This is a genomic window from Providencia sp. Marseille-Q8014 (assembly GCF_965112055.1).
This window is the reverse complement of the sequence record NZ_CBCOPT010000001.1, coordinates 3,517,958-3,633,300: the sequence shown is the minus strand read 5'-3', so window position 1 is coordinate 3,633,300 and position 115,343 is coordinate 3,517,958. Positions and strand designations below refer to the sequence as shown.

Here is a 115,343-nt window from a genome sequence, read left to right as displayed (position 1 = left end):
TATTGTTGCCTGCGTCGTTATTTTCTTACGTAATCGTGAATTACCTGAATAAGGAGTATGGAAATGAGTTGGTTAAAGGATGTTATTGGTACGGAAAAGGCGGTAATTGCTATGTGTCACTTACGTGCGTTACCTGGGGATCCTGACTTTAATGCTCAGCACAGTATGCAATGGGTCATTGATAGAGCTTATGAGGATCTGATGGCTCTACAAAATGGCGGTGTTGATGCTGTGATGTTTTCAAATGAATTTAGCCTGCCTTATCTCACTAAAGTCAAGCCAGAAACAACCGCAGCAATGGCACGGATCATTGGTCAATTGATGAGTGAGATCCGGATACCTTTTGGTGTAAATGTCCTTTGGGATCCGATCGCTTCATTCGATTTAGCGATGGCGACAGGTGCGAAATTTATCCGAGAAATATTTACCGGTGCTTATGCAAGTGATTTTGGCGTATGGAATACCAATGTGGGGGAAACGATTCGCCATCAACATCGTATTGGGGCAAGCGAGGTAAAAACACTGTTTAATATTGTACCTGAAGCTGCGGTATACCTAGGTGGACGTGATATCTGCTCAATAGCAAAGTCTACCGTTTTTAATAATAAACCAGATGCATTATGTGTTTCGGGATTAACTGCTGGCGCAAAAACAGACAGTGCGATTTTGAAACAAGTCAAAGATACGGTGCCGAATACGGTGGTCTTTGCCAATACAGGGGTGTGCCTCGAAAATGTGGAAGAGCAATTGAGTATTGCTGATGGATGCGTCACTGCGACCACATTTAAAAAAGACGGTATTTTTGCCAACTTTGTTGATCAAACCCGTGTGGAAAGATTTATGGAGAAAGTGCATAGCATAAGGCAATAAGAAAGGAGATAAGCAAAATACCTATCTCCTCGTGATACTTAGAGTCCTCGCAAGCTTCGCCAAAAGTTAGGCGAGGGCTCAATAATCAAGCATATACCGAACCTTAAAGGAGTCAATATACAATGATTGATGATGCTAAATGGATCCAAATAAATCAGGTTGCGACGGATTGGAAAGAGGCGCTTAGCATAGCTTGTAGACCTTTAATTAGGTATGGCGCGGCTGAGCCTAATTATTTACAAGGCATCATTAAAAATACCCAAAGTTGGGGGCCTTATTATTTGATTGCGCCGGGTATTGCAATGCCGCATGCACGCCCTGAACAAGGGGCTATTTATAATCAGATGACGCTAACTACCCTAAAACAACCGGTTGTCTTTGGGCATGAAGATTGTGATCCCGTATGGTTACTGATGACGGTGTGTGCGATTCAAAGCAATGACCATATTCGATTAATACAGCATATCGCTGAAATTGTAGATAACCCCTTATTACTTGATGAGATTCGTTTTGCTAAAACCAATAGCGATATTTTGAAAGTACTAAATCCATATTAATCTCTTTATGGAGGAGTAGTGATGATATTACATCCATCTTTGGCTTCTGCTGATCCACTTTGCCTTGGCTCTGTGATTGATAAACTCGCTAATCAGAATATTGGGTCATTACATCTGGATATTGAAGACGGTAATTTCATCCATAATATTACTTTCGGTAGCAAGTTGGTTAAAGCGGTCGTACAAGCCACAAAACAGGCCATATCTATTCATTTAATGGTATCTCAACCATTATTTTGGGTCAGGGAACTTGCACCTTTTGCGCCTAAATGGATCTTTTTTCATCCAGAAGCGGTGAATAATCCTTCAGAAATTATTGCTGAAATTAAAAAAATAGGGGCAAAAGCAGGGATAGCATTAAATCCGAGCACCGCAGTGGCTCCTTATCAATATCTTACTGATAAATTAGATGCTGTGATGGTGATGACTAGCGAGCCTGATGGTGAAGATCAACAATTTATTCCATTGATGGTAGAGAAGATTCAGCAAGTGTCGTCTTTATTTCACCCACTGGAATGCTGGGTTGATGGTGGAATAAGTGCAGATAAAATGCCTTTATTAAAAAAAATGGGAATTAATAATATTGTCTTAGGAAGAGCTCTTTTTACAACTGATGATTACGAAAAAACGATAAAACAATTCAGTGATTAAATTCGGAGAGAGGTCGCTTATGAGTCTGTATAAATCTGATCGGATCCAACAGATGTTGCACTATCTTTGGAAATGCCGAGAATTGTCTACACAACAAGCCGTTGAGTTATTCGGTTGTGCTGAAGCGACAATTCGTCGTGACTTTCAGTATATCGCTGAACACTATCCAGGGATGACCAGAACGCATGGTCGCTTAAATTTCGATGATAGTACGACAGATAAAGAATCTCAGTTCGATGTTAGGCGTTCTTTAAATTGTGCCTCTAAACGTGAAATTGCACTGATAGCCCGTAAATTTATTCATGAAGGTGATTGTTTCTTTCTTGATTCCGGTTCTACTTGTTTAGAGTTAGCAAAATGTTTGGGGGATATTCGAGTGAAAGTGATTTGTAATGACATCAAAATTGCGAATCAGCTTGGGGCATTTCCAAATGTAGAAAGTTATATTATTGGTGGATTAATTAGACCAGGGTATTTTACGGTGGGAGAGAGTTTAGCCTTAGAGATGCTAAATGCGTTTGCCGTTGATCGTGTCTTTATGTCATGCGATGCATTATCGATTGAAATGGGAATAACGAATGCCACCATGTTTGAAGTAGGCGTTAAGCGTAAACTTATCGCTCGCTCGCCTGAGGTTATTTTGTTAGCTGACCATAGCAAGTTTGATATGTTTGAACCCCATGCAGTAGCAACGTTATCATGTATTAAAACTATTATTAGCGATAGTGGGCTTACCAATGAAATTCAGCAACGGTATCGTCAAGCGGGATGTGAATTAAAATGCAGCTATTAGCGATGGTATGTGGAAAATGGTATTTCATTAATATGTATATTAAGTTCTAAAATAAAATTATGATGGGGTTTATTAATAAAATGGAGTGTTAATGTTTCAACCAATTCCTCAAAGAGGAAATATTTCTATATAAGATTGAAAATAGCGAGCCAGCCCACTAAATCAATATTTGGTATTTATTCTGTCAATTATCATTACGATAGAATATATTTATCAGTAAATGTTTGTGGTTTTTTATTTTTCTCCTCTTCCTTAGTTATCGACTCAATGCACTCGTAGTTTGATTTTATTGATAGTTTTACACTATAAAATGAGTGCTGCAGTTAAATTCTATTGAAAAATTAAATCATACAAGGTAATTATAAAATAAAATCAATTAAAACTTAGTGAAATACAAATCATGGATCACATAAAATAAAAAAAAGGAATTTGGAAGATTGATTTTTTATCTAATGAGCCTGAATAATGTCCTTACGTAATGCCACTTAAGTATTGCTGTTTGGCAATAGGTGTCTGATATAAATAACATATCAGGCATTTTCCACATCGGAGAAAACAGATGGATTATGAAAAAACAGGATTGGACATTTTAAGGTTTATTGGTGGAGTAAGTAACATTGAGTATCTAACTCATTGCTCTACTCGACTTAGAATAAACCTTTATGATAATAATAATATTGACCGAGAAGAATTGGAAAAAATTCCTGGCGTTATTGCTGTTATTATTAATATCCAGTGCCAAATTGTGATTGGTAAAGAGATAGTTAATGTCTACAATGTGATTAATAATTTATTAATCGCTCAAAAAGATCCTGTAAATAATACAATAAAGACAAAAAAACGATTAGGCCCTTTACTTATTGGTTTTATTATTAGTGTGTTTCAACCCATCTTACCGGCTATCGCTGGAGGAGGAATTCTGAAATCAATCTTAATCATATTGGATATGTTAGGTTGGTTAAAAAAGGGTACCCCTACTTATCAAGTTTTAGACTGTATTGGCAGTAGCCCTATTTATTTTCTACCAATATTAGTTGCAATTACGACAGCGGTTAGGCTTAAAGTCAATGTAGTGATAGCTGTTTCTTGTGTCTCTGTTCTTATATTACCTGAAATGATAAGAATAATGACAGAAGGAACTTCATTTTTAGATTTTAAACTTGAAAATATTCAATATGCGACCCAAGTATTTCCTGCAATATTGTGTGTTCTTTTCTATTCCCAAACAGAAAAGTTATTTACGCGTTATGTACCCACTCTCTTACAAAGTTTTCTAACACCTATGTTGTCATTTATAGTGACAGTGCCTATTACGCTACTTATTTTAGGTCCAGTGGGGTATCAGCTAGGAGTTGCAATAACAACAGCAATGATTTGGTTACATAGTCATTTAGGGTTCATTGCTACGAGTATGGTAGCTTGCACTTTACCTTTCCTTGTTGCTACAGGAATGCATAAACCTCTGCTACCTTATGCGATTTCAACTTTAGCACAACATGGTAAAGAGACACTTTATATGCCAGCGTCATTAGCTCATAACATCGCAGAAGCGGGGGCTTGTTTTGCTGTTCTAGTCAAAAGTAAGAATAAATCAACCAAGCCAATTGTATTTTCTGCGGGCATATCTGCATTATGCGGTATTACAGAACCCGCACTTTATGGCGTTACCTTTGTTAATAAAGTAGTACTCTACGCTGTGATTGCTGGCTCCGCAATTGGTGGTAGCTTCTTAGGGTATATGTCTGTCGCATCTTTTGCTTCAGCTAGTCCAAGTTTAGTCAGTATCTCTATTTTTGCTTCTAGCGACTTTCCTAAAAATATTATTTATGCTCTGATTGGAGCCAGTATTTCGTTTAGTACCACCTTCCTAATAACATTTATATTCTGGCATGAAAAAAATAATGAGAAGCAAAATAAAAAAATAGAAAACGAAAAGTTGACCTCTACACCATTTTTATCAAATAAATAAATATATCAAAATAATAGTTTGTAAGTATTGAACATATATTTAATGCTGACTTTATAAGGTTACACATTGTTTTTGATATTTAAAATAAAATATTTTTGGCTTTAATTATTGTTAGTTTATAAGAACAGAGCGTTTATATGTGATTTTTTGTTTTTAGTGAATAACAATTTAAATATTAGGATAATAAAGGGAATCGTATGGGAATAGAAAAAAGAACATTTAAGCATGATTTTTTATGGGGAGCTGCAATTGCAGCAAATCAAGCAGAAGGTGCTTGGAATTTAGATGGAAAGGGTCCTTCTGTTGCCGATGCGATACCAATAAAATCAAATCTTAGAGTGACTGACTATAATGGGCACAACGCAGTATCAGACGAAGATATTCAGTCTGCTCTTAATGGGGTTAATAATATTGCATATCCTAAACGTAGAGGAATTGATTTCTATCACCGTTATAAAGATGATATGGCCTTATTTGGTGAAATGGGGATTAAAGTGATGCGGGTTTCCATTGCATGGACTCGTATATTTCCTACCGGAGAAGATAGTGAGCCTAATGAAATAGGTTTGAAGTATTATGAAGATCTATTCATGGAAATGCATAAATATAATATTGAACCTTTAGTGACGTTATCTCACTATGAAATGCCATTAATATTGAGTGAAAAATATAATGGTTGGACTCATAGAAATGTGATTGATGCATTTGTGAAATATTGTAATGTTTGTTTCCAGCGTTATAAGACATTAGTTAAGTATTGGCTGACATTTAATGAAATAGACAGTGTTATGCGTCATCCCTTTACGACTTTAGGGTTTCGTGAACAAAAATCGACACCAGAGCGTTATGAACAGGACATTTATCAGGCACTACACCACCAATTTGTGGCTTCAGCGATTGTAACTCGCGATTGCCATCAAATTATTCCACAAAGCCAAGTCGGTTGTATGTTAACGAAGGTGACGACATATCCAAGAACTTGTCATCCAAGCGATGTTGAAATTACATTAAGAAAAAATCTGGAAAATTATTTTTATTCAGATGTTCAGGTTCGTGGATATTATCCACCACTTATATTGCGTAGTTTTGAACTACGAGGCATTACCATTCAAATGGAACCTGATGACTTAGAAATTATCCGTCAACATACTGTTGATTTTGTCTCCTTCAGTTATTACATGTCAGTAACTGAGTCTGTTCAAGATAATGCAGAGAGGACACCAGGAAATACGGTGTTTGGTGTAAAAAACCCCTATTTATCGACATCTGAATGGGGATGGCAAATCGACCCTATCGGCCTGAAGATTTCATTAATTGAGCTTTATGATCGCTACCAAAAGCCATTATTTATTGTAGAAAATGGGATTGGAGCAAAAGATATTGTAGAGGATGGCAAAATACATGATAGCTACCGAATTGATTATTTCAGGGCGCATTTTGAGCAGATGAAAGAAGCGGTGAATGAAGGTGTTGATTTAATGGGATACACAAGTTGGGGAACTATCGATATTATCAGCGCGGGCACCTCACAAATGACAAAACGTTATGGGTTTATTTATGTTGACCAAGACGATGAAGGAAATGGTACCTTGAATCGGTTGCGCAAAGACTCTTTTTATTGGTATCAAAAAGTGTGTGAAACAAATGGAGAAGACATTCGTTAGATTGCAAAAAAGTAGCGACTACATGGCAGGGTGTTGTTTATTAAGATAATAATAATAAAACATTTTAGTGAATAAGAATTAATCTAATAAAATAAACAGGCATGATAGTCATCTTTGTATGCAAATATAGAGATGACTATTATGCATTAGATAGAATAATGTTTATTGGTTAGGTTCAATAAGAAAGGGTTGTTAGAAGATACTAAAATTGAATTAATAACGAGAAGCTGATATTCATTGTTAGGTGATTTAATCTTAGACTAGCTAATTATACAAGAGGATATCGTAACTTCAAGGAACCACTGTAGAAGAGAAAGTGGTGCCCGGACTCGGAATCGAACCAAGGACACGGGGATTTTCAATCCCCTGCTCTACCGACTGAGCTATCCGGGCAACGGGGCGCATTAAACCGTATTAGGCGGTTTGCGTCAACGAGTTTTTTCTAAAAAAACGTAATTTTTAACTGAGTGTTTTCTTTTTCAGCAAAAAGTGACGGTTTAACGCGCGATCGTACTTTTTTTAGCTTAGAGCGCCTTTTTTTCGGCATAACGCAATCGCTAAAATATCTTCTGACAGGTGTTGAGCGATTTCAACATCCTTAATGTCTCGTTGAATCAATAGGCGATTTAGGCAACCTTCTAAAACTAACTCCATTTGATTAGCGACCAGTTCGGAATCTTCGATGTCTAGCTCATCCAACAACTCTTTGGTATACAGGAAAGAGTTATCTTTTTGTATACGACTTAATTGGTGAATAGGATGTTGTGGATCGGGGTAGTGGTTGCAAGCCGAAACAAATAGACAACCCGGAAAGCGTCCTTCACTGACGCGCTGATAGAGTTGTTGATAACGAGCAGATAATTTCTGTTGAGGATTGAGAGAGTCATCTAATCGTGTTTGACGCTGCCAAATTTCAATTTGTTGTCCATGGTAGCGTAAGCAATCGTACACCAAAGCTTCATCGTCAGGCCAAAATTGGCGGATCACGCTAAAATCAGGCGCAATCTCATGGAGGAGATGCTCGGTGGATGCGGATAGACCTTTTTTTTCTAACTGGTTAAGAGCATGACTCAAAATTTCTTCGCGCTGTACTGACATTGTTAGCTCCGTCACAATATTGTTCTACTACCTAGCATCATAGCAATGTTCATTATGTATTTATAGCAGTTTGCTTTATGCACAACAGTGACTCTATTCTGTGACCCCACACCATTCAAGTGGCGATAGCAATTTGCAGTAGGGTAGATATCAACATGATATAATTAGACAATCGGCTCAGTTTTTCACAGGGATCTCTATTATGAAAATTATCATCGCACCTGATTCATTTAAGGAAAGTATCAGTGCAGAAGTTGCTGCTCATGCCGTGAAGCAAGGATTTCACGCTATCTTTCCGGATGCGACTTATCTCTGTTTACCGATTGCCGATGGGGGTGAAGGCACTGTTGATGCGTTGATCGCCGCAATCGGAGGAGAGCATGTGACACTTGAAGTCTCAGGGCCATTGAATAAACCCGTGATGGCGACTTATGGCTTACTTCATCAAGGAAAAACCGCCGTTATTGAAATGGCTGCTGCAAGTGGATTAATGCTAGTTGCTCCTAAACAACGTAACCCGATGCTGGCGAGTAGTTTTGGCACTGGCCAGTTGATTAAAGATGCTTTAGATAAAGGCGTAACACAGATTATTTTGGGGATTGGGGGGAGTGCGACTGTCGATGGCGGCGTCGGTATGCTGCAAGCGTTAGGCGCTCTCTTTTATGATGCACAAAACCAACAGCTTGGACTGGGTGGTGAAATATTAAATAAGATCGCTTACATCGATGTATCAGGCCTAGACCCGCGATTAAAAGACTGTGATATCGAAGTGGCATGTGATGTGGATAACCCGTTAGTTGGTGTGCGCGGTGCAGCAGCAATATTTGGCCCTCAGAAAGGTGCTACCGCAGAGATGGTAGTGACGCTTGAACAAGGTCTTAATCAACTGGCGGATGTGATAGAGAGCACGGTAGGCATCGATTATCGTCATTTAGCGGGAGGCGGTGCGGCGGGCGGAATATCTGTTGCTGCTGCCGCGTTTATGAAGGCTAATTTAAAACCTGGGATAGAGATTGTCGTTCAAGCGGTCAATTTAGAAAAAGAAATGATTGATACCGACCTAGTGATCGTTGGTGAAGGGAGTATGGATGGACAAACGGCTGGCGGCAAAGCACCAATTGGTATTGCTAAAGTAGCGGCTAAACACCAGGTTCCGGTGATTGCGTTGAGTGGTGTTTTAGGGAAAGGTGTTGAAGCATTACATCAAGAAGGTATTGATGCCTTTTTTAGTATTGTCCCCCGCTTATGTTCACTCGAAGAGGCCTTATCTGAAGGGGCGGCTAACTTGCAACAAGCTGCCTATAACGTCGCGAAAGTCTTACAGTTAGGGCAACAGTTAAAGAATAGATAATATGACTGACCTTGCTTGAGGCATTTTAATGGGTGTTCGATGTGTTTCGCTATAGTGATTGATTTTGATAAGCGAAAATAAATAACCCCCAAGCGTTGGATAACAACGTTTGGGGGTTTTATTTTAAAGATTAAATGACTACAACATCATACCGCCAAATAGGAAACCGAAGGTGACGGCTAAGATGACGGCAATCGTGCCTGGAATGAAGAATGGGTGGTTAAAGACAAAACGACCGATGCGTGTTGTCCCTGTATCATCCATTTGTACCGCAGCAACGAGCGTTGGGTAAGTTGGCAGAATGAATAAGCCAGATACCGCAGAGAATGATGCGATAGCCGTCAATGGGCTAACATGTAATGCTAACGCCATTGGCATTAACGCTTTTGCTGTCGCAGCTTGTGAATACAACAGTGCTGAACAGAAGAAGAAGATCACAGCTAGCATCCAAGAATGCTCATGAATTAAGTCGCCAGCAGTTGCTTTAATCCAATCAATATTATGTTGTACGAAAGTATCACCTAACCAAGCAACACCCAGAATACAGATACAGGCACTCATACCTGCTTTAAAGGTGCTTGAGTTAAGGATAGAGTCAGTACTCACACGGCAGAGAATAGTGATTAGGGTTGCCACACTCAGCATAATGATCAGAATAGCATTGGTGGTGTTCATCAATGGTGTCTTGACGATACCTAAGCTTGGGCTGTTGATGATGGCATAAATGACCACACCCACAACGCCCAGTAAGAACAACAGAACCGATGATTTTGCACCTGCTTTGATATCTTTAACTTGGCTACCACGCAGCTCAACGAGGCCTTCAGCCAAACGTTTCTGGTAAATAGGGTCATCCGATAGTTTAGAGTTGAATGTCCAAGAGATAATGAAAGACATTAGGATGATAGCAAGGAAAGTCGATGGTAACAGGATACCTAATAGTGTGATATAGCTAACGGTGTTACCAGCACCAACCATCGCTGGGTTTTCCATAACGGAAGCCATATACACAACAGCCGCAGAAATAGGTGAAGCGGTAATACCGATTTGAGCAGCCACAACGGCAGTTGAAAGTGGACGACAAGGTTTTACGCCTTGCTCTTTTGCGACTTCAGCAATAACGGGCAAAGTTGCTAAAGAGATATTACCTGTCCCCGCAAATAGGGTTAGGAAATAGGTCACGATTGGCGCAAGGATGGTGATGTATTTAGGATTACGGCGCAGTAGTTTTTCTGTTTGAGCAACTAAGTAATCAAGGCCACCAGCAATTTGCATTGCTGAAATAGCTGCGATTACGGCCATGATAATGGAGATAACGTCAAATGGAATGGTGCCTGGTTTCACGCCAATTGCAGCGAGTACCAAGACACCTAGGCCACCGGCAAAACCGATACCTATCCCACCAAGACGGGCCCCCAGAAATATGGCCAGCAGAACAATAATAAATTCTACGGCTAGCATAGTGTTTACTCCTCGACAAAATTAAAATTAAAAATATGAAACTGTAGTGTTAATTTTTTGTGTGTGTATAAAACTAAAAAGGCACGCTTTCCGAAGGAGAGGCGTGCCTTGATTTTTAAGTATTATTTATGGTTAACATAAATGATTAGTCATCAAATCTTTTCGCTTTATAAGCTGGATGTTTTAGGTTCTCAACAGAGAAGATATCATCCAACTGCTCTTCGGTCAGTAAGCCACGCTCCAGAACGACCTCGCGGACACTCTTACCTGTTTCTGCACAGATCTTACCTACGATGTCACCATTATGGTGGCCAATGAATGGGTTCAGATAAGTGACGATACCGATAGAATTAAAGACGAACGCTTCACAGATTTCTTTGTTGACTGTGATACCGTTGACGCATTTTTCAACTAAGTTACGGCAAGCATTGCTCATCAATGAAATGGATTCAAACATTGCTTGACCGATAGCTGGTTCCATGACGTTTAACTGTAGCTGACCCGCTTCAGCTGCCATTGTAACACAGATATCGTTACCGATAACTTTGAAGCAAGCTTGGTTAACAACTTCAGGAATAACTGGGTTAACTTTTGCTGGCATAATTGAAGAACCTGCTTGCAGTTCAGGCAGATTGATTTCTTTAAGACCAGCGCGAGGACCTGAAGAGAGTAAACGTAAGTCATTACAGATTTTGGATAGCTTAACCGCAAGACGTTTTAGGCCAGCGTGAACGGTGATGTATGCACCACAGTCAGAAGTCGCTTCAATCAGGTCTTCTGCTGGTACACAAGGTAAGCCAGTCACTTCAGCTAATTTTTCAACAGCCAGTTTTTGGTAACCTGGCGCGGTATTTAAACCTGTACCGATGGCAGTAGCACCTAAGTTAACTTCTAGCAGTAACTCAATGCTACGTTTCAGGTTTTTCTCTTCTTCTTTTAAAAGAGTTGCAAATGCGTGGAACTCTTGTCCTACGGTCATTGGCACAGCATCCTGTAATTGGGTACGACCCATTTTCAGAATGTCTTTAAATTCTTCCGCTTTTTTCTCAAAGCCTTTTTTCAGGTATTCAACGGAGTCAATCAATTTGATAACTGAATTATAGACCGCGATGCGGAAACCTGTTGGGTATGCATCATTGGTTGATTGGCTCTTATTTAAATGGTCATTCGGATTTAGGTATTCATATTCACCTTTCTGATGACCCATCAGTTCAAGACCGATGTTGGCAAGGACTTCGTTAGTATTCATGTTCAGTGATGTACCTGCACCACCTTGGAATACATCAACAGGGAACTGATCCATGCATTTGCCAGTATCCAGAACAACATCGCAAGCTTTGATGATGGTATCAGCGATGTTACGTGGGATAGTATGAAGTTCTTTGTTCGCCATTGCTGCCGCTTTTTTAACCATTACCATGCCGCGAATAAATTCTGGCACATCGTTAATGGTGCGGTCGCTGATATAAAAGTTTTCAATCGCACGCAGAGTATGAACACCGTAATAGGCATCAGATGGGACTTCTTTCTGACCTAACAGGTCTTCTTCGATACGAGTATTGTTTGACATGAGAACCTTCTTAATTAGATTACAGTTACTGTCTATTATGCGCTTTTAAAAATATATATACCGTGAAACAAAATATTATAGGTGTTAAACCCTTGTTACTCCGTTATCAGCATGATGATCTACTGATTTATAGGTAGATGATATGCTGTTCTTAAATCATTGCCTTGAACCTAGATCACTATATAGTTTGATTTATGAAACTGTTTTCAAAATATGTGAGAGTGCTCACAGATGAAAATAAAAAAATGAGAAATCTCCATGAGTTGAAAAGCGTTATAGTGACCTCCATCATTATGTCTATACTATGTAAAAAAGCGAATGTTGTTGTTTGTCTCTTAGATACAGTTCACAAAGGTTTTCCAAGAGGCGAGAACTCATTTATACCTGACAGACTCTAAGTTGTAGGTAGATAGCCTGTAATCCCCTTGAAGACAGCTAGGTCAATGATATGTCTCAAGATGCTAACGAGGTGAATTCCTATGCAATTTAAAGAATGGCGGGAATAAAGCGAATTGAAACAAAGGAGAACTTGTGCGCTGGTTACCACTCATATTTATATGCCTTCTCATTTACATTGAGTCTGTCATATTCGTCCGTGTTGCCTCAGAGATTGGTGTGTTGGCGACACTTATTTTGGTTGTATTGACATCCTGTTTAGGGATTTCGCTGGTTAAAAATCAGGGAATGAAAAATGTCATGCAAATTCAACAAAAAATAGCAGCTGGTGAAAGCCCTGCCGCAGAAATGATTAAAAGTGTTGCTCTGGTACTTGCTGGCTTTTTATTAATCGTACCGGGCTTCTTTACTGATTTTATTGGCTTACTTTTATTGTTGCCACCAGTTCAAAAATTATTTGTGATGCGTTTGATCCCCCATATTCGTTTTTCTCAGACGGGAAATGGCTTTAGTGCAGGGCGTCATAACCCATTCCAACAAGGCGATACATTTGAGGGAGAATTTCAACGTAAACAGGATGATCCATCCTATACGATCGATAAATCTGAAGAATCTAGCGAATCTGAAAAAGATAACCGTCCTAAGTAGTTATCCCTCTAATACGGGGAAGGTAAAAACAAAAAAATTTTATCTTCCCCCCCTTGAAGTCACTCCAACTCGCCCCAATCTGGAAAAACATGGTACTGGTTTATTTAGACATACTGGTATCGTCCTTTTACCTAGTGTGGACTTTATTTATAGGAGAACTATTAATGAAAATTCGTCCATTGCATGACCGTGTTATCGTCAAGCGTAAAGAAGTTGAATCTAAATCTGCTGGCGGCATCGTTCTGACTGGCACAGCAGCAGGTAAATCTACGCGTGGTGAAGTTCTCGCCGTTGGTAACGGTCGCATCCTTGAAAATGGTGAAATTAAAGCTTTGGATGTGAAAGTCGGCGACATCGTTATTTTTAACGACGGTTATGGCGTGAAAGCTGAAAAAATCGACAACGAAGAAGTGCTGATCATGTCAGAGAGTGACATTCTCGCAATTGTTGAAGCGTAATTTTCACTTAGATCTTCTCAACTAACGAAAAGAATTTAAAGGAAAGAAATAATGGCAGCTAAAGACGTTAAATTTGGTAATGACGCACGCGTAAAAATGCTTCGTGGTGTGAATATTCTAGCAGATGCAGTGAAAGTCACTTTAGGACCAAAAGGTCGTAACGTGGTTCTGGATAAATCATTTGGTTCACCGGTTATCACTAAAGACGGTGTTTCAGTTGCTCGTGAAATCGAATTAGAAGATAAATTCGAAAACATGGGTGCACAAATGGTTAAAGAAGTTGCATCTAAAGCTAACGATGCAGCGGGTGACGGTACGACTACTGCGACTGTACTGGCACAAGCTATTGTTACTGAAGGTCTAAAAGCCGTTGCTGCGGGTATGAACCCAATGGATCTGAAACGTGGTATCGATAAAGCAGTTGTTGCCGCGGTTGAAGAGCTAAAAGCACTGTCTGTTCCATGTTCAGACTCTAAAGCAATTGCGCAGGTTGGTACTATCTCTGCAAACTCAGATGAAACTGTTGGTAAGCTGATTGCAGAAGCCATGGATAAAGTCGGTAAAGAAGGCGTTATCACGGTTGAAGAAGGTACTGGTCTGGAAGATGAGCTGGATGTTGTTGAAGGTATGCAGTTCGACCGTGGTTACCTGTCTCCTTACTTCATCAATAAGCCAGAAACCGGTGTTGTTGAACTGGAAAACCCATTCATCCTGTTAGTTGACAAAAAAGTGTCTAACATCCGTGAATTGCTACCTGTATTAGAAGGTGTTGCGAAAGCGAGCAAGCCGCTACTGATCATCGCTGAAGATGTTGAAGGTGAAGCGCTGGCAACTCTGGTTGTTAACACTATGCGTGGTATCGTTAAAGTTGCTGCGGTTAAAGCACCTGGTTTTGGTGATCGCCGTAAAGCGATGTTACAAGATATCGCGATTCTAACTAATGGTACTGTTATCTCTGAAGAGATCGGTATGGAGCTTGAGAAAGCAACATTAGAAGATCTGGGTCAAGCAAAACGTATCGTTATCAACAAAGACACTACCACTATTATTGATGGTGTCGGTGATGAGTCTGCTATTTCAGGTCGTGTGGCTCAAATTCGCCAACAAATCGAAGAATCAACTTCTGATTATGACCGTGAAAAACTGCAAGAGCGTGTCGCTAAATTAGCTGGCGGTGTTGCGGTGATTAAAGTCGGTGCTGCAACTGAAGTTGAAATGAAAGAAAAACGTGCTCGTGTTGACGATGCTCTGCATGCAACTCGCGCTGCTGTTGAAGAAGGTGTTGTTGCTGGTGGTGGTACCGCACTAGTACGTGTTGCTGCGAAATTGGCTTCACTGAAAGGTGATAACGAAGAGCAAAACGTAGGTATTCGTGTTGCACTACGCGCGATGGAAGCACCAATGCGTCAAATCGTCACTAACGCAGGTGAAGAAGCGTCTGTTGTTGTTAATACGGTTAAAGCAGCGACAGGTAACGAAGGTTACAACGCAGCAACAGATACTTACGGTGACATGATTGAGATGGGTATTTTGGACCCAACTAAAGTTACTCGTTCTGCACTGCAATTTGCTGCATCAATTGCGGGTCTGATGATTACGACTGAAGCAATGATCACTGAAATGCCTAAAGAAGACGGCCCTGATTTAGGTGCTGCTGGAATGGGCGGAATGGGTGGAATGGGCGGTATGATGTAGTGCGACGAGAGTCGCGTAGGTAGCTAGCCGAGCGGGCTACGTCCATAGTGAGTACTAACCGATGGTTGTGCTCACTATTTCCCGCCGAAATAGCATAATAATGATATGTCCGATGTTCCGGGCTTTAAATTCTCCCGGACATCGGCTCTTCACTTGGTGAAGAACTAATTTCTGGTTGCGGACTTTAAAGTCAGTATTCCTTTCTAAATAATGTGTAACAGCGTTTCAATGCGATAACTATTTGAATTTTAAATATTGTTATCACTTGATCACTGTTATAACGTCAAAAAGATACACGTTGAAACAAGGTGGATTTTTTTAGCTTGTGATGTAACGGGGTTAACATCGTCTTTATCAAATTTATGTACGCCAGCACCTACCGGTGTGAAGCTGTGCTGATGATTGTCTGACTGTATTGCATCTGATACAGAGTCAGACCTGTTGTGTAACTAACAGTAGCCTAGGAGCAGCGCGTCGCCAGTAATGGTGAGGTGTGAGAGCGCTCTGACAATGTACTCCCCGATGTTTGGGTGATGATTTATCGTGAGATAAACAGTGGATTTTACCAGTAGTAGGTGAATGAGAGGCTAGGCTGGATCATAGGGTTAACGTTAAGTGAACTGTCCGTAAGCACCGTTAGCCGCAAGCAGCAAAAGCTACTGATATGCTGTGACCAAAAGGTACAAGGTCGGTTATTCCTATTACATCTGGGAATACGTTACCAACAGACCTTCGGTGTATAGGCAGAACCTAAGTGAGCCGTGTCATGAGTACGGAACTCGGTAAGCCCGTATTTTCGCCACAATGTGGCAGGTGAGTCGCAAGACTAGCTGTTGAGAGTGCGGGTAAAGGAGGTTGGAGAAAGCGAATGCCATTCTGTAATGGAATGGATAAGAGGTTAAACGTTCCTCTACCGGAAAACGGGGCAGACTTCCGACTGGTCTTTAATTGTGTGCAGTACTGTAAAGCAAATCTAACGTGACAGAAAGTTGGTTAGGACAGTTCTCTGTTCTGACCTAACCCTTGCGGGAGCATAAGATAACTCCCGCAAGGGGGCTATCTGTCAGCTCTCGCTTGGGCTTTTTTTTTAATCCAAAGCACTGAGGAGAGTAGCAAGTTGAGTACGTTAATAGAAGTACCTGCGCTTTCCGGCAGGGCGGAAAACTGGCATCAGATTAACTGGCGTCAGATACACCGTCAGGTCAGAGGGCTACAGGTACGAATCGCAAAGGCAACAAAGCAGAAGCATTGGCGCAGGGTGAAAGCTCTGCAAAGAATGCTGACGCGCTCGTTTGCAGCCAAAGCTTTGGCTGTCAGGCGGGTTACCGAAAATCGAGGCAAAAAGACAGCCGGAGTGGATCGCCAGTTGTGGAACACTCCCGAAAGTAAATGGTATGCGATCGATCAGCTTAAACGGACAGGTTATAAGCCGTCTCCGTTAAGGCGGGTTTACATTCCTAAAAGTAACGGCAAATGCCGTCCTTTGGGGATACCGACGATGAAGGATAGGGCGATGCAGGCACTATACCTGCTGGCACTTGATCCCGTCTCGGAAACAAAGGCAGATCGCAACAGTTATGGCTTTCGTCCGGCTCGTTCAGCGGCGGATGCGATTGAGCAATGTTTTGTTAATCTCAGTCGTAAAAGCTCTGCTGAATGGGTACTGGAAGGCGATATAAAAGGATGTTTTGATAACATCAGTCATGACTGGTTACTTGCCAACATTCCGTTGGATAGACAGGTACTCGGGAAATGGCTTAAAGCGGGATTTATGGAATCCGGTCGTTTACACCCGACAGAAGCTGGTACACCACAGGGAGGCATTATTTCCCCTGTACTGGCAAATATGACTCTGGATGGATTGGAAGAGGTGCTTGAAACCCATTTCGGGAAGAAAAATACCAAAGCCAGTTACAAAACCAAGGTCAATTATGTGCGTTATGCGGACGATTTTATCATTACTTGTATCTCGAAAGAGTTACTTGAGAATAAAATCAAACCCCTTGTTGAAGCATTTATGGCGGAACGAGGGCTGCAATTATCACCAGAAAAAACGGTGACAACGCATATTTCGGAAGGGTTTGATTTTCTGGGGCAGAATGTACGCAAGTATCGTGGCAAAATGCTGATAAAGCCGGCTGCTAAGGGATTGCGTAATCATCTTCAGAAAATCCGGCAAATAGTGAAGCGTAATGCGGCATCAAAACAGGGTGATTTGATAAGGCAACTTAATCCGGTATTACGGGGTTGGGCAAATTATCATCGTCATATTGTTGCCAAAGAAACGTTCAGCTATATCGACTATCGCGTCTGGCAATTGCTCTGGCGCTGGTCATGCCGTCGGCACGGGAATCGCAACAAGTATTGGGTGAAAAAGAAATATTTTCATTCGGTCGGGAGCGAGAACTGGGTATTCCAGAGTATTGATGCGGATAATGGCCTGAGAAGGCTAGTGTCCTGCAAAGATATCCCGATTAAAAGGCATATTAAAATCAGGGCTGAGGCGAACCCATATGATCCGGTTGACGAACTGTACTTTGAACAGCGGCAAATTAAGCGCTGGAAAGAAGGGAAAATGCAGCGAGGAAAACTGAGATTAATTTAGGAACGGCAAGGCTATCGCTGTCCGATCTGTCACCAGCTATTCAGAGATAATGATGATTGGGATATCCATCACATCATCAGACGGGTAGATGGAGGGGGTGATGAAAGCGATAATTTAATGATGTTGCATCCTAACTGTCATCGGTTGGTGCATAATAAATTTACTTTATCAGCTTGATATATTGGCCATTAATACCATATGGAAGGAATGGTCTATTGCGGTTTATAGGCTTATGCGATGTACCTCTGCTAAATGGAAGAAAAATTAAGGCTAAATATGAAACTGAAAAATTTAAAGGGCACCAGTAAAAATAAATGTTCTTGCAACAGCTGGTTAAAACACTGGCTCAATACTACTGGGGAGACTTCTCTACCTGATTATTGTGGAGAAAAATCCTGCATGGAAAAACCTACAGACGGAGCTCACGTCATTAAAGTTGATTCAACCGACAAAGACTGGTACATCGTACCGCTCTGTCATGAACACAACGAAAATGTTGATGAGTTTGAGCTTTTCTCTGGGGTAAAACTGGCACCTGCTTCGGTAAGCAAAACCTGTAAATAACGTTGTCGGTCTGAGCAATAGCAAGGACTTATAAAGGCTTGAGCCGTATGCGGGGAAACTTGCATGTACGGTTCTTAGGGGGCGGCGGCGCAGTAATGCGCTGCTGCTACCCGACAGCCATTTGGCGACATCACGCTCAAACAGTGAATAATCACTGTTAAGCCTTTTAAACCGGTATTGCGAGTATTGGCTGGCAGTACCGGTTTTTTTATATCATTCGTCTATGGCTGTGCTTCAATGAGTGATGAGTTTGGTCGCTAAATGAACATGTAGAGAGTCTCTAAAGACATTGATAAAGGGGCCGTCAGTCTGGTTAAGTGTGTTAGCAGCTAGGCTCTCAAATGAGATATTACATATTTATTTTTGCGAAAAGGACATGCAACAGGTTATATTTGGAGTAAGGCAAATTGGTTTGGTCAGTAACAGAAAACCCAACGTGTTAAATACTCGGTATAGTTGAAACGTGCTTCGAATTATTTAGAGTATACGCGTTTTATGGTAAGCTGCGTTGGCTGATAGGGATGGCCTAATTTTTTAGGATTCTGCCTTTGCTGATACTTTGAACCGTAATCCATATCTCTCAATATAGATCTGGCGAATTTTGGCTGTAAACAGGTGCCTGAGTGGTTATAATTTGGTGGCACTCGTGAAGATCAGTTCAATGGTGCTGTTGATGGTGACAGTCAGTTGAATAAAGAAGGGAATGAGGGTTCTCAAACCAGCTGCAAAAACATGATGATAAATGAGGGAAAACATGCGAATTAAAGTATTGCTTGGTGCTGCTGCATTACTACTTTTAGCAGGCTGTTCGACAACAACTAATTTAACTGCCGCAGGCTCACAAGTTCGTTTTGTTGAAAACCAACCTGGAAGTGATTGCCAGCTCCTTGGTCAAGTAACAGGAACTCAAAGCAACTGGTTGAGCGGTGTCAATAGTGATTCAAGTTCTATGCGTGGTGCAGCTAATGATCTACGCAACAAAGCTGGCGCTATGGGCGGAAACGTCATTTTTGGTGCGACTAGCCCAAGTGAAACTATTCTTTCAAGCTTCATTCCAGTCGATAGCAAGATGATCGGGCAAGTTTATAAGTGTCCCTAAAATGAACATGTAACGCCCGATAGCGATGACTTATCGGGCGTTTTCATTTCAGCACTGCTTCAGATTTAGGTCGAGTAACGTTTTACTCGGCTCTCCGCCAATCTCCCGTGCCAATTTAGGTACTAAGTAGCCAGAAACTTTTCCAAGTAGCTGTTGTATGAGTAATCTAGCCTCTTGATCACTCACTAAGAAATGTGCGGCACCTTGTACTTTATCTAAAACATGTAGGTAATAGGGGAGAATGCCTGCATCAAATAATGCGTTACTTAAATCAGCCAATGTATCTGAATTATCATTAACTCCGCGTAATAGCACGCTTTGGTTGAGTAATGTCACACCTGAGTTTTTGAGTTTCTGCATGGCATTTCTAAAACTATCATCGATTTCATTTGCATGGTTCAGGTGTGTCACCATGATGACTTGAAAGCGCGAGCTAGCAAGCCTGTTACATAAATTATCGGTAATGCGTTCAGGAATCACGACAGGGAGACGAGAGTGGATCCGGAGTCGCTTAATATGTGGGATCGCTTCCAGTTGGCTGATTAACCAATCGAGTTCACTATCCTTAGCCATTAAGGGATCCCCACCCGAGAAGATGATTTCATTGAGTTCAGTGTGGTTTTTTATATAATCCACAGCTATCAACCAATTATTTTTGTTTCCTTTGTTATCTTCATAAGGAAAATGTCGGCGAAAGCAGTAACGACAGTTTACCGCACAGCCTCCTTTCACCAACATCAATGCTCGGTTGTGATATTTATGTAGTAAACTGGGGATCTCATTATTTTGTTCTGCTAATGGATCAGTGGAAAAATCCGGATAGATATCAAATTCTGCTTTTGCGGTTAATACTTGCAATAGCAGAGGGTCTTGAGGATCGCCTTTTTTCATGCGCGAAATAAAGGGCTTCGGCACACGCAATGGAAATAATTTACGTGCGTCGTTGCCATCTTTCGATGCTTGATGGTTTTCTAGCCCCAGTATTTGTAGCAATTCATCAGGATTAGTGATTGCTTCAGCAAGTTGTTGTATCCAGACTTCTCTGGATGAGGTATTTTGAGTTACAATATCGACCATTTTTTGGCTATGCCATTTTTAGTGTATAAATTTAGAGGATCTCCATGGCTACTTATAGTACCAATGAATTCCGCTCAGGTCTTAAAATCATGTTAGATGGCGAACCTTGTGCAATTCTTGATAGTGAATTCGTTAAACCGGGTAAAGGTCAAGCGTTTGCACGTGTTCGTATTCGTAAACTGATTTCTAACAAACTGTTGGAAAAAACATTTAAGTCTACTGATTCTGTCGAAGGTGCAGATGTCATGGATATGAACTTAACTTACCTTTATAACGATGGTGAGTTCTGGCATTTCATGAACAACGAAACTTTCGAACAGCTTGCAGCTGACGAAAAAGCGGTTGGTGATAACGCTAAGTGGCTGATCGACCAAGCCGATTGTATTCTGACTCTGTGGAATGGTCGCCCAATCGCAGTGACTCCGCCAAACTTTGTCGAGTTAGAAATTACCGATACTGACCCAGGTCTGAAAGGTGACACAGCGGGTACTGGTGGTAAGCCAGCTACGCTGAGCACAGGTGCAGTAGTTAAAGTACCTCTATTCGTTCAGATTGGTGAAGTGATCAAAGTGGATACTCGTTCAGGCGAATACGTTTCACGCGTAAAATAATACCTGTTTGGATGAAACTAAAAAACCGTAATGTTTGTATGGCATTACGGTTTTTTTATCGTTTAAAATTGAGAGTGCAGCTTAGCAGCACTTAAAGCCGCCTTTCCCACCATAGCGAGCATCTTGACGTTCTTTAAAGAACTCTTCATACGTCATGGGTGTTTGATCTGGATGATTCAGCTGCATATGTGCAACGTAATTATCATAGTCAGGCACACCAATCATCATTTTTGCTGCTTGCCCGAGATATTTTGCGGCATTACCTAGTGAACCAAACATGGTTATTCCCTCACTTAACGTTATATTATCGTTTAACCGTTTTATGCGTGTTGCTTACCATTTTAACGAGCGACCTTTAGAGGGTTAGCCCCTTATACAAGGGGCTGAGGTTGTTGACAAAGTGGGATAAAAACGTGGTTTTTCCCTCTTTGTGTTATCAGCCGAAAATCAATAAATTGATTTTCCTCGTTTATATTCAAAACCTATTCGACTTGCCGCCAAACATCATAGGTTTGTCAGCAGTCTGAGCCCCTTATACAAGGGGCTTAGCGTTAGAGCTGCGGCATACTTGCCGTCATCGTGTCACCTTTATCTGGTTAATGATGACGGGTATTGGCGACGATCTCCTGATAGTTAGCTGGCATCGGTTGGTATGGCACTTCGTTTGCCGTTGGTTCAGAAGATTTCAACGCTTTCATTGCGGTACGAATTGAGAATAGGGCCAATACGACGACGACAATCATAAAGAAAATGGTCAGTCCCGCATCTAAGCGGTTATTAAAAATCAATTGGACCAACTGAGATTCAGTGTATTGCGATGGAATGTTTCCGCTATCAATCATTGCTTGGAATTTATTCGCAACCGCTAAGAAGCCTACACGAGCATCCTCACTGAAGGTTTTTTCCCATCCAGCCACCATAGTACAGACTAACAGCCATGCTGTCGGTACTAAAGCCACCCATGCGTATTTTTGGCGCTTCATTTTGAACAAGACAACGGCACATAGCATCAATGCCATACCGGCTAGCATTTGGTTCGCAATACCAAATAGTGGCCATAAGGTGTTGATACCACCAAGAGGGTCAACAACGCCTTGATGAAGGAAATACCCCCAAGCAAGCACACATAATGCAGTTGCCACTAAGTTTGCAGGTAGCGAATCGGTCCGTTTTAATGACGGTGAAATAACGCCTAGCAAATCTTGTAGCATAAAGCGCGCAGCACGGGTTCCTGCATCGACAGCGGTTAAAATAAACAAGGCTTCAAACAGGATGGCGAAATGATACCAGAAGGAGACATTCATTAAGCCGCCGAGAGCACCATGCAGAATATAAGCCATACCAACGGCGAGTGTCGGAGCTCCCCCCGCACGGGAAATAATACTGTTTTCACCAACTTCATTTGCGATATTTGTTAACTGATCAGGCGTGATTTGGAAACCCCAGCTGCTCACCACTTGTGCAGCTGACGCGACAACATCTTCTGTACCAGCTGGAGCCAGCATGGCGATAGGGCTGTTCATTGCAAAATAGACACCAGGGTCAATGACACAAGCTGCAACCAGCGCCATGATAGCAACGAAAGATTCCATCAGCATGCCGCCATAACCAATAAAACAGGCTTGGTTTTCATTCGCCAGCATTTTGGGTGTGGTGCCTGAAGAGATCAATGCATGGAAACCTGAAACGGCCCCACACGCAATGGTAATAAACAGGAATGGAAACAGATCACCTGCCCACACAGGGCCTGTACCATCAACAAATTTTGTCAATGATGGCATTTGCAAGTTAGGATTTAAAATTAAAATCCCAATGGCTAAACCGATAATGGTTCCAATTTTTAAGAAGGTAGAAAGATAGTCACGAGGAGCGAGTAATAACCAAACGGGTAGTACTGCCGCCACGAAGCCATAGCCGACTAGCATCCAAGTCAATTGTACTCCAGTATAATCAAAGTAGGGTGCCCATGTTTCACTTTCAGCAACCCAACCCCCTGAAATAATAGCGAATATAAGGAATACTAAACCAATAATTGAAACTTCTCCGATACGCCCCGGACGGATATAACGAGTATATATCCCCATAAAGATAGCGAGGGGGATAGTGAAGGCAACAGTATAGGTTCCCCAAGGGCTGTGAGTCAGTGCTTTGACGACAATCATCGCGAGTACGGCAAGAATAATCACCATAATCATAAAACAGGCTATCAGAGCAATAATACCCGCCGTATTCCCCATCTCTTCTTTGACGAGCTCTCCTAATGAACGACCATCTCGGCGAGTTGAAACAAATAGCACCATAAAGTCTTGAACCGCGCCGGCTAGAACAACCCCCGCCAGGATCCATAACATACCGGGTAAGTAGCCCATTTGTGCAGCAAGAACAGGACCAACTAGTGGGCCGGCACCAGCAATAGCGGCAAAATGGTGACCGAATAGAATTTTTTTATCTGTTGGAACATAGTCTAAACCATCATTATGGCGAATTGATGGTGTCATGCGTGTTTCATCAACTTGCAGTACTTTTTTGGCGATAAATAGCCCATAGTAACGATAGGCGACTAAATAGATACAAACAGCGGCAATGACGATCCATAGCGCATTGATCTGCTCTCCGCGGTTTAATGCAACATAACCAAGAGCAAAAGCACCGAGTATTGCTAGTACAATCCAAATTAATTGTTTACCCATAGCCTTTCCATCCGTCTTATTATCAAACTGTTATTAATTATCTTTGTAGATTACTGACACATATAGCCGCTGTTGACGAAAAGACAAAATAGCTAAAACGTGAAACCAATGCTGAGGTGAAAATAAATTTCATAACTGCAATTTACATCACTAAATTGTGATGACTGGCTGGATTTTATTTTGATTTAAGCTAAAGGACATTATCAGGATGATGTGTTAATGCTATTAAACTGTAGGCTTTTGGGATTATATTCCATATGGTTATTTATCTAGGGGGGGAGGTGACTCACTTATTAAGGGGAGGCAACTGGAGAGAGAGCCTCTCCAGCGTAACTTATGATGGTGATTAAATCTGTCTAACGCGTTGAATGAGTTTCCGACCAAATAAGGTGATAATTAAGCCAAACATAATAAAAGTCAGGCCAGCAATTTGTACCCTATTAATTTGTTCACCAAGGAATACGGCACTACTACTTAACCCGAACAAGGGAACTAACAGCGAAAATGGTGCAACACGCCACGCTTCATAACGCCCGAGTAAAACACCCCATAATCCATAACCGACAAAAGTTGATAAATATGCAAGGTAAATAATCGTACCGAATACTGACCAATCAAAGCCTGCTAACCCGTGTAAAATCGCTTCTTCACCTTCAAAAATCCATGAGCTGACAAAGAAAGGTATGATTGGGATAAGGGCACTCCAACTGACTAAGGAGAGAGCGCTGCATTTTTCTTCGCCTTCATGCTGCATAATGATTCGGTTCGTAATATTGCCACAAGCCCATGAAAGTCCTGCGATCAAAGTAAAAGTTAAACCAAGTAACGGAATATCATCAAGGCCACTGTTGGTTCCGCCATTCGCTAATATGGTTAAACCAATCACGGCAATAAACATACCGATATAATGAGTTAATTGTAATTTTTCTTTTAAAATGACAGCGCCGAGTAGCAAGGTGAAAAAAGCTTGTGATTGCAAAATAACCGAAGTGATCCCCGCTGGCATACCCACTCGAATTGCACAAAATAGAAATGCAAATTGCCCAAAGCTGATGGTTAATCCATAAAGTAGAAGTAGTCTAAATGGGATACGGGGACGCCTGAAAAAGAAAATAGCTGGAAACGCAACAAAAACAAAGCGTAAAGCCCCTAAGAGCAAAGGCGGTAGAGCGGTAACGCCTAATTTGATAATGACAAAATTAACACCCCAAATGATGACGACACAAAGAGCGAGCAATACATCTTTGAACTTCATGTTATTTTCTCAGTTGATTTTTTATTTAGAGTAAAACACTTTACTCTTGAACATATTCATATGCGATAATAAAGATGCTCTTGTAAGCCATTACAGTACAATTAAGTTAATTTAAATCACTTATTTGGATTTAATTGTTATATTTTCTTACTTGAGACCTTTAAATTGAATGTTTATAATACCCTCTCATATCATACGCGCTTAGGACGACCTAAGTGATCGTCATAAAATTTGGGGACGACCCCGCATTGTTTATGGAGTTACAGCAATGGCTTGGGTAATCCTATTGTTTGCAGGCCTTTTAGAAATTGTTTGGGCGGTTGGTTTAAAATACACCCATGGTTTCACTCGTCTTACCCCCAGTATTGTTACAATTGTCGCGATTATTGCCAGTATGGGGCTGCTTGCCTATGCAATGCGTGATCTACCCGCAGGGACAGCCTATGCGATTTGGACTGGAATAGGCGCTGTGGGAACCGCGATAGTTGGGATTATATTTCTTGGTGAGTCTGCCAATATATTTCGTTTATTAAGTTTGGCATTAATTATTACCGGTTTAATCGGTCTAAAAGTTTCAAGCTAACATAAATATACTCGTTAATACGGGCGCAATAGGCGCTCGTATTGATGGATAATGATAAAGTTTCAATCCACGCAAATGCGCCGAAAATAGAGACTCGATATTTGGGTTCTTTAGTACGCTGGAAAGCTCAAATTCGTCGTGATATATGCAAATCCTATCGAAAAAACTTCCCTGAGATAGGTAATGATTAGCCAAGATGCTCCTTTGCAGGTTAGGCGCTAAGTGTTTTCGCTTGCGTGTTCATTAACACGGCCTTTTTATCGGGGGCTACGTTAGGTTTATTTATTTGGGCTCTCTTTTTTTATCAATAGCTTGATTAAAGTTTATTTCTTTATTTTGATTGCGAATATGCTCTTTGATTTCTGTTTCTAGAATATTGAGATCCCCTGAGCGTATTTTATCTAATAGCACTTTGTGCTCATCAATAATTTCTTCCATAGGCTTGGTAAAGGTGGATATCCCAATAATAATTGTCAACTGTTTAGAGACGTTTTCCCATAATGCGGTTAGGGTATTGTTCCCGCTTAATTGGCATAATGTCCGATGGAAATTCACGTCACAAAGCGAGAACTCATAGCTATCCGCTAATTTTGCTGCTCGTGCCATTTGCACAATACACTGGTTTAGCTGTTCGATAGATTGTGGGTCTAAATGCTTGTGTTTAGCGATAAAGGTTTTAATCGCTTGTCGTTCTAATAGAATTCTGACTTCGATCAGTTCATCCAGCCTCTCTTCTGAAACGGGGGCCATTCGTATGCCTTTAAATGGCTCATTAATCACGATCCCTTGGCTTTCTAATACTCTTAAGGCTTCTCTAACAGGAACACGGCTGACATTCATTTTTTCCGCAATTTCTTTTTCAACAATACGATCCCCAGGCAGGATAAATCCACGCGTTGCTGCCTCGACAATTTTATCTACCACATCATCAGTGAGTGTCCTTGCTTTGATTGGCTTCCAATAGTCTTCTTGCGAGGTGATTTTCTGCGATTGTTTCCCTTTTCCAACGGTCATGATGTTTAGCCTATTAAATTTGTTACTAATCAAAGAATTAATTGGTAGTTGATTGCGCCTTTAATGCATCAAAATTATCACATTGGCTAGCAATAAACCAATAAAAAACCCACTATCGCGATATTTTTTCGAGAGGGGATAAACCCAGAATGGATCACATATTCAACAATTGAATATTGTATACAATCTTACAATGTTGTTAAATGCCTCAAATACAGTTAAGTAAGAGAAGGAAAAAACATGAACAACATGCTTGAAGACATAAAAATTACTGAAATTGTTGCCGTGCCTTTATTTGGGGAGAGCCCAAAAGGGGGATGGTCTAATGAAATCAAGCCAGAAGATTCGATCCACGCCATTATTGCGGTGCATACCGATGCTGGCATCACGGGGTACGGCAGCGTCTTTACCGATGGTCGCTTAGTTGAAGCCGCTATTCCTGTACTGGCATCTTTATGTATTGGTGAAAGTGCATTGCAGCCAGAAAGAGTGTCTGAAAAACTTAGACAAAATACATTCTGGATGGGGCGTGGGGGAACGTTAACACATACGATTAGCGGTATTGATATTGCTTTGTGGGATATTTTAGGTAAAGCAACAGGGCTACCTGTCAGTACGTTACTTGGCGGTAATTATCGTTCCAAGGTACAGCCGTATTGCTCTTTACTTATGGAAGAACCAGAGACAATGTTCAACGTGATCTCTGATTATAAAAAGCTTGGTTTTAAAGCATTTAAAATTGGTTGGGGACCATTTGGACGTAACAACGATGCCAAATTAGATAGAGCAATTGTGGAAGCGGCAAGAGATGCGGCAGGGTACGAATCACACTTGTTAGTTGATGCGGGAGCAAGTGATGCATATTGGCCAAACGGTTTGAAATGGGCAATCCAAACATCGCATATGTTAGCGGAATATCAAGTTGGTTGGTTTGAAGAAGCGTTACGTCCTGATGACCTTGAAGACTTTAAAGTGCTGCGTAAAGAAAGCCCAGTACCTATTGCCGGTGGTGAAGTATTAACCCGTCGTCAATCTTTCTTACCATGGCTCTCACAAGGGGCATTCGATATCGTTCAGCCTGATGTGACGAAAGTGGGAGGCATCTCAGAACAACGTCGAATCGCATGGCTCGCTGATGAGTTTGGGGTTAAGTATGTTGGACACGGTTGGAATACCGCAATGGGGCTGGCGGCTGACTTACAAATGGCGGCCGCTTTCCCACAAGTGGACTTTGTCGAGTTTATTGGTGGTAGCCAATATATCGATGGCATTGTTAAAACCCCATTCAAAGTGGATGAGCAGGGTTATTTAACGATTCCAAAATTACCGGGACTTGGTATCGAGCTAGATATCGATAAGTTAGCAAAATTCACAGTAAATCCAGAGCGTTTGTTTAAGTAACTTCATTTACATAAGCCAGATAGTGATCACACTATCTGGTTTCCTCTCCTTATTAAAAGGTATGGTTACGATGAAAAATAAGAACAAAGGTACAAAAATAAGGTTCTCGATAGCGATATTAATGACGCTTGCGATTGTTATTAATTACTTAGATAGAACTGTTATGTCTGCGGCGGCACCGACTATCTCAGAGGAACTGCAAATTTCACCAGAGATGATGGGATGGATAATGTCAGCGTTTTTCTTAAGCTATGCATTATGCCAAATCCCCGCGGGTTTTATTGCAGATAAATATGGGCAAAGAAAAACGTTGGCAGGATCGGTATTGTGGTGGTCATTAGCAACAGCTGCCACCGCATTAGCTAAAACGCCACTGAGTTTTATTTCCACTCGAATTCTAATGGGCATGGGGGAAGCTGGGGCATATCCATGTAATAGTGGTATCGCTGCAAAATGGTTTCCAGACCGTGAACGAGGCAGAATAACGGCATTATTTGATAGTGGCTCTAAATTTGGAACCGCGTTCGCCATGCCATTAGTGGTGTGGATCATTGCGAAATGGGGCTGGGAATCGGCATTTATTATTTGCGGTGCATTAGGGGTTCTCTGGGTTTTTGCATGGTTAAAGGTATATCACGATCCTGAACAACACCCAAAAATCAGTGCTGAAGAGCTTGCTTATATTCGTGATGGGCAAATTAAAAAAGATGGTATTGATAATATTCAGCCGATGAAGTGGTATCAGTTGATCCGTTACCGCAATGTACAAGCTATGTGTATCGGTTTCTTTATGTTGGACTACGCCATTTATTTCTTTATTACTTGGTTCCCTGCTTATTTAATGATGGAACGAGGTATGAGTTTGGAAGAAATGGGATTTGCTGCCATGTTGCCACCACTATGTGGGATCGCAGGTCAATGGCTTGGCGGTTGGACGACGGATTATTTGTATATTAAATATAATAATATCAACCTTGCTCGTAAATTACCGATTGTGGGCGGTATGCTGATTGCAACCAGTATCGCATTTTCGGGGTTAGTTGAATCTGTGACCTTAATGATGTTTTTACTGTGTTTATCTTATGCAGCACTTGCCTTTGCAGCCTCAGCAATATGGTCATTACCTGGGGATGTTGCGCCACGTAATATGACGTCAGTCTTAGGTGGAATGCAAAGTGCAGTTTCTAACTGTGGCGGTATTTTAGGTCCTATTGTAACTGGCTATATTATTGCGGCAACGGGTTCATTTATTTGGGCATTAATTGTATCTGGTATTGCTTGCGCAATTGGGGCATTGGTTTATTTAGTAATGTTAAGAAATATTAAGCCAATTACACCGGATGATGAACCATTAGTAAAATCAAATTAAATAGCCATAATATTAACACTAAGGTCGTAATGTTTATTTTCGATAAGGAAACAGAGGCAAAAAATATTGCCCTAGGTACGCGACGTAAGTTATTTCCCGGTAGTGAAAATATGATGATAGCAAGATTATCTTTCACCGCGGGTACATTAGGTGACTTACACTCTCATCCACATGAACAAATGAGTTATATACTCAAAGGTAAATTTAGATATCAAGTTGGGGATGTTTCTAAAGAAGTTGGAGAAGGTGATGTTGTCTATATTCCTTCCAATGAGAAACATCGCTGTGAATGTTTATCTCATGGCGAAATCTTAGATATATTCGTACCAATGAGAAAAGACTTTTTAGATAATTAAATCATTTTGCTAAATGATTAAAAATCTATTGATAAAATAGAGGGGATCTCGATGTCTAAAATTGAGATCCCCTTTTATTTTTCAATAAATAAAACTGAGCAATGAATGGCATAATAAACAAGGCAATCCGTCATAATCAAAGCTATTTTATCATTAAGGAAAAGACACTTGCGTGATATCCCAGATACCGCATCCTTATTTTTCTTCGGTATTGATTGTTACGGATTAAAGACAATAAACCAAATATAAAACGGTAAGCATAAACGCTAAAAAGCGAATAGAGTTTAGTCATCTCCTCAGTCATAGAAGCTGCCATTAACGCAAGGGAAATGCGCTATCTAATTGATTAATGTGTAATACAGGGACTACCAAATCTAGCCCGGATGACGTCATTAACGTCATCGCCATGTCATAACCGCAGATGGATTGATAGGAAATGAAATCGTAGCCTTGATCAAGAGGCTGCCATGACAGTCGTCTTAGAGCTGCTTAATAACGTGGAAATAGTAAGGGAGATGAGAGGCAATATCATGAAAAATCCCTCATAGCGGTGAGGCATATGAGGGATCAGTAACGCGGTTACAGAGCAATGACACCAATAATAGCGATCACGCTAATAATCGCCGCACCACCATAAAATACCCATTTTGATGCTGGGACATGCACTTTAAAGTCGTGCAGTGTGTGGTGAATACGGTGCATAGCACACCATACTGGTAGAATTATCATGAGCAGTAAGAAAATACGCCCGATAAAACTTTGGCAGAATGCGACAATACGCTCATAGCTTAGCATTTCAGGTGCAACACCTAATGGGATTAATATTCCCAAGAGAATGATGATAGCAGGTCCAACAATGGCACTCCACATACCACCGGCACCAAATAATCCCCAGAAAACTGGTTCATCGGAACGTTTAGGCGTTAGATTCATCAGATCCTCCGTTGATTAAAATAGCAGTGCGATTGCTAAAATCGCTGCCGTCACTAAGATCGTTAATGCCCAAAAACCTTTAACAATCGGTTCTTGTGACATTTTCTTATCACCAACGATAATACTGACGGCTTTTGGCGCTAGATTAAACCATGTTGTGGTATGAAGTAGCGTCGCAGCCAGTGTAATAATGTTGATAATAATGACGATTGGATTACTTAAAAATCCAACAAAGCTTGCCCAAGATTCTGGACCACCTTTTAAGGCGAATACGCCGAATAACACTAAAAGGCTAAACCATAGCTGAAGAACGGAGGTACTTTCACGTACGATGTAAAAGCGGTAGAAACCTAACTTTTGCCACCAGTCGCCCTTCATTTCCCTTACATAGGGTTTACGTTTTGTAGTCATGACTTCAATTCTCCTTATCGTGGCTTCAGCATGGCGATAATAAAGTCTTGCGCGCTGGCTGCTTTCGCTTGCTGGATTGCAGCTGCTGGGTCAACATGCTTAGGACAGACTTCAGAGCAGTAGCCTACAAATGTACAGCTCCAGACACCATCATCACCATTCAATAATGGCATGCGTTCTTTTGCTCCGTGGTCACGGTTATCTAAGTTGTAGCGCTCAGCCAAGGTAATTGCAGCAGGACCAACAAACTCAGGATTCAAACCAAACTGTGGGCAGGCGGCATAGCAGAGACCACAGTTGATACAGCCTGAAAATTGATGATATTTCGCCATTTGAGCTGGAGTTTGCTTATTTGGCCCTTCAGAAGGTTTGCGATCATTCCCAATAATATAAGGTTTGATCGCTTCTAAGCGCTCAATAAAGTGAGTCATATCAACCACCAAATCACGTTCGATCGGGAAGTTGCCTAATGGCTCAACTTTTAGACCATTGGGGTAGTCACGTAGGAAGGTTTTACAGGCCAGTTTTGGCACTTTATCAACCATCATCCCGCAAGAACCACAAATTGCCATACGGCAAGACCAACGATAAGAGAGGTCAGGTGCAAGGTTATCTTTGATATAACCTAAAGCGTCCAGCAATGAGGTTTGCTCATCATAAGGGACATCATATGCCACTAAATGGGGTTCATTATCCGTTTCAGGATTGTAGCGCATGATCTCCATTTTTAAGTGTTTCATATCATCCATTAGCTTGCTCCTTCTTTGCCTTATCTTGAGCTTCAGCTTCTGCACCATAAACACGTTTTGCTGGCTGAGATTTAGTAATCTTCACATCACTGTATTCGAGGCGAGGTGCGCCTTCTGGGTTATAGAATGCCAATGTGTGTTTTAGGAAATTCACATCATCACGCTCTGTACAGCCTTCATCAAGACGTTGGTGTGCACCACGCGATTCTTTACGATTAAAGGCGGAGTGTGCCATACATTCGGCAACATCTAAACCAAACCCAAGTTCAATAGTGTAAAGTAGATCGGTGTTGAACACGCTGCTATGGTCGGTAATTTCGACATGTTTAAAGCGTTCTTTCAATTCCGCAATTTTATCAACGGTTTTCTGCATGAGTTCAGGTGTACGGTAAATACCACAACCTTCTTCCATTGAGATTCCCATCTCATCGCGGATTTTCGACCAGCTTTCTTTACCTTTTTGGTTGAGAAGCTTGTTCAGATTATCTTCGATATCGCGAGTGCGTGCTTCAATCGCATTTGCGTTAGCAGGCGTGGCTTCTGCTGCATGTTTAGCCGCTTGTTCACCCGCTAGGCGGCCGAAGACAACAAGCTCAGCTAATGAGTTAGAACCTAAACGGTTGGCTCCGTGCAGACCTACAGATGAACACTCACCAACAGCGAACAAGCCTTTGATGCGTGTTTCACAGTTTTGATCTGTTTCGATACCCCCCATTGTGTAGTGAGCAGTAGGGCGAACAGGAATGGGGTCAGTAACGGGGTCCACACCCACATACGCTTTTGCTAGCTCACAAATAAACGGTAGACGCTCATGCAGCTTTTCAGCGCCAAGGTGACGTAAGTCTAGATACACAACGTCACCACGATGGGTGCTAATGGTGCGTCCTGCACGCCATTCGTGCCAGAAAGCTTGCGAAACTTTGTCACGAGGACCGAGTTCCATATATTTGTTTTCAGGTTTACCGAGCGGTGTTTCTGGTCCCATGCCGTAATCTTGTAGATAACGGTAGCCATCTTTATTAACAAGGATACCACCTTCACCACGGCAGCCTTCAGTCATTAGGATACCCGATCCAGGAAGACCCGTTGGGTGATATTGAACAAACTCCATATCCCGTAGAGGGACGCCATGGCGGAATGCCATACCCATACCATCACCTGTTACGATACCACCGTTAGTGTTGTAGCGATAAACGCGCCCAGCACCGCCTGTAGCCATGATGATAGAGTTAGCTCGGATTTGAACTTTTGTACCTTCCATCATATTGAGGGCAACAAGACCACGGACTTGGCCTTCGTCAACAATGATGTCGAGAACAAAATGTTCATCAAAGCGTTGGATTTGAGGGTATTTAAGCGATGTCTGGAACAGGGTATGAAGCATATGGAAGCCAGTTTTATCGGCAGCGAACCAAGTGCGCTCAATTTTCATACCGCCAAAACGACGAACGTTAACTGAACCATCTGGTTTACGGCTCCATGGGCATCCCCATAGTTCCAACTGAGTCATTTCTGTCGGACAGTGTTCGACAAAGTATTCGACGACATCCTGCTCACACAGCCAGTCACCGCCGGCAACCGTATCATTAAAATGATAGTCATAGGAGTCATGGGCCTGAGTCACTGCGGCTGATCCCCCCTCTGCGGCCACAGTGTGACTACGCATTGGGTAAACTTTTGAGATCAGAGCAATCTTGATATTGGGATTTGCTTCTGCGGCAGCTATCGCTGCACGTAAGCCTGCGCCCCCGGCCCCGATAATCGCTAGATCGGCATTGAAGGTTTGCACTGCGCTTCTCCATTGTTCAAGTGTAAATTAATAAATTCTTTTAAATACTTTTGATGCTTAGCTATCTGCTTGTTTGCATCACGTTGAGTGATACCGCACAAACTCTCTTTTTTAATAGTAAATAATATAATAGCTAATAATGACTTATCATGCTGTGAATTATAGCGAATAGTCCTCAGGATAAATTTGATATAGAGGGGGGTTTTAGGCGATTTCCACTATAAAATGTGATCTGTACCAAGTTTTTATTAATTGTTTTTTCATGAGCGGCATTTTAAGTTTGATGAGTCCTAAAAAAACGACAATTCAAATGATTACCATTATTTTTAACGTCAGTTTCAGGATTTAAATCTACTTTAAAGATCGCGTATTTCCTGTCGTAAAGCGAATAATAACAAAAATTTTATTGAATCAACTTATTCATCCCGAATATTCGATAGCAAATAAAATCGGTAATATCTGAAGCGCTATTTGCGCATTTTTATTGTCTGAAATACTCATTTATTTGATTAAGTTTAACGAAGAGTATTGATAACATGGCCTTAACATTACATTAGAAATAATCATGATTTTTCTTTTTTGTGCAGCTGGTTAGATGCGGTATAAAACGATCGTTACTCAATCGTGTTGGCTGAAGAATAAGCGACGCTATTTTGCTCACTTTGTTACATTTCAGTCTGTTCGTGGATGATTATGATAGCAGCGGATACCTCAATTGCATTTGATTCGTGTTAATGCATTGTTTGTCGCGCAAGAGGTGAGTAAACTGCACGACTATGTTTATTTTGGAGTGATGTTAATGAGTGAAGTAGTGGACTGGCAGCCAAGTGCACCTGTCGCGAATCTGTTAAAGCGAGCAAAAATCGTCTCTGAGATTAGACGTTTTTTTACGGAGCGCTGTGTACTTGAGGTTGAAACTCCGGCGATGAGTCAGGCGACCATCACGGATATTCACCTTGTCCCTTTTAATACCCGTTTTGTGGGACCCGGTGCTGCACAAGGGTTAGATCTCTATTTGATGACCAGCCCTGAATACCATATGAAGCGCTTATTGGCTGCGGGGAGTGGACCTATCTATCAGCTCTGCCGTAGTTTCCGTAATGAAGAAGCTGGCAGGCATCATAATCCTGAATTCACGATGCTTGAATGGTATCGTCCACATTATGATATGTATCGCCTTATCAATGAAGTTGATGATCTGCTACAGCAAATACTGGATTGTGACAGTGCGGAATTATTGTCTTATCAGCAAGCATTTTTGCGTCATCTCGACATTGATCCCCTTTCAGCAGAAAAAAGTGAATTGAGGGAAGTTGCTGCTCGTTTGGATCTGAGTAATGTCGCCGAACAAGAAGAAGATAAAGATACCCTATTGCAGTTACTGTTTACGATGGGGGTTGAACCTCATATTGGTAAAGAAAAACCCGTTGTGGTTTATCACTTCCCAGCCACTCAGGCTTCTTTAGCTGAAATCAGCACTGAAGATCATCGTGTTGCAGAACGCTTTGAGGTTTACTTTAAAGGGATGGAGTTAGCAAACGGCTTTCGTGAATTAACGGATGCGAATGAGCAACGCCAGCGTTTTGAACAAGATAATCGTCGGCGTGCTGCTATGGGGCTACCCGTGCATCCTATTGATGAACGTTTATTAGCGGCGTTAACTCATGGATTACCGGAATGTTCGGGAGTGGCATTAGGGGTTGATCGCCTAATTATGATTGCATTAGATGCAGAAAGAATCAGTGATGTGATTGCTTTTCCTGTGACTATCGCTTAATGATGATAGATTGCAGCCGTTTGGCTGCAATCGGAGGTTGTTGACAAAGTGGGATAAAAGCGTGGTTTTCCCCACTTTGTGTTATCAGCCGAAAATCAATAAATTGATTTTCCTCGTTTATTTTCAAAACCTATTTGACTTGCCGCCAAATATAATAGGTTTGTCAGCAGTCTGAGATTGCAGCCGTTTGGCTGCAATCGGCTTTCTAGGGATTATGGATGCTGTTTCTGTTTTTGGAGAAACTGCACACCTAGGTCAGGGAAATCGGTAAATACACCATCTACATCAGCTTGATTGTAGATAATATCAAAGAGTTGTTGACCATCTTTAGCGTATTTCGGAAGCTTATCGACTCGAATAGTGTAAGGATGTACCGCCATATTGTTGGCATGGGCATCTTTTACCATACCCGTTAGCTTAATATTGTCAGGGGTTGAATCTTCACTGACTAACATATGGTAGTCAGGGCCAATCCCATCGGCATATTGAGCGACTTCTTTCATTGAGCCGGGTTTAAACATCCAATCGTAGCTATAATTAACCCAAGTACCATCTGGTTTTTGTTCTTGCGTTTCGTTCCAATCCGTATAGGCAATTAACTGGACAAGCTTTAAATCCATACCCATTTCTGGCATTAAGGTATTTTTGATGCGTTTTAGTTCGTTAGCATCAAAGCACTGAAGGTAAACATTTGAGTTTTTATCGGTATAGCCATACTGTTTCAAGACTTCGAGTGTTTTTTTCGTAATATCTTTGCCCTCTTGTTGGTGGAACCAAGGGGCTTTGATTTCAGGATAGATACCAATGTTTTTTCCTGTTGATTTATTCAATCCCTGAATAAATTCAATTTCTTCTTGGAAAGTATGAACTCGAAAATCTGATTTTCCCATAGGGAAGCGGTTTGGGTAGCTCTGAACCTGTTTACCATCAACAATATCAAAACCTTCAGTGAATTTTAATGATTTGATTTCATCGAGCGTAAAGTCAATGGCGTAATAGCGGCCATCTTTGCGAGCGCGGTTGGGAAAACGCTCAGCGACGTCCGTGACGCGGTCAAGGTAATGGTCATGAAGTACCACTAACTCATTGTCTTTGGTCATCACCAAATCTTGCTCAAGAAAGTCAGCACCCTGTGCATAAGCCATCGCTTTTGCTGGTAACGTGTGTTCGGGTAAGTAGCCACTTGCGCCACGGTGCGCGATAACGACCTTTTCAGTTGCTTGTGCCACTGCTGAAACTGACATCACTAAAACCATACTTGCCACCAACGTTTTTAATGGGAAGTGCATGATTGTATCTCCTTGTCACTTTTTTGGTAAAAAAAGGGCTATATCGTTTTTTGATATAGCCCAGAGCTTAGTGCACTAACGTGAATCTTTAATGAAGTGTTAGTTCATTTTCGCTAATTCACGTTTGTGTTTAGATTCGCTAACCATCACAATAAACAGTAGTACGACAGCAAGTGCAGAACCACCAATCATGACAGCAAAGCCACCATCCCAACCGAAGTAGTCGACGGTATAACCAACGATAGCACTCGCGGCAACAGAACCACCAAGGTAACCAAATAGCCCAGTAAAGCCAGCCGCAGTACCTGCCGCTTTTTTCGGTGCAAGCTCAAGAGCATGTAGACCAATCAACATTACAGGACCGTAAATTAAGAAGCCGATGATGAGCATACAAGCCATATCAACATTTGGGTTACCAGCAGGGTTCATCCAGAAGACAATGGTGGCAATCGTCACGAGAATCATGAAGAACACACCCGTTGCCCCACGATTACCGCGGAACACTTTGTCCGACATCCAACCACAGAGCAATGTACCTGGAATACCTGCATATTCGTATAGGAAATAAGCCCAAGAGGATTTATCCATAGCGAAGTGTTTTACTTCACGTAGATAGGTAGGTGACCAATCAAGTACACCGTAACGTAGTAAGTAAACGAAGACGTTAGCAATCGCGATCATCCATAAAAGTTTGTTCGGGAACACATACTTCATGAAGATTTCTTTTGCTGTTAACTCTTGCTCATCTGACTCTTTGTAGTCAGGTGGGTAGTCGTTTTTGTATTCCTCGATTGGTGGTAAACCACATGATTGTGGTGTATCACGCATTAAAGCGAAAGCAATAATCGCAACCAGAATCGCCGCGAATGCAGGCATATACAGCGCCGCTTTCCAATCATTAAACCATGCCATACCGAGCATGAATAGGAGAGGAGGGATACCGCCACCTACGTTATGAGCACAGTTCCAAACCGAAACGATCCCACCACGTTCTTTTTGTGACCACCAGTGCACCATAGTCCGACCACAAGGAGGCCAACCCATCCCTTGGAACCAACCACATAAGAATAGCAACACGAACATAATCATGATGCTAGACGTTGCCCATGGCACAAAGCCCATGATAAGCATTACGGCTGCGGCAAGGATCAGACCGGCGGGTAAGAATACTCGCGGGTTAGAGCGGTCTGATACTGACCCCATAATAAATTTAGAGAAACCGTACGCGATAGAGATCCCTGACAATGCAAAACCCAGATCCCCTTTGGAAAAGCCTTGCTCAACAAGGTAAGGCATCGCTAATGCGAAGTTTTTTCTTACCAAGTAATACGCTGCATAACCAAAGAAAATTCCCATGAAGATTTGCCAGCGCAGTCGACGATAGACTGGATCTACCTTCTCTGCTGGCAACCTCGGGGCATGAGGTGCTGGTTTAAAAATGCTTAACATATAGCCTCCGATGGCATGCTAATAGTTATTACCTCTCACCTTCTATATCTCATGCGAGATAAAGGGTATTGAGTATTTTTTATGGATAGAATGACAAAAACGAAAGTATTCGAGTTTCATATCGAGCAATTTCTTTCATAAGTGCTCTTATGATAGTCATAAAAAAACATTTTATCTGTAATCTACTGCACAAATATTTGTTTTATTTATGGGTGGCATAGTTAATGTTATTTACGAACGAAAAGAAACCATCTTTAGATGATTTATTGTGATTTGCGTCACGAATTTTGGCTTTTTATTACCTATTTTGACTTAATTGTTTTCGTTTTTGTTCCTTATCAAACATCGAGCACGTTTCTTGTCTATATTTAGTTATAGATTATAAAAATAGACCATACTAAAAGTAATGTTGATTAATGTGAGGAATGCGACATGAATGGCTCATCTGTGACTGAAACGGATGTCATCATTATTGGTGGTGGCGCAACAGGTGCAGGTGTTGCTCGTGACTGCGCCCGCCGAGGCTTAAAAGCGGTTTTACTCGAAAGGCATGATATTGCAACAGGCGCAACAGGACGCAACCACGGTTTGTTACATAGCGGTGCTCGCTATGCCGTCACGGACGGAGAATCGGCACGAGAGTGTATTGAAGAAAATAAGATACTAAAACGTATTGCTCATCATTGTATTGAAAAAACCGATGGTTTATTCATTACCTTGCCTGAAGATTCACTTGAATATCAACAACAATTCATTCAAGCCTGCCAAGCGGCGGGCATTGATGCTAATGCGATTGATCCCGCAGAAGCAATTCGTCTAGAGCCTTCAGTGAACCCACAATTAATAGGTGCGGTACGTGTACCCGATGGCACTGTAGACCCTTTTCGGTTAACGGCTGCAAATATGTTAGACGCACGGGAGCATGGTGCTAAAGTGCTTACCTATCATGAAGTTATTGGTTTGATTCGTGATGGCGATAAAGTACGCGGTGTGACAGTTTATGATCACCAAGCTAAACAACAATATGATATTTATGCCGAAATAGTCGTCAATGCAGGGGGGATCTGGGGACAAAAAATCGCTGAATATGCAGATTTGAGAGTTAAAATGTTCCCTGCAAAAGGGGCTTTGCTCATTCTTGGTCATCGATTAAATAACATGGTTATTAATCGCTGTCGTAAGCCTGCGGATGCGGATATTTTGGTACCGGGTGACACCATTTCATTGATTGGTACTACCTCAACGCATATTGAATATGATCAAATTGATAATATGTATGTGACACCGGAAGAGGTCGATATTTTGATCCGCGAAGGTTCAATGCTCTCACCGGCATTAGCGAAAACACGCATATTGCGCGCTTATGCGGGGGTTAGGCCATTAGTTGCCAGCGATGATGATCCTTCTGGTCGTAATGTGAGTCGCGGTATTGTGTTGTTGGACCATGCGAAACGTGATGGCCTTGAAAACTTTATCACAATTACTGGTGGTAAATTAATGACTTACCGGTTAATGGCTGAGTGGGCGACAGATAAAGTTTGTGAGAAATTAGGTCATACGGCGAAATGTACAACCGCGGATGCCCCTTTACCAGGGTCACAGCATAGTGCAGAAGAAGCGTTGCGTAATGTTGTTTCCATTCCAGCGCCGATTCGCGGCTCGGCAGTATACCGCCATGGGGATCGCGCATCTGCGATACTGAGCACCAATCGGTTGGATAAAAGCCTCGTGTGCGAATGTGAAGCCGTCACTGCTGGAGAGGTTCGTTACGCCGTAAACTCATTAACAGTCAATAATCTACTTGATTTAAGACGGCGTACTCGTGTTGGGATGGGAACTTGTCAAGGTGAGCTATGTGCTTGCCGAGCCGCGGGTCTTTTAAATCGTTTTAATGTGACGACTCCGCATGAAACCGAGCAGCAATTAGGACACTTCCTGAATGAACGTTGGAAAGGGGTGAGGCCTATTGCTTGGGGCGATGCTCTGCGAGAGAGCGAATTTACGAGCTGGGTTTACCATGGACTCTGTGGCATGAATGAAAAAACCTTGGGTAACACACCTGAGAAGGAGGCTGATAATGAAATATGATGCAGTCGTAATGGGCGGAGGCCTTGCTGGCTTGATGTGTGGTATCCGTTTAACACAATCGGGTTTATCTTGCGCCATCGTCAGTGCAGGACAAAATGCATTACATTTTTCTTCAGGCTCTTTGGATTTATTAACCCACCTTCCAGATGGACAAGTTGTCGAAAAGCCGTTGGATGCGCTAGATAAACTGAGTGAACAGTCACCAGAGCACCCATATAGCCGCCTTGGTAAATTGTCTGTGATTAAGCTAACGCATCTTGCTGAAGCATTATTGCAGCAAAGTGGCATGAAGCTACGAGGATCCAGTGATGAAAATCATTATCGTATAACACCATTAGGGCATAAGCGCCTCACTTGGTTAAGCCCTGAATCTGTTCCGACAGCGGCGCTGCATAGCAAAATGAATATGGGTAACATCGCAGTGGTCGGTATAGAGGGTTTTTTAGATTTTCAACCTCAGATGGTCTCGGATGAATTACAACGGGAAGGTTTCAATGCGAGCCCTTATTATGTGCATTTGCCATTGCTTGATAGGCTCAGAGAAAACCCCAGCGAATTTAGGGCGATCAACGTGGCGCGTTGGCTAGATAGGCCTGAAAATATGGCAGAGATAGTAGCCGAAATTAAGCCATTAATTACCGATGCAGAGACTATTTTTATGCCTGCTTGTATAGGGTTAGACACCGAGCAGCCCTTATTGGAGCTACAAAAACAGCTAGGCAAGCCGATCTATTTATTACCTACATTACCTCCGTCATTACTTGGTATTCGATTACATGAAACGCTATTACGTCAGTTTCGCCGCCAAGGTGGGATCGTGATGCCTGGAGATAAAGTGACGTCAGTGAATTGTATTGGATCACGAATTGAATCAGTAACGACACGTAATCATGGCGATATTTCACTGAAAGCCTCACAATTTGTGTTAGCGACAGGGAGCTTTTTTAATAACGGGCTTGTTGCTGAGTTTGATCGCGTCTATGAGCCATTAATGCATCTTGATTTGTGTCATATACCTGAACGTGCTCAATGGACCAATAAAGCGTTTTTTGCTTCGCAGCCTTATATGACATTTGGTGTTCAGACAGATGAACAATTACGAGCGAAAAAAGATGGCCAAACGATCGAAAACTTGTATGTCGCTGGTGCAGTCTTAGGTGGTTTTGACCCATTAACAGAAGGTTGTGGAGCAGGGGTTTCACTCATTAGTGGGTTACATGCTGCGGGTGAAATTATGCGTTATTTTGAAAGACAAAGAGCCATGCAGGCGGAGGTGGCGCAATGAGTATTCAGGATGCGAGTTTTGAAAGTTGTATTAAATGTACTGTTTGCACAACCTATTGTCCTGTTGCTAAGGTTAATCCTCTGTATCCCGGTCCAAAACAGGCAGGTCCAGATGGAGAGCGTTTACGTTTAAAAGACCCCATGCTGTATGATGAGGCATTAAAATACTGCACGAACTGTAAGCGTTGTGAAGTTGCATGCCCATCCGATGTTAAAATCGGTGATATTATTGCGCGTGCGCGTAACACTTACAGCCAGCAAAAAACAAAATTGCGTGATGCTATTCTCAGCCATACCGATTTAATGGGCTCTTTATCGACACCTTTTGCACCGGTAGTCAATACCATTACAGGTTTGAAGCCTGTTCGCCAAATTCTAGATAAAGCGTTAAAAATCGATCATCGCCGTGAATTACCAAAATATTCGTTCGGTACATTCCGTCGTTGGTATGCAAAACAAGCGGCTGAACAACAGAAATTCCCAGAGCAGGTCGCTTTTTTTCATGGTTGTTATGTCAACTATAACCATCCACAGTTAGGTAAAGATTTAATCCACGTGTTTAATGCCATGGGAATTGGGGTTCAATTACTCAAACGTGAAAAATGCTGTGGTGTGGCGTTAATTGCCAATGGGTTTATGAAACAAGCTAAGCGTCAAGCGAACGTTAACTTAGAGTCATTACAAGAAACGATCCTTGAGAATCATATCCCTGTTGTTGCAACGTCATCGACTTGCACTTTCACACTTCGTGATGAATATACACATGTTTTAGATGTCGATACCTCTCAAATGCGCGATAACATTGAGCTAGCTACTCGTTATATTTATCGCTTATTGGAGCAAGGACGTGAATTGAAGCTTAAACAGACACCATTAAAAGTGGCGTATCACACACCTTGTCACATGGAAAAAATGGGGTGGACATCTTATACATTGGAATTGATTAAACGTGTCCCCGGTGTTGAATTAATTGTGCTTGATTCACAATGCTGTGGTATCGCAGGCACATATGGCTTTAAAAAAGAAAATTATGAGGTTTCTCAAGGGATTGGTGCGGGACTATTCCGTCAAATTGAAGAAAGTGGGGCGGATATGGTGATCACGGATTGTGAAACCTGTAAGTGGCAGATAGAGATGTCAACCAGTAAAAAATGTGAGCACCCGATTAGTTTATTAGCCAAAGCATTATAGCCAATATTATAAATGACTTAGTTAACCCGTTTGGGAGAGAGATGACCGTCTGTCTCCCTTTTTTATGTCTTTTGTTCTCTGCCAATGGTCGTTTATAGTTACGCCGTGGCTTGATGACGATGGATATTACATGTTCGATACGAGTATTACTTTCAAACTTAGAAAACTGACCCTAGAAGATAAAGAGTTCTTTTTCCAACTCTATACTAACCTTGATGTTCTACGTTTTGTTTCTAATCCAAAAACCGAAAAAGACATTCTGGCCGCTTTTGAAAGCCGTTTACCTGAATGGAACTTATCTTCAGAGCATTGGTTATGCTTGGTTATTGAAGATACTCAGACCTATCAAGCAATGGGGTTGATCGGTATTTGCTTGTCATTAGAACAGCAGCAATATGTTGGTGAAATTGGCTATTTGATTGATCCTACTTTTGCGGGGAAAGGAATCGCTACACAAGCACTGAAAATGCTGTTGGCATCACCAGAATATGCACAGATCCGTTCATTTATAGCGATAGTGACTGAAGGAAACGTGGCTTCAGAAAAAGTGTTGCTGAAGAATGGTTTTTTCAAACAGAAAGTCATTACAGAAAATTATGAAATTAATGGAGTTATTTATGATGATATCTGTTATGCATTAAATCGATAAAATGACACGTTGGTGATGGGAGCTTCACCAACGTGAGATATCATCAAATTGATTTTTTGAGAGTGTCTAACATGAGTAATACTGACATACCACCCGGATCAGCATGCCCTATGCTTCGCTCGCCTAAATAGCTCGCTCGCCCTTTACGTGCCTGCATTGGTATTGTCGATGCAACTCCTTGTTTTGCAGCCTCGACAGCGGCATCTATGGCTGTGTTTAAGGGGAGTGATACTGATTTTTCTAGCGATTCACAAACTGGCCACCAAACGTCACACATCGTTTTGTCATTAGGCTCAGCTTTACCACGAGAAACAATGCCTGCGGTTCCTGCTTTGATGAGTTCAGATAAATCCGCCACATTTAAGCTTTCTTTACCTACTACACTTTGTGATGCTTTAATAAAAAATGTGCCGAATAGTGGACCGCTAGCTCCCCCAACGCTGGATAATAGTGTCATTCCCGTTGTTTTGAGGAGTGTTGCGATATCCTTGTCTTGAACCGAGGGAAGCTTCTCTGCCACTTTTTGAAAGCCTCGATTCATATTGAGGCCATGGTCGCCATCACCAATCGCGGTATCAAGCTCAGTAAGATTATTTTGCTCATGGGCAAAGGTCTGTGAGCACTGAATTAACCAATGATAGATCTGCTGTTGTGTTAAACTCATCGTGTTTTGCTCCATTTTACCGCTATTTATACTGTCTTCAGCGTAAAGGTTATCGGGTTATCAGCATTCCAACGTAAAGCTGGGGTATTGACAGGTTCATCCCATAACATTAAAGCTTCGTCGTCTACTTTGAGTAGTGTGATTGAGATCCCTTGCATATCAAGTGCGGTACAATAGGCGCCTACAAGGCTGCGTTCGATGGTTAAACCAAAGCTGTCACAGCAGGTCTGTAAACGGTGATAGGCGGCATAAAGTTCTGATAATGGTGTTGCTCCAAGGTTATTGACGAGAGCAATGACTCGATCACCTTTTTGCAAAGGCTGTTTGATGTGTTTGTGTTCTTGCCAGCTGCCGTTTTCACGATCCCACTGACGAATGATGCGTTCATAGTGACCATTTTCGATCAGGGTTTCAAACATTTGATCGATCGTCTCATTCAAATTCGTAAAGCTTCTTCTCTCAATCCCTGGCTCTCCATGGATACCAACACCAAATTCCATTTCATTATCAGGGAGTGCAAAAGAAGGTTTTCCGGCAGCAGGAACTGTACATGCCTGTAAGGCAACACCTAAACTATAGCCGTTATTATTGATTCTATGACCCAACTCTACCAATTGATCGAGTGTATAGCCTTTGCTTGCCGCGGCACCAAGTATTTTTTCCATTAAAACGGTATTTGCCACTCCTCTACGTCCTGCCGTATATAAACTATCTTTTACAGCGACATCATCATCGACTAGTACTGTGGCAATTTTCGTTCCTGCATCGTGTAATAGCTCGGCAGCGGTTTCAAAGTTCAGCACATCTCCAGTATAGTTTTTAATGATCATCAATACGCCTTCCCCGCTATCAATAGCCATTGCGCATTCCATCATCTGGTCGGGTGTTGGCGAGGTAAACATTTCTCCAGGACATGCGCCATCTAGCATGCCTAAACCGATATAGCCGCTATGCATGGGCTCATGACCGCTGCCGCCACCGGACAGGAGTCCCACTTTACCTTTAATCGGGGCATTTTTATGGACAAGATAAGTTGGGTCAACATTCAGAATTAATTCAGGATGGGCTGAGGTCAATCCTTGATTGACTTCACTGATAATATCTTCAACACGGTTAATCAGTTTTTTCATCTTACAGACTCCAAAAGATAGAGGTCGATGGTTATTTCTGTTCGTTTGTGTTCTTTTTTGTGGGAATCGAAATGGAAATGGCGCGAATCGTTTCGATTATGTCGTCAGATTATCATGGCTGTGAAATTATTGATGAATCAAACCTATAAAATGAGAGTTGGATCAGTAATTTTTCGGGGGGAGAGAAGGGGGGAGGACATCCCCCTTCACTCTCACTCTAATGCTGATTTGCAAGTTTTTGCTCGGCTGTTTGAGCAAAAAAGGTTTTCAAAATAAAGTTAAGTAACACGCCATAAGCGGGAAGGAAAAATAGCATGCAAATGAAAAGCTTAAAGGCATAATCTACTAAAGCGATTTCTACCCAATTCGCCGCCATAAAAGGGTCGCTACTGCGATAGAATGCAATAAAGAAGAAGGCAATAGTATCGATTAAGTTGCCAAAAAACATCGCACATGCTGGTGCAACGTACCAACGTTTATTTTGACGTAATTTATTGAATACGCTGACATCCATTATCTGGCCTAGAACATAAGCCATAAAGCTCGCTGCGGCAATGCGGGCGACAAATAAATTAAATGTTGTTAATGTCGTAAACCCTTGCCATTCGCCTTGGAAAAACAGCGCAGAAATGACATAGGAAATGAGCAGTGCAGGCAACATTACGGCAGTAATGATCCGACGAGCTAAGGGAGCACCATAAATTCGCACGGTGAGGTCGGTTGCTAAAAAAATAAATGGAAAGGTAAAAGCTCCCCATGTGGTATGAAAACCGAATATATTAATCGGTAACTGCACAAGGTAATTACTTGAAGTAATAATTAAGATATGAAACAAAGATAGCCAAATTAATGCACTGGCTTTTTGCTGTGCTGTGAATGAAAACATATTGTACCTTTTTAAGTAGCAATGGGGTGAGGGAACCCATAAAAAATTCTCCCGACATTGGGAAGTGCGCATAATACGCTTGTTGCGCAACAAAAGCAAAACTGTTAGGCCCGCCGCGCTATTTTTTATTATATAATCAAAGAATCTTTTATTATTTATAGAAGCCTTGTTATGCCTGATTTATTTTTAAATGCGACTAAAACTCTTGATACACTAGGTTTGCGTTGTCCTGAGCCAGTGATGTTAGTTCGTAAAACGGTTCGTGGTATGAATGCCGGTGATACTTTACTCATCATTGCAGATGATCCTGCAACTACACGTGATATCCCTGGTTTCTGCCGTTTTATGGAGCATGAATTATTGGCTGTTGAAACTGAACAAACGCCATACCGCTATTTATTACGTAAAAAACCGGAAGGTCTGTGAGACCTTTTGCGTGATATAGGATACTTGCGTGCGGTGAGCTTAAAGGCTATCGCACGAACTGGATATTATGACTGGCGAGTATCCTTATTCTCTTGAATTATAAGCTGTAATTCTTCATGGCTAAAATTTAAGCTCTTCATGACGAGTTCGAAGCTGACACCATTTTTTAGTAATGAAAGCGCATTTTCGTGTCTCGCTTTTTGCATACCTGCAATCTCACCTTCTAGCTTGGCTTTATCTTTTAAACGTTGAGCGATATTCATAGTAACACCTTGATGATTTTCAATTTGTTCAATTAGCTGTTGAATTATTTGTTCAAAATACTGAGATGAATCTAACGTAGTGAACAGATAGTTAATAATGATGCTGATATCTTGCTCACTATTATAGTGCTTATTTAGTGCTTGAGCGAGTAGGCTCGTCACTTGCTGATATTCGTCACGTAGATTTTTATGCTTCAGTGCGAGTTCCATTACGGCAATTTTTCGATGATTAACTAATTCATTATCATCAATAACAGTGATATCCACCAATGGAAATGGATTAAAGTACAGCTCATCAGCGAGTTCGGGCCAAGAAAAACAGTGAGTCCATGTTTTCAAATAAGGATAGGGGGAGTTATTCCCATGATAAAATAAAATGGGTACGACGAGCGGTAAACTTTTATGACCTTGCTGAAGGTGTTGATTCATTGCCAAAAATGCATAATGCATTAACCGCCAACTCATTAATTTATCAGGCGTTGATTGATGCTCTATGAGGAGATAAAGATAACCATCACCCAGTTTTGTTTGTACGGTATAAAGAACATCAGATAAGCGAGAGCGTAGTTTTTTATCGATAAAAGAGGAGTTAGTTAGTGCTAACGTATTAAAGTCACATAACGAGCGAATATGTTTAGGCAAATGAATATCGAAAAAATCGCGGGCATTATCTATTTGGGTTAAAAAACCTTTAAAGGCGGCATCATGTGGTGTTGTAGGATTTTTTTGAATCATACTCGCGACCTCCCATCCATGTCCTTATTGTGATGAAGATAGTAGCGAATATAGAGACAAAATAGAAAAAAGTTACTCCTAATTTAGTGTGAAAAAATAATTTGTTTTTTTATAAGTTACATATCATTACCTGTTATATTTAAAATTATTTTAGCTATCTAATAAAAATTAAAATGAAAAAATGATGGCTAATTAATGTTTAATGAATGAGGTCTCTCTTTATAGCAAAGAAGCGCCATGACGGCGCTTCTTGAGCGATTTAGTCAATATTATTTTTTAAGTTGTGGTAATTTTACTTTCAGTAAGCGCACCGCATTAGCTGTGACTAAGGCTGTTGCTCCTGAATCGGCAAGAACTGCAACCCATAATCCGGTGATACCGAGTAAACTTGTGACTAAGAATACGGCCTTTAACCCTAAAGCAATGGTGATATTTTCGCGAATAATCTTACGGGTGGCCTGTGATAACGCAATGATTTCAGGTAAACCCGTTAAACGGTTGTGGGTGAGTGCCGCATCAGCAGTTTCCAGAGCCACATCGGTTCCACTTCCCATGGCAACACCAATACTAGACGCTTTCATGGCTGGGGCATCATTGATCCCATCACCGACCATCATGGTGCTATGGTTACGATTTAGCGCCATAACCGCAGTCACTTTATCTTCTGGAAGCAAGCCAGCACGATATTCCATACCGAGTTGCCCAGCGATAGCCGCAGCGGCTCGAGGGTTATCACCGGTCAACATTACTGCATTGACGTTCAAGGTTTTCAACATACTCATCGCATCAATTGCATCACGACGCAGTGTATCTTGTAAGGCGGTTAAGCCAATGACTCGATTATCTTCTACTGTAACGACAACGGTTTTACCTTGAGCTTCCAGTGACTCCACCTTGTTTTGCCAAAAAGGCTCAAGCGGAGTATCTAATCGACTCGGTGCACTAACTAAAATATGTCTACCATTCAGATAACCTTCAACTCCTTTTCCTGCTAAAGCTTTACGATTATCGGCTTCAACGATTGTGAGGGACAGAGCTTCAGCTTTATTGAGTACGGCTTTTGCAAGAGGATGGTGTGAACCCGCTTCTACAGCAGCAGTCATTTGTATCAAATCATTTTCAGACACGCCATCAACAGGCACTAAATCAGTAACATGAGGTTTACCTTCAGTTAAAGTGCCCGTTTTATCCAGCGCGATAGTGGTTACTGAACCTAGCTGTTCAAGAGCAGCTCCTCCTTTAATTAGCGCTCCACGACGAGTTGCGGTGGCTAAGGCGGAAGTAATTGCTGCGGGTGTAGAGATAACCAAGGCACATGGACAACCAATAAGCAGTAAGGTTAAGCCACGGTAGATCCAAGTTTCCCAAGGTGCACCAAAGAACATCGGGGGAACAACAACCACTAATGCAGAGAACAGCATGATCAACGGTGTATAAATACGGCTGAAGCGGTCAATAAAACGTTCAATGGGAGCTCGACGCTCTTCAGCTTCTTCAATAAGTTGTAAAATGCGGTCGATAGCATTTTGCCCCTGTTCTGAAACGACTTTCATTTGCACTGTACGGTCGACGGATAGGCAGCCTGCCGCAACTTTTTCGCCCACATTGCGTTCGACAGGAACTGATTCTCCGGTTAATGAACTTTCATCGAAACTAGCAAAACCAGAGACCAGTTCAGCGTCGGTTGGTAACCGACCACCAGGTGCAATCTCAATAATATCGCCAGGACGTAATTGAGAGACAGGAACGGTGGTTTTTTTGCCATCTTTAACGAGTATCGCTTCTTCTGGAACAAGCGCCATGAGGGCACTCACTCCGCGTCGTGCTCGACCCGCGGAATATGATTCCAACATTTCACCCAACATAAACAACAAGATAACCATTGCTGCTTCTTCTGTTGCTTGAATAAAGATGGCACCGATAGCTGCGACTGTCATGAGTGTTTCAATGGCAAAAGGGGTGCCTGTGCGGATCAAACGTAATGACTTACGTGCGATAGGATAGAGCCCAAATAGCGTAGTTAAGGTAAAAGCAATGATACCGATTTGAGGGTTAAACCGTTCTATTCCCCAACTGATAGCCATCAAAATCGCTAATATAATGACAGGCTTGGATTCGCTTAGTAAGCTGGGTGGTGGAGCAATAGTGGCCGCATTGTTGTTACCCACTTCCAGCAATTCATAGCCAGCGGCCTCTACTGTGGAACGAACAGAGGCACTGATATCTTTATCCGCATCAACGACGAGCTTTTCGGTGGCAAACAGCACTTTAGCTTGCTTAACTTCAGTGATTTGCTTTACGGCATTTTCAATTTTTTGCGCACAGCTTGGGCAGTCCATTCCACGGATTATCCAGTTAAAACGTTGTCCAGCGGCTTGTGCGGGGGCGACATCATTCTGCGATTCAGCAGAAGAATGACAACATGAAGCGTGCGAGTGATCATGTTCTTTATGATCATGGTCGGTATGCAGGTGATCATGTTTTTTGTGGTCATGTGTCTGATGAGAGGACGAGCTACAATGTTGGTGCTGGTGATCCTCTTCGTCGTCGTCAGGGTGTTTCTCTACACGGCTCTGTTCATGTGTATGTGAGTCTTTACTTACATCTTGGCTGTTCTGTACTGCGGTTGAAGTGCAAGTACTGCTGCTTGAACAGCAAGAACTCGTGTGTTGATGTGTTTCTTTATGGTTATGTGAGTGCATATACGCCCCCTTATCAAATAATGACACTTAATCAATATTGATAAGTCTATACTTTGGAGTCTACTCCAGAGTCAAACAAATAAGAGGGGGCCAATTGATAAAAAGTGCTATTTGAGAATTTTATCAATTGGCAAACGTGATAGGCTATAGATAAATTGCACGGATAATGAAGAATTGGCCAAGGAAATAAAGCGCTGCAACAATGGCTTTGGAGGCTTTAAACGGGAAACGGAAACGTGCAATGAGCCAGATACAGTTAGAAATAAACAGTAAAAACGCACCAACCATAATCGAGAAATTATAGTCGCGGCCAAGCCCAAAGAATTGGTCACCAGCAACCCAAGCCATAATCATACTCATGATTAATAATGCAAAGACCAGCGCTTGTAATTCTGCTAATTTTGACCAAATCAATATTAGCGTAATAGCAGCAATGATAAGCGGTACGGGTAGCCAAGGAAGATAAAGGCTAAAATCTAGCTGCATACCAAAGCTGATCGTGTAAAGAAGATAGCTAATAAACAGTAGTGCTACTGAAATTAGTAAGCGCTCACTTGATACCATTCGCATGATATCCGCAAGTAATGAGACAGCGAGTGCAGCGAGGATTAAGTACCCTTGAGTCGTAAGAAAATCAGCATTCCAACCCCAAAGTAACAATAATATCAGGGTGATAGGGCGAAATAACCAACGTTGCCACTCAGGGCCTCGATATGCTGCATCCACGTACAGCCAACCAGAAAAAAGTACGGCAAGGAATGGCCAACTAATCATAAACACATCCTTATAAATTCAAATTAGTGAAGTAACTATGGTGGTGTTCCTTCTGTGTGATTAAGATAAACTATACTGACGAACACTTTAAGCACAATGTTAAATTTATGAATAAACCTATTCTGTTATTTATTGTATTAGCAATTATTGCTGTCTTAGCAACAAAGCGTTTTTTCGACCAACGAAAGCAAAATGAGATCAATGATAACGCCTTGCCTGTCAGCTATTTGGTCATTGTTGATAGCAAAAAAGATTACCCTTACCCAAATATGCGTTCTCAAGAAAGGGATGTGGTATCACCAGAAACGTTTCGCTATGAAGTGTATTTTAAGCCACTAAATAATACAGAAGTAATTAAAGTTATTGTGAATGAGGCCCAGTATCAAAGCATTGAGAAAGGTCGTCGGGGCACTTTGCGCTTGAAAGGAACTCGCTTTCTCAGTTTTGACCCCGACGAATAGGATTACTGTTTTTTCTTTGCTTCTTCTAAGGCATGTTTTTGTTTTTTCTGCATTGCCAGCATCTCAAAGACACCAAAGAAAAAAATGCGTGTTTGCAGCCATCCTGAGAGTTTTTCGCCTTTGGCGATGGTTGCTTTTAAGAAGATCGTTTGCAGTGCATGCATAAAAATCATAAACACCATGGCGATATCCATAAAATATTTCAAAGGTTTGGGAAATGGATGAATTAAATTAAATACCATAAAACCCCAAACACAAATCATTAGCACTCGGCCTGCATTAATTAGCATGGCTTGTTTCCTCAATTGAATGACGAATAAATAAACGGTATGCCACTTGACCCGCAATTTTTTCTCGATGAAGTTGCCAGTTAGCAGGAATGTCAGTGAGTGGTGACTCCGCTTCTGATTCAACATATATCCAGCTTTCATTTGCTAGCCATTGGTTTTTTTCTAATAAACGAATCGTTTCGTTTAGTAGGCCTTTACGAAAAGGCGGGTCAATAAACACAACATCAAAGGGAGTGCCTAGTTCATTGAGTACTTCAAGGCTATTACCATTGATAATGTTTGCGTTATTGGCTTGTAAACGAACTTTATTTTCAGACAGTAATTGTACGTTTTTTTTATCTAATTCGATAAATGTAACGCTATCGGCGAACCGCGATAATGCTTCGAATCCTAATGCACCACTGCCAGCAAAACAATCAAGACAGCGGGCTTCGCGTACGATAGGCATTAGCCAGTTAAATAAAGTTTCTTTAATACGATCTGTTGTAGGACGTAAGCCTTCACTATCACGAACGGGGAGCTTTCTCCCTCGCCATTTGCCACCAATGATGCGTATCTGACCTAAAGAGGCGCTTTGTGGTTTTTTTGCCATAATATCCATTGCTGCTCAGTTTGGTTGAGCTTTGAAAAACGAGTTGTCTCTATTGTAGCGCGCCATTTTCACAGTTTTAACTTAAAAAATCAGATTAAATTGTCATGATTTTTCTTTCAGATATGTGTTGTGGCGTGATGAAATGATAGACTGCATGTAATTTTATTGCGATTTAATTATTAAGCGCCATGTTTTTACCGCGAGGAGTGTAGTGGCTGATGGCTAAAGACAAGAAAAAAGGCTTTTTCTCATGGTTGGGTTTTGGTCGTAAAGATGAAAAAGAAACTCAACAACAAGAAGCAGAACAACAAAAAGTAGATGCTGCGAAAGAGAGTGAGCAACCAAAACATGCAGATGATGCTGCTGTTCAAGCAGCAGAAAAAGAGGCTGAACGTCAGTATCAGGCTAAGAAAGCAGAAGAGCTAGCGGCAATTAAAGCGGCGGAAGAAGAAGCAGAGCGTCAGCATGAGTTACAGCAAGCCGCGCTCAAAGCGGCGCAAGAAGAAGCGGAGCGCCAACGTCAAGCTGAGCTAGCGGCAATTAAAGCAGCGGAAGAGGAAGCAGAGCGTCAGCGCCAAGAGGCTGTGCGCTTAGCAGAGAAAGAGGCGGAACGCCAACGTCAAGCTGAGCTAGCCGCAATCAAAGCGGCGGAAGAGGAAGCAGAGCGTCAGCGCCAAGAGGCTGTGCGCTTAGCGGAGGAAGAGGCGGAGCGCCAACGTCAAGCTGAGCTGGCGGCGATTAAAGCAGCGGAAGAGGAAGCAGAGCGTCAGCGCCAAGAGGCAGCGCGCTTAGCAGAGGAAGAAGCGGAGCGCCAACGTCAAGCTGAGCTAGCCGCAATCAAAGCAGCGGAAGAGGAAGCAGAGCGTCAGCGCCAAGAGGCTGTGCGCTTAGCGGAGGAAGAGGCGGAACGCCAACGTCAAGCTGAGCTGGCGGCGATTAAATCAGCGGAAGAGGAAGCAGAGCGTCAGCGCCAAGAGGCAGCGCGCCTAGCAGAGGAAGAAGCGGAGCGCCAACGTCAAGCTGAGCTAGCCGCAATCAAAGCAGCGGAAGAGGAAGCAGAGCGTCAGCGCCAAGAGGCTGTGCGCTTAGCGGAGGAAGAGGCGGAGCGCCAACGTCAAGCTGAGCTAGCGGCGATCAAAGCAGCGGAAGAGGAAGCGGAGCGTCAGCGCCAAGAGGCAGCGCGCCTAGCAGAGGAAGAAGCGGAGCGCCAACGTCAAGCTGAGCTAGCGGCGATCAAAGCAGCGGAAGAGGAAGCAGAGCGTCAGCGCCAAGAGGCAGCGCGCCTAGCAGAGGAAGAAGCGGAGCAACAACGCCAAAGGGAAGAACAGGCGAATCTAGAGGCTCAAGATATTGTTGCGTTACGTGATGAAGTGCTTAATTCGCAAGAGAGTGAGCCTGAGCCAACGGAACAAGAAAAACCGAAGAAAGAAGGTTTCTTTAGCCGTTTAAAGAAAGGCTTATTAAAAACCCGTCAAAATTTAGGTTCTGGTTTTCTTGGACTGTTTACAGGTAAGAAAATTGATGATGATCTTTTTGATGAGTTAGAAGAACAGTTACTGATCGCTGATGTTGGGGTTGAAACAACACGCAAAATCATTGATAACTTAACGACACATGCTAGCCGTAAAGAACTAAAAGACGCTGATGCGTTATACAGTAGATTACGTGAAGAAATGTCTGATATTTTAGTTGGTGTAGATAAACCGCTAGTCATTGAAGACAAGAAACCCTATGTTATTCTTATGGTTGGGGTCAATGGTGTTGGTAAAACAACGACGATTGGTAAATTGGCCCGCCAGTATCAATCTGAAGGTAAAACAGTCATGTTAGCGGCTGGAGACACTTTCCGTGCTGCTGCGGTTGAGCAATTACAAGTTTGGGGAGAAAGAAACCATATCTCTGTGGTTGCACAACATACCGGAGCGGATCCTGCATCGGTTATTTTCGATGCGATTCAATCCGCTAAAGCGAAAGGTGTCGATGTTCTCATCGCCGATACCGCTGGTCGCTTACAAAATAAAGCGCATCTAATGGAAGAGCTGAAAAAAATCGTCCGAGTGATGAAAAAATTGGATGAGGAAGCGCCACATGAAATTATGTTAACACTGGATGCCAGTACTGGACAAAATGCTGTCAGTCAGACAAAACTTTTTAATGATGCTGTAGGTCTGACAGGTATCACATTGACTAAGCTCGATGGCACAGCAAAAGGTGGGGTGATCTTCTCTATTGCTGATCAATTCGGTATTCCTATTCGTTATATCGGTATTGGTGAGGGTATTGAGGACTTACGTCCATTTAAAGCCGATGACTTTATCGAGGCTCTATTTGCCCGAGAGGAATAATTTTCGATGATTCGCTTTGAACATGTCAGTAAAGCTTATCGCGGTGGCCGACAGGCTCTCCAAGGGGTAGATTTTCATTTACAACCTGGGGAAATGGCGTTTTTAACTGGTCACTCAGGTGCAGGTAAAAGTACCTTACTGAAACTCATTTGTGGTATTGAGCGCCCAAGTGCAGGGCATATATTGTTTAATGGTCACGATATCAGCCGTCTAAAAAATCGGGAGATCCCATTTTTGCGTAGGCAAATTGGAATGATTTTTCAAGATCATCACCTGCTATTTGATAGAACCGTTTATGACAATGTTGCGATGCCACTGATTATTTCAGGTGCGAGCTCAGAAGATATTCGTAGACGAGTATCTGCTGCATTGGACAAAGTGGGTCTACTCGATAAAGCGAAAAATTTTCCTATTCAGCTATCAGGCGGTGAACAACAACGTGTAGGTATCGCGCGAGCGGTTGTGAATAAACCGACGATGTTACTTGCGGATGAGCCGACGGGAAATCTCGACGGGGAACTATCTGAAGGCATTATGCGCTTATTCGAAGAGTTTAACCGAGTTGGCGTAACGGTGTTAATGGCCACTCATGATATTGCTTTGATTGAGCGTCGTAACTACCGTGTGCTTACCCTAAGTGAAGGAAGAATGATAGGAGGTCAACATGGCTAAAAACGTTCGTAAAGCTAAGTCTGAACGTCCTATGCAGTCAAAGAGTAAAGCACTAAAAGGGGGATGGCGAGAGCAGTGGCGTTACGCTTGGTTGAATACCTTGGCAGACATGTTAAGGCAACCTTTGGCAACGTTTCTCACCGTGATGGTTATTGCAATTTCGCTCACTTTGCCAAGCCTGTGTTACATCGTCTGGAAGAATGTGTCTCAAGCCGCTGAACAATGGTATCCAACGCCTCAGTTGACGGTTTATCTAGATAAGTCATTAGATGAACAAGGCGGTCAAAACGTGGTAACACAATTACAAGCGCTTGATGGGGTAGACCATGTAAACTATTTATCACGTGACCAAGCAATGAGTGAATTCCGTAGCTGGTCTGGATTTAGTACTGCGCTTGATATGCTTGAGGAAAATCCATTACCAGCTGTTGCGATCATTACCCCAAAAATTGATTTTCAGGGGTCGGATGTGTTGACCACATTGCGTGACCGCGTCAGCCAAGTCCATGGTATTGAAGAAGTTCGCATGGACGATAGTTGGTTTTCTCGCCTTGCAGCCTTGACTCAGCTGGTAGGGCAAGTTGCTTCAGTCATTGGTATTTTAATGATTGTTTCACTATTCCTAGTCATTGGTAATAGCGTTCGACTCAATATTTTTGCCCGTCGAGATACTATCAATGTGATGAAACTTATTGGTGCAACTGATGGCTTTATCATGCGACCGTTTTTACATGGCGGTCTATTGATGGGGGCATTAGGCGCGGTAATCTCATTGATTATGTCAGCACTGCTCGTTTGGAAATTGTCGGCCGTCGTCACTCAAGTAGCCAGTGTTTTTGGTACGCAATTTCATATCGAAGGATTGCTATGGGAAGAATCATTGCTGGTGATATTGATGTCAGCCATGATTGGGTGGGTCGCAGCGTGGTTAGCAACGGTACAGCATTTGCGCCATTTCACACCTGAATAATCGTCTATCCTATCGGCATGGTTTCCCACTGTGCCGATAAAAAACCAATATTGCAGGGAACTTTTCTCTTCCTAACGTGTCTGACATAGACTGTAGTAATCACATAAGTGTAATTTATTTAACTCAATAAAACTGGTAGACTACGGTTTACTTAATCTTGTATTTCGCATCGAAGTAATCCCTTTTTTTATTATTTTTCAAAGAGGATCTGAATGACCAAAGACATGCAATCATTAGCACTTGTTCCGCAAGGGAGTATTGAAGCTTATATGCGGGCTGCCAATGCTTATCCTATGCTAACCGCTGAGGAAGAAAAGGAACTTGCTGAACGGCTGCATTACCATGGTGATCTGGATGCGGCAAAGCAGCTGATCTTATCGCACTTACGTTTTGTGATCCATGTTGCTCGTAGCTACGCAGGTTATGGCCTACCGCAAGCAGATTTAATTCAGGAAGGGAATATCGGCTTAATGAAAGCCGTTCGTCGTTTTAACCCTGAAATCGGTGTTCGCCTAGTCTCCTTTGCAGTCCATTGGATCAAAGCTGAAATTCATGAATATGTGTTGCGCAATTGGCGTATTGTTAAGATTGCGACAACTAAATCTCAGCGTAAGTTATTTTTTAATTTGAGAAAAAATAAAAAACGCCTTGGTTGGTTTAACCAAGATGAAGTTGATATGGTTGCTAAAGAGTTAGGGGTTAGCACCAAAGATGTACGTGAAATGGAATCACGTATGGCTGCACAGGATATGGCTTTTGATATGTCTGACGACGATGACAGTGGTGACTTAGGTCAACCGGTTGCACCTGTCTTATTCTTACAAGATAAATCATCGGATTTTGCTGGTTCTATCGAAGAAGATAACTGGGAAAGTCATGCAACCGATCGTTTAACGGAAGCATTAGAATCGTTAGATGAACGTAGCCAAGATATTATTCGTGCGCGTTGGCTTGATGACGACAATAAAACCACATTGCAAGAGTTGGCTGATAAGTATGGTGTTTCTGCCGAACGAGTACGTCAGCTTGAAAAAAATGCAATGAAAAAGTTGCGCGCTGCAATGGAAGACGACGAAGAAAGCGATTAGATTTTACCTTCCTTTTTTCTTGTTACTGCATTTATTGCCGTCATGATGATGACGCAATAAATGCAGAAAATACAATATCATTCGCTATACAATTCAAGAGGAAGCCCATCAGGATCAGCAAAAAAAGTGAATCTTTTTTGTGTATAAGGATCTCGTCTTGGCGCTTCACAAATCACATCATGTTGTTTCAAATAGTCTATCCATTTATCAAGATCATCTACGCTAAAAGCTAAATGCCTTAAACCACACGCCTCAGGATAGCTCAGTCTGGCTGGTGGGTTAGGAAAGCTAAATAACTCAATTTGGTATTGATCATTTAACGCTAAATCGGCCTTCCATGAATTCGAGTCTGACCGATAATGTTCTTCTAATAAGGTTAAGCCAAGAATTTGGCAGTAAAAATGCTTACTGACAGAGTAATTAGAAGCGATGATCGCAACGTGGTGGAGCCGTTTTAATTTCATTGTATTACATCCGTTTTTCCCATAGGTCATTTTCTGGTGTCGGTGTAAAACCACAGGCGAATAAAAAGGACGTCATGACTGCTTTCTGTTCTTCATCTATCTCTTTTAAACTAAATCCCCAATGCGTCACCTGAGCCTCTTGACGACAAATTTCATTAAGTAAATAAAGCCCAACGCCACGTCGGCGAGTCACCTCACGCACGAGGAAATGATAAATGGTGCCTTGTTGATGATCGACTTTCATTTTTGCGGCGGCTAATAAGCGATCATTAAAACGCGCGGCATAAATTTTTTCGCCAGATTGAAGTAAAGTCTGGATCTGATATTGATTCTGGTCTGGCCAGATTTTGTACAGGTCAAGATATTGTTGGTCAGTAGGATCAACCACGGGAATAATTGTTAGTTTCATAATACTTCTATCTATTTCCTTGCTTATTTTTCAGTCACTCCTATAGACAGAGTGATCTGTAGCCGATTTTTTGATTTTAGGGATAAAGATTTCGTCTTTGTAGATCTTCCGAGTTTAGCTCGGATTAATTTAAATTTAACTAGAATATAACACTGGCATTTATCTAAAACCCACTCATTAACGATAGATTTTTATTCTGCTTATAACGTAATTACCTACCATATCCATTTGCTATTTAGCATATTTATCTTGTTTAATATCATGAAATATATAGCCTTATTGGCTATGTTATTAAAATTCATAGCACTCGATGGTGCTGACTATAATAATCTACTATAAATCAAACACAAACACTCAGAACCATAGAGATGGGGACGACAGAATGAAAAATATTAATAAAGTATTACTGGCAGGATCTATTGCGATGGCATTTAGCCAATCAGTATGGGCTAAAGAAGTGAAAATTGCCGTCGTTGGTGCTATGTCTGGTCCTGTTGCTCAATATGGCGATATGGAATTTACGGGCGCACGTCAAGCTGTTGCAGATATTAATGCAAAAGGCGGCATCAATGGCGACACCTTAGTTGCCGTTGAATATGATGATGCATGTGACCCAAAACAAGCTGTTGCGGTTGCGAACAAAGTGATTAATGACGGTATCCGTTATGTGATTGGTCACCTTTGCTCTTCTTCAACACAGCCTGCTTCTGATATTTATGAAGATGAAGGCGTTATCATGATCACCCCAGCAGCAACCAATGCGGATTTAACCACACGCGGTTATCAAATGATTATGCGTACCACTGGCCTTGATTCAGACCAAGGACCAACAGCTGCAAAATATATTATCGATGATATCAAACCAAAACGTATTGCGGTTGTTCATGATAAGCAGCAGTACGGGGAAGGTTTAGCACGTTCTGTGCGTGAAAACCTGAACAAAGCCGGTGTTAAAGAGGTTATGTTTGAAGGTATCACCGCAGGTGATAAAGATTTCTCCGCACTTGTGGCAAAACTGAAAAAAGAGAATGTCGATTTTGTCTACTTTGGTGGCTATTACCCTGAAATGGGACAAATTTTGCGTCAAGCGAAACAGTCAGGTTTAAATATCCGCTTTATGGGGCCTGAAGGCGTCGGTAACTCATCACTGTCAAACATTGCAGGAGAGGCTTCCGAAGGCATGTTAGTTACACTGCCTAAACGTTATGACCAAGTGCCGACTAACCAGCCTATTGTTGATGCTATTAAAGCGAAAAAAGAAGATCCTACCGGTCCCTTTGTTTGGACAACTTATGCCGCCATTCAAGGCCTAACCACAGCAATGGAACGTACGGGAAGCCGTGAACCCGAAGATCTCGTGAAAGATCTAAAAGCCAATCCAGTCGATACTGTTATGGGGTCATTAACTTGGCAGCCAAATGGGGACCTGAAAGGCTTTGAATTCGGTGTATTTGAGTGGCATGCGGATGGTACATCCACTGCAGTGAAGTAGTTCCACTATTCAGACTATGAACCGGAGGTTAGTTTACTCACTTCCGGATTCTATTCTGTTTAGGGAAGGTAGTATGAAAGGATAGTCCTATGTCAGATCAAATTCTTTATTTTATCCAACAGTTCCTGAATGGCTTAACGTTAGGCAGCACTTATGCCTTGATCGCGATTGGCTACACGATGGTGTATGGCATCATCGGTATGATCAACTTTGCACATGGTGAAGTCTATATGATTGGCAGCTACGTGTCTTTCATTGTGATCGCGGGCTTGATGATGTTAGGTATTGATGTCGGTTGGATCCTGATTGCCGCTGCTTTTGTCGCCGCCATTGTGGTGTCAAGTTCCTATGGTTGGAGTATTGAGCGCGTTGCATACCGACCTGTTCGCCATTCTAAACGATTGATTGCACTGATCTCTGCGATCGGTATGTCAATTTTTCTCCAAAACTATGTCAGCCTATCACAAGGCTCACGTGATCTGGCACTACCGAGTCTGATTACGGGACAGTGGGTTTTAGGTGAAAGTGATGGCTTTGAAGCCACCATTACAAAAATGCAACTGACCATTTGGGTGGTGACGCTATTAGCGATGTTGGCACTGACTTTATTTATTCGCTATTCACGTATGGGAAGAGCTTGTCGTGCTTGCGCTGAAGATTTAAAAATGGCCAGTTTGTTAGGTATTAACACAGATCGTGTTATCTCATTAACCTTTGTCATTGGTGCCACGATGGCCGCGGTGGCAGGCGTATTACTCGGTCAATTTTATGGGGTTATTAATCCTTATATTGGTTTTATGGCGGGAATGAAAGCCTTTACTGCCGCAGTATTAGGTGGGATTGGTAGTATTCCTGGCGCTATGCTTGGTGGGTTAATTTTAGGTGTTGCTGAAGCAATGACCTCGGCTTATTTAAGCACCGAATATAAAGATGTTGTGTCATTTGGTTTATTGATTGGTGTGTTGTTGATCATGCCAACCGGCATTCTGGGACGCCCGGAGGTCGAAAAAGTATGAGAAAAGAAAATTGGATTAACGCCATTGTTGCTTCGGTGATGTTCTTTATTCTGGCCGTCTTTATGATGGGGCTACAATTAACCCTTGATGGTACAAAATTAGTCGTATCCAGTGGGGATTCTGTTCGTTGGAATTGGATCTTTGCGGGAATAGCGGTGATCTTTGTTTTTCAACTAATACGCCCATCATTAACGAGAGTGTGGCAGGGCGTTCCTAAAAAATCGTGGTCAATTCCTGACTTTGATGGTTCAACAACGAGGCAAAAAATCCTTGCGGTGGTGATTATTATTGCCGCAATTATTTGGCCTTTTATTGTGTCTCGGGGGAGCGTGGACATCGCCACACTGACATTAATTTATGTGATGTTAGGGCTGGGTTTGAACGTCGTTGTAGGGCTATCTGGGCTATTGGTTTTAGGCTATGCAGGCTTCTATGCTATTGGAGCTTATACTTTTGCATTGCTTAATCATTACTATGGTTTTGGTTTTTGGGAAAGTTTGCCAATTGCTGGTCTTACGGCGGCTTTAGCCGGTTTTTTATTGGGTTTTCCTGTATTAAGGTTACGAGGAGACTATTTAGCGATTGTGACCTTAGGGTTTGGTGAAATTGTGCGTATTTTATTGCTCAATAACACGGAAATTACAGGGGGGCCAAATGGTATTAGCCAGCTACCGAAACCCACCTTTTTTGGTCTAGAGTTTAGCCGTTCAGCAAAAGAGGGGTGGGATACCTTCCATAACTTCTTTGGTATTGACTATAGCGCCGGCGATAGGATTATTTTCCTCTATTTTGTTGCGTTACTTTTAGTGGTATTGACGTTATTTGTCATTAATCGATTATTACGTATGCCATTAGGACGTGCTTGGGAAGCTTTAAGAGAAGATGAAATTGCTTGTCGTTCTCTCGGTTTATCACCAACGAAAATTAAGTTAACTGCATTTACAATTAGTGCGGCTTTTGCGGGATTTGCGGGAACATTATTTGCTGCACGACAAGGCTTTATTAGTCCGGAGTCCTTTACCTTTGTGGAGTCAGCCTTCGTATTAGCGATTGTCGTACTTGGTGGCATGGGATCGCAAACATCGGTGATATTAGCAGCAATTATACTGGTTGTTTCTCGTGAGATGATGCGAGATTTGAATGCTTACAGCATGCTGCTGTTGGGGGCATTAATGGTGCTAATGATGATTTGGCGTCCACAAGGGCTGTTACCCATGAAACGTCGCCAAATGAAGTTAAAAAATGCAGAGCAATTAGCGAATGAGGGGGAGAAAGAATGAGTGCATCTATGACCCCTCTGTTGCAAGTTAATGGGCTTACTATGCGTTTTGGTGGACTTTTAGCCGTCAACAACGTTGAGTTGACTTTAAACCAAGGCGAAATAGTCTCTTTAATTGGTCCTAATGGGGCGGGTAAAACAACGATTTTTAATTGTTTAACGGGTTTTTATAAACCGACCAGTGGGGCAATTTTATATCGTGAAAAGCATTTAGAAGGCTTATCGGGTCAGGCTATTGCGCGTCTAGGCGTCATTCGAACGTTCCAACATGTGCGTTTATTTAAAGAGATGACGGTGATTGAAAACCTTTTGGTGGCTCAACATCAACATTTAAAAAGCGGTATTTTTTCTGGCTTGCTGAAAACCCCTGCATTTCGCCGAGCTGAATCAGAAGCGATTGATAATGCAGTCAAGTGGTTGGAACGAGTCGACCTATTGCCATTTGCAAATCGTCAAGCGGGGAACTTAGCTTATGGACAGCAACGCCGGTTAGAAATAGCACGTTGTATGGTGACGCGACCTGAAATTTTAATGTTGGATGAGCCTGCCGCGGGCTTAAACCCAAAAGAAACGAATGATCTTGATGAGCTGATCGCTGAATTACGTTCTCATTATCAAGTGTCTATTTTGTTGATTGAACATGATATGAAGTTAGTGATGGGGATTTCAGATCGCATTTATGTTGTCAATCAAGGTACACCTTTGGCCGACGGCACGCCTGATCAAATTCGTCAGCACCCTGATGTGATTAAAGCTTATCTGGGGGAGGCTTACTAATGTTAGAATTTAAACAAGTTTCTGCCCACTATGGAAAAATACAAACATTACATCAAGTCAGCTTGAATATTCAAAAAGGGGAAATTGTCACACTCATTGGAGCAAATGGGGCTGGTAAAACCACATTGTTAAGTACGTTATGTGGTGATCCGCGGGCTTCTGAAGGGAAAATTCTTTACCGAGACGTGGATATTACTCAACTACCAACCGCTAAAATTATGCGCGAGGATATCGCATTAGTTCCTGAAGGGCGTCGTGTATTTTCACGAATGACTGTCGAAGAAAATTTGGCTATGGGCGGCTTTTTTGCGAATAGGCAGCAATACCAAGAGCGTATTGAACGTGTTTATACGTTGTTTCCTCGCTTGCATGAGCGGCGTAGTCAACGTTCTGGCACAATGTCTGGTGGTGAACAGCAAATGTTAGCCATCGGTCGTGCTTTGATGAGCCAACCGGAATTATTGCTTCTTGATGAGCCTTCCCTTGGCTTAGCCCCAATTATTATTATGCAAATTTTTGATACTATTTTGCAGTTACGTGAAGAGGGCATGACTATCTTTCTTGTCGAGCAAAATGCAAATCAGGCACTAAAGCTAGCAGATCGCGGTTATGTGCTTGAGAATGGACGTATTGTGCTGGAAGATAGCGGCAAAGCTTTACTTGCTAATGAAGCCGTACGTAATGCCTATTTAGGCGGATAACGACAATGAGACGTCGGTGTGATTGAGATAACCGACGTCTTCCCCAGCGAGGCACAATAATTGATAAGATAAGGTTGATGAGTCTTATTTTTAATTAACGTTTAATGTTGACCGTTAATGGGGCATTAACATACTTCATGATAAATTGATTTTTCTTTTTATACAGAGTAATAACACTCGCTGTTGACGTTTTTATTTTGATATTTGAATACGATTGCTTATTTTTAATATTGATGAGTTCAAAGCATTTATTACTGGTCACTTGATAGGTCGTTTCATAAATATCCGCTAACTTTTGTTTGAGTAATAAAACAGAACCATTATTAAGATCCCTTAATAAGAGATGATCGACTAGCATCTTAACGGGCATTTCTTGTAATTTATTTTGGTCTTCAAGCACACGGTATGTTTGGATAATATTCTCTACATCCATGTCTAATATTGAAGAGAGATTTCTTAATCCTTGAAAACCAAACTCACTATCGATAGCGTTAGATGAGGCGACTTTTCCTATGTTTATCTCATGATTATTCACTCCATCTAGGCAGAGTAGTTTATATTGAGATTTATCAATAATGAGTTTATCCAGTGTCTTTCGCAGATCGTCTTGATAAGTTTGCTCAATAAATTTCATAATAGGTAATGTGTTGCTGGAAAAACGATTGGCAACATCTTGTGATGTTGTGAGTCTAATTGTTTGATTTTTATCAGTAATATAATTTAAGCGAAATCGCTGAATATCGCTTACGAATGAAATGGGTGGTTTTTCATTGATTTTAAAAGATATTATTTTAAATGAGTGGTTTTCTGGTTTTATGGTGTATCGATAGTTTTCAGACCGACACAATGCAGAAATAGATTGGCTAGAGAGGGTTCGGTGTTGTTGTGTTTCTACCGCCTGAGTGATATGGCTAAAATAGCTTGCTGGTGGATAAAATATTTCATTGAGATGGGGGATATGTTGCTGTGGCTTCTTTTTAAAAAAAGGGAAGCTAAATAAATTTTGTGCAGTGATCTTAGATATTTTTCTAGGCTCAACAGCTCTATTGTTTAACGTTGTAATATCCATGACTGCTTTATTTGAAACTCTCACTGAGGCTATTCCTTTATGATTAATGCTATTTTATTAAAAGGTGTTATTGATGACTTTTTATTGAATGATTAATGGCCTTAATTTATTTTTCAGAGTTTAGGTTTTATATTATTTACTATTTATTAAATTAGAAATAATTGTAATCTTTTTGAATAAACCGATATTGCAAAAAATAATGAAACTCAGTCAATTTTCCATTGATTGAGAGAATGGTCGTGTTTAGAAATAGAGTTGCCATGCTAGTGACAGCTTTTTGTGAGCCAGTAATGTGAAGCACTTCGCATTTCAGCTATTTGTTTATGTTTAGAGAAGTGTTCAATTGTCTATACATTTTGTTGTGAATAAATAGCGAGTTAACCTTTGTTGTATAGTTGCTCATCCTCTTTCTATCTAATCTTTATACAAAAATTCAAATTTAAATGTATATACTTTGTGAATTAAATGTATATATATTTAAAGGCAAGTCGAAGACGAATCCTCCGGAGAGGATAAAAACCAGCACTGAAAATACCACTAATAGATTGATTATATGCGTTTTTTATCCAAAAGGGATTTTTACGTGATAAGTAATGACTCATTATAAACATCATTTATTGTTGTAAAAATGTTAAGTAAAATAAAGAAATAGAGGATACAGCAATGCTAAACCGTACTGACTCTACACGTGTTATCCGCGCTCCACGTGGCAGCGAGAAAACTTGTAAAAGCTGGCTCACTGAAGCCGTGTACCGCATGATCCAAAACAACTTAGATCCTGATGTGGCTGAACATCCACAAAGCTTAGTCGTGTACGGTGGAATTGGTCGTGCAGCTCGTGATTGGGAATGTTATGACAAAATTTTAGAGGTATTAAAAACACTCGAAGATGATCAAACTTTACTTGTGCAATCCGGCAAACCTGTTGGTGTTTTTCCAACTCATCCGGATGCACCCCGTGTATTAATTGCTAACTCAAATATTGTCCCTCATTGGGCAAATTGGGAATATTTCAATGAGTTAGATAAAAAAGGTTTGATGATGTACGGTCAAATGACCGCGGGTTCTTGGATCTATATAGGTTCACAAGGCATTGTTCAAGGTACCTATGAAACCTTTGTTTCTTTAGCTAAACAGCATTTTAAGGGTAACCCTGCGGGTCGTTGGATCCTGACCGGTGGTCTCGGGGGAATGGGGGGCGCTCAACCTTTAGCAGCGACAATGGCCGGTTTTAGCATGATTGCCGTTGAATGTGATGAAAGTCGTATCGATTTTCGCCTAAGAACTCGATATGTCGATAAAAAAGCCACATCCCTGGATGAGGCATTGCAATATATTGAACAAGCCAAAAATGACGGCAAGCCTGTTTCTGTCGGTTTATTAGGAAATGCAGCCGATGTCTATAGCGAATTAGTTAAACGTAACATTATTCCTGACTCTGTTACCGACCAAACGAGTGCACATGACCCTGTTCATGGTTATTTACCTCAAGACTGGACATTAACACAATGGCGTGAGAAGCAAAAAACAGCACCGGCTGAAGTCACGAAAGCGGCTAAGAAAAGTATGGCGGTACAGGTTGATGCGATGTTAACCATGCAAAAACGCGGCTCAGCGGCATTTGACTATGGGAATAACATTCGTCAAATGGCTAAAGATGAAGGTATCAGTAATGCCTTTGATTTTCCGGGCTTTGTTCCGGCCTATATTCGCCCTCTATTCTGTGAAGGCATCGGGCCATTCCGCTGGGTTGCTTTATCTGGCGATCCTGAAGATATCTATAAAACAGATCAAAAAGTAAAAGAGTTAATTCCTGACGATAAGCATCTGCATAATTGGCTGGATATGGCTCGTGAACGCATTGCATTTCAAGGTTTGCCAGCACGTATTTGTTGGGTTGGTTTAAAAGATCGTGAAAGACTCGGTCGTGCGTTTAATGAAATGGTAAAAAATGGTGAGTTGAAAGGGCCTATTGTCATTGGCCGTGATCACTTGGATTCAGGCTCTGTGGCAAGTCCACACCGCGAAACAGAATCAATGAAAGATGGCTCGGATGCGGTCTCTGATTGGCCTCTATTAAATGCGTTATTGAATACCGCGGGAGGCGCAACATGGGTCAGCCTGCATCATGGTGGTGGTGTAGGAATGGGCTTTTCCCAACATGCTGGTGTGGTCATTGTTTGTGATGGGACAGATGCCGCAGACAAACGTCTGGCTCGTGTTTTACATAACGACCCTGCGACTGGGGTGATGCGTCATGCTGATGCGGGTTATGACATTGCCATTAACTGCGCAAAACAGCAAGGGCTGAACTTACCGATGGTCAAGTAGCGCTTTTGGCCAGCCTTATTTGAGGCTGGCTCGTTTTATAAGGATATCAGTATGAAAATGGTGTCAACACAAAAAAGAGAAGGGCCATTATCAGGGATCAAAGTGATCGATCTCAGTCGTGTGCTTGCAGGGCCTTATTGTACAGGCATGATGGCTGACCTAGGTGCTGAAGTGATCAAAATAGAAGTGCCTGACCATGGTGATGACAGTCGTCATTTAGGTCCCTTTATTGAGGGTGAAAGTGTTTATTACGGGCTGATCAATCGAGGAAAGCGCAGTATTGAGCTTGATCTTAAATCCGAGAACGACCTAGAGATCTTATATCAACTCGTGAAAGAGAGTGATGTGGTCGTCGAAAATTTTCGACCGGGTGTTACGGCAAGATTGGGAATTGATTTTGACAGTTTGAAACAGCATAACCCTAGACTTATCTATGCTAGCATATCTGGCTTTGGGCAAGATAGTCCACTTGCTAACTATCCTGCTTATGACATTGTTGCACAAGCAATGTCAGGATTAATGAGTGTAACGGGGTTTCCTGAAACAGGCCCAACACGTAGTGGGGAGTCGATAGGGGATGTCTGTGCTGGCATTTTTGCTGCTTGGGCGATCAGCAGCGCCTTGTTTGCGCGAGAAGCTCACCAAGAACATGCTCAATATATTGATGTTGCGATGGTCGACGTGCTGTTGAGTATGCAGCTGACAGGACTATCAAATCTATTTGCACACGGTCAAGCGCCGGGCTTAGTGGGAAATCGTCATCCTGTTTCAACACCTTTTGATACCTATCAAGCACGAGATGGGCAAGTTGTTATTGCTATTGCCAGTGAAAAGCTTTTCCAACGTTTCTGTGAGTGTATGGGGCGGCCTGAACTACGCAATGATCCTCGCTATAAAGATGATCCAACGCGAACCCTTTACCACGCGGATCTTAGAAAAGAAATCGAACATTGGACATCACAAAAAACGGTTGAAGAAGTGTGTGAGCAACTGCTAAACGCAGGGGTGCCTGCTTCACCGATCCAAAATTTGCAGCAAGCGACACAAAGCGAACATGCAAAGGCTCGTCAAGTTCTCACTTACCTTGATGATGGTGGAACCCCGTTAGTATCTCAACCTGTTTTCTTTAATGGTAGCAAGCCGCGAGCCATGCAAAGAGCACCTCGCTTGGGCGAAGCCAATCATGCTTATAAATCAGCCAATATAACAATTAAAAATGCGGAGGCAATACAATGAGCTTTCAAATAGATGAGACAGAACAAGCAATTGTCGATGCTGTTGAAAAGGTTTGTCGTGACATTCTGCAAGTGAATGCACAACGTTATGATGAGACAGAAACTTTTTGTGCGGAAAGTTTGGCTGCTCTAGGGGAGATGGGATGTTGGGGGATCAATTTACCTGAGCAATATGGTGGGTTCGGCATTGGTAGTATTGCGATGAGTATGATCGTCGAAGCCGTAGCGGCCGCTTGCGCATCAACTTCATCCGCGTTAACGGCTCATTTCCTTGCAACAGATTCGATCCTAATAGGGGGGACCGAGGAGCAAAAGCAGTATTGGTTACCTAAAGCGGCAAGTGGTGAGATGTTAGGCGCTTTTGGTCTGACAGAACCCGCAGCAGGATCAAATCCAGCAGATATGCGCACTGTCGCTACCCGAGAAAATGGAGGCTGGCGAATTCGCGGAAATAAACATTATATTACCAATGCTAAAGAAGCTGATTTTATTGTCTTATATGCCAAAACAAACCCAGAAGCCGGTGCCCGTGGTATCAGTGCATTTATGATCCCTAAAGGTACTGAGGGTGTTGAGTTTTCTTCCCCAGAAAAAACCATGGGGCTACGTGGAAGTACAATCTATGAGCTTGCATTGAACTGCTGGTTGCCTGAGTCGGCCCTATTAGGCGAAGAAAATAAAGGCTTCCATACAGCCATGGAAGTCTTAGATAAAGGGCGTGTTGAAGTGGCAGCCACGTCATTAGGGATCGCTCGTGCAGCGATGGAATGTGCTTTAAATTGGGTTAAAGAACGTCAAATAGGTAAAAAGCCATTAGCGGCTTACCAAGGCACCCAGTGGCGTCTTGCAGATATGCACACACAGTTAGAAGCAGCGCGTATGCTGACTTGGCATGCGGCAGAGTGCCGTGACTCAGGAGAGCGTTTTAGTTTGCAATCCGCAACAGCAAAATTATTTGCCGCGGAGTGCGCTGGCTTTGTGACCGATGCGGCATTACAGCTGCATGGTGGCTACGGTTATATTCGTGATTTACCTTTAGAACGTTATGTACGTGATGCACGCATTTTACGAATTTTTGAAGGCACTTCAGAAATTCAAAAGATCATTATTTCGCGAGCGGTTTTAGATTCGGTTTAATCGTGAAAGATGAATACGCTGGTGGATGGACAGGATCCACCAGTAATGAGTAAAAACTGCAATAGGATGAACGACCTGATAACAGGATCATGGAATTAAAAACACAACAACAACCAGGTTTAAGAATGTATTTCAATTTTTAATGGCGGGCTGTTTATAAAAACATAATAACGTCCGACTTAGCGTCTAATGGCTGTACCCTACAACAACCATTATGACAAATTGGTTCATTCTTTAAGCCAGCCTTGCTTAAAGAGGAGTTACCATGACAGTTTCAAACGACATAACCGCAGACAAAAAACATCGGCAGGATAATGTTCCTTTAATCGAAGCACGATCAATAGACTATATTCCTGAGTCGGAACGCCACGGGACATTATCGAGCCAATTTACCCTTTGGTTCGGTGCCAACTTACAAATTACGGCTATCGTGACAGGGGCATTGGCTGTCGTGTTAGGAGGTGATGTATTTTGGTCATTAATTGGTTTATTTATTGGCCAATTGTTGGGGGGAGCTGTTATGGCATTGCATGCCGTGCAAGGGCCAAAACTCGGACTGCCACAAATGATCTCAAGTCGTGTTCAGTTTGGTGTATATGGTGCGGTGATCCCAATACTGTTAGTGTGCATGATGTACGTCGGTTTCTCTGCTAGTGGTACCGTATTGGCAGGGCAAGCTGTTGGGCAATTACTGAATGTCAGTGATTGGGTAGGAATTTTGATCTTTGGTGCCGTGATCATCGCAATCACGATCTGTGGTTATCGAATCATTCACATGTTAGGTAAAGCGGCGAGTGTGATTGGTGTGATCGCCTTCTTCTACCTATTCTTCCGCTTATTCTATATGAATGATGTGTCGGTTTTATTGGAAAATCGCCATTTCAGTTGGACTAACTTCTTACTCGCGATGTCTTTGTCGGCATCATGGCAAATTGCCTTTGGTCCTTATGTTGCGGACTACTCTCGTTATCTACCGACAAAAACACCAACCATTAAAGCATTTTTAGCGGTAGGTTCGGGAACGGTTATTGGAACTCAAGCATCAATGATCTTAGGGGTCTTTGCGGCGGCCCTAGCAGGTAATGCATTTGCGGGTCATGAAGTTGCCTATATTGTTGGTCTTGGTAGTACTGGACTGATCGCAGCATTACTCTATATCAGTATTTTCTTTGGTAAGGTGACGATCACTGCACTTAATGCGTATGGCAGTTTTATGTCAATGGCGGCTATTTTCTGTGGCTTCCGTGGTAAGCAGCAAATTTCTCGTGGTCAAAGGTTGTTTTTCATCATCTTGATGGTGAGTTTTTCGACGGTTCTCGGTCTGGCTGGACAACACTCGTTCTTAAAACTATTTTCAGCCTTCTTACTGTTTTTACTCGCATTCTTTACACCATGGAGTGCAATCAATCTTGTGGATTACTACTGGGTAACGAAAGGACGTTATGACGTCCCTGAATTATCAAATCCTAATGGTCGTTATGGGCGTTGGAATAAAGTGGGCATTATTACCTATGTGATTGGCGTCCTCATTCAACTGCCTTTTATTGCAACCGGTTTCTATACAGGGCCTTTGGTTGAGCAACTGGGGGGCGTTGATATCTCATGGATTGTTGGCTTAGTGGCTACCAGTGTTATTTACTATGCAGCAATTAAAATATGGCCAATGTCAGTAGCGGACAGATTGATACTGCCATCATCAAATGCATAACCCATAGCAAATAAATATAAGTAACAAATAACGTTAAAACAAAAATAAGCGGGAATATTAGCAGTGAAATAATCACTGCTAAGGATCCGCTCAGCCTGAAAAACATCTTCTGGCAGAGAGTAATTAGGAGTCTTTATGAAAATTTTAGTGGCTGTTAAAAGAGTTATTGATCACAACGTTAAAGTTCGTGTGAAAGCGGATGGCTCCGGTGTGGAATTAGCGAATGTCAAAATGGCGATTAATCCTTTCGATGAAATTGCAGTTGAAGAAGCTGTCCGCCTGAAAGAAGCTGGTAAAGCGAATGAAATTGTTGTGGTATCAATAGGGGATAACAGCGCCCAAGAAACGTTGCGTAGTGCGATGGCAATCGGAGCAGATCGCGCAATTTTAATGCAAAGACCTCATGATTTAGTGCTAGAACCTCTCGATATTGCTCGTTTATTGCAGCAAGTGGTCATCGCTGAACAGCCTGATTTAATTCTGCTCGGTAAACAGGCGATTGATAATGATTGTAATCAAACAGGGCAAATGCTAGCGGCATTACTTAAATGCGCGCAAGCAACCTTTGCGTCTTCCATTGAAGTTGAAGGCTCATCATTACAGGTCACACGTGAAATTGATGGTGGTTTAGAGACGCTGTCTTTACCGCTACCTGCGGTCGTAACAACCGATTTACGTTTGAATGAACCTCGCTATGCAACACTGCCTAATATTATGAAAGCGAAGAAAAAGCCGCTTGAAATACAAGACATCTCTGAAATGAATTTTACCCCATTAGGGCAGGTAAAAATATTGACCGTGACTGAACCGAAAAAGCGATCAGGCCAGTGCACATTGTTTAATGATGTCAATGCATTAGTCAGTGAATTACAAGCAAAAGAAGTCATTTAATCGGGGGAATCATCATGAGCCAATTATCCATATTAGTTATGGTTGAACACGATAACCAAACAATTAAATCTTCAACGTACCATAGTGTGACTGCCGCAAAACAGATGTTATCAGGGCAAGGACAGCTGCATCTGCTTGTTGCAGGACATCAATGTAAGCAGGTGGCAGAGCAAGCGGCAACGATCGCGGGTGTTGAAAACGTGATCCTCATAGATAACAGTGAGCTCGCTCACCCGCTTGCTGAAACTGTGACTGATGCCGTGATTGCGGTTGCTGAAAATTATAGCCATTTAGTATTTCCTGCCACAACCTACGGTAAAAATATCGCTCCACGTGTTGCAGCAACGTTAGGCGTTGCACAAATCTCTGACATTACTGAAGTGATTAATGCACAGACTTTTGTGCGTCCTATTTATGCAGGTAACGCATTAGCAACGGTACAAAATAATGGTCAGCAAGTTGTATTAACAATCCGTAGTTCCGCTTTTTCTGGTACGACTGAAACGCAAAGTCCAGCTGCCATTGAAGAATGCACTGTTAATCATTTTAGTCCGTTATCTCAATTAAAAAGCCAATCATTAACGCAAATGAGCCGCGCTGAATTGAGCTCAGCTAAGGTCGTGATATCAGGCGGTAGAGGCTTAAATTCGAGTGAAAACTTTGCGCTACTTGAAACTATCGCTGATAAGCTTGGGGCCGCGGTTGGTGCATCGAGAGCTGCCGTTGATGCAGGTTATGTACCGAATGATTATCAAGTTGGGCAAACCGGTAAGATCGTTGCGCCCGATCTCTATATTGCGGTAGGAATATCAGGTGCGATCCAGCACATAGCAGGTATGAAAGAGAGCAAAGTGATCGTGGCGATAAATCGCGATCCAGAAGCACCAATTTTCCAAGTTGCTGATTATGGCATTGTGGGTGATCTATTCGAGATCTTACCTGAATTTGATAAAGCGTTGGCTTAAAGGGGGGGATCATGGCTATCGACAATAGTGTCAATGTAAGTGAGGCTCCCGAGCGGGAATCGATGGAGTTTGATGTCCTGATTGTCGGTGGTGGGCCAGCAGGATTATCCGCTGCAATTCGTCTAAAGCAACTTGCGGCAGAGAAAAACAAAGAGTTATCTGTTTGTTTAATTGATAAAGGTGCTGAAATAGGGGCTCATATCTTATCAGGTGCGGTTATTGATCCACGAGCTTTGAATGAATTATTACCGAATTGGCAGCAGATGCTGCCAAGTGAGCTGACAACCGTAACAGAAGACCGCTTTTTGTTATTAAAAGAACAGAAAGCGAGCCGGTTACCACTGGCTTTATTGCCCGCTAGCTTAAAAAATAGTGGGAATTTAATTGGTAGCCTTGGGCAAGTGTGTGCGGCATTAGCCTCACAAGCAGAGCAGCTTGGCGTCGACGTATTTGCAGGCTTTGCGGCAACGGAAATACTCTACGATGATGAAGGCACCGTTATTGGTATAACAACCGGGGATATGGGGCTTGATAAATCAGGCAACCCCACTTCACTGTATCAGCCCGGTATGAACTTATTGGCTAAAATGACCTTTTTTGCCGAAGGTTGTCGAGGCCAATTAGGTAAGCAACTTATAGAACGTTTTGATTTAGATAGTGGACGTGGAAAGCAAACTTATGGGTTAGGATTAAAAGAAATTTGGCAAATTCCTAAACCACAACATCAAGCAGGCTTGGTTGTTCACTCAATTGGTTGGCCTTTAGATAGCCGTACTTACGGTGGTGGCTTTGCTTACCATTATGGTGAAAACCTCGTTGCTATTGGCTTAGTTGTAGGCCTTAATTATGAAAATCCTTATTTATCACCTTTTGATGAATTTCAACGACTCAAAACGCATCCATCACTCAGTGCTTTTTTAAAAGGTGGTAAACGAATTAGCTACGGTGCGCGCACGTTAGTGGCTGGAGGATTGGCTGCATTACCAGAATTGAGTTTTCCAGGTGGAGCATTAATAGGGGATGATGCCGGTTTTTTAAATGCAGCACGGATCAAAGGAAGCCATTGTGCAGTGAAAAGTGGTGCGCTTGCTGCGGAAGCATTGTTTGAATCAATGAATGATGATGTGATTGATTATGCAAGGTTTAAAACAGAGTATCGTCAAAAATTCGAGCGTAGCTGGCTGTATCGAGAATTACATCAAACACGTAATTTCAAACCTTATATGAAAAAAGGCTTGTATTTAGGCTCCTTATTATTTGGTGCTGAACAGCTTTTACTAAAGGGGCGAACCCCTTGGACTCTTAAATTAAAACAGGCCGACCATGAATGTTTACAGGAAGCTCATAATTTTCAGCCAATAGATTATCCAAAGCCGGATGGTGTTCTGACCTTTGATAAGCCATCGTCGGTCTTTTTGTCGAATACAAATCATGAGGAAGACCAGCCTTGTCATCTGAAATTAAAAGATAATCATGTACCGGCAAAGATGAATTTACCTAAATATGCAGCTCCTGAGACGCGTTATTGTCCCGCTGGAGTGTATGAAATTGTGAGTATTGAAGACCAGCCTAAGTTGCAGATTAATGCGCAGAACTGCCTACATTGTAAGGCTTGCGACATTAAAGACCCAACACAAAATATTTGTTGGACAGCTCCACAAGGGGGAGAAGGGCCAATTTACCAAGGTATGTAATTTAAATTTGTTGTGATGTATTCCTGTTCAATAAGTAACAGGTGTTAGTTGTGCTTGTTTTATCAGTCGCTTTGGGGCATATAGATTTGCCCCATTTTTTTTGATCAAATTAAGGTGTATCAATACGTGAATGCAGCTTTAATTTATAACGCGAGCCGGCAGTTATCATATGGACATAGCTGATTAATGTGGAACCCGTCCACGTACGGCGGCTAAGCTGTAAGCACGGTGAGCCTTCTTTAATTGATAAAGATTGTGCAATCGCTTTAGTCGCTAATGCGGCCTCAATGGTATGTTCCATCTCACTGACAGGAAAATTTCGTTGTAAGTAGCCGCTCGGCGTTTCAGTATCACCAAAGTGTTGTTTCACAAAATCTGGTGCGAGGGCATGATTTACATAGCGTTCTTCAAGCATCAGTGGAATATCATTTTCAAAATGTAATACCTTACAATAGCTTATATCACTGCCTTCCATCACGCCGAGCTGTAAAGCAATTTCAGCCGAAGCGGCAATGACTTTGAGTTGCAATTGATGACCACTATATTTATTACCGCTTAATGAAATTTCATCGAAAATATCAAATGCTTTTGTGACAGGCAGCTCGTGTTTCTGCGAGGCGACAAAGGTTCCCTTACCAGCAATGCGATTCAGTATGCCTTTTTGGCTCAGTTCCGAAATGGCCTTATTCACTGTCATGCGGCTCACATTAAATTGTGCGCACAGTTCTAGTTCTGTGGGTATCTGTGTTTCAGGCTTAAAAATACCTAAATCAATACTACGCAGAATATAAGATTGAATTTGCTTGTATGCTGGTTGTGAAGTCATCGTGATTATTTAATCGATCATAGAGTTTTGGGAGAGTCCGCTCATTTTCCGTTTTACCGCACCAAATCGACGGTTTGTTCAAGTTTAACAGTAAAAACTTTCTTTGCTAGCCACCCTTGCCGGTTATGTCGAAAAATATCATTGATTGTGATTTTTTGGCGTGTCACGGATGTTAGCCTGTAATTATCTGAATTCTAATATTAAAGCCTAATTCTTATTGGGAGCATAATCTTTTTTGACTAAGATAGTTAAATTCTAATAAACAAGATAGGCACAGCAAATGGGTGTTCAATATTTTAATGTCACTTTATCTCAGTGTGATTATCAAAAAGTTATTCCGACAGGAATGGTTCGATTGATAGCGTCTGACCTCGTCTTCTTTTTTAATCTTGCAGATTTTAAACACGGTGAGGTTTTTTTAAAAAAACTCGAACAAGGTGATGAACTGGTGATCTGTGCTGAAAGATTAAATGATGGGAGTTATTGGATTAATTGGGTGTTTCATCAAACAAAGGGGCGGTTGGAGCCTGATAGAGAGGTTGGCTTTCATCGAGGAATGCTAAAATCACTTTTATGGGCGCTTGGATTATCCTCATTCTCAATATTAGCTTACTTTTGCTTTGCTTATGATGAAGAGAGTTTTTGGCTCATTCTGTTGGGGTCATTGGCATGTCTTGCTGTATTTAGCGGTGTGGTTATGGGGGCTCTGGTTATAAAAGAGATCTGCTATATTATTAGCCCACGTAGAAAATGGATATTAAAAGCGTTAGATAAGGTTATTGCTGGGCAATATCAAATTACACCTGAAAAAACACCACAAATTAATATATTAGGTACACGTAATCCTAAGATAAAACCAATGAAAGTTAAAGCTGTCCGTGAACCTAAAATATCACAGGAGGATGAGCTTAATTTGACTCGCGGCAAAGTTAATTTAGTGGAATCATTTCAGAGTGCGATTATGAGATATCGAGGCCCTCAGGAAATTTGCAATATAACAATAATACAGATTGATAGAAAACAATTTACGGTAATAACACCAGTAAATGAACCTGTATTTAATAACCATAGCTTATTTATGGCTCAAGGCGATGACATTGAAGTCTACCATAAAAAATTACGTCAGGCTGAGAATGAAGAAATCGTTTTTGGTATTTTTAATCGGCAAGATCAGCTTGCTTACTCAATAAGTAGAGGGGGCTGGCCACCAGAACGTAGTTTTTATTATTTATTGTGGATATTCATGGTGGGAATGATCGCATTTTTTACCCTTATGGTTTTGTCGATGAATATCGCTGATATCTTGGAAAGAGGGGGATACTGGGATCGTTGGGATTGGCAATATATGATGGATAATGGCATTGAGTTTATTGGCATGGCATCCTCTATCTCATTAGGCATTGGCTTTTTGAGCGCTTTATGCATAACAATTTATTTTTCGGTGTCGCAACGTGGCCGAATACATTTTCAAACTCAATACTATTTACGTTATTTACGCTTAAAACGTGGAAAGTCAGGTTATGTTACTGAGGTACGTGTATGAACCCATTTCTCAGTAAGAATTTTATTATTATTACGTTAGCATTCATTATCTGTGTAATTTTAACCATCGCTTTTCATTTCCGAGGTAATGCACAAGGGTGGACATGGCAGGATAACCCCCAAGCGAATGCGATGGAAATTGCAGACTTTGATTGGTTAAAATCGTACCCTACAGAAACAGGAATGTTGATTATTGCGCAAAGTAGCCGCAATACAGCCTATTACTCTTCCTATAATCTACCTTACCATGACTATAATTATCAGGTGCTTTTTGCTGATGAGACAGGAATACATTATATAGATAAAGGGGATAACAGTTTTTATAATGCGGCCTGTGATAAAACGGAATGTGTACTGTTTTTTGACGATGGTCGTCGAGTTTTAAATTTATCTGATTATTCCATCACGAAGATGCAGCCTTGGCAGGATAAATATGGAGAACAATTTTCTACGTTAATTATGGGGAAAATACTGCATACACAAAATGATCAAACCTATTTATCCGTGAGTAATGAAGCTATTTTTAAAACGCTTGATAAAGGTAGCACATGGCAATATTTGGCTAATGTACGTGACTTAGTTAAGTCTTATTATCCAGAAGAAATTGCGGATAATTCTAACTTCTCATTTGCAACCCAAAACAATGAACTTATTATCTGGTATAGCTATGGTAACGACATGGGGTCACTTGAGATTACCCTTGATACTGATAAAGGAAAGGTCGTTGGACATAAATGGTTGCCGTTACGGATCAATGAAGTTGAACAATCACCAAATGGCAATATTTATGCGATTGCACAAGAGCCATCACGTAAGCTATTTTCATTGTTACAATTTAATGATAATGGTGAATTTTCCGTGATCACTGAAAATGGATACAACCATTTGCATAGTTTACATGTGAGTAATCAAACGGTGTTGTTAAATGAAGATTGGCGAGGTCAATGGGGATATTTACTGATGAACGTAACAGACGGTAATATAACTCATCGAGCTGAGCTTAGTGATTTCAATAGACTCTTCAATAATGTCGATAATACTTTTATTAAATTAGCGAATAGTTATTCTAATGATATTGAAATAAACAATGGCGGATTAGTGAAATACAGTGTGGCCAGATAGCCAATAAAAACGGGCAATCTAGCCCGTTTTGACTTATCAAATGAATGTAGAAAATAAAACCACCAATAAACTGATTGTCTTTTTAAGACGGAATAAGCCACAGCATGTTATCGTATACGAAGTGGCTCATGGGATCCCTCAAATATGGCTTCTAATAAATTGTAAGCTATGAGCAACAAAATTCTCTACAGGTGACCGAAGTGTTTAGGGATGTAAAGCGATTGTTTCGTTATCTCTTATCAGTATTTATGTTGCGTTAATACGACTCATTCCAGCAAACGTAACGAATAAGTTATTAATGTAGATGTTTTGTTTAAATATAAATTTACCCGTAAATTAAGCCACTAATAAAAATCTAGCAGGGTTTTTGAGTTAATGAATATAGTTAAAAATCTCACTTAGTATAATGGCTATTTTTATTTAACTTAAGTTGTATTTTTTATATGAAATAGTCTTTCATCTAAATTTTTATATTTAAAAAGCTGTTATTAATCTGATGTTTTTATTTTATTTTTATTATAAAACAAACAGTTAAATATTTTTTTATTTTTATTGAGTAAGTTTCAATAATCTCAATAGGATTGTGATATAGTTCATAATGTTGTTGGGTAAATGAAAAAGAGTGTGATGTATGTACAATATCATGACACTTGTGATTAAAATATCAGCTCGGTTGTTATATATATAATGTCAAATGTTGTACTAATCCTTAATTAAAGGAGAATAGTATGTCTTTGTTAAATGAACTGCTAATATCAAGGTGTTTCTTCTATATGAAGAAATGGTTCAATATGGATGTTTCTTTAGCTTTCTTTTTTCCTCATAAATAGTCCTTTCTTCTTTTCTCTCAATTATCGTTAGCTTATTCATAATAGGCACGAACCGCTATTTTGTTATTTAATGAAAAATTAAAGGTATTATCATGGCTAAAAGAATCGTAGAACCGTTCCGTATTAAAATGGTTGAAAATATTCGTATTCCATCTCGAGGAGAGCGGGAAGCTGCATTAAAAGAGGCAGGTTACAACCCGTTCTTATTACCCAGTAGCGCTGTTTATATCGATTTATTAACTGACTCAGGCACTAACGCAATGAGTGACCACCAGTGGGCAGCAATGATCACGGGTGATGAAGCATATGCAGGATCGCGTAACTATTACGATTTAAAAAATAAAGTTAAAGAGATGTTTGGCTATGATTATGCCATTCCTGCACACCAAGGACGTGGCGCTGAAAATATGTTATTTCCTGTATTGTTGAATGTTAAAAGGCAACAAGGAGGAGCCAAAAAGCCTGTATTTATTTCGAACTTCCATTTTGATACAACCGCAGCGCATGTGGAGTTAAACGGTTGTAAAGCGATTAATATTGTTACGGAAAAAGCCTATGACTCTGAAACCTATGATGACTGGAAAGGCAATTTTGATATTCAGAAGTTGAAAGATAATATAGCTCAGTATGGGGCTGAAAACGTAGTTGCTATTGTTTCAACCGTAACCTGTAATAGTGCGGGTGGTCAACCGGTTGCAATGTCAAATCTTAAAGAAGTGTATGAGATTGCAAAACAACACAATATTTTTGTCGTGATGGATTCGGCACGTTTCTGTGAAAATGCCTATTTTATTAAAGAGCGTGACCCAAAATATAAAAATGCAACGATAAAAGAAATTATATTTGATATGTACAAATACGCTGATGCGTTAACAATGTCAGCGAAGAAAGACCCGCTATTAAATATCGGTGGTTTAGTGGCGATTAAGAATGATGAAAATATATTTACTTTAGCAAGGCAACGTTGCGTACCAATGGAAGGGTTTGTCACTTATGGTGGCTTAGCGGGCCGTGATATGGCTGCCATGGTACAAGGGCTTGAAGAAGGTGCTAACGAAGAATATCTTCATTATCGTATCGGTCAAGTCAAATACCTAGGGGATCGGCTGCGTGAAGGAGGGATCCCGATTCAATATCCTACAGGTGGACATGCAGTATTTGTTGACTGTAAAAAATTGGTTCCGCAAATCCCAGGGGATCAATTCCCTGCACAAGCAGTTATCAATGCACTGTATCTTGAATCGGGGGTTCGTGCCGTTGAAATTGGCTCATTTTTATTAGGTCGAGATCCTGAAACAGGTAAACAAAAACATGCGGATATGGAGTTTATGCGTTTAACAATAGCAAGGCGCGTCTATACCAATGATCATATGGATTATATTGCGGATGCATTAATTGGTCTTAAAGATAAGTTTCCAACATTAAAAGGACTGGATTTTGAATATGAACCTCCAGTATTAAGGCATTTTACAGCGAGATTAAAACCAATCAAATAATAGGTAATAATTTGGAGATTCCCGTGCAACGCGGGAGTCTCCCCCCTTATTTCTCTAAGGTAAATACCATGAATAATTCTACAGCGAAGAAAGAACCCTCCATATTGGTAGGGGGCTTTGTGCTCGGTGGCGCTATGATAGGGGCAGGTATGTTTAGTTTGCCCACGATTATGGCAGGAGCATGGTTTATTAATTCAGTTGTTATTCTATTAGTTGTTTGTTTTTTTATGTTTCATTCGGGAATCTATATTCTTGAATGTATATCAAAATATGGTTCAGGGACTAATTATTTTTATATCTCCAAAGAGCTGTTACCTAAATGGGCTTGTTATATTGCTAATGCAGCCTTAATATTTGTATTATATATTTTAATTTATGCTTATATCTCTGCTGCGGGATCAGTCATTAAAGAGGCTGCATCGATATATGGATTTGATGTTAATTTAAGGCTAATATTTGTTATCTTTACTTTTATATTAGGTACAAGTATTTGGTGGAGTGGTATTGGTGCTAGCCGTTTAACATCAATATTTTTATTAATTAAAATTATATTATTTATATTAGCATTCTCAGGGCTCTTTTTAATTGTTAAAACTGATTTATTATTAACCATTCCCTCTAAAGAAAGTCAGTTAACATTACTTCCCTTTATTTTTATCATTATTCCCTATGCAATCACTTCATTTGGTTATCATGGTAATGTATGTAGCCTATATAAGCTGTATCATGAAAATGAACGTAAGGTGGTCAAGAGCTGTATTATTGGGTGTTTGCTGGCATTGGTCCTGTATTTTTTATGGGTATTGGGTACGATGGGGAATCTGCCAAGACCGGAGTTTTTAACCATTATCAATAAAGGCGGTAATCTTGATGCCTTTATTGAATCGCTGTATTCCGTACTTAACAGCCAACATATTGCCACTTTCTTATTATGGTTTTCGATTAGTGCTGTATTCTGTTCATTCTTAGGTGTTGCGATAGGTTTATTTGACTATATATTGGCCTCTTTAAATTTCCAAGATAATAGTTCAGGGCGTATGAAATCGGCATTATTATGCTTTTTACCCCCATTGATACTCTGCATGTTATTCCCTAATGGGTTCTTAATTGCTATTGCTTATGCCGGAATGGCAGCCTGTATTTGGGCCATTATTTGTCCTGCGGTAATGGCTTTGAAAGCGCGAGAACGTTTCCCAAATTCAAGATTTAAAGTATGGGGAGGTAAAGGATTAATATATGCAGTGATTACTTTTGGAATTGTGGGCATTATTTGTCAATTACTCGCACAATTTAATTTATTACCAATATACCGCTAATTTTTAATTATACTTTTCACTCACTGTCAAAGGCACGGCAAGTTTTGCTGTGCCTTTTTTATGGGATGGAGGCGATAAATTAAAAATAACTTATCGATGTAAAACGTTTGATTAATAAATAAATACAGGAATGTGGAAAGGCTTAAATATAATGTGGGTACTTTTGTAAAGAACTAAAATTTTCTCTGATGGTGCCGATAAAGTGAAACATTGTCATTTTATCTTACCAAAAGAGAAATAATATGCAGAAACTTCGAAATTATTCTATTCGTGCTGTGATGCTAATATTGTTAGGTATTCTAGGCATGATATTAGTCGGTGTAAGCTTATATAGTGTATGGTCATTATCTCGAATGTCAGATGGAAATACACTTGATAGACAATTAGTTAAACAAATGACGGTGTTGAGTCAGGGGAACGACCAATATTTTCGCGTTGTCACTCGGCTGAGTCGAGTTATGGAAACCAAAAAATCAGGAGAGAAGTCTGATTATTCATCGGTGAAAGAAGCGATGGACAATATGGAACACTATCTGAATGAAATGAAATCCATTTCGCCTGGCCCAATGGATAAGCAAATTTCTGATCAAGTGATTAAAACATGGCAAGCGTTATTAAATGAGGGGGTGACGCCACAATTAGCGCTAGCAATCTCAAATGATATGGCTGCATATACTCAACATTCCCATGATATCACTCCTGCTTTGAGTCGTTCATTTGGTGAAGCGATTACTCTGTTTAACCAAACGGCAGAACAAATGATTGAACATACGCGTGATGTGGTGGATGAATTAATGCAAACCACGTTAATCGTCATTATTACAGCAGCATTATTGGGAATATTGATTGTTATTTTTACCGATCGCTATCTTATCAACATGCTCCAAAAACCACTCGATTTACTTCGCCAATATTTTGCACAAATAGCAAAGGGTAATTTAAGTGAGCCTATTAAGCCATTTGGGCGAAATTGTGTTGGTAAACTGTTTCCTTTACTTGATGAGATGCAAAATAGCTTACGTGAGGCGGTAACAACAATCCGTGCGGGGAGTGATAATATTTATCGTAGTGCTGCTGATATCTCTAAAGAAAATCATGACCTTTCATCACGCACTGAAGAGCAGGCCGCAGCATTGGAAGAAACGGCAGCGAGCATGGAACAAATAACCGCTGCGGTAAAACTTAATATGGAAAATGCCCATCAAGCGAGTGAATTAGCAGATGTTGCATCAACAATGGCAAATCAAGGCGATTCCATGATCAAATCGGTTGTTTTCACGATGGATGAAATTGATGATAGCTCAAAAAGAATTGCTGATATTATTAGTATTATTAATAACATAAGCTTTCAAACTAATATACTGGCACTCAATGCGTCCATCGAAGCGGCTCGTGCGGGAGTGCACGGACGGGGCTTTATGGTGGTTGCCGATGAAGTTCGTAAATTAGCGAGCGACAGTGCCGATGCCGCTAAAGAAATTGAACGTTTGATTGATAACTCAACTTCTTGTGTTGTAAAAGGCACACAGCTAGTGAATGAAATGGGAAGAACAATGGAAAATGTTCTGGAAAGTATTAATCAAGTCACAACCCTGATGAAGCAAATAGCTGACGCTTCTGATGAACAAAGTAAAGGTATCTCTCAGGTGAGTGTGGCGATCCATCAAATGGATGGTGTAACCCAACAGAATTCAGCTTTAGTTGAGCAAGTCGCAACGGCTGCAAGTTTACTGGAACAACAGACAGAAGACCTACAGCAATCGGTGAAAAAATTTCACTTAACAAAAGAGACTATACAGTCAGCGGCGAATCTCTCGATACCCTTATAGTCATCATTCTTTTATTCCAAGAAGGCTGCGTATTATGACCATGACTTAGCTTTCTTGGAACAAAGTCACCAGGTTATGCGTAAGTTATTTTGATCTGTTTTATATAAGTTTCGGCATCGGCAATGGCTTTTTCTTGGGTTGTTGCATGTGTAATAACGTAACCTAAACGACTATAACTATCTTTCAGCGAACCAACTTTTAAAGGCGTAGGAACAAAATTAGATAATAATGGCTGGGATGATAGAAATGTGGGTTTAATACTGTTAATTATTCCGGCTTTATCCGCTGTTAAAAATCGAATCGAAGCATAACATTTTTCTGGCGTTAACTGAGGGGTATATTCCATATCTTTTACGAACTGGGATAAATAGCAATGAACAAGGTCGAACCCTGTCGCGATTTGACACAGTTTATCGATCATTCCTCCTGCAACCCGTGGATTGATTTCAATCAGTGTGATGGAATCATTCTGTAATTTAAACTCGACGTGTACGACGGTATGAGATAACCCAATGTGTTTAAGCCAACTAATTAAGGTGGTTTTAATCTCAGGGTAGGAGGGTAATTCACAAGGGAAGTCATGACCTACCTCGACGGAATATTGCCCTGTCGTTGTATATTTTTTGGTTATTCCCAGTATTTCCCATTGATTTGAGGAGGTATCCCAGTAGGCCTCGGCACTATATTCATCACCATGAATAAATTCTTCAATAAGATAATCTGAAGATAATTCGTAGCCACGTTGATTAACCCTAAAGTGACAGATCTCTTGGATTGCGTTGGTCAGTTCTATAGGCGTATGACAAATCGTGACTTTACTGCTACCACTATCGTCGCAAGGTTTTACGACCAATGGAAATGATAGATTTGAGGTATCGATAGTGTCCTTAATATTGATAACATGATATTGAAAACCTTGATGGTATTGGCTCAATCGTTCACGAGTCTTTTGCTTATATCGGCATAACACTAAAGGTTTAATTGGCGGTGAAGGTAAACCTAATGCATGGGAAGCCGCTGCGGCAGTAATTAATCGATAGTCATCGAACGCGACAATACCATAAGTTGGATAATTCATGGCATGATTAATGACCGCTGTAAGGCTATCTGTATTTACCTCAGCGACATGATCGACAACATTTAATGGATTGTCTGCAATATGCTCATAGAACGAGCGCTGTTTGGTCAATAATATTGTCTGGTAACCTGCATTTTTTGCTATCTGAATCGCCCTTACGCCAGTTCCTGAGAGATTACACTCTAGAAATATAATCGCTTTCATGACTTTTCCTTTTAGTGAGTAAACCTTCGATAGAGAATAAAGAAATCAGCGTTAGGCATGAGCTAAATGGAATAAGGACGTGCAACTGATAGCGATCTGCCATAATTCCCATATAGGCACCACCAGACTCGGCTAATCCCCAGAAAAAGATGCATAGAGAGAGTGATAATTTTTTATTTTTAAAAGGGCATTTTTCTATAGATAGGCTGTTGTTGTAGGGGCTCCAAATTAACTCACTTAGCGTAAATAGTATGATTAATAAATACAGGCTTAAAGCTGACTGGAAATCAAATAGCAATAGTAAGATAGACACGAATACTAGGCTTAACTTATAAGTAATAATCTGTCTTTTAGTACTCTGCTTTGACAGTAAAGAGGTTGATTTCACTTGTAACAATATGATGAGTATCGCGTTTAATGCAAATAGTGAAGAAACGGAGACATAGCGAATAGTCTCGTTATGATTCGCTTCAAAGTGAAAGGCGAGATTCCTGAGTATTAAACCAATCATAAAAAAAGAGATTGAGCTATAGCAAACAAATAGCACCCACTCAGAAAAGGTTGCCACCACTTTATCGTTATTTTGCTGATTACTATGACTGTGTTTCACATTGTTTAATGTGCAAGAATAGAGCGACGATGACAGCATGACGACAGCTGGCAGGATAATAATCCCCGAATAAAAGCCATGATAAAACCATTCACCTATCACTCCGCCAATCGCAGATGAAATATTGACGGCAACATTTAGAATCGAAAAATTTTTAACACGTTCGGCGTGATTATTATTTTCAGCAATAAAAAGACTCGTGCAAACATTCGCAATAGAAAAACCGGCGCCAATGATGGCGGAAATAAACATAATGGCTATGACGTCAGTCATCGCATAGATAGATAGAAGGGATATGGCCGCGACAAGATAACTAAATATTAATGTTAGTTTATAACCGACAGCATCAATAATATAGTGCGTGAATAATGAACATGCTCGACTAATAAATAGAAATATAAATAAAATAACAGCCACGTTTTCTTCACTAATACCTTTGTAATTTATAAGGTAAATTGAATAGAAAGGTAAAAAACTATAAAAAGATAGGCCAGAAAGAAAACGCGACGTAATTATTTTATTTATCATAGAAAACCTTTATGCTTATCTATCGTTTCAAAGATGGATTTTATTTGATTAATCATTTCATGATTAATATTAGAGCTAGTGACAAAACGAACAGTATTTGCAGTCCATGCCGCCGCTAATACACCGTATTCTTTCAACTTGTTGACTAGAGCATCCGCATTATGACTTTTTATCATGACAATATTTGTTTCAACTGGATAAGCGAGTTGAAAATATTTAGTGCATATTAATTCTAGACTTTTAGCATTTATATGATCCCGTTCTAGACGGGAAGAGTAATTTTTTAATTTGTTTAATGCGATGGCAGCCATCAGCCCTGATTGGTGTAGTGCTCCACCATACCATTTTCTTATTTTTTTGGCTTTATCAATCTCATCTTGTCTTCCAATAAGCATAGAACCAAACGGCGAACCAACGCCTTTAGATAGGCAAAGATTTAGCATATCAATGTGTTCAGTATATTTTTTAGGTGAAATACCGAGCGATACACATGCATTTAATACGCGCGCACCATCTAAAAAAAGAGACATTTTTCTTTCATCACATAACATTCTTAATTGGGATATTTCATCAAGCGGAAAAATCATTCCTCCATAAGTGCTAATACTACTTTCTATTGATATAATTTTAGGTGTAGCGTATAAATTTGACCAACGAGCTTTATTATTGAACGCATTTAATACGTCAGACGTTGTTAATATGCCACTTTTAGTGTGCACATTATTAATCACTAGGCCATTTAATGCCGCAGTTTGTGAGGACTCAAAAAAACAAACATGATAACCCACTTCAGTTATCAGCTCTTCCCCTGGTTTTGATAGTACTCGCAAAGCAACTTGATTACTCATGGTTCCGGAAGGCATAAATAGCGCGCTTTCTTTACCAAAAAGGTCGGCAATTTTAAATTCCAGCATTTTGACATAACGGTCTTCATTATAACAATCATCACCGATGTAATCATAATTTATATCCAGTAAATCTTCAGGCTTTAATTTTGTCAATGTATCACTTCGAAGGTCAATGAGTTCCATATATAGTTTTATTCCTAATTATTTTAAGTTGAATCATTATGGGGGTATTTCTCGGTCATAATAGGAATAAATTATTTTTATGAATCTATAAATAATATTTTTACAAAACAAGTTTTTATTTTTTATAACAAGGTAATTGTGAGCGGTATCATGCTTTATGATTTAGAATTAATTGTAATTTAAATTATTTTAATAAGTTAATATCCAAATTAATAGATGTCATATATATTTTTAATCTCACCATTATTCAAAGTGAATAAGGTGATCTTTTTAGGGGCGATTAATTAATTCGAATCATCATTAAATCATCACCTGAGCATATGAGTGGCAGTTTTTATGACATCTAAATGTATAGCACCAGGGTTTGAGGTCTGTCGATTATGCGGGGGATAAAAGAATTTATCGGCTAACGCTAACAATATACGCTGATTTATCTACTATCTGTGCTGTGGTTGATTTGATTTTTCGCTGCAATCTATATGCGATATGCTCAAAGCGAGATCGAAATGTGATAAGTCAGTGAGCGAACGATGAGAGTGTGATGGGAAACGATATGATCGTGATGATCTTCAAGTGGCTTCTTGAGAGGGCTTATTGTCAGCAGGATCAAGTTATCGCATACCAATAGAAAACGATTTGCGGATAAGCATAGATGGCTTAACCCCTTTTGAAGGTAGTTGATGCCGAAAGGTTTAACGACAGCCCTTTTACCTTGATAGAGTCATGTGTGGCTTCATTTTTCCTATCATGGTAGATATCGCGCGGTTTTACAAAATAGTCTCTAGTATGCAGCGGAACATGCGAGGTATTTTCAAATTGCTGAAGGCCGCAACGTGAGCACAATAAATAGCATCAATCGATATTCAGGTGGGGAGAGGTTATCAATAGTGAGATGACTTATTTAGGTCATAAAAAAGCACTTCCTGAAAACAAGAAGTGCTTCTAAAAACACGGCATTAACCGACTAGGATTAGTTCATGCCGTATTTTTTCAGTTTCTTACGCAGCGTACCGCGGTTGATACCCATCATCAGGGCTGCACGGGTCTGGTTTCCACGGGTATATTGCATAACCATGTCCAACAAAGGCTGCTCTACCTCAGCCAATACCAGCTCATATAAATCGTTAACATCTTGATTGTTTAATTGAGCAAAATAGTTCTTCAGTGCTTGCTTAACTGAATCACGCAATGGTTTTTGAGTTACTTGATCTTGTGAATTTACAGTAGCAACGGTTAGTACGTCAGAATTTACGCGTTGTTCGAACATAGTTCTGTCAGCTCTTATCTTTATTTACGCAAAGTATTCAAAAAATGCTTCCAACACCTCCAGCTGTTCGCTGGCGTCCTCAATGGCGTTGAATGAGCGCCGGAACTGGTCATCAGGTGCATGCTCCTGCAAATACCAAGAGACATGTTTGCGCGCTATACGGGCTCCTTTGCCTTGACCATAAAAGTCGTGCAACTCCTGTACATGCGCTATCATAATGCGCTTCACCTCTGCCATTGGCATGGGGGGCAACATTTCACCTGTGTCCAGATAATGCTGGATTTCCCGAAAGATCCAGGGTCTTCCCTGAGCCGCTCGTCCTACCATCAGGGCATCCGCCCCTGTGTAATCCAAGACAGCTCTGGCTTTAAGCGGGTCAGTAATGTCGCCATTGGCAATAACCGGAATGGCAACAGTCTGCTTAACTGCCCGTATATTGTCGTACTCCGCTTCACCATTGAACAAACAGGCACGCGTCCTGCCGTGAATAGTTAATGCTTGAATACCACAATCTTCGGCCAATTTGGCAATTTCTATGCAGTTTCGTTCTTCAGGTGACCAACCTGTGCGGATCTTCAGTGTGACAGGAACATCAACTGCTTTCACTACCGCCGACAGGATAGACTCTACCAAGTCGGGATAACGTAAGAGTGCTGAACCCGCAAGCTTACGATTCACTTTTTTAGCTGGACAGCCCATATTGATATCGATGATTTGGGCACCACTCTCAACATTAATCTGAGCTGCTGCGGCCATTTCATCGGGATCATTGCCAGCTATTTGAACGGAACGCACCCCCGGTTCATCGCGATGAACCATTCTAAGTCTCGATTTGTCTGTCTTCCAAACCTGTGGATTAGAAGAAAGCATTTCTGAGACTGTCATACCCGCACCCATGTCATAACAGAGGGACCGGAATGGTCTATCTGTTATGCCTGCCATGGGGGCAGCAATAAGACAGTTTCGCAACTGATATTGTCCGATTCGCATAACTAAAGGGGGCCATACTGTGACTGCAAGGGCGCGTATATTACGCATTTTTTTCGAGATATGAAAGGACAAACTTTGAGCAAACCGTTATTTATTACTAATTTTTTTATCTTGATTTTTTCAAGAAACAATTATTAGTCTTATATAACAACTGGTTAAGTGAATTTATAGCAAATCCACAAAAATCATTGTTGACCTGTTCAAATCTCAAGCAGGATAGAAAATCACCAGCAGTTGAACAATATTTGAGCTATAAGATAATCTATTCCCGCTTCAATTTCAAAGAAATTATTCACTGATTTTTATTATAAATTTATCAAAAACGCTTGACACCAGTGATACGACACCACTCCTCTTTTTCTGCGATAGGGTCTATTGCAAATAGCTCACGATATGCGTCGGCAACGCCTTCTGCTTGTGTAGCCAGAACACCTGAAAGCCCTAATAAACCGCCTGAACGTGGCAGTACGCTGATCATAGGTGCTAACTCACGTAATGGGCCGGCTAAAATATTCGCGACGACCACGTCAGCTTGTAGCTCTTTTGGTTGATCCTTAGGTAAGTAGAGTGATAAGCGTTCTGAAACACCATTGCGTTCAGCATTATCACGACTGGCGATTATGGCTTGAGGATCGATATCGATCCCAATGGCTTGCGCTGCACCGAGTTTCAAGGCTGCGATGGCAAGAATGCCGGATCCACAACCAAAGTCGATAACGGTTTTACCTTCAAGATCGAGTCCGTCTAGCCACTCTAAGCATAATGAAGTGGTTGGGTGAGTTCCCGTGCCAAAAGCAAGGCCGGGATCTAACATCACATTGACGGCGTTGGGATCAGGAACATCTCGCCAGCTTGGACAGATCCAAAGACGTTGCCCAAAGCGCATTGGATGAAAATTGTCCATCCATTCTCTTTCCCAATCTTTATCTTCAAGTTGTTCGATTTTATGAATGAAACCTTTTTCGAGAAGAGGGCTGTTCTCTAATTGTGCAACAACCCTTTTCATATCCGTTTCTGCATCATAGAGGCCAATAACATCAGTATCCCCCCATAAACGCGTTTCTCCAGGGAGCGGTTCGAATACTGGGGTGTCATGGCTATCTTGAAAGGTAACCGAAACGGCACCGCTCTCAATGAGTTCATCGCCAAGTGCTTCGGCGTGTTGTCCAGTTGAGTTAAGTCTTAGTTGTATCCAAGGCATAGTGATTCTCTTTTTACTTAATTTTTTGCGGGCGTAGCCAATTGATTGGCTGCCGATTGTACTGGATTTTTACCGAAAAGATTACCAATAATAAAAGCAATAAGGCTAAATACCAATGAAGGTACAATGGCATGAAAGCCTAACAGCTCGATTTTCAATGATGCCAGTAGTGCATAAGAGACACCGCCAACGACCATACCGCTGATAGCACCTTTACTATTGGCTTTTTCCCAATAGAGGCCTAGCACAAGTGGCCATAAAAAGACGGCTTCCAGTCCACCAAACGCCAATAAATTAAGCCAAATAATCATTTTTGGCGGATCCCATGCGGCAAAGAGCAGCAAAGCACCCAGTATCAAGGTTGAAAAACTGGAAATACGAGCCAGTTTTTTCTCATTTCGAATTTGTGCTGGCGCCGCACTTAAATAGATATCTTTAACTATAGTTGCTGATGATTGCAGTAGTTGTGCGTTGATGGTGGACATGATCGCTGCCATTGGCGCCGCTAAAAAAATACCGGCCGCAAATGGGGGCAATACTTGTACCATCAATGTCGGGATAACCTGATCAGGGATAGTGAGGTCTGGCAGAATTGCACGGCCTAATGCTCCGGCAAAGTGCATACCAAACATCAACATTGCCATGACTATCGTGCCTAAAATAATACCACGATGAACAGCTTTACTGTCTTTATAGGAGATACAGCGCACTGCGGTGTGTGGTAGCCCGATAACGCCAAAGCAAACTAAAATCCAGAAAGACGCAAGGAAAGGTGCGCTCAAAATATCATCGGCGCCTTCTACTGATACCAATTTAGGGTCAATGGTCTGTATTTTTCCGACTGCTGCACTGAGTCCACCGGCATGGTAGATAATGGCGACGAGTAAAATCACTGTTCCTAGCAGCATAACAAGGCCTTGTAAGGCATCATTGAGCACACTAGCACGGAAACCACCAATCGCGGTATAGAGCGCGATTGAGACACCAAAAATGATTAAGCCATAGGTATAAGGGATACCGGCTGCGGTTTCGAGCAATCTGGCTCCCCCAATAAATTGCACGGTCATCGCACCGAAAAAAGCCACCAGCAGGCTGAGGCTTGCAAACCAGACTAAAAAGCGGCTTTGATAACGTGCATACAACATATCATTCAATGTTACGGCATTATATCGGCGAGCTAAAATAGCAAATTTTTTACCAAGTACGCCTAACGATAACCAGATCGCGGGTAATTGGATCATCGCCAGTAGCACCCAGCCTAAACCGTATTTATAGGCAGCTCCTGGTCCACCAATAAAGGAACTGGCGCTCACATAGGTCGCGGTGATGGTCATTGCAAGTACAAAGCCACCCATCGAACGATTACCGAGGAAGTACTCATTGAGGAAAGCTCCCTGTGTGCGTTTGCGATAAGCGTACACAGATAGCAGAAATACCAAAGCGAGATAGCCTATTAGAGGGAGTAGGACTTCAGTCTGCATCCTTGTCCTCCAATGGAATATCTTTAAAAATAATGTTGACCATCATAATACACAGTAAAATGAAAATGATGGGTAGAATGAGACAGGACCATTCAAACCATACAGGTAAGCCTGTAATTCCAATGGTATTGCTTGGAAGATAGGCACAAATCACCCACCCAATTAAATAGGCGATGGTCAGATAGAATGACCAGCGGGCTTCCTTATTTGATTGAAGAAAACGTTTATCCATACGTATTTCCCCCTCATAGAAATAAAAATAATCAGCGATTGTACGACAAACCTAGGGATGTGTGTAAAAAAACCGATAAAGGCTATTGAATATGTTCGATTTGTCATCGAATAATATGGCGTGTATGTAGGGTAATAGGGATTATTTGTCTACGAATAGAGAGAGGATAAATAGAATTGACATCGCGAAGATAGCGAACGCAGTGATGTAGAGAAAAAGTGCACTATCAATTTTTAGTCCATTGTTTTGATAAGAGCGTGAAATATGTCTTTTGCAGCTAATGATACCCAGTAGCGTGATAGCAATCAGTGCAGCAGAAAACATAAGCCATGACGACGCTAATAATCCCAAGCGAAAAAAAAGCAATCCATTGATCGCCAATAGCAGTAAAGTTCGGCTCCAAGCTTGTTGTGTTCTTTCTGGTTGTAAGCCAGGGTCACGCATCACTATACCTATAGTAAGATGTAAAGTAAGGAAATTAAGGCAATAGAGACAATAAACAGGCTCATCATGGTGAGAAAAGAGGTATATTTCAAAGGTTCCTCTTTACGCATTGCAATCTCGTTTTGTCGCCAACGATACAGTGCCATGATTGCGGTAATGCCGCCAGCCGATGACAGAAAAAGCGCTAATAAGGTTTTTAACCAAGAGTCTTGCAGTAGCTGTTCGATAGCGATTGCCCCTGCTAACAAGGCCAATGCGGTTCTTATCCACGCAAGGAAGGTTCTTTCATTTGCTAGGGAAAAGCGGTAGTCCGGTGTTTTGCCAATATTTTTCCAATCATGATGTTTGAAGGCCATGGCGATTATTCACTGTGTTGGTTGGATTGATTGTAATGAATGACTATATTAAATAGCTCTTGCTCATGATGCAAAAAAATACCGGAAAGGGTGTTTTCCGGTATTTGATGAATGAAAGAATTATTTTAGTGATTCAGAATATTATTCTTGAATACCTAATTTTTTCTCCAAATAGTGGATGTTAGTACCACCTTTTTGGAAGTTTTCATCATTCATGATCATTTGGTGTAGTTCAATGTTGGTTTTGATACCATCGATGATAAGCTCATTCAGTGCGTTTTTCATACGCACAATCGCAATTTCACGAGTTTCACCATAGGTGATCAGCTTACCAATCATTGAGTCATAATATGGAGGCACGGTATAGCCTGCATAAATATGGGACTCCCAACGCACACCAAAGCCACCCGGAGAATGGAAACGAGTGATCTTACCTGGGCTAGGCATAAAGGTGTTTGGATCTTCTGCGTTGATACGGCATTCAATCGCATGACCGTGAACAACGATATCTTCCTGTTTGACAGACAACGGTAAGCCTGAAGCAACACGTAGCTGTTCTTTAATTAAGTCAACACCCGTAATCATTTCTGTTACAGGATGCTCAACTTGAATACGGGTGTTCATCTCAATAAAGTAGAACTCACCGTTTTCATACAGGAATTCGAATGTTCCCGCACCGCGGTAGCCGATTTCGATACAGGCATTTGCACAACGCTCACCGATACTACGGCGAACTTCAGGCGTGATACCCGGCGCAGGTGCCTCTTCAACGACTTTCTGGTGGCGACGTTGCATTGAACAATCGCGTTCTGCTAAATAGATAGCATTACCTTGGCCATCAGCCATAACTTGGATTTCAACGTGACGAGGGTTTTCAAGGAATTTTTCCATATAAACCATATCGTTGTTGAAAGCCGCTTTAGCTTCGGCACGGGTTAGGCTGATTGATGAATCTAAGTCTTTTTCATGGCGTACGACACGCATACCACGACCACCACCGCCACCCGATGCTTTAATGATCACTGGGTAACCGATACGCTGTGCGATAGCTCGGTTTTTGTCTGTATCGCTGCCAAGAGGGCCATCGGAACCGGGGACGCAAGGTACACCTGCAAGTTTCATCGCCTCGATAGCGGAAACTTTGTCGCCCATTAGGCGGATGGTTTCAGCTTTAGGTCCGATAAAAATAAACCCTGAACGCTCAACTTGTTCTGCAAAATCAGCATTCTCAGACAGGAAACCATATCCTGGGTGAATAGCTTGAGCACCTGAAATTTCTGCCGCTGAAATGATAGCGGGAATGTTCAGGTAGCTTTTTGTGGATGCGGCTGGACCGATACAAATAGTTTCGTCAGCCAACAACACATGTTTTAGATCACTATCTGCCGCGGAGTGAACGGCTACGGTCTTGATACCTAATTCTTTACAGGCTCGAAGAATACGTAGTGCGATTTCGCCACGGTTAGCAATGACAATTTTTTCCAGCATGGAAACGCCTCGTTATTCGATAACAACCAACGGCTGGTCATATTCAATTGGCTCACCGTTCTGTGCCAGGATTGCTTTCACAACACCTGCTTTTTCTGCTTCAATTTGGTTCATCATTTTCATCGCTTCAATGATGAAAAGTGGATCGCCAACATTGACAGTCTGTCCAACTTCAATAAATGGTTTTGCTTCTGGACTTGGTGAGCGGTAGAAAGTACCAACCATTGGAGAGCGTACTTGATGACCCGATACAGCCGCAGGTGCGGTGGATGGCGTTGCAGCAGGTGCTTCTTGAGCCGGTGCAACAGCCGCTGCTAATGCAGGTTGTGCAGCTGGAGCTGAATAAAATTGTTGAGGTGCCGACATAACCTGAGAAGTCGCTGAAACACGGCTGATACGTACTGATTCTTCACCTTCAGAAATCTCCAGTTCAGAAATGCCAGACTCTTCAACCAGCTCGATCAGCTTTTTAATTTTACGAATATCCATGGATATGATTCCGTACTCTTATATTTGGATTTAATGAATTGATGACAGACGGTTAACCGCTGCCTGTAACGCGAAACTGTAACCATCAGCGCCAAGACCACAAATTACGCCGACAGCTTTATCGGAGAGATAGGAGTGATGGCGAAATGGTTCTCTGGCGTGCACATTAGACAGGTGAATCTCGATAAACGGGAGTGCAACTGCTAACAATGCATCACGCAGGGCAACACTTGTATGCGTGAATGCAGCTGGATTAATCAGGATAAAATCGACGTTATCCCTTGCTGCATGAATTTTATCTATCAATTCGTGCTCTGCATTCGACTGAAAATGACTCAATTTTACGCCTAGATGTTCCGCTTCCGCCGTTAGTTTGGAAACTATGTCTACTAGCGTGAGATTGCCGTATTTGTCAGGCTCTCTAGTACCAAGTAGATTTAGATTCGGTCCATTGAGGAGTAAAATGTGAGTATCTTCTGTCATTGTGTTGCTAACTCCGACGATATGTCAATAACCTGACAACATAACCTGATGTTGATGGTTTGTCATCTTTTATCATAAAAATAAATGAAATCTTTACGGATAAAAAACACTATTATAATTATTTCGTGGCATATGACAGCAAAATACTGGTCTTATCAGAGAAATTACCCGAACTTATTTTTTGAATTGTGCGGCAATCCAAATTTTTGAATTTATCCGCACACGTTGTATTTTATGCACTTAAAACATTAACAAGTGTACGCCCTGTTATCTGATTTTTTAAGAACTTTTGTGCATACTCGATGGATTGTTCCAAAGTGATTTCGCATGTGATATGCGTATAAAATGACTCAGGAAGTAATTGAGAAAGGCGCTGCCACACTGCTGGGCGTTTTGCGGCAGGGTAATAAACAGAATCGATACCTTGTAGACGAATATTACGCAATATAAATGGCATGACGGTGGTAGGAAGTGAAAAACCGCCCGCCAGGCCACAAGCAGCAACGGCACCGTTGTAGTGCGTTTGTGCCAGTATATTTGCCAGTACATCTCCGCCAACGGTATCGATAGCCCCCGCCCAATGTTGTTTGTCTAAGGGTTTCGCGGGCGACGTAAATTCACTGCGAGGTAACACGCTTTTGGCACCGATTTGCTGCAAGTAATCACTATTTTCTTGGCGACCAGAAATCGCGACCACATCGTAGCCAAGGGATGATAATAGTTGGATTGCGGTGGAACCAACTCCTCCACTGGCTCCACTGACGATCACTTCCCCTTTATCTGGCGTTATCCCCGCATCCTCTAATGCGTTAACGCACAGCATGGCTGTAAAACCGGCAGTGCCAATGATCATGGCTTGGCGTAATGACAGATGTTCAGGAAGCGGGGTGAGGAAATTAGCAGGCACTCGAGCCCGAGTTGCGAGTCCACCCCAATGTGTTTCGCCTACGCCCCAACCGGTGAGTAAAACATGTTGCCCAACGCTAAAACGAGGATCCTCGCTATGATGTACCACACCCGAAAAATCAATACCAGGCACCATGGGATATTGGCGAACAATACCGGCTTTGCCATTGATGGCTAAGGCATCTTTATAATTTAATGTAGACCAATGAATATCAACGATAACATCACCTGCGGGGAGTTGCTCGGTAGGAATGGTCTGTATTTCGGTTGTTAGCTGGTCATTTTCTTTCTGTAGGACGAGGGCTTTCATACTTCGCTCCTAATTTTATATGGGAATTTTCCGAGTAAAATTGAGTATAATTGATGATATCAACTTTAGTACTTTCATCGATGTTAATTAAGTTGTGATGGTAGTATTGTTGTTATTGTAATTAATTTGTAAAAATGTAATTTTTTCTGGCATAAATACTGTTTTATCGTGCAGAATATCACGTTAAGAAGGTTTCTGTTTGTGTATAGGTAATATTACATAGGTCATTTGGTGGTTTATGTAACTAACATACAGAAAATGCACATATTTAGCTGTGAAGTTGGTCGATGTGCAACAATAAAAAAATAACAAGAAATTTATTTGAACTTGTAGCTATAAAAACTTGTCAACACAGGGTGGAACAGAAGACGGCGTATATAACAACCAAAGAGCGATTAGCTGTTGATAGATTTATTCATTCATAAATAAGTTAAATTTACTCACCAATTAATGGCTATTTTTAAAGGTTGTTATCTGCTTCGTTTTCAAAAGAGGCATGTACAGTAATTTATACTGTAACAACAGATGGATTAACCATATTTTTTGAAGCGGCTCATTAACGCCTTGAGACAGCTTCAAGTGGTTGGTAGAGTAGACGGGTTTTTATTCGTCCCCAGCTTGCAGGATAACCCTTTCGTTATGTTTAAAAAATTTCGTGGCATGTTTTCTAATGACCTGTCAATTGACTTGGGTACGGCCAATACCCTCATTTATGTCAAAGGACAAGGCGTAAAATTAAATGAACCTTCTGTTGTCGCTATTCGCCAAGATCGTTCTGGCACGCCAAAGAGCGTCGCAGCCGTAGGTGGTGAAGCTAAGCAAATGCTGGGGCGTACACCAGGCAATATTTCCGCAATAAGACCGATGAAAGATGGTGTTATTGCTGACTTTTTCTTAACTGAAAAAATGTTGCAGCATTTTATCAAACAGGTGCATAGCAATAGTTTTCTTCGTCCAAGCCCACGAGTGTTGGTTTGCGTACCTGTTGGTGCAACGCAAGTTGAGCGTAAAGCGATACGTGAATCCGCGTTGAGCGCAGGCGCACGTGAAGTCTTTTTGATTGAAGAGCCGATGGCAGCAGCAATTGGCGCTGGCTTACCAGTTTCTGAAGCAACGGGTTCAATGGTGGTTGATATTGGTGGTGGCACGACTGAAGTTGCTGTTATCTCATTGAACGGTGTTGTGTATTCTTCTTCTGTTCGCATTGGTGGTGACCGCTTTGATGAAGCAATCATTAACTATGTGCGTCGCAATTATGGTTCTTTAATCGGTGAAGCAACGGCTGAGCGTATTAAACACGGCATTGGTTCAGCTTATCCAACTGATGAAGTCTATGAAATTGAAGTGCGTGGACGTAACCTTGCTGAAGGTGTTCCTCGCGGCTTCAAAATGAACTCAAATGAGATTTTAGAGGCATTACAAGAGCCACTAACGGGGATTGTTAGCGCTGTGATGTTAGCATTAGAGCAATGTCCTCCTGAATTAGCCTCTGATATTTCAGAGCGTGGTATGGTATTGACGGGGGGGGGAGCACTGCTTCGCAACCTTGATCGCTTACTCATGGAAGAGACAGGTATCCCTGTTATTGTTGCAGAAGATCCTTTAACTTGCGTTGCTCGAGGTGGTGGCAAGGCATTAGAGATGATCGATATGCACGGCGGTGATCTGTTTAGCGAAGACTAAATAACGCCATAGGCAAGCTGGGGTTGTTACCCCAGCTGCTGCTTTGCCTATTTTTGTTCCTCTGAATTTAGTGAAACTCAGCCATACATGAAGCCGATTTTTAGGCGAGGGCCATCGCTCCAGTTGCGTATTTTTATTGCTGTCATTGCCGCAATAGCACTGGTAGTGATTGACCATCGTTTTGAGCCTTTCAATAAAATCCGTAACTATTTAGACACGGCGGTCAGCCCATTTTACTTTTTGGCGAATGGCCCGCGTCAGTTTCTTGATAATGTGTCGGAAAATTTCGCCTTACGAGAGCAACTTCAATTTGAAAACAAGGCATTACGTCAAGAGTTGCTATTAAAAAAAGCCGATAGTCTTTTGTTAGAGCAACTCAAGCAAGAAAACTCACGTCTTCGAGAGCTTCTCGGGTCGCCCCTGCGCCAAGACGAACATATGATGGTGACTCAGGTCATTTCTGGTGCCAATACCCCTTATCGTGATCAAGTCGTTATCGACAAAGGTGAGAATGATAACGTCTATGAAGGGCAGCCCGTTATCAGTGATAAAGGTGTTGTGGGGCAAGTTGTTGGCGTCAGCCAGTTTAGTAGCCGCGTTTTATTGATTTGCGATACTACGCATGCCCTGCCGGTTCAAGTGTTACGTAATGATATTCGTGTGATAGCCGCCGGTTCTGGCTGTGCAGATGATTTACAGTTAGAGCCACTACCTGAAAATACCGATATTCGTGTTGGTGATGTACTGGTGACGTCAGGGCTTGGTGGGCGTTTCCCTGAAGGATACCCAGTCGCTGTTGTCTCAAACGTGAAGCATGATACTCAGCGAGCTTATACGATCATTAGTGCGCGCCCGAGTGCTGAGTTACAACGCTTACGTTATTTGTTGCTATTATGGGGTAATGACAATGATACCGTTACACCATTACAGCCTTCTGAGGTATATCGTGCTGCGAATGAGCGTCTGATGAAGGTGCTCCCACAGGTATTACCAAATCCTAGTGAAATTCAGGGACCACCATTACCTCCATCACTGTCTCAGGAAGCCCAACCATAAAGGAAGGTGCAATGGCTATGGGTAAAAGAGGGTAAGCTAAATGGATGAATATCGTGGTAATGGTCGCAGTATTATCTGGATCTCTTTTTTCATCGCATTGATTTTACAAGTGATACCATGGCCTGAACAATTTACGTTTTACAGGCCATCGTGGCTATTGTTGATCTTGATTTATTGGGTGATGGCGTTGCCACATCGTGTCAGTGTTGGCACAAGCTTTATTCTTGGTATCATCGTTGATTCTATTCAAGGTTCAGCGCTAGGGGTTCATGCCCTTTCTTACAGTATTATCTGCTATCTTGTCTCTTACAAATACCAGTTACTGAGAAATATGGCGCTGTGGCAGCAAGCCTTAATGATTGTCTTACTGACCGTGATATTGGATATGACGGTATTTTGGGCAGAATTTGTTTCTTCACAAGTATTATTCCACCCACAAGTATTCTGGAATAGTCTTGTGAATGGTATCCTGTGGCCATGGTTGTTTTTGCTATTACGGAAAATTCGCCGTCAGTTTTCAGTGTGTTAAGATTTTAGCGGCGGGCAATTATCTCTAGGATATCGTTTATGAGTTATATCTATTTAGCTTCAGGTTCACCACGAAGAAGAGAATTAGTGCAATTACTGGGTTATCACTTTGATATATTGAGCCCTGTCGTTGAGGAACAATGGCAAGAGGGTGAAACCCCAGAAGCTTATGTGCAACGTTTGGCTCGAGAAAAATCACAGGCTGGCGTCAAAATAGCCGCCAACGATTATCCTGTCATTGGCGCTGATACAATTGTTGTTCTTAATAATCAAATTTTAGAGAAGCCCCGTAACGAGCAACATGCGCAAGAAATGTTGTTATCCCTTTCTGGCAATACGCACCAAGTGATGACCGCTGTCGCAATCTCAAACAAGGATCACACATTGACGCATCTCGTTGTGACAGATGTGACGTTCCGCGAATTATCTGTAGCGGAAATAAAGGATTATATCAAATCAGGGGAGCCAATGGATAAAGCCGGTGCATATGGAATACAAGGAAAGGGGGGATGCTATGTTAGGCGAATTAATGGCAGTTACCATGCGGTTGTCGGTTTACCTTTAGTAGAAACAGATGAATTAATACAACGATTTTTAGCGCTAAGTGATGGTAAGGGGATGTCATGACTGCTGAGTTATTAGTAAATGTTACACCATCTGAAACGCGCGTAGCTTATATAGATGGCGGTGTTTTGCAAGAAATACATGTAGAGCGAGAAGCAAAAAGAGGAATTGTAGGGAATATTTACAAAGGTCGTGTGAGCCGTGTGTTGCCCGGTATGCAGGCGGCCTTTGTTGATATTGGTCTCGATAAAGCCGCTTTTTTGCATGCGTCTGATATCATGCCACACACTGAATGTATTGCGGGCGAAGAGCAGAAAAACTTTCATGTTAGAGATATTGCGGAACTGGTTAAGCAAGGACAAGACCTCATTGTCCAAGTGGTGAAAGATCCGCTAGGAACCAAAGGTGCAAGACTCACCACGGATATTACCTTACCGTCGCGTTACTTGGTCTTCATGCCCGGCGCATCCCATGTCGGGGTATCACAGCGTATCGAGAGTGAAAGTGAACGCGAACGTTTAAAAGAGTGTGTGTCTCAATATTGTGATGAAAACGGTGGCTTTATTATACGTACCGCCGCGGAAGGGGTGGGCGAAGATGAAGTGAAGCAAGATGCCGCTTTCCTCAAACGTTTATGGGCAAAAGTGATTGAACGTAAGAAACGTAATATCACTCGCACTAAAATTTATGGTGAATTGTCACTCGCTTACCGGATAATTCGTGATTTCGCTGGCGCTTCATTGGATAGAATTCGCGTAGATTCTCGTCTAACCTATAAGCAGTTACAAGAATTTATTGATGAATATGTTCCTGAAATGACGGCTAAGCTTGAATTGTATCAAGGCAATCAGCCTATCTTTGATTTGTTCGATGTTGAGAATGAAATTCAGCGCGCAATGGATCGTAAAGTTGAGCTGAAATCGGGTGGGTATCTGATTATCGATCAAACAGAAGCGATGACCACTATCGATATTAATACTGGGGCATTTGTTGGTCATCGTAATCTCGAAGAGACTATATTTAATACCAATATAGAAGCCACTCAAGCTATCGCTCGTCAGTTACGACTCAGAAATTTGGGTGGGATCATTATCATTGATTTCATCGATATGGGTGATTTGGAACATCGCCGCCGCGTTCTGGCCTCTTTGGAACAAGCATTGAGTAAAGATAAGGTGAAAACCACGATTAATGGTTTTTCTCAATTGGGGCTTGTTGAAATGACACGCAAGCGTACACGTGAGAGCCTTGAGCATGTGTTATGTGATGTGTGTCCGACCTGTCAAGGTAGAGGAACGGTTAAATCTGTTGAGACCGTGTGTTATGAGATTCTGCGAGAAATTGTGCGTGTTCATCGTACTATCGATGCCGATAGGTTCTTAGTTTATGCTTCTCAAGCGGTGGTTGATGCACTGATGGGTGATGAATCTCATGCTTTAGCCGAAGTTGAAATCTTTGTTGGTAAGCAGGTTAAAGTCCAGACTGAGTCTTTATACAGTCAGGAACAATTTGACGTCATCATGATGTAGTGTTTACTTGAAGGAGAAACGGGTGAAACGACTGCCAAGAGTAGTATGGATGACCACGGCTATCGTGCTGCTGCTTTGTGCATTGCTGTTAACAGGGCTACGTTTCTTCTTACCGAATGTTAATCATTATCAGCAAGGCATTATTGCTTATATTGAAAAAAATACTGATATCTCACTACAAATTGGTGAGATAGAAGGTGCTTGGCAATCTTTTGGACCTGTTTTTACCTTGAGGGATGTGGTTGTTCATAACCCTGAGGTTGATGCAACAGCCAGCAAAATTGCGATTGAACTGGATATTTGGCGCTCTATTCTTTCTTTAACATGGCGTTTTCGAGATATTACCTTTTATCAACTTGATGTGGATTATAAGGTGCCTTTTAGTTTCGAAGGCAGCGCTGAACCGATCGATAGCGACGGCATTGAAGGGCTATTTTTAAAACAGTTTAATCATTTTACGCTGAAAAATAGCCAACTCACATTTCTCACTCCTTCAGAACAAAAAACGACGCTTATTTTACCTGAGTTAACATGGCTTAATGAACAAGAGCGTCATCGTGCTCAAGGCTTTGTTAGCCTAGAGACGATTAATAAGCAGCATGGTTTTTTGCAGGTCAAACTGGATGTGAAAGATAAAAATGGCATCTTGAGTGACGGCACTGTCTATCTGCAAGCCGATAACATTGATATGCAACCATGGCTTAGCCGGTGGTTACGCGAAAATACAGGATTACGCGACGCTAATTTCAGCTTATCTTCTTGGGTGAGTATTAAAAATAATCGTATTGATAGCGGGTTACTACAGTTACGCCAAGGTGAAGCCAACTGGGGAGAGGCGCCTTTAGCCCAGAACCTACAAGTTAATGATTTATTGATTCGAATGAGAAGACAGGGTGAAGGATGGTTATTTAACATTCCTGAGCTAAATACATTAAAAACAAACGAATATATTTGGCCAAATGGCAGTGTTTCGGTGCTGTATCTTCCCTCATCGATGAAATATAACCAACAAGACCATTGGCGTATCCGAGCTAAAAATATTGAGCTAGAACGCTTAAGTGAAGTATTACCCACGTTCTCATTTGTAACTCCTGAAACGGTACAAGATTGGCAGCACCGCCAACCTAAAGGGGTGTTATCTGCTTTTTCTTTGGATATCACGCCAGAACAACTCGACCATACGCAAATCGATATGGACTGGCAGAATGTTAGCTGGAAAAAATGGAAGCAATTGCCTTCAGTTGACCACTTTACCGGGGTTTTAGTGGGCAATATGCAACGAGGTGTTTTGGATGCCTCACTAGAAAATAGTGAAGTTGACTATGAGCCAGAATTTAAAGCGCCGTTTAAAGTGAGCAAGGCGGTTGGGCGTTTTTATTGGCAAAATGATGACAGCCAGTTCAGACTATGGAGCGATAGCATTGATGTCCAAGCTATCTCAGTCTGGGCTAACGGCCAATTTAACTTTTTAACCTCGAAAAAGCGTGATGAGAGTGACCTCAGCATATTAGCTGGCATTAGTGTGACTGATGCTGGTGATGCATGGCGCTATTTCCCTCAAAAACTGATGGGGCAAGAGCTAGCGGATTACTTATCCAAAGCCATCATTGCAGGGAAAGTCGATGAAGCTACTCTGGTGTTTAAAGGGGATCCTGCACATTTTCCATTTTATGGTAACGATGGACAGTTTCAGGTATTCGTACCATTACATAATGCCACGTTTGAATATGATGAAGGCTGGCCTGCGCTATTTGACCTTGATATTAATCTTGATTTCCAACGTTCCAGTTTGGCGATGCGTGCCGAAAAAGTTAAATTGGGCGATGCGATTGCGACAAATTTAACGGCAGACATTCCTGAATATCAAGATGAGATGCTGTTTATTAATGCGGATCTAGCGGGGACAGGTTCTCAAATTCAACAATATTTCACCACAACACCAATGAAACACTCGATTGGTGACACACTAGACGAATTACAAATTGGTGGTAGTGTGAAAGGGGAGCTTGGATTATCCATTCCACTATCGGCAGGTAAAGAGGTGGTTGCCAAAGGGCAGGTTTATTTAGATAAAAACGACCTATTTATTAAGCCAATTGCGAGCAAACTGACGGCGCTAAGTGGAAGTTTCCAATTCAATAATGGCAACTTAGTTGGCAACAGGTTAGCAGGGCATTGGTTTGGTCAGCCGGTAGCAATAGACTTTTCCACTCAGGATAACCCCAAAAATTATCAAGTAAATGTGGATTTGAAAGGAAATTGGGATCTCGCAAAGATTGCGCAATTACCTGACTCCATAAAACAAAAGCTTGCTGGCAGCAGTGATTGGAGCAGCCAAATTGAAATATTATTACCGAATACGGCAAGCGAAAAAATGGCATTGAAAGTCGCTTTCAAGGCAGGGCTAGATAAATTAAAAAGTCGTTTACCTGCTTTGGATGACCATTTATTAAAAGAGTTAGGTTCAATGAATGCGACGGCTCAAGGCTCAACGGACCACCTTGTGATTGGCGGTGATATTGGTCAACGTGTTGGTTTTAATAGCCAATGGGATTTGAGTGGAACGAAATTAGGGTTAGATAAAGCGACAGTCGCTCAATGGCAGGGAAAAGCCCCCGAATTACCTAAGTCATCGACGTTATTGGCAGATTTACCGCCTATCACTAACCCAAATTGGTTTAAAACCCTTGATACCCTATTTTCACCAAAACAAAAAAGTCAGCCATTCGATATTCGCTTACCTGAGACTGTGACGGTGAAAACACCTTCCCTGTCTTTAGGTGGTCAGGCATGGAAAAACATAGATCTTTCATTCAGCTTGTTAGCTGAAGAGCAACTGATAAAGGTTTCAAGCGAAAACCTGAAAGGTGAACTCCAGATCTTTGCTAATCAACCATGGGCACTAAATATCGATTATCTGTATTACAATCCAACCGCATTTCCGGGACAACAAACCACGAGCAGTAATGATAGCGCTTCATTTGATTTTAGCTATTGGCCTGAAATGACGATTCATTGCCAAGATTGTTGGGCAGGTGGACAAAAGTTAGGCAAGATCAACGCTCACTTGCTGCCTCAAGGTAATACCTTGCAACTGAGTGGTGGAACATTAACCAATAGCGTCAATCAATTAAAATTAGATGCAGTTTGGCAAAGTGGCCAACAAAATCGGACACAGATTGCAGGCTCACTAAGCGGCGAGCAATTTGATAATACGGCAGCCTACTATGGTGTTTTAGTGCCAATTATTGATGCACCTTATACCATTGACTTTCAATTAAACTGGCAAGATGTTCCATGGTCTCCAGATATTGCCACCCTTGATGGCAAATTGTCGACCAAGCTAGGTAAAGGTGCGATTGCTAAAATGGGCGGGGGAAGAGCTGGACAGTTGTTACGCCTTGTGAGCTTTGATGCACTATTGCGCAAGCTTCAATTTGATTTTCGCGATACCTTCAGTAATGACTTCGACTTTGATTCAATTAAAGGCAGCGCCAAGATCCATAATGGTATCCTATCAACAAAAGATGTATACATTGATGGGTTAGTGGCAGATATTGCGTTAAGTGGGGAAATTGATTTGGTGAAACGCCAAATTAATGGTGAAGCAGTAGTGACTCCCGAAATATCTGCTACAGTAGGAGTAGCAACAGCATTTGCAGTTAACCCATTTGCAGGAGCAGCAGTATTTGCTGCATCAAAAGTCCTTGGTCCGTTATGGAGCAAAATTTCTGTAATACGTTATCGTGTAACAGGAAGCTTGGATGAACCAAAAATTGATGAAGTATTGCGTCAGCTAAAGGAGACTCAAGAGTAATGAAAAATGGCAATGTTGCACTTTTGCAGTTATGCAGCGGTAAAAATACTAAACATAATTTGGCACAGATTGAGCAGCAAATTAAGCAGTTGCCAGAGACTGTTGAGCTAGTATTGACACCTGAAAATGCATTGTTGTTTGCGGATGCGGCGACTTACCGTAAGCAAGCTGAAATAGAAGGACAAGGTCCTCTGCAAGAAGCTATCGCGATGATGGCAAAACGCTATAAGGTATGGATCCTCATTGGTTCAATGCCATTGATTAGCCGTGAAGATCCTGAGCGGATTACGAGCAGCAGTATTTTAATCGACTCCCAAGGAAAAATTCAGGCGCGTTATGACAAAATTCATATGTTTGACGTGAATATTGAAGATGAACAGGGGACTTATAATGAGTCTGTGATTTATCAGCGCGGCGAACACATTACAGTGGTGGATACACCCGTCGGTCGCTTAGGGATGACGATTTGTTATGATCTTCGTTTCCCTGGCTTATTTCAGGCTTTGCGTGAGCAAGGTGCTGAAATTATTTCTGTCCCTGCCGCTTTCACACGTTATACCGGCAAAGCACATTGGGAGCCATTGTTAAGAGCAAGAGCGATTGAGAACCAATGCTTTATACTCGCACCTGCTCAGGTTGGTGTGCATGGAACCCGTAGAACATGGGGACATACCTTAGCCGTTGATGGCTGGGGCAAAGTAATGAAAAAGAATGTTGATGCTGTCGCTTCAACAGTTTTAAATATTCAAACAGAGAGTTTACATGGGATGCGGGAACAAATTCGAGTGGTAAAACATAACCGCTTTAGACCGCAACTGACGTCATTGATTAAAAAAGAAACAGAAAAAGAGTAAACAATATGAGTTTAGCTTCTGTCAGCGAACATTTGCTGGCTGCCAATGGTCTTGACCACCAAAAACTGTATGACACATTAGGTTTATTATCTGAGCGTAAGCTCGATTATGCCGATCTTTATTTTCAATCGAGCTATCACGAAGCATGGGTGTTAGAAGATCGTATTATCAAAGATGGCTCTTATAATATTGACCAAGGTGTTGGTGTTCGAGCTGTAAATGGTGAAAAAACAGGATTTGCCTATGCAGATCAGATTTCGTTGATGGCATTACAACAAAGTGCGACAGCTGCACGTAGCATTGTTAACGAACAAGGTCATGGCAAATCACAGATTTTAACCGAGGTAGATTACAAGAAGCTATACTCGGCAACGGACCCACTACAAAGCTTATCTCGCGAAGAAAAAATTGCCTTATTGCATCGCGTCGATCAGGTAGCCCGAGCCGAAGATCCTCGCGTGATCGAAGTTAATGCAAGCCTTACGGGGGTTTATGAGCAGGTACTCGTTGCTGCGACTGATGGAACATTAGCGGCTGATATTCGCCCCCTGGTTCGTTTATCAGTCAGTGTGCTAGTGGAACATGAAGGTAAGCGCGAGCGTGGCGGCAGTGGCGGTGGTGGTCGCTACGGCTATGAGTATTTCCTTGGAATTCATCAAGGTCAGGTGCTAGCAGAGCAGTATGCTAAAGAAGCGGTGCGTATGGCGCTGGTTAATTTATCTGCAATAGCTGCGCCTGCGGGTATGATGCCTGTTGTATTGGGCGCGGGCTGGCCGGGAGTCCTCCTTCACGAAGCGGTTGGGCATGGTTTAGAAGGTGACTTTAACCGCCGTGGCACTTCTGTGTTCTCTGGGCAAATTGGTGAATTGGTCGCCTCTCCGCTTTGCACTGTTGTTGATGATGGAACCATCGCAGGTCGCCGAGGGTCCTTAGCTATTGATGATGAAGGTGTTCCTGGTCAATATAATGTGTTGATTGAAAACGGAGTCTTGAAAAATTATATTCAAGATAAGTTGAATGCACGTTTGATGGGGGTTGCGCCAACAGGGAATGCTCGGCGTGAATCGTATGCGCATTTACCGATGCCGCGTATGACGAATACCTATATGCTAGCAGGCTCTTCAACACCTGAGGATATTATTGCTAGTGTGGATAAAGGCATTTATGCACCTAATTTTGGTGGTGGCCAAGTCGATATCACTTCGGGTAAGTTTGTTTTCTCCACATCTGAAGCCTATCTCATTGAAAAGGGTAAAATTACCTCGCCTGTTAAAGGCGCAACTTTGATTGGCTCTGGCGTTGAAGCCATGCAGCAAATTTCCATGGTAGGCAACGACCTTGCGCTTGATAAAGGGGTTGGCGTGTGTGGTAAAGAAGGGCAAAGTGTTCCTGTTGGGGTTGGGCAGCCAACACTGAAACTGGATAAAATGACCGTTGGTGGTACAGCTTAAACGAGAAGCCAAGGAGGGTAATGATGAATAAACGTATTATTTCTATGCTGTTGATGGCTGTGTTGATCGCACTTAGCTTATATTTTAATGCGGGCGAGCAACAAGAGAAAAAGCAGGCTGAAAAGCCTGCTTCAACATCAGAGCAAGCAATACAGAATCAACATGTTCAACAAATAGATGAGCTAACAAAACAAGCCAATGTGGTGGGGTATATGCAAAAACACCATCAATTGCCCCGTTTTTATGTCACTAAAAAGGAAGCTCGTCGGGCAGGATGGAACCCTAAGCAAGGCAACTTGTGTGATGTGCTCCCAGGTAAAGCTATCGGTGGTGACCGTTTTTCAAATCGTGAACAGCGTTTACCTATTGCACCAAATCGCCAATGGTATGAAGCTGATCTGAATTATAACTGTGGGCATCGCGGTGCCGACCGTTTGCTATACTCTTCAGATGGCATGATTTATGTCACGCGAGATCACTACAAAAGCTTTCAAGAAATTAATTAAAGAGTATTGATATGAGCCGTCCTGTTGTTATCTTTAATTTTCAACAAATTAGTAGCATTGAGGATTTTTATCGCCAATTTGAGCTGCAATTTTCATTGCCAGATTGGTTTGGTAAAAACCTTGATGCGTTGTGGGATAGTGTGTCAGCAGGTATCGAATTGCCTGTTACTATCGTCTTTACTCATCTTAGCGATGAGCAAAAATCGACGTTTGACGATATCATCGCGATGATGCACGATGCGCATGATTTATGGGGGGATGACCTAATATTTGTGTGTGAAAATGATGATGAACAATCAGGCTGTGAAAAACAGATCTAACTATTGAGAAAATCTGCTTCCCATTTTTCTCAGCTAAAAACGCTCTTTTCAATGCGATGTATGGAAGAAAGCCATACTAAGATCCCACAAAAATTTCCCCAAACGATAAGATATCGCTAATTTTTTAAATCATGACCCTCCGACCCTCCTCCCGGCGATAAGTGGGGGGCTCAAGCACGATGAGAGATCAAAAATTGGGATATATTGGTAATTGACGGGCTCTTTGAGGAGTCAACGATTATTGAGGCTGCCATCCCCATAGAGAACCTTAAAAAGGTATTATGGGTGCATATGACGTTGATATAAAAGAAGCGAAGTAGTGCTTAGAGGGACACTATTTTTGACATCTTCCCCTATATCTCACTCGGTATAGGGGAGGATAATTTACGCACTTTCAGATAGCTCTTTTAGGTATTGGAAGATTTGACGGAAAGCTTTCGGCGGTTTGTTACTTTCACGTTCTTTCTTGGCGTTGCGCACGAGCGCTCTGAGCTGTTGTCTATCTGCATGAGGGAATAGAGCAACCACTTCTTCAATCACACTGTCGCCATCTTCAACAAGGCGAATACGTAGGTCCTCAAGCTTATGTAGAATGACAACCTGCTGGTTATGACGATTTTTTAGTTTATCTAATGCTTCAGTAATAGGATCAACATCACGAGAACGTAGCAACTTGCCAATATATTGCAGTTGACGACGGCGGCCTTCACGCTTAATTTTTTGTGCCAGTTCAATGGATTCAAGTAACTGAGCATCGAGTGGAATGCGCTCAAGTTCACTTTTGCTTAATTCAACGAGCTCCGCGCCCAGTTTTTTTAGAATTTCAGCATCGCGCTTAATTTCACTTTTACTGACCCAAATGATCTCATCATCGTCTTCATCTTGTGGCGCTGGTACATCATCCAGCCAGTCTTCAGGCTGTTTGGCCATATCTCAATTTCCTTTTTACAGAACGCAGCGATGTAATTACATGACCTGCCGCGTTGTGGATGTTAACATTCATATATTATGTATTGTAACTGGGAAAAAGCCCTGATGACTACCCGACATTTGTGAGTTGGTGTAAAAAAGCCAGGTTTACCCCATTTTATGTGGATTGAGTCGATGAATTTAACTGAACAAGTCAGTGAACAACGTAAAAAACTGGAAGATGCGGTCGCACAAGCGCTCTCTTTTGCAAAAAGCCGTTGTGATGCGGCTGAAGTCGCGGTGAATAAAAGCACTGGAATTAGTGTCAGTACCCGCCAAGGTGAAGTAGAGAATGTTGAATTCAATAGTGATGGGGCGCTGGGGATCACGGTTTATCACAATCAACGTAAAGGTAGTGCGTCTTCTACCGATTTAAGCCCAGCAGCCATTGAACGCACAGTACAAGCCGCTGTCGATATTGCTCGTTATACGTCGGAAGACCCTTGTGCTGGCCCTGCTGAAAAATCACTACTCGCTTTTGAAGCGCCTGACCTACAATTATTTCAGGCTAGCGACATTACACCAGAGGAAGCGATAAAGTTAGCATCACAAGCCGAGATGGCAGCGCTTCAGGTCGATTCACGTATTGTGAATACGGAAGGTGGCAGCTTTAATGGTCATTATGGTGTTCGCGTGTTTGGTAACTCACACGGTATGCTACAAAGCTATTGTTCAAGTCGTTATTCTATGTCGAGCTGTGTGATTGCGGAACAAAATGGTGATATGGAACGCGATTATGCTTATACCATTGGACGCAGCTTGAGTGCTTTGAAATCACCAGAATGGGTGGGGCAAGAGTGCGCTCGTCGTACATTGGCACGCTTATCACCAAGAAAGCTGCCAACAATGAAGGCTCCCGTTATTTTTGCTGCTGAAGTGGCGACAGGGCTGTTTGGTCATCTTGTTGGGGCAATCAGCGGTAGCAGTATTTATCGTAAATCCTCTTTCTTATTGGATAGCCTTGGCAAGCAAATTTTGCCTGAATGGCTAACCATCAATGAACAGCCTCATTTAATCGGTGGACTCGCCTCATCACCATTTGATAGTGAAGGTGTGCGTACTACCGAGCGCAATATTATTGAAAAGGGTGTGCTGCAAACTTGGTTGATGACTTCCTATTCAGCTAGAAAGTTGGGGCTACAAAGTACAGGGCATGCAGGGGGCATCCATAACTGGCGCATTGCAGGGCAAGGTTTATCATTTGAAGCGCTGTTAAAACAAATGGGCACAGGCCTAATTGTCACTGAATTGATGGGGCAGGGAGTCAGTGGGATCACGGGGGATTATTCGCGTGGTGCCTCCGGTTTTTGGGTCGAAAATGGTGAGATCCAATACCCAGTGAGCGAAATTACTATTGCGGGTAACCTTAAAGAGATGTGGGCGAATATGGTTACTATCGCAGATGATATTGAAACGCGAAGCAATATTCAGTGTGGTTCAGTACTACTGCCTGAAATGAGCATTGCAGGCCAATAATGGCATTATAGCGAGCATTTGTTGTATAAAGGAGTCTGAGGAGCGATTGCTCCTCAGTTTTTTGCTCACAATAGGATATGTTTATATGGTAGACCCCATTCGAGTAACATTAAATCGTAATGAATATATACGGTTCAATAACTACTGCTATAAAAATAATTATTTTTATAAGGGGAAAAGTTCGTCCATTCCTTTGGTGATGTTTATCATTTTTATTGTTGTATTTGTGGTGGCGTTGCAACTGCTTAACATCACATTGGCCCAAATTTCGATGGCATTGCTTATTTCACTGTGCTTATTTTTATTTATAGCGGCTCGAATATTACAGACCTTCCGGTGTGCAATACCTGATCCCGATAGCTTACTTTTTTCTGAAAAGCAGTATTATTTTGATGAACAAGGCATTCATGAAACCAGCGAATATGGCTCTTCATTTATCAAGTGGGAAAAATTTAAGTTTATCCGAACAGATGGCGATTTGTTATACCTGTTTTTTGACCGTGTCAGTACCATTATTATTCCTGCTCGTTGTTTTGTATCGACAGAGGAAAGTCAACAGTTCGTGCATATGGTAAAAAAACATGCCACGAATTTGTTGATGGAATGAGTTGAGTCACTCATCTTTAGAAGTGATGAAATGGGGATTGAAGAGAGTTAAGGTGATACGGTAAGGCAAAATGTGTTAGGCGCCCTTATGGGCCCTAACACAGTACTAGCGCGTTATTGGGGCATTAACGGTGAAACTCACCAGCCGCTTCTGGCTGATAAATAATTTCAAGTACTCTAACGCGAGTTTCAACACCATTAGGTAATGCCCAACTGATCTCATCATTGACACGTAAACCAAGTAAAGCAGCGCCAATGGGTGCCATTACAGAGAGTTGTTCCGCACTATCTTTTAATGATGCTGGATAAACCAACGTACGCGTGCGTTCTTCATTGCTGATTAAATCAAGAAAACGCACAGTACTGTTCATTGTGACGACGTCAGCAGGAATTTCCTGTGGTGACAGGATATCTGCACGATCAAGTTCATCATTCAATGCGTCAGCAACTGGGGTACCTGCATAAGCAGCTTGTTCCAATAGTGCGTCTAGGCGCTCTGCATCTAAATCATTGATAATAATTGTTGGCTTTGTCATACCACACTCCAATAGAGACGTACAAAGCAAACACCCCCCACCCAATAAGGTAGGGGGTGTCGCTGTGATAAAATTGTGTAAAATATTAGGCTCTTCAAGCTCCAAAAGGAAGAGATCATGATCACGATCTCTGAGCCAATAGTTGTAAAACAACTGATATTTAGTTCGTAAATAATTGGTTGATTATACTAACTTTCATCAAATCCACTTTCGAACAGGTTAATTATCGCGGATAAAGCCTGATCTTCATCAGGGCCGCTAACCTCAATATCAATGGTACTTCCTTGCTCAGAGTCTAACATCAACATCGCAATAACGCTATCCGCCTCAGCCTCGATATGATTATTATTGCGTAAAATAACTCTAGAGTTAAATTTTTGAACTAATTCATAAAGTAACATTGCCGGCCTAGCATGCATGCCAAGCCGGTTTTTTAAGGTGATGGTCGCTTTTAGTGTCATTATTTCCGTTTTTCTAACGTTCGGTGGCGGGACTGTACGTTTTTGCCGCGGGAACGAAAATAATCAGCTAGCTGTTCAGCAACATAAACAGAACGGTGTTTACCGCCAGTACAGCCTATAGCGACAGTCAGATAACTACGATTATTTGTTTCAAGCATTGGCAGCCACAATTCTAGGTAGCTGCGTGTTTGATAAATAAAGTTATGGACCTCAGTATGCCTATCTAAGAATGCAGCAACGGGGCGATCTAACCCTGTCATTGGGCGTAATTTAGGATCCCAGTGCGGATTGGGTAAAAAGCGGACATCAAAAACATAATCCGCATCGATAGGGATACCGTGTTTGAAACCAAAAGATTCAAACACCATGGTGAGCTCACGTTCACGTTTGCCCATTAAACGTGTTCTCAACATCTCTGCTAATTCATGCACTGACATTTCAGAGGTGTCTATCACTAAATCAGCACGAGAGCGTAGTGGTTCTAACAGCTCGTTTTCTTCATCTATCGCACTCTCTAGCGATAAATTTTTACTGGAAAGAGGATGTAACCTACGCGTATCGCTATAGCGGCGAATTAATGTGTTGCGATCAGCATCCAGAAACAAGAGTTGAGGCGAAAAACTAGCAGGTAATCTATCTAATGCCTCTTCAAAGGTCTCTGGGTTATCGGGCATATTACGCACATCAATGCTCACAGCGGCTGAAATATTACGATCTGCGAGTGAATTGGCCAGTTCTGGAAGCAGCACAACCGGCAGGTTATCCACACAATAGAAACCCATATCTTCCAGCGCACGTAAGGCAACGGATTTTCCCGAACCGGAACGGCCGCTGACAATCATCAGCACCATGAGCTAACTCCCTTTTGTTTCTTTTCGATGATCATATGATCTCGATAGTTGAATCGAACTTTTGCTTACTTATTAAAACATCACAGTTTATGTCAGTACAGCTATATAGAAAATATCAAAATTTTATATACATGTAACCCTGTGATGACAAAGTCATTCAATTATAGATTACTCAGTAATAATACTATATAGCTCAGCGTCGCTTTGTGCCGATCTTAGACGCTTACAAAAAGATTTGTCTGCTAATTTTTTGGCGATTAACGATAACGTGTGCAGGTGTGTTTTGCACTGATCGGCAGGCACAAGTAATGCAAAAAGCAGATCGACAGGTTGATTGTCGATGGCATCAAAGGCAATAGGCTCTTCAAGATGCAAAAAAACGCCAACAGCTTGCGTATGTTCACCTTCTGCTAACTTACCGTGAGGAATGGCGATCCCACTACCAATACCTGTTGTTCCGACTTTTTCTCTGGTGAGTAATGCTTCAAATACCGTATTTTCCGGTAATCCCAACTCTGCGGCAGCGAGTTCACTAATAATCTCGAGAGCCCTTTTCTTGCTAGTACAGACAAGGTTATTACGTGTACAGGCTGGTGATAATACGGCGCTTAATTGGATTTCTATATCACTGTTCATTTTATTGTTCGCTTAGGACTACAAAACCAGATAGCGGGGTACGCTATCTGGTTTTAATTATTTATTGGTCATAAATCACTGAGTGATTTCACCATAAATAGACTAGTGTTGTCTCAGTTTTTCTTTATGTTTGGTTAACTGGCGTGACAATTTGTCTACCAGTAGGTCGATTGCTGCGTACATGTCGTTTTCTTCAGCTGACGCATGGAGTTCTGCACCATTCACCTGCACAGTTGCTTCAGCAATCTGCTGAACTTTTTCAACTTTTAAAACGACTTGAATACCATTGATACGATCAAATAATTGCTCCAATTTTTTGATTTTTTTCTCAACAGTTTCACGCAATGCAGGGGTGACTTCGATATTGTGTCCAGTAATCTGAAATTCCATACAATCTTCCTTACTTTGTCAATTAAACCAACTTTTTACGTTGATTTGAGGGCGGAATAGATAACGATTCACGGTACTTAGCGACAGTTCGACGAGCAACCTGAATGCCCTGTTCGGCCAGCATGCTGGTCAATTTACTGTCACTCAATGGTTTTGCTGGATTTTCAGCAGCAACCAGTTTTTTCACTAACGCACGTATTGCCGTTGAGGAAGCTTCTCCTCCAGTATCGGTACTCACGTGGCTAGAGAAAAAATACTTCAATTCAAAAATTCCCCTAGGGCTATGGAGATATTTTTGCGTTGTGACTCTCGATATTGTCGATTCATGCATATCGACCTGATAAGCAATATCAGCCAATATCATGGGTTTCATATATTCATCGCCGAGTTCGAAAAATTCTTGTTGCTGTTCAACAATGCAAGTTGCGACCTTTAACAAGGTCTCATTGCGACTTTCCAAACTCTTAATCA

The 115,343-nt window shown here is 41.6% G+C and carries 105 protein-coding genes, 1 tRNA gene and 1 pseudogene (2 of these 107 running past the window's edge); 59 read left to right on the top strand and 48 right to left on the bottom strand.

Annotated elements, in window-relative coordinates:
• From sgcC to ACWPW6_RS16135, 7 genes are all read left to right on the top strand, one after another.
• Positions 1 to 52 carry the end of a PTS sugar transporter subunit IIC SgcC gene (sgcC, locus tag ACWPW6_RS16165; RefSeq protein ID WP_154623528.1) on the top strand. The gene continues 1,262 nt to the left of window position 1, outside the view, so 52 of the gene's 1,314 nt are visible here — the last part of the coding sequence; its start codon lies off the left edge, out of view; it ends in the stop codon at positions 50 to 52.
• 11 nt (positions 53 to 63) lie between these two features.
• On the top strand, positions 64 to 870 hold the full coding sequence (locus ACWPW6_RS16160; RefSeq protein WP_154623527.1) for a BtpA/SgcQ family protein: 807 nt from the start codon (positions 64 to 66) through the stop codon (positions 868 to 870).
• Between the two features lie 122 nt (positions 871 to 992).
• Entirely contained in the window at positions 993 to 1,427 is a 435-nt protein-coding gene (locus ACWPW6_RS16155) for a PTS sugar transporter subunit IIA (RefSeq protein WP_154623526.1), read from the top strand.
• A 21-nt stretch (positions 1,428 to 1,448) separates the two neighbouring features.
• Entirely contained in the window at positions 1,449 to 2,078 is a 630-nt protein-coding gene (locus ACWPW6_RS16150; RefSeq protein WP_154623525.1) for a beta/alpha barrel domain-containing protein, read from the top strand.
• A 19-nt stretch (positions 2,079 to 2,097) separates the two neighbouring features.
• On the top strand, positions 2,098 to 2,871 hold the full coding sequence (locus ACWPW6_RS16145) for a DeoR/GlpR family DNA-binding transcription regulator (RefSeq protein ID WP_154623524.1): 774 nt from the start codon (positions 2,098 to 2,100) through the stop codon (positions 2,869 to 2,871).
• Positions 2,872 to 3,430: 559 nt separating this feature from the next.
• Positions 3,431 to 4,840 (top strand): PTS transporter subunit EIIC, encoded by a 1,410-nt coding sequence (locus tag ACWPW6_RS16140; protein ID WP_249999369.1) that lies wholly within the window; start codon positions 3,431 to 3,433, stop codon positions 4,838 to 4,840.
• A 197-nt stretch (positions 4,841 to 5,037) separates the two neighbouring features.
• Positions 5,038 to 6,504, top strand: a complete 1,467-nt coding sequence (locus tag ACWPW6_RS16135) for a glycoside hydrolase family 1 protein (protein ID WP_249999367.1) — start codon at positions 5,038 to 5,040, stop codon at positions 6,502 to 6,504.
• Positions 6,505 to 6,821: 317 nt separating this feature from the next.
• Here ACWPW6_RS16135 and ACWPW6_RS16130 read toward each other — a convergent pair.
• Together ACWPW6_RS16130 and dicD are read right to left on the bottom strand one after the other, a co-directional pair.
• Positions 6,822 to 6,897 (bottom strand) — tRNA-Phe (locus ACWPW6_RS16130).
• A 126-nt stretch (positions 6,898 to 7,023) separates the two neighbouring features.
• A complete protein-coding gene (dicD, locus tag ACWPW6_RS16125; protein ID WP_154624554.1) occupies positions 7,024 to 7,602 on the bottom strand; it encodes a division control transcriptional repressor DicD in 579 nt (192 codons plus the stop codon).
• Between the two features lie 202 nt (positions 7,603 to 7,804).
• On the opposite strand from dicD, the gene ACWPW6_RS16120 reads away from it, so the two are divergent.
• Positions 7,805 to 8,953: a glycerate kinase gene (locus tag ACWPW6_RS16120; protein WP_249999365.1), complete on the top strand. Its 1,149-nt coding sequence runs from the start codon at positions 7,805 to 7,807 to the stop codon at positions 8,951 to 8,953.
• A gap of 138 nt (positions 8,954 to 9,091) precedes the next feature.
• On the opposite strand, the gene ACWPW6_RS16115 is transcribed toward ACWPW6_RS16120, so the two are convergent.
• Together ACWPW6_RS16115 and aspA are read right to left on the bottom strand one after the other, a co-directional pair.
• Positions 9,092 to 10,414 (bottom strand): anaerobic C4-dicarboxylate transporter, encoded by a 1,323-nt coding sequence (locus tag ACWPW6_RS16115; protein ID WP_154624552.1) that lies wholly within the window; start codon positions 10,412 to 10,414, stop codon positions 9,092 to 9,094.
• Positions 10,415 to 10,559: 145 nt separating this feature from the next.
• Complete coding sequence (gene aspA, locus ACWPW6_RS16110; RefSeq protein WP_154624551.1) at positions 10,560 to 11,984, bottom strand: aspartate ammonia-lyase; 1,425 nt, start codon at positions 11,982 to 11,984, stop codon at positions 10,560 to 10,562.
• A 531-nt stretch (positions 11,985 to 12,515) separates the two neighbouring features.
• Here aspA and ACWPW6_RS16105 point away from each other — a divergent pair.
• The 6 genes and pseudogenes from ACWPW6_RS16105 (at position 12,516) to ACWPW6_RS16080 (ending at position 19,449) form a co-directional block, all read left to right on the top strand.
• Positions 12,516 to 13,028 (top strand): FxsA family protein, encoded by a 513-nt coding sequence (locus tag ACWPW6_RS16105; RefSeq protein WP_163863074.1) that lies wholly within the window; start codon positions 12,516 to 12,518, stop codon positions 13,026 to 13,028.
• A 164-nt stretch (positions 13,029 to 13,192) separates the two neighbouring features.
• Positions 13,193 to 13,486 (top strand): co-chaperone GroES, encoded by a 294-nt coding sequence (locus ACWPW6_RS16100; RefSeq protein WP_008914587.1) that lies wholly within the window; start codon positions 13,193 to 13,195, stop codon positions 13,484 to 13,486.
• A 51-nt stretch (positions 13,487 to 13,537) separates the two neighbouring features.
• Positions 13,538 to 15,181: a chaperonin GroEL gene (gene groL, locus ACWPW6_RS16095; RefSeq protein ID WP_154624550.1), complete on the top strand. Its 1,644-nt coding sequence runs from the start codon at positions 13,538 to 13,540 to the stop codon at positions 15,179 to 15,181.
• 1,117 nt (positions 15,182 to 16,298) lie between these two features.
• Positions 16,299 to 17,963 (top strand): annotated as a pseudogene (gene ltrA, locus ACWPW6_RS16090) (group II intron reverse transcriptase/maturase).
• Between the two features lie 75 nt (positions 17,964 to 18,038).
• Entirely contained in the window at positions 18,039 to 18,350 is a 312-nt protein-coding gene (locus tag ACWPW6_RS16085; RefSeq protein ID WP_249999363.1) for a hypothetical protein, read from the top strand.
• A gap of 754 nt (positions 18,351 to 19,104) precedes the next feature.
• A complete protein-coding gene (locus tag ACWPW6_RS16080) occupies positions 19,105 to 19,449 on the top strand; it encodes a DUF4156 domain-containing protein (RefSeq protein ID WP_154624549.1) in 345 nt (114 codons plus the stop codon).
• A gap of 48 nt (positions 19,450 to 19,497) precedes the next feature.
• Here ACWPW6_RS16080 and epmB read toward each other — a convergent pair whose 3' ends face one another.
• Positions 19,498 to 20,526, bottom strand: a complete 1,029-nt coding sequence (epmB, locus tag ACWPW6_RS16075; protein WP_196713648.1) for an EF-P beta-lysylation protein EpmB — start codon at positions 20,524 to 20,526, stop codon at positions 19,498 to 19,500.
• A 44-nt stretch (positions 20,527 to 20,570) separates the two neighbouring features.
• Here epmB and efp point away from each other — a divergent pair, with 44 nt between their 5' ends.
• On the top strand, positions 20,571 to 21,137 hold the full coding sequence (gene efp / locus ACWPW6_RS16070; RefSeq protein WP_154624547.1) for an elongation factor P: 567 nt from the start codon (positions 20,571 to 20,573) through the stop codon (positions 21,135 to 21,137).
• An 81-nt stretch (positions 21,138 to 21,218) separates the two neighbouring features.
• On the opposite strand, the gene ACWPW6_RS16065 is transcribed toward efp, so the two are convergent.
• The 3 genes from ACWPW6_RS16065 to ACWPW6_RS16055 form a co-directional block, all read right to left on the bottom strand.
• A complete protein-coding gene (locus ACWPW6_RS16065) occupies positions 21,219 to 21,416 on the bottom strand; it encodes a YbdD/YjiX family protein (RefSeq protein WP_154624546.1) in 198 nt (65 codons plus the stop codon).
• Positions 21,417 to 21,733: 317 nt separating this feature from the next.
• Positions 21,734 to 23,827, bottom strand: a complete 2,094-nt coding sequence (cstA, locus tag ACWPW6_RS16060) for a pyruvate/proton symporter CstA (protein WP_154624545.1) — start codon at positions 23,825 to 23,827, stop codon at positions 21,734 to 21,736.
• A gap of 346 nt (positions 23,828 to 24,173) precedes the next feature.
• Positions 24,174 to 25,082, bottom strand: coding sequence for an EamA family transporter (locus tag ACWPW6_RS16055; RefSeq protein WP_154624544.1), 909 nt, complete (start codon positions 25,080 to 25,082; stop codon positions 24,174 to 24,176).
• A 268-nt stretch (positions 25,083 to 25,350) separates the two neighbouring features.
• Between ACWPW6_RS16055 and sugE the strand changes: the two genes are divergently transcribed.
• Complete coding sequence (gene sugE / locus ACWPW6_RS16050; RefSeq protein ID WP_154624543.1) at positions 25,351 to 25,665, top strand: quaternary ammonium compound efflux SMR transporter SugE; 315 nt, start codon at positions 25,351 to 25,353, stop codon at positions 25,663 to 25,665.
• Between the two features lie 282 nt (positions 25,666 to 25,947).
• On the opposite strand, the gene ACWPW6_RS16045 is transcribed toward sugE, so the two are convergent.
• Positions 25,948 to 26,679 (bottom strand): GntR family transcriptional regulator, encoded by a 732-nt coding sequence (locus tag ACWPW6_RS16045; RefSeq protein WP_163863070.1) that lies wholly within the window; start codon positions 26,677 to 26,679, stop codon positions 25,948 to 25,950.
• A gap of 240 nt (positions 26,680 to 26,919) precedes the next feature.
• Here ACWPW6_RS16045 and ACWPW6_RS16040 point away from each other — a divergent pair, with 240 nt between their 5' ends.
• The 3 genes from ACWPW6_RS16040 (at position 26,920) to ACWPW6_RS16030 (ending at position 29,805) form a co-directional block, all read left to right on the top strand.
• Complete coding sequence (locus ACWPW6_RS16040) at positions 26,920 to 28,080, top strand: mandelate racemase/muconate lactonizing enzyme family protein (protein ID WP_004925816.1); 1,161 nt, start codon at positions 26,920 to 26,922, stop codon at positions 28,078 to 28,080.
• A gap of 70 nt (positions 28,081 to 28,150) precedes the next feature.
• Positions 28,151 to 29,449: an MFS transporter gene (locus ACWPW6_RS16035; RefSeq protein WP_154624541.1), complete on the top strand. Its 1,299-nt coding sequence runs from the start codon at positions 28,151 to 28,153 to the stop codon at positions 29,447 to 29,449.
• Between the two features lie 29 nt (positions 29,450 to 29,478).
• Complete coding sequence (locus ACWPW6_RS16030) at positions 29,479 to 29,805, top strand: cupin domain-containing protein (RefSeq protein ID WP_163863068.1); 327 nt, start codon at positions 29,479 to 29,481, stop codon at positions 29,803 to 29,805.
• Between the two features lie 579 nt (positions 29,806 to 30,384).
• Here ACWPW6_RS16030 and frdD read toward each other — a convergent pair.
• Genes frdD through frdA form a run of 4 tightly spaced genes read right to left on the bottom strand, consistent with a single transcriptional unit; the run spans position 30,385 to position 33,687 of the window.
• Positions 30,385 to 30,738 carry a fumarate reductase subunit FrdD gene (gene frdD, locus ACWPW6_RS16025; protein ID WP_004925804.1) on the bottom strand — a complete coding sequence of 118 codons (354 nt, stop codon included), beginning with the start codon at positions 30,736 to 30,738 and terminating at the stop codon, positions 30,385 to 30,387.
• 15 nt (positions 30,739 to 30,753) lie between these two features.
• Positions 30,754 to 31,149, bottom strand: a complete 396-nt coding sequence (gene frdC, locus ACWPW6_RS16020; RefSeq protein WP_004925800.1) for a fumarate reductase subunit FrdC — start codon at positions 31,147 to 31,149, stop codon at positions 30,754 to 30,756.
• A gap of 14 nt (positions 31,150 to 31,163) precedes the next feature.
• Positions 31,164 to 31,898, bottom strand: a complete 735-nt coding sequence (locus tag ACWPW6_RS16015) for a succinate dehydrogenase/fumarate reductase iron-sulfur subunit (RefSeq protein WP_154624539.1) — start codon at positions 31,896 to 31,898, stop codon at positions 31,164 to 31,166.
• A complete protein-coding gene (gene frdA / locus ACWPW6_RS16010) occupies positions 31,891 to 33,687 on the bottom strand; it encodes a fumarate reductase (quinol) flavoprotein subunit (RefSeq protein WP_163863066.1) in 1,797 nt (598 codons plus the stop codon). The genes ACWPW6_RS16015 and frdA overlap by 8 nt, the downstream gene beginning before the upstream one ends.
• Before the next feature lie 799 nt (positions 33,688 to 34,486).
• On the opposite strand from frdA, the gene epmA reads away from it, so the two are divergent.
• Entirely contained in the window at positions 34,487 to 35,464 is a 978-nt protein-coding gene (epmA, locus tag ACWPW6_RS16005) for an elongation factor P--(R)-beta-lysine ligase (protein WP_163863651.1), read from the top strand.
• A 212-nt stretch (positions 35,465 to 35,676) separates the two neighbouring features.
• On the opposite strand, the gene glpQ is transcribed toward epmA, so the two are convergent.
• Both glpQ and glpT read right to left on the bottom strand, forming a co-directional pair.
• Positions 35,677 to 36,753, bottom strand: a complete 1,077-nt coding sequence (gene glpQ, locus ACWPW6_RS16000; protein ID WP_154622036.1) for a glycerophosphodiester phosphodiesterase — start codon at positions 36,751 to 36,753, stop codon at positions 35,677 to 35,679.
• 99 nt (positions 36,754 to 36,852) lie between these two features.
• Complete coding sequence (gene glpT, locus ACWPW6_RS15995; protein WP_163863061.1) at positions 36,853 to 38,202, bottom strand: glycerol-3-phosphate transporter; 1,350 nt, start codon at positions 38,200 to 38,202, stop codon at positions 36,853 to 36,855.
• A gap of 432 nt (positions 38,203 to 38,634) precedes the next feature.
• Between glpT and glpA the strand changes: the two genes are divergently transcribed.
• The 4 genes from glpA (at position 38,635) to ACWPW6_RS15975 (ending at position 43,414) form a co-directional block, all read left to right on the top strand.
• Positions 38,635 to 40,290, top strand: coding sequence for an anaerobic glycerol-3-phosphate dehydrogenase subunit A (glpA, locus tag ACWPW6_RS15990; protein WP_196713647.1), 1,656 nt, complete (start codon positions 38,635 to 38,637; stop codon positions 40,288 to 40,290).
• Positions 40,280 to 41,575 carry a glycerol-3-phosphate dehydrogenase subunit GlpB gene (gene glpB, locus ACWPW6_RS15985; protein WP_154622033.1) on the top strand — a complete coding sequence of 432 codons (1,296 nt, stop codon included), beginning with the start codon at positions 40,280 to 40,282 and terminating at the stop codon, positions 41,573 to 41,575. The genes glpA and glpB overlap by 11 nt, the downstream gene beginning before the upstream one ends.
• Positions 41,572 to 42,765 carry an anaerobic glycerol-3-phosphate dehydrogenase subunit GlpC gene (gene glpC, locus ACWPW6_RS15980; RefSeq protein WP_249999360.1) on the top strand — a complete coding sequence of 398 codons (1,194 nt, stop codon included), beginning with the start codon at positions 41,572 to 41,574 and terminating at the stop codon, positions 42,763 to 42,765. The genes glpB and glpC overlap by 4 nt, the downstream gene beginning before the upstream one ends.
• Before the next feature lie 130 nt (positions 42,766 to 42,895).
• On the top strand, positions 42,896 to 43,414 hold the full coding sequence (locus ACWPW6_RS15975; protein ID WP_154622031.1) for a GNAT family N-acetyltransferase: 519 nt from the start codon (positions 42,896 to 42,898) through the stop codon (positions 43,412 to 43,414).
• A gap of 43 nt (positions 43,415 to 43,457) precedes the next feature.
• Here ACWPW6_RS15975 and dhaL read toward each other — a convergent pair whose 3' ends face one another.
• From dhaL to ACWPW6_RS15960, 3 genes are all read right to left on the bottom strand, one after another.
• Positions 43,458 to 44,078: a dihydroxyacetone kinase subunit DhaL gene (gene dhaL / locus ACWPW6_RS15970; RefSeq protein ID WP_163863055.1), complete on the bottom strand. Its 621-nt coding sequence runs from the start codon at positions 44,076 to 44,078 to the stop codon at positions 43,458 to 43,460.
• Positions 44,079 to 44,104: 26 nt separating this feature from the next.
• Positions 44,105 to 45,208 carry a dihydroxyacetone kinase subunit DhaK gene (gene dhaK / locus ACWPW6_RS15965; protein ID WP_249999358.1) on the bottom strand — a complete coding sequence of 368 codons (1,104 nt, stop codon included), beginning with the start codon at positions 45,206 to 45,208 and terminating at the stop codon, positions 44,105 to 44,107.
• A 217-nt stretch (positions 45,209 to 45,425) separates the two neighbouring features.
• Positions 45,426 to 46,094 (bottom strand): 7-cyano-7-deazaguanine/7-aminomethyl-7-deazaguanine transporter, encoded by a 669-nt coding sequence (locus ACWPW6_RS15960; protein WP_154622028.1) that lies wholly within the window; start codon positions 46,092 to 46,094, stop codon positions 45,426 to 45,428.
• Between the two features lie 171 nt (positions 46,095 to 46,265).
• Between ACWPW6_RS15960 and tusA the strand changes: the two genes are divergently transcribed.
• Positions 46,266 to 46,520 carry a sulfurtransferase TusA gene (gene tusA / locus ACWPW6_RS15955; RefSeq protein ID WP_154622529.1) on the top strand — a complete coding sequence of 85 codons (255 nt, stop codon included), beginning with the start codon at positions 46,266 to 46,268 and terminating at the stop codon, positions 46,518 to 46,520.
• A gap of 65 nt (positions 46,521 to 46,585) precedes the next feature.
• Here tusA and ACWPW6_RS15950 read toward each other — a convergent pair whose 3' ends face one another.
• From ACWPW6_RS15950 to ACWPW6_RS15940, 3 genes are all read right to left on the bottom strand, one after another.
• On the bottom strand, positions 46,586 to 47,518 hold the full coding sequence (locus ACWPW6_RS15950; RefSeq protein WP_249999356.1) for an Rpn family recombination-promoting nuclease/putative transposase: 933 nt from the start codon (positions 47,516 to 47,518) through the stop codon (positions 46,586 to 46,588).
• A 269-nt stretch (positions 47,519 to 47,787) separates the two neighbouring features.
• A complete protein-coding gene (locus ACWPW6_RS15945; RefSeq protein WP_249999355.1) occupies positions 47,788 to 50,220 on the bottom strand; it encodes a zinc/cadmium/mercury/lead-transporting ATPase in 2,433 nt (810 codons plus the stop codon).
• A 144-nt stretch (positions 50,221 to 50,364) separates the two neighbouring features.
• Complete coding sequence (locus tag ACWPW6_RS15940; RefSeq protein ID WP_154624049.1) at positions 50,365 to 50,994, bottom strand: lysoplasmalogenase; 630 nt, start codon at positions 50,992 to 50,994, stop codon at positions 50,365 to 50,367.
• A 107-nt stretch (positions 50,995 to 51,101) separates the two neighbouring features.
• Here ACWPW6_RS15940 and ACWPW6_RS15935 point away from each other — a divergent pair, with 107 nt between their 5' ends.
• The gene (locus ACWPW6_RS15935) at positions 51,102 to 51,455 is read left to right on the top strand and encodes a DUF2500 domain-containing protein (protein WP_249999353.1); all 354 of its coding nucleotides are present in this window, start codon (positions 51,102 to 51,104) and stop codon (positions 51,453 to 51,455) included.
• A 2-nt stretch (positions 51,456 to 51,457) separates the two neighbouring features.
• Here ACWPW6_RS15935 and ACWPW6_RS15930 read toward each other — a convergent pair whose 3' ends face one another.
• Together ACWPW6_RS15930 and rsmD are read right to left on the bottom strand one after the other, a co-directional pair.
• The gene (locus ACWPW6_RS15930; protein WP_154624047.1) at positions 51,458 to 51,745 is read right to left on the bottom strand and encodes a DUF1145 family protein; all 288 of its coding nucleotides are present in this window, start codon (positions 51,743 to 51,745) and stop codon (positions 51,458 to 51,460) included.
• Positions 51,735 to 52,337: a 16S rRNA (guanine(966)-N(2))-methyltransferase gene (gene rsmD, locus ACWPW6_RS15925; protein ID WP_249999351.1), complete on the bottom strand. Its 603-nt coding sequence runs from the start codon at positions 52,335 to 52,337 to the stop codon at positions 51,735 to 51,737. Before rsmD ends, ACWPW6_RS15930 begins: the two co-directional genes overlap by 11 nt.
• Positions 52,338 to 52,555: 218 nt before the next feature.
• Between rsmD and ftsY the strand changes: the two genes are divergently transcribed.
• The 4 genes from ftsY to rpoH all read left to right on the top strand — a co-directional run bounded on the left by ftsY (position 52,556) and on the right by rpoH (position 57,412).
• Positions 52,556 to 54,682 carry a signal recognition particle-docking protein FtsY gene (ftsY, locus tag ACWPW6_RS15920; protein ID WP_249999349.1) on the top strand — a complete coding sequence of 709 codons (2,127 nt, stop codon included), beginning with the start codon at positions 52,556 to 52,558 and terminating at the stop codon, positions 54,680 to 54,682.
• 6 nt (positions 54,683 to 54,688) lie between these two features.
• Complete coding sequence (gene ftsE, locus ACWPW6_RS15915; protein ID WP_154624100.1) at positions 54,689 to 55,354, top strand: cell division ATP-binding protein FtsE; 666 nt, start codon at positions 54,689 to 54,691, stop codon at positions 55,352 to 55,354.
• Positions 55,347 to 56,324, top strand: a complete 978-nt coding sequence (gene ftsX / locus ACWPW6_RS15910; RefSeq protein WP_154624099.1) for a permease-like cell division protein FtsX — start codon at positions 55,347 to 55,349, stop codon at positions 56,322 to 56,324. Before ftsE ends, ftsX begins: the two co-directional genes overlap by 8 nt.
• Before the next feature lie 212 nt (positions 56,325 to 56,536).
• Positions 56,537 to 57,412: an RNA polymerase sigma factor RpoH gene (gene rpoH, locus ACWPW6_RS15905; protein ID WP_154624098.1), complete on the top strand. Its 876-nt coding sequence runs from the start codon at positions 56,537 to 56,539 to the stop codon at positions 57,410 to 57,412.
• Between the two features lie 77 nt (positions 57,413 to 57,489).
• Here rpoH and ACWPW6_RS15900 read toward each other — a convergent pair whose 3' ends face one another.
• Complete coding sequence (locus ACWPW6_RS15900; RefSeq protein WP_154624097.1) at positions 57,490 to 57,876, bottom strand: VOC family protein; 387 nt, start codon at positions 57,874 to 57,876, stop codon at positions 57,490 to 57,492.
• A 4-nt stretch (positions 57,877 to 57,880) separates the two neighbouring features.
• Positions 57,881 to 58,285, bottom strand: coding sequence for an aspartate 1-decarboxylase autocleavage activator PanM (gene panM / locus ACWPW6_RS15895; protein ID WP_249999347.1), 405 nt, complete (start codon positions 58,283 to 58,285; stop codon positions 57,881 to 57,883).
• A 382-nt stretch (positions 58,286 to 58,667) separates the two neighbouring features.
• Between panM and ACWPW6_RS15890 the strand changes: the two genes are divergently transcribed.
• The 5 genes from ACWPW6_RS15890 (at position 58,668) to livF (ending at position 63,550) form a co-directional block, all read left to right on the top strand.
• Positions 58,668 to 59,777: a branched-chain amino acid ABC transporter substrate-binding protein gene (locus ACWPW6_RS15890; RefSeq protein ID WP_154624095.1), complete on the top strand. Its 1,110-nt coding sequence runs from the start codon at positions 58,668 to 58,670 to the stop codon at positions 59,775 to 59,777.
• An 89-nt stretch (positions 59,778 to 59,866) separates the two neighbouring features.
• On the top strand, positions 59,867 to 60,793 hold the full coding sequence (livH, locus tag ACWPW6_RS15885; protein WP_154624094.1) for a high-affinity branched-chain amino acid ABC transporter permease LivH: 927 nt from the start codon (positions 59,867 to 59,869) through the stop codon (positions 60,791 to 60,793).
• The gene (locus tag ACWPW6_RS15880) at positions 60,790 to 62,073 is read left to right on the top strand and encodes a high-affinity branched-chain amino acid ABC transporter permease LivM (protein ID WP_249999345.1); all 1,284 of its coding nucleotides are present in this window, start codon (positions 60,790 to 60,792) and stop codon (positions 62,071 to 62,073) included. Before livH ends, ACWPW6_RS15880 begins: the two co-directional genes overlap by 4 nt.
• Complete coding sequence (gene livG / locus ACWPW6_RS15875) at positions 62,070 to 62,849, top strand: high-affinity branched-chain amino acid ABC transporter ATP-binding protein LivG (RefSeq protein ID WP_269204881.1); 780 nt, start codon at positions 62,070 to 62,072, stop codon at positions 62,847 to 62,849. Before ACWPW6_RS15880 ends, livG begins: the two co-directional genes overlap by 4 nt.
• Complete coding sequence (gene livF / locus ACWPW6_RS15870; RefSeq protein WP_249999343.1) at positions 62,849 to 63,550, top strand: high-affinity branched-chain amino acid ABC transporter ATP-binding protein LivF; 702 nt, start codon at positions 62,849 to 62,851, stop codon at positions 63,548 to 63,550. Before livG ends, livF begins: the two co-directional genes overlap by 1 nt.
• A gap of 94 nt (positions 63,551 to 63,644) precedes the next feature.
• Here livF and ACWPW6_RS15865 read toward each other — a convergent pair whose 3' ends face one another.
• Positions 63,645 to 64,643 carry a hypothetical protein gene (locus ACWPW6_RS15865; RefSeq protein ID WP_249999342.1) on the bottom strand — a complete coding sequence of 333 codons (999 nt, stop codon included), beginning with the start codon at positions 64,641 to 64,643 and terminating at the stop codon, positions 63,645 to 63,647.
• A gap of 639 nt (positions 64,644 to 65,282) precedes the next feature.
• On the opposite strand from ACWPW6_RS15865, the gene hutU reads away from it, so the two are divergent.
• The 7 genes from hutU to ACWPW6_RS15830 all read left to right on the top strand — a co-directional run bounded on the left by hutU (position 65,283) and on the right by ACWPW6_RS15830 (position 74,580).
• Positions 65,283 to 66,950 (top strand): urocanate hydratase, encoded by a 1,668-nt coding sequence (gene hutU, locus ACWPW6_RS15860; protein WP_249999340.1) that lies wholly within the window; start codon positions 65,283 to 65,285, stop codon positions 66,948 to 66,950.
• Positions 66,951 to 67,001: 51 nt separating this feature from the next.
• Positions 67,002 to 68,186 carry a CaiB/BaiF CoA transferase family protein gene (locus tag ACWPW6_RS15855; RefSeq protein ID WP_249999338.1) on the top strand — a complete coding sequence of 395 codons (1,185 nt, stop codon included), beginning with the start codon at positions 67,002 to 67,004 and terminating at the stop codon, positions 68,184 to 68,186.
• Positions 68,183 to 69,322, top strand: coding sequence for an acyl-CoA dehydrogenase family protein (locus ACWPW6_RS15850; RefSeq protein WP_196713639.1), 1,140 nt, complete (start codon positions 68,183 to 68,185; stop codon positions 69,320 to 69,322). The genes ACWPW6_RS15855 and ACWPW6_RS15850 overlap by 4 nt, the downstream gene beginning before the upstream one ends.
• A 265-nt stretch (positions 69,323 to 69,587) precedes the next feature.
• On the top strand, positions 69,588 to 71,030 hold the full coding sequence (locus ACWPW6_RS15845) for a purine-cytosine permease family protein (RefSeq protein WP_249999336.1): 1,443 nt from the start codon (positions 69,588 to 69,590) through the stop codon (positions 71,028 to 71,030).
• A gap of 135 nt (positions 71,031 to 71,165) precedes the next feature.
• Positions 71,166 to 71,921 (top strand): electron transfer flavoprotein subunit beta/FixA family protein, encoded by a 756-nt coding sequence (locus ACWPW6_RS15840; RefSeq protein ID WP_163863030.1) that lies wholly within the window; start codon positions 71,166 to 71,168, stop codon positions 71,919 to 71,921.
• A gap of 14 nt (positions 71,922 to 71,935) precedes the next feature.
• A complete protein-coding gene (locus tag ACWPW6_RS15835) occupies positions 71,936 to 72,886 on the top strand; it encodes an electron transfer flavoprotein subunit alpha/FixB family protein (RefSeq protein ID WP_154623628.1) in 951 nt (316 codons plus the stop codon).
• An 11-nt stretch (positions 72,887 to 72,897) separates the two neighbouring features.
• Entirely contained in the window at positions 72,898 to 74,580 is a 1,683-nt protein-coding gene (locus ACWPW6_RS15830; protein ID WP_249999334.1) for an electron transfer flavoprotein-ubiquinone oxidoreductase, read from the top strand.
• Positions 74,581 to 74,689: 109 nt separating this feature from the next.
• On the opposite strand, the gene ACWPW6_RS15825 is transcribed toward ACWPW6_RS15830, so the two are convergent.
• Positions 74,690 to 75,406: a UTRA domain-containing protein gene (locus tag ACWPW6_RS15825; protein ID WP_154623630.1), complete on the bottom strand. Its 717-nt coding sequence runs from the start codon at positions 75,404 to 75,406 to the stop codon at positions 74,690 to 74,692.
• Positions 75,407 to 75,686: 280 nt separating this feature from the next.
• On the opposite strand from ACWPW6_RS15825, the gene ACWPW6_RS15820 reads away from it, so the two are divergent.
• From ACWPW6_RS15820 to ACWPW6_RS15800, 5 genes are all read left to right on the top strand, one after another.
• On the top strand, positions 75,687 to 76,949 hold the full coding sequence (locus tag ACWPW6_RS15820; protein ID WP_249999332.1) for a hypothetical protein: 1,263 nt from the start codon (positions 75,687 to 75,689) through the stop codon (positions 76,947 to 76,949).
• The gene (locus ACWPW6_RS15815; RefSeq protein WP_154623632.1) at positions 76,946 to 78,070 is read left to right on the top strand and encodes a hypothetical protein; all 1,125 of its coding nucleotides are present in this window, start codon (positions 76,946 to 76,948) and stop codon (positions 78,068 to 78,070) included. The genes ACWPW6_RS15820 and ACWPW6_RS15815 overlap by 4 nt, the downstream gene beginning before the upstream one ends.
• Positions 78,071 to 78,992: 922 nt before the next feature.
• Entirely contained in the window at positions 78,993 to 80,396 is a 1,404-nt protein-coding gene (locus ACWPW6_RS15810) for a tryptophanase (RefSeq protein WP_249999330.1), read from the top strand.
• Positions 80,397 to 80,464: 68 nt separating this feature from the next.
• The gene (locus ACWPW6_RS15805; RefSeq protein ID WP_249999329.1) at positions 80,465 to 81,712 is read left to right on the top strand and encodes an aromatic amino acid transporter; all 1,248 of its coding nucleotides are present in this window, start codon (positions 80,465 to 80,467) and stop codon (positions 81,710 to 81,712) included.
• 242 nt (positions 81,713 to 81,954) lie between these two features.
• Positions 81,955 to 83,541, top strand: coding sequence for a methyl-accepting chemotaxis protein (locus tag ACWPW6_RS15800; protein ID WP_249999327.1), 1,587 nt, complete (start codon positions 81,955 to 81,957; stop codon positions 83,539 to 83,541).
• 73 nt (positions 83,542 to 83,614) lie between these two features.
• Here ACWPW6_RS15800 and ACWPW6_RS15795 read toward each other — a convergent pair whose 3' ends face one another.
• The 14 genes from ACWPW6_RS15795 to acuI all read right to left on the bottom strand — a co-directional run bounded on the left by ACWPW6_RS15795 (position 83,615) and on the right by acuI (position 96,639).
• On the bottom strand, positions 83,615 to 84,823 hold the full coding sequence (locus ACWPW6_RS15795; RefSeq protein ID WP_163863024.1) for an ATP-grasp domain-containing protein: 1,209 nt from the start codon (positions 84,821 to 84,823) through the stop codon (positions 83,615 to 83,617).
• Positions 84,795 to 85,961 carry an MFS transporter gene (locus tag ACWPW6_RS15790; RefSeq protein ID WP_163863022.1) on the bottom strand — a complete coding sequence of 389 codons (1,167 nt, stop codon included), beginning with the start codon at positions 85,959 to 85,961 and terminating at the stop codon, positions 84,795 to 84,797. Before ACWPW6_RS15790 ends, ACWPW6_RS15795 begins: the two co-directional genes overlap by 29 nt.
• Positions 85,958 to 86,992, bottom strand: coding sequence for a threonine aldolase family protein (locus tag ACWPW6_RS15785; protein ID WP_249999325.1), 1,035 nt, complete (start codon positions 86,990 to 86,992; stop codon positions 85,958 to 85,960). The genes ACWPW6_RS15790 and ACWPW6_RS15785 overlap by 4 nt, the downstream gene beginning before the upstream one ends.
• Positions 86,993 to 87,962: 970 nt before the next feature.
• Positions 87,963 to 88,259, bottom strand: a complete 297-nt coding sequence (gene fis, locus ACWPW6_RS15780; RefSeq protein WP_004258438.1) for a DNA-binding transcriptional regulator Fis — start codon at positions 88,257 to 88,259, stop codon at positions 87,963 to 87,965.
• Positions 88,260 to 88,283: 24 nt separating this feature from the next.
• Positions 88,284 to 89,249 (bottom strand): tRNA dihydrouridine synthase DusB, encoded by a 966-nt coding sequence (gene dusB / locus ACWPW6_RS15775; protein ID WP_154624870.1) that lies wholly within the window; start codon positions 89,247 to 89,249, stop codon positions 88,284 to 88,286.
• Between the two features lie 316 nt (positions 89,250 to 89,565).
• Positions 89,566 to 90,450: a 50S ribosomal protein L11 methyltransferase gene (gene prmA / locus ACWPW6_RS15770; RefSeq protein ID WP_154624871.1), complete on the bottom strand. Its 885-nt coding sequence runs from the start codon at positions 90,448 to 90,450 to the stop codon at positions 89,566 to 89,568.
• 17 nt (positions 90,451 to 90,467) lie between these two features.
• Positions 90,468 to 91,931 carry a sodium/pantothenate symporter gene (gene panF / locus ACWPW6_RS15765; protein ID WP_247047542.1) on the bottom strand — a complete coding sequence of 488 codons (1,464 nt, stop codon included), beginning with the start codon at positions 91,929 to 91,931 and terminating at the stop codon, positions 90,468 to 90,470.
• Positions 91,921 to 92,163, bottom strand: coding sequence for a YhdT family protein (locus ACWPW6_RS15760; RefSeq protein WP_154624873.1), 243 nt, complete (start codon positions 92,161 to 92,163; stop codon positions 91,921 to 91,923). The genes panF and ACWPW6_RS15760 overlap by 11 nt, the downstream gene beginning before the upstream one ends.
• Before the next feature lie 141 nt (positions 92,164 to 92,304).
• Entirely contained in the window at positions 92,305 to 92,607 is a 303-nt protein-coding gene (locus tag ACWPW6_RS15755; RefSeq protein WP_154624874.1) for a DUF202 domain-containing protein, read from the bottom strand.
• 8 nt (positions 92,608 to 92,615) lie between these two features.
• Positions 92,616 to 92,963, bottom strand: coding sequence for a YidH family protein (locus ACWPW6_RS15750; RefSeq protein ID WP_154624875.1), 348 nt, complete (start codon positions 92,961 to 92,963; stop codon positions 92,616 to 92,618).
• 141 nt (positions 92,964 to 93,104) lie between these two features.
• Positions 93,105 to 94,451, bottom strand: coding sequence for an acetyl-CoA carboxylase biotin carboxylase subunit (gene accC, locus ACWPW6_RS15745; protein ID WP_154624876.1), 1,347 nt, complete (start codon positions 94,449 to 94,451; stop codon positions 93,105 to 93,107).
• A gap of 12 nt (positions 94,452 to 94,463) precedes the next feature.
• Positions 94,464 to 94,940 (bottom strand): acetyl-CoA carboxylase biotin carboxyl carrier protein, encoded by a 477-nt coding sequence (gene accB, locus ACWPW6_RS15740; RefSeq protein ID WP_154624877.1) that lies wholly within the window; start codon positions 94,938 to 94,940, stop codon positions 94,464 to 94,466.
• Positions 94,941 to 94,970: 30 nt separating this feature from the next.
• Positions 94,971 to 95,423, bottom strand: coding sequence for a type II 3-dehydroquinate dehydratase (aroQ, locus tag ACWPW6_RS15735; protein WP_249999323.1), 453 nt, complete (start codon positions 95,421 to 95,423; stop codon positions 94,971 to 94,973).
• 232 nt (positions 95,424 to 95,655) lie between these two features.
• Positions 95,656 to 96,639: an acrylyl-CoA reductase (NADPH) gene (gene acuI / locus ACWPW6_RS15730; protein WP_154624879.1), complete on the bottom strand. Its 984-nt coding sequence runs from the start codon at positions 96,637 to 96,639 to the stop codon at positions 95,656 to 95,658.
• Between the two features lie 639 nt (positions 96,640 to 97,278).
• Between acuI and ACWPW6_RS15725 the strand changes: the two genes are divergently transcribed.
• From ACWPW6_RS15725 to ACWPW6_RS15680, 10 genes are all read left to right on the top strand, one after another.
• Complete coding sequence (locus ACWPW6_RS15725) at positions 97,279 to 98,322, top strand: rod shape-determining protein (RefSeq protein ID WP_154635575.1); 1,044 nt, start codon at positions 97,279 to 97,281, stop codon at positions 98,320 to 98,322.
• Between the two features lie 87 nt (positions 98,323 to 98,409).
• Positions 98,410 to 99,378 (top strand): rod shape-determining protein MreC, encoded by a 969-nt coding sequence (gene mreC, locus ACWPW6_RS15720; RefSeq protein ID WP_154624881.1) that lies wholly within the window; start codon positions 98,410 to 98,412, stop codon positions 99,376 to 99,378.
• Positions 99,379 to 99,418: 40 nt separating this feature from the next.
• Positions 99,419 to 99,907, top strand: coding sequence for a rod shape-determining protein MreD (gene mreD, locus ACWPW6_RS15715; protein WP_154624882.1), 489 nt, complete (start codon positions 99,419 to 99,421; stop codon positions 99,905 to 99,907).
• A 38-nt stretch (positions 99,908 to 99,945) separates the two neighbouring features.
• Positions 99,946 to 100,533: a Maf family protein gene (locus ACWPW6_RS15710; RefSeq protein ID WP_154624883.1), complete on the top strand. Its 588-nt coding sequence runs from the start codon at positions 99,946 to 99,948 to the stop codon at positions 100,531 to 100,533.
• The gene (rng, locus tag ACWPW6_RS15705; protein WP_154624884.1) at positions 100,530 to 101,999 is read left to right on the top strand and encodes a ribonuclease G; all 1,470 of its coding nucleotides are present in this window, start codon (positions 100,530 to 100,532) and stop codon (positions 101,997 to 101,999) included. Before ACWPW6_RS15710 ends, rng begins: the two co-directional genes overlap by 4 nt.
• Positions 102,000 to 102,021: 22 nt before the next feature.
• A complete protein-coding gene (gene yhdP, locus ACWPW6_RS15700) occupies positions 102,022 to 105,816 on the top strand; it encodes an AsmA2 domain-containing protein YhdP (RefSeq protein WP_249999321.1) in 3,795 nt (1,264 codons plus the stop codon).
• Entirely contained in the window at positions 105,816 to 106,670 is an 855-nt protein-coding gene (gene nit1, locus ACWPW6_RS15695) for a deaminated glutathione amidase (protein WP_249999319.1), read from the top strand. Before yhdP ends, nit1 begins: the two co-directional genes overlap by 1 nt.
• Positions 106,671 to 106,675: 5 nt before the next feature.
• Complete coding sequence (tldD, locus tag ACWPW6_RS15690; RefSeq protein WP_163863009.1) at positions 106,676 to 108,121, top strand: metalloprotease TldD; 1,446 nt, start codon at positions 106,676 to 106,678, stop codon at positions 108,119 to 108,121.
• Between the two features lie 23 nt (positions 108,122 to 108,144).
• A complete protein-coding gene (locus tag ACWPW6_RS15685) occupies positions 108,145 to 108,627 on the top strand; it encodes a ribonuclease domain-containing protein (RefSeq protein ID WP_196713753.1) in 483 nt (160 codons plus the stop codon).
• An 11-nt stretch (positions 108,628 to 108,638) separates the two neighbouring features.
• Entirely contained in the window at positions 108,639 to 108,947 is a 309-nt protein-coding gene (locus tag ACWPW6_RS15680) for a barstar family protein (protein WP_154624888.1), read from the top strand.
• Positions 108,948 to 109,331: 384 nt separating this feature from the next.
• On the opposite strand, the gene yjgA is transcribed toward ACWPW6_RS15680, so the two are convergent.
• The gene (gene yjgA / locus ACWPW6_RS15675; RefSeq protein WP_154624889.1) at positions 109,332 to 109,877 is read right to left on the bottom strand and encodes a ribosome biogenesis factor YjgA; all 546 of its coding nucleotides are present in this window, start codon (positions 109,875 to 109,877) and stop codon (positions 109,332 to 109,334) included.
• Positions 109,878 to 110,051: 174 nt separating this feature from the next.
• On the opposite strand from yjgA, the gene pmbA reads away from it, so the two are divergent.
• Positions 110,052 to 111,392 (top strand): metalloprotease PmbA, encoded by a 1,341-nt coding sequence (gene pmbA / locus ACWPW6_RS15670; protein ID WP_154624890.1) that lies wholly within the window; start codon positions 110,052 to 110,054, stop codon positions 111,390 to 111,392.
• Between the two features lie 85 nt (positions 111,393 to 111,477).
• Positions 111,478 to 111,999 carry a YcxB family protein gene (locus ACWPW6_RS15665; RefSeq protein WP_163863004.1) on the top strand — a complete coding sequence of 174 codons (522 nt, stop codon included), beginning with the start codon at positions 111,478 to 111,480 and terminating at the stop codon, positions 111,997 to 111,999.
• 124 nt (positions 112,000 to 112,123) lie between these two features.
• Here the strand turns inward: ACWPW6_RS15665 and rnk are convergent, their stop codons facing one another.
• The 6 genes from rnk to rpoN form a co-directional block, all read right to left on the bottom strand.
• Positions 112,124 to 112,534 carry a nucleoside diphosphate kinase regulator gene (gene rnk / locus ACWPW6_RS15660; protein WP_154624892.1) on the bottom strand — a complete coding sequence of 137 codons (411 nt, stop codon included), beginning with the start codon at positions 112,532 to 112,534 and terminating at the stop codon, positions 112,124 to 112,126.
• 188 nt (positions 112,535 to 112,722) lie between these two features.
• The gene (gene npr / locus ACWPW6_RS15655; protein WP_154624893.1) at positions 112,723 to 112,995 is read right to left on the bottom strand and encodes a PTS phosphocarrier protein NPr; all 273 of its coding nucleotides are present in this window, start codon (positions 112,993 to 112,995) and stop codon (positions 112,723 to 112,725) included.
• Positions 112,995 to 113,846: an RNase adapter RapZ gene (gene rapZ, locus ACWPW6_RS15650; RefSeq protein WP_249999317.1), complete on the bottom strand. Its 852-nt coding sequence runs from the start codon at positions 113,844 to 113,846 to the stop codon at positions 112,995 to 112,997. The genes npr and rapZ overlap by 1 nt, the downstream gene beginning before the upstream one ends.
• Before the next feature lie 168 nt (positions 113,847 to 114,014).
• Positions 114,015 to 114,482, bottom strand: a complete 468-nt coding sequence (ptsN, locus tag ACWPW6_RS15645; RefSeq protein WP_154624895.1) for a PTS IIA-like nitrogen regulatory protein PtsN — start codon at positions 114,480 to 114,482, stop codon at positions 114,015 to 114,017.
• A gap of 102 nt (positions 114,483 to 114,584) precedes the next feature.
• Positions 114,585 to 114,872, bottom strand: coding sequence for a ribosome hibernation promoting factor (hpf, locus tag ACWPW6_RS15640; RefSeq protein WP_154624896.1), 288 nt, complete (start codon positions 114,870 to 114,872; stop codon positions 114,585 to 114,587).
• 22 nt (positions 114,873 to 114,894) lie between these two features.
• Positions 114,895 to 115,343 carry the 3' end of an RNA polymerase factor sigma-54 gene (rpoN, locus tag ACWPW6_RS15635; protein WP_154624897.1) on the bottom strand. It continues 997 nt past the right edge of the window, so only the last 449 of its 1,446 coding nucleotides appear in the window; its start codon lies beyond the right edge, outside the window — the gene reads right to left on this strand; it ends in the stop codon at positions 114,895 to 114,897.

What these genes read in the sequence shown, in the direction of transcription:
- ACWPW6_RS15760 (WP_154624873.1), bottom strand. Translation starts at nt 92,163, where the DNA reads ATGGATAAACGTTTTCTTCAATCAAATAAGGAAGCCCGCTGGTCATTC.
- rapZ (WP_249999317.1), bottom strand. Translation starts at nt 113,846, where the DNA reads ATGGTGCTGATGATTGTCAGCGGCCGTTCCGGTTCGGGAAAATCCGTT.
- pmbA (WP_154624890.1), top strand. Translation starts at nt 110,052, where the DNA reads ATGAATTTAACTGAACAAGTCAGTGAACAACGTAAAAAACTGGAAGAT.
- mreC (WP_154624881.1), top strand. Translation starts at nt 98,410, where the DNA reads ATGAAGCCGATTTTTAGGCGAGGGCCATCGCTCCAGTTGCGTATTTTT.
- ACWPW6_RS15805 (WP_249999329.1), top strand. Translation starts at nt 80,465, where the DNA reads ATGAATAATTCTACAGCGAAGAAAGAACCCTCCATATTGGTAGGGGGC.
- ACWPW6_RS15830 (WP_249999334.1), top strand. Translation starts at nt 72,898, where the DNA reads ATGGCTATCGACAATAGTGTCAATGTAAGTGAGGCTCCCGAGCGGGAA.
- dhaK (WP_249999358.1), bottom strand. Translation starts at nt 45,208, where the DNA reads ATGAAAAAACTGATTAACCGTGTTGAAGATATTATCAGTGAAGTCAAT.
- aspA (WP_154624551.1), bottom strand. Translation starts at nt 11,984, where the DNA reads ATGTCAAACAATACTCGTATCGAAGAAGACCTGTTAGGTCAGAAAGAA.
- ACWPW6_RS16100 (WP_008914587.1), top strand. Translation starts at nt 13,193, where the DNA reads ATGAAAATTCGTCCATTGCATGACCGTGTTATCGTCAAGCGTAAAGAA.
- hutU (WP_249999340.1), top strand. Translation starts at nt 65,283, where the DNA reads ATGCTAAACCGTACTGACTCTACACGTGTTATCCGCGCTCCACGTGGC.
- ftsY (WP_249999349.1), top strand. Translation starts at nt 52,556, where the DNA reads ATGGCTAAAGACAAGAAAAAAGGCTTTTTCTCATGGTTGGGTTTTGGT.
- hpf (WP_154624896.1), bottom strand. Translation starts at nt 114,872, where the DNA reads ATGGAATTTCAGATTACTGGACACAATATCGAAGTCACCCCTGCATTG.
- livF (WP_249999343.1), top strand. Translation starts at nt 62,849, where the DNA reads ATGTTAGAATTTAAACAAGTTTCTGCCCACTATGGAAAAATACAAACA.
- ACWPW6_RS15945 (WP_249999355.1), bottom strand. Translation starts at nt 50,220, where the DNA reads ATGCACTCACATAACCATAAAGAAACACATCAACACACGAGTTCTTGC.
- ACWPW6_RS15785 (WP_249999325.1), bottom strand. Translation starts at nt 86,992, where the DNA reads ATGGAACTCATTGACCTTCGAAGTGATACATTGACAAAATTAAAGCCT.
- ACWPW6_RS15790 (WP_163863022.1), bottom strand. Translation starts at nt 85,961, where the DNA reads ATGATAAATAAAATAATTACGTCGCGTTTTCTTTCTGGCCTATCTTTT.
- tldD (WP_163863009.1), top strand. Translation starts at nt 106,676, where the DNA reads ATGAGTTTAGCTTCTGTCAGCGAACATTTGCTGGCTGCCAATGGTCTT.
- ftsE (WP_154624100.1), top strand. Translation starts at nt 54,689, where the DNA reads ATGATTCGCTTTGAACATGTCAGTAAAGCTTATCGCGGTGGCCGACAG.
- livH (WP_154624094.1), top strand. Translation starts at nt 59,867, where the DNA reads ATGTCAGATCAAATTCTTTATTTTATCCAACAGTTCCTGAATGGCTTA.
- ACWPW6_RS16015 (WP_154624539.1), bottom strand. Translation starts at nt 31,898, where the DNA reads ATGGATGATATGAAACACTTAAAAATGGAGATCATGCGCTACAATCCT.
- ACWPW6_RS15710 (WP_154624883.1), top strand. Translation starts at nt 99,946, where the DNA reads ATGAGTTATATCTATTTAGCTTCAGGTTCACCACGAAGAAGAGAATTA.
- ACWPW6_RS16035 (WP_154624541.1), top strand. Translation starts at nt 28,151, where the DNA reads ATGAAAAATAAGAACAAAGGTACAAAAATAAGGTTCTCGATAGCGATA.
- fis (WP_004258438.1), bottom strand. Translation starts at nt 88,259, where the DNA reads ATGTTCGAACAACGCGTAAATTCTGACGTACTAACCGTTGCTACTGTA.
- glpC (WP_249999360.1), top strand. Translation starts at nt 41,572, where the DNA reads ATGAGTATTCAGGATGCGAGTTTTGAAAGTTGTATTAAATGTACTGTT.
- ACWPW6_RS16080 (WP_154624549.1), top strand. Translation starts at nt 19,105, where the DNA reads ATGCGAATTAAAGTATTGCTTGGTGCTGCTGCATTACTACTTTTAGCA.
- glpT (WP_163863061.1), bottom strand. Translation starts at nt 38,202, where the DNA reads ATGTTAAGCATTTTTAAACCAGCACCTCATGCCCCGAGGTTGCCAGCA.
- ACWPW6_RS16145 (WP_154623524.1), top strand. Translation starts at nt 2,098, where the DNA reads ATGAGTCTGTATAAATCTGATCGGATCCAACAGATGTTGCACTATCTT.
- ACWPW6_RS15665 (WP_163863004.1), top strand. Translation starts at nt 111,478, where the DNA reads ATGGTAGACCCCATTCGAGTAACATTAAATCGTAATGAATATATACGG.
- ACWPW6_RS15900 (WP_154624097.1), bottom strand. Translation starts at nt 57,876, where the DNA reads ATGAAATTAAAACGGCTCCACCACGTTGCGATCATCGCTTCTAATTAC.
- ACWPW6_RS15680 (WP_154624888.1), top strand. Translation starts at nt 108,639, where the DNA reads ATGAGCCGTCCTGTTGTTATCTTTAATTTTCAACAAATTAGTAGCATT.
- glpA (WP_196713647.1), top strand. Translation starts at nt 38,635, where the DNA reads ATGAATGGCTCATCTGTGACTGAAACGGATGTCATCATTATTGGTGGT.
- ACWPW6_RS15815 (WP_154623632.1), top strand. Translation starts at nt 76,946, where the DNA reads ATGAACCCATTTCTCAGTAAGAATTTTATTATTATTACGTTAGCATTC.
- ACWPW6_RS16135 (WP_249999367.1), top strand. Translation starts at nt 5,038, where the DNA reads ATGGGAATAGAAAAAAGAACATTTAAGCATGATTTTTTATGGGGAGCT.
- ACWPW6_RS16030 (WP_163863068.1), top strand. Translation starts at nt 29,479, where the DNA reads ATGTTTATTTTCGATAAGGAAACAGAGGCAAAAAATATTGCCCTAGGT.
- efp (WP_154624547.1), top strand. Translation starts at nt 20,571, where the DNA reads ATGGCTACTTATAGTACCAATGAATTCCGCTCAGGTCTTAAAATCATG.
- ACWPW6_RS15975 (WP_154622031.1), top strand. Translation starts at nt 42,896, where the DNA reads ATGTTCGATACGAGTATTACTTTCAAACTTAGAAAACTGACCCTAGAA.
- accC (WP_154624876.1), bottom strand. Translation starts at nt 94,451, where the DNA reads ATGCTGGAAAAAATTGTCATTGCTAACCGTGGCGAAATCGCACTACGT.
- rng (WP_154624884.1), top strand. Translation starts at nt 100,530, where the DNA reads ATGACTGCTGAGTTATTAGTAAATGTTACACCATCTGAAACGCGCGTA.
- dhaL (WP_163863055.1), bottom strand. Translation starts at nt 44,078, where the DNA reads ATGAGTTTAACACAACAGCAGATCTATCATTGGTTAATTCAGTGCTCA.
- ACWPW6_RS15940 (WP_154624049.1), bottom strand. Translation starts at nt 50,994, where the DNA reads ATGATTAGTTGGCCATTCCTTGCCGTACTTTTTTCTGGTTGGCTGTAC.
- ACWPW6_RS15890 (WP_154624095.1), top strand. Translation starts at nt 58,668, where the DNA reads ATGAAAAATATTAATAAAGTATTACTGGCAGGATCTATTGCGATGGCA.
- ACWPW6_RS16085 (WP_249999363.1), top strand. Translation starts at nt 18,039, where the DNA reads ATGGAAGAAAAATTAAGGCTAAATATGAAACTGAAAAATTTAAAGGGC.
- panM (WP_249999347.1), bottom strand. Translation starts at nt 58,285, where the DNA reads ATGAAACTAACAATTATTCCCGTGGTTGATCCTACTGACCAACAATAT.
- frdC (WP_004925800.1), bottom strand. Translation starts at nt 31,149, where the DNA reads ATGACTACAAAACGTAAACCCTATGTAAGGGAAATGAAGGGCGACTGG.
- ACWPW6_RS15950 (WP_249999356.1), bottom strand. Translation starts at nt 47,518, where the DNA reads ATGATTCAAAAAAATCCTACAACACCACATGATGCCGCCTTTAAAGGT.
- accB (WP_154624877.1), bottom strand. Translation starts at nt 94,940, where the DNA reads ATGGATATTCGTAAAATTAAAAAGCTGATCGAGCTGGTTGAAGAGTCT.
- ACWPW6_RS15755 (WP_154624874.1), bottom strand. Translation starts at nt 92,607, where the DNA reads ATGCGTGACCCTGGCTTACAACCAGAAAGAACACAACAAGCTTGGAGC.
- ACWPW6_RS15845 (WP_249999336.1), top strand. Translation starts at nt 69,588, where the DNA reads ATGACAGTTTCAAACGACATAACCGCAGACAAAAAACATCGGCAGGAT.
- tusA (WP_154622529.1), top strand. Translation starts at nt 46,266, where the DNA reads ATGCCTGATTTATTTTTAAATGCGACTAAAACTCTTGATACACTAGGT.
- ACWPW6_RS15820 (WP_249999332.1), top strand. Translation starts at nt 75,687, where the DNA reads ATGGGTGTTCAATATTTTAATGTCACTTTATCTCAGTGTGATTATCAA.
- ACWPW6_RS15960 (WP_154622028.1), bottom strand. Translation starts at nt 46,094, where the DNA reads ATGTTTTCATTCACAGCACAGCAAAAAGCCAGTGCATTAATTTGGCTA.
- prmA (WP_154624871.1), bottom strand. Translation starts at nt 90,450, where the DNA reads ATGCCTTGGATACAACTAAGACTTAACTCAACTGGACAACACGCCGAA.
- ACWPW6_RS15750 (WP_154624875.1), bottom strand. Translation starts at nt 92,963, where the DNA reads ATGGCCTTCAAACATCATGATTGGAAAAATATTGGCAAAACACCGGAC.
- npr (WP_154624893.1), bottom strand. Translation starts at nt 112,995, where the DNA reads ATGACACTAAAAGCGACCATCACCTTAAAAAACCGGCTTGGCATGCAT.
- nit1 (WP_249999319.1), top strand. Translation starts at nt 105,816, where the DNA reads ATGAAAAATGGCAATGTTGCACTTTTGCAGTTATGCAGCGGTAAAAAT.
- mreD (WP_154624882.1), top strand. Translation starts at nt 99,419, where the DNA reads ATGGATGAATATCGTGGTAATGGTCGCAGTATTATCTGGATCTCTTTT.
- epmA (WP_163863651.1), top strand. Translation starts at nt 34,487, where the DNA reads ATGAGTGAAGTAGTGGACTGGCAGCCAAGTGCACCTGTCGCGAATCTG.
- ACWPW6_RS15880 (WP_249999345.1), top strand. Translation starts at nt 60,790, where the DNA reads ATGAGAAAAGAAAATTGGATTAACGCCATTGTTGCTTCGGTGATGTTC.
- dusB (WP_154624870.1), bottom strand. Translation starts at nt 89,249, where the DNA reads ATGCGAATCGGACAATATCAGTTGCGAAACTGTCTTATTGCTGCCCCC.
- ACWPW6_RS16155 (WP_154623526.1), top strand. Translation starts at nt 993, where the DNA reads ATGATTGATGATGCTAAATGGATCCAAATAAATCAGGTTGCGACGGAT.
- livG (WP_269204881.1), top strand. Translation starts at nt 62,070, where the DNA reads ATGAGTGCATCTATGACCCCTCTGTTGCAAGTTAATGGGCTTACTATG.
- rsmD (WP_249999351.1), bottom strand. Translation starts at nt 52,337, where the DNA reads ATGGCAAAAAAACCACAAAGCGCCTCTTTAGGTCAGATACGCATCATT.
- glpQ (WP_154622036.1), bottom strand. Translation starts at nt 36,753, where the DNA reads ATGCACTTCCCATTAAAAACGTTGGTGGCAAGTATGGTTTTAGTGATG.
- dicD (WP_154624554.1), bottom strand. Translation starts at nt 7,602, where the DNA reads ATGTCAGTACAGCGCGAAGAAATTTTGAGTCATGCTCTTAACCAGTTA.
- ACWPW6_RS15935 (WP_249999353.1), top strand. Translation starts at nt 51,102, where the DNA reads ATGAATAAACCTATTCTGTTATTTATTGTATTAGCAATTATTGCTGTC.
- ACWPW6_RS15725 (WP_154635575.1), top strand. Translation starts at nt 97,279, where the DNA reads ATGTTTAAAAAATTTCGTGGCATGTTTTCTAATGACCTGTCAATTGAC.
- ACWPW6_RS16120 (WP_249999365.1), top strand. Translation starts at nt 7,805, where the DNA reads ATGAAAATTATCATCGCACCTGATTCATTTAAGGAAAGTATCAGTGCA.
- ACWPW6_RS15685 (WP_196713753.1), top strand. Translation starts at nt 108,145, where the DNA reads ATGAATAAACGTATTATTTCTATGCTGTTGATGGCTGTGTTGATCGCA.
- ACWPW6_RS16150 (WP_154623525.1), top strand. Translation starts at nt 1,449, where the DNA reads ATGATATTACATCCATCTTTGGCTTCTGCTGATCCACTTTGCCTTGGC.
- ACWPW6_RS15835 (WP_154623628.1), top strand. Translation starts at nt 71,936, where the DNA reads ATGAGCCAATTATCCATATTAGTTATGGTTGAACACGATAACCAAACA.
- ACWPW6_RS16160 (WP_154623527.1), top strand. Translation starts at nt 64, where the DNA reads ATGAGTTGGTTAAAGGATGTTATTGGTACGGAAAAGGCGGTAATTGCT.
- ACWPW6_RS16140 (WP_249999369.1), top strand. Translation starts at nt 3,431, where the DNA reads ATGGATTATGAAAAAACAGGATTGGACATTTTAAGGTTTATTGGTGGA.
- ACWPW6_RS15850 (WP_196713639.1), top strand. Translation starts at nt 68,183, where the DNA reads ATGAGCTTTCAAATAGATGAGACAGAACAAGCAATTGTCGATGCTGTT.
- ACWPW6_RS15840 (WP_163863030.1), top strand. Translation starts at nt 71,166, where the DNA reads ATGAAAATTTTAGTGGCTGTTAAAAGAGTTATTGATCACAACGTTAAA.
- cstA (WP_154624545.1), bottom strand. Translation starts at nt 23,827, where the DNA reads ATGGGTAAACAATTAATTTGGATTGTACTAGCAATACTCGGTGCTTTT.
- panF (WP_247047542.1), bottom strand. Translation starts at nt 91,931, where the DNA reads ATGCAGACTGAAGTCCTACTCCCTCTAATAGGCTATCTCGCTTTGGTA.
- ACWPW6_RS16115 (WP_154624552.1), bottom strand. Translation starts at nt 10,414, where the DNA reads ATGCTAGCCGTAGAATTTATTATTGTTCTGCTGGCCATATTTCTGGGG.
- aroQ (WP_249999323.1), bottom strand. Translation starts at nt 95,423, where the DNA reads ATGACAGAAGATACTCACATTTTACTCCTCAATGGACCGAATCTAAAT.
- acuI (WP_154624879.1), bottom strand. Translation starts at nt 96,639, where the DNA reads ATGAAAGCCCTCGTCCTACAGAAAGAAAATGACCAGCTAACAACCGAA.
- ACWPW6_RS15855 (WP_249999338.1), top strand. Translation starts at nt 67,002, where the DNA reads ATGAAAATGGTGTCAACACAAAAAAGAGAAGGGCCATTATCAGGGATC.
- yjgA (WP_154624889.1), bottom strand. Translation starts at nt 109,877, where the DNA reads ATGGCCAAACAGCCTGAAGACTGGCTGGATGATGTACCAGCGCCACAA.
- rnk (WP_154624892.1), bottom strand. Translation starts at nt 112,534, where the DNA reads ATGACAAAGCCAACAATTATTATCAATGATTTAGATGCAGAGCGCCTA.
- ACWPW6_RS15800 (WP_249999327.1), top strand. Translation starts at nt 81,955, where the DNA reads ATGCAGAAACTTCGAAATTATTCTATTCGTGCTGTGATGCTAATATTG.
- groL (WP_154624550.1), top strand. Translation starts at nt 13,538, where the DNA reads ATGGCAGCTAAAGACGTTAAATTTGGTAATGACGCACGCGTAAAAATG.
- ACWPW6_RS16045 (WP_163863070.1), bottom strand. Translation starts at nt 26,679, where the DNA reads ATGACCGTTGGAAAAGGGAAACAATCGCAGAAAATCACCTCGCAAGAA.
- ftsX (WP_154624099.1), top strand. Translation starts at nt 55,347, where the DNA reads ATGGCTAAAAACGTTCGTAAAGCTAAGTCTGAACGTCCTATGCAGTCA.
- ACWPW6_RS15810 (WP_249999330.1), top strand. Translation starts at nt 78,993, where the DNA reads ATGGCTAAAAGAATCGTAGAACCGTTCCGTATTAAAATGGTTGAAAAT.
- ACWPW6_RS15825 (WP_154623630.1), bottom strand. Translation starts at nt 75,406, where the DNA reads ATGACTTCACAACCAGCATACAAGCAAATTCAATCTTATATTCTGCGT.
- epmB (WP_196713648.1), bottom strand. Translation starts at nt 20,526, where the DNA reads ATGGTCGATATTGTAACTCAAAATACCTCATCCAGAGAAGTCTGGATA.
- ACWPW6_RS16040 (WP_004925816.1), top strand. Translation starts at nt 26,920, where the DNA reads ATGAACAACATGCTTGAAGACATAAAAATTACTGAAATTGTTGCCGTG.
- frdD (WP_004925804.1), bottom strand. Translation starts at nt 30,738, where the DNA reads ATGAATCTAACGCCTAAACGTTCCGATGAACCAGTTTTCTGGGGATTA.
- ACWPW6_RS16065 (WP_154624546.1), bottom strand. Translation starts at nt 21,416, where the DNA reads ATGTTTGGTTCACTAGGTAATGCCGCAAAATATCTCGGGCAAGCAGCA.
- ACWPW6_RS15930 (WP_154624047.1), bottom strand. Translation starts at nt 51,745, where the DNA reads ATGCTAATTAATGCAGGCCGAGTGCTAATGATTTGTGTTTGGGGTTTT.
- ACWPW6_RS16055 (WP_154624544.1), bottom strand. Translation starts at nt 25,082, where the DNA reads ATGAAGTTCAAAGATGTATTGCTCGCTCTTTGTGTCGTCATCATTTGG.
- rpoH (WP_154624098.1), top strand. Translation starts at nt 56,537, where the DNA reads ATGACCAAAGACATGCAATCATTAGCACTTGTTCCGCAAGGGAGTATT.
- ptsN (WP_154624895.1), bottom strand. Translation starts at nt 114,482, where the DNA reads ATGAACAGTGATATAGAAATCCAATTAAGCGCCGTATTATCACCAGCC.
- ACWPW6_RS15795 (WP_163863024.1), bottom strand. Translation starts at nt 84,823, where the DNA reads ATGAAAGCGATTATATTTCTAGAGTGTAATCTCTCAGGAACTGGCGTA.
- glpB (WP_154622033.1), top strand. Translation starts at nt 40,280, where the DNA reads ATGAAATATGATGCAGTCGTAATGGGCGGAGGCCTTGCTGGCTTGATG.
- sugE (WP_154624543.1), top strand. Translation starts at nt 25,351, where the DNA reads ATGGCTTGGGTAATCCTATTGTTTGCAGGCCTTTTAGAAATTGTTTGG.